Genomic DNA, 114645 nt, shown 5'->3' with positions numbered 1-114645 from the left:
CAGGCGTTCATGAACACATTGTCCCATGTTTCGCCGTCTACAGCCACGCTGTAGACGCCTTCGCGGAAGGTTACGGGGTCTGCCTGCCCGAGAGACCGCACCTGAACAACGGCGGCTGTGCGCTTGCCGTTTTCGCTCAGGGCAAATCCGTTGGCATTTTCATAAAGGGTTTCCCACGCGGCACCGTTCACGGACATGCCGTACAGGGCATCCTGCTGCACCGCTGCCGCAATGACGGAACCATCCGCACTGAAGCGCGGGTCCCATACAAAGCCGTAGCGTTCTTCCCACGGTTCGCCGTCCACAGCCAGAGTCCATTCCTCGTCCTGCTGCACAATTGCGCAAAACTTGCCGTCAGGAGAGAAGCTGGGTTTCCACGCCTTGTCGAACGTATTGTCGTGCACGGTATCATTCATACGCAGGCCGAACTGCCCGTCATCTATACAGACGATGGCGGCGGCTGTTTCCCCATCAGGGGAAACGTGGATTTCTTCCTGCCATTTGTGCTCCTCCATGGGAGCCAGTGATTCCGCGACGACACGCTCTGCGCGTTCCCAATCCCAAGATTCGGAGAACTGCATGCACGCCTCCTTGTTACACCTGTTCACATTAATCACATCACCTGCGCAGGGTTTCATTGCATGACAGCATGATAGCAGAAAGCAGTGAAACCTATCTTTGAAGTATAGATAGCACATGCAACTGCAGCGAAAAGTCTTTTTTTAAAATAGTAGTGCACCATTGTGGTTCAAAAATTTTATTACCGTATGGGTATGTTATTAATTGCCATGATTTCGTCGTGTTATTGGTTTTGAGTTTTTGTGACATTTTTATACCAGCATGGTTCCGCAAAAACAGAACCGTGTTTGTATGGAATTGTTCACATGCTGTTGGTGTTTTCTACTGCTGTTGTAGAAAATGTATCATGCTGTAAATAACGGATGTTCGAATGCGGGAATAAAAAAGTGTACCGGGGAGGTAAAAAATAAGAGAGGCTGCCCGCAATGATGCGGACAGCCTTGGTGTGCGTGGTGCGCCCGACAGGAATCGAACCTGTGGCCTACGACTTAGGAGGTCGTCGCTCTATCCAACTGAGCTACGGGCGCGTTGACCGGGCTTGAGCGGGGCGGAGAACGCCGCTTGCCGCCATGCCGAGAGGTCTGGATTTGTAGGTGAATATGCAGGTGGTGTCAAGGCGTGAAAGGGCGGATGCAGGCGTGTGTGAACCGCCGGTTACAGCGCTTAGGTTGCCATGGGCGGTTGCAGCGGGCCAATTGCGTGGGGCGGTCACGTGAGACGATCACGTGGGCTGATCACGTGGGCCGGTTGACTTTTCATGCCGGGCGTGGTTCCAGAGTTGCCATGCAGAAGCGATGTTTCCACAATGTACAGGCTGATACGGCGCACGCAGAAGCCCCGGTTGCGGAGGAGGGCTGTGTCTTCCGGACCGGGCGTTCTGAAGTCGGACCTGCTCATGGGGCCGGGCAGGCGACGGTATGCAGGCCGGTGCGCGGTCGCCTTGCACCTTCACCCACCGGGTACATGCATTTGGGCAATATCTGGTCCTTTCTGCTCTGCTGGCTTGCCGTGCGCAGCCGCGGGGGCACGCTGGTTCTGCGCATGGAGGACATAGACCCCGACCGCTCCCGGCCAGAATACGCGGACGGCATTATGCGCGATCTTGCATGGCTGGGGCTGGATTGGGATGAAGGGCCGGATGTGGGTGGGCCGTATGGTCCGTACGTGCAGTGTGAGCGGTATGACCGTTACGCCGCCGTGCTGGAGGCGTGGCAGCGGGAGGGGCATGTGTACCCCTGTTTCTGCACCCGCAAGGAGTTGCGGGCGCTTGCTTCCGCCCCGCACGCGGAAGACTGCGGGCCGGCGTATCCCGGACTGTGCCTGCATATGACCGGGGTGCAGCGGGAAGCTATGGTTGCGCAGGGCCGCAGGGCCGCGCTGCGCCTGCACTGGCCGGAAGGCGAGATTGTTTTTGACGACCTGTTCCACGGGCGGCAAAGCATGACATGGGAAGCCTGTGGCGGTGACTTTGCCGTGCGGCGTTCTGACGGGGTGTTTGCCTATCAGCTTGCCGTGGCAGTGGATGATGCGGACCAGCGTATCACGCAGGTGGTGCGCGGGGACGACATACTGCACTGCACGCCAAGGCAGATTGTGCTGCACAGGCTGCTCGGGGTGCAGCCGCCCACATATGCCCATGTGCCGCTGGTGCATGACCATGAGGGGGCGCGTCTGGCCAAACGGCACAGGCATTTCGAGGTGTTTCGTATGCGTGAATCCGGCGTGTTGCCCGAGGCCATTATCGGGTATCTGGCCTGCCGGGCGGGCCTGCAGACGGAGTGTGCCCCGGCAAGGCCGGAAATGTTCATACATTCCTTCCGGCTGGAAGATGTTCCGCGTGCCCCGGTGGTTCTTGAGGCGGACATAGCAGACAGGCTGCTGAAGCTGTCTGCGTCGGCCCGGTGCAGCGGGCGGTGATGGCGGGCGTTGTATTGGTCTGCGTTGCCATGCGTTTTCCCATCTGTGCAGTTTCCTTGCCTCCTCTGTTCTTGCGGCGGAAGATTCCGGCCAGTGAGTACCGGCTCTTCTTTTTTCTTGCGGTCCTTGGCGGGCCATGCTAGCCAGAATTTTCGCCACGCCTGCTGCAAGGTGGGAATGTGTGCAATGACAACGGGTTGGCTACGCCAGCTCAGAATGCAGGAGGGAGGCACCATGGAGTATTCCGGCATTTTTACTAGGGAAAAGCTGGACGCGCTTTTTCCCCGGGAGCGGACCGACGCATTCTTTGATGCGCTTTTCGGAGGCTCTGAAGACGGCTCCTATGATATTTCTGTGGACTTTGTGAAGGCAGATGGCCGGGAGGCCCAGTTTTCCTTTGTTCTGACGCAGCGCCCCGGCAAATGCCTTGCCTGCAACCTTACGTACGGACTGCCGCAGGTGTTTACCCGCCATCCCATCATTAACGTGAAGGGTTTTGTGGAATCTGTGGTGGCGGAGATGGGCAGGGACCCGGAAAAGGTTCAATGGCAGTTGGGTTCCACCCGCGAGTCATCACGCGAGGTGCACACCATTCCGCTCTTCATACGTTTTCAGTAGGATTTTTCAGGGACGCAGCCAAAGTTGGCCCAATGTGTTTTAACGTCGCCACCTGTTACGGGTGGCGACGTTTTTTGTTTGCACTATGCCGATATTCCGTGCTTTTTCATAAGTCCGTACAGGTGGCCTCTGGAAAGGCCCGTGATCTCCACGGCTTTGCGGATATTGCCCGCTGTGAGGCGGAGCACGTCCTGTAGGTAACGGAGTTCGGCTTCGTGCCTGAACTCCTTGAGGGTGGGCGGAGTGGCGGCAGTGGTAACGGAGGCATAGGCAGCGGGAAGACCGAACATTGCGTGGGGTGTATGCGGAAGGGATTGGACATGCGGTTCAATGGATGCAGGATGCGCTATCCGTTCTTCTGCGTGTGGGTGGGCCGTGCTGACTGAGGAAGCAGCGGGCATAAGGCCATGCTCGCCTTCACGCCGGGCGAGGGTGCGCGCCACCTGAACCCGTATTTCCGTGGGCAGTTGCCGGGCAAAGAGGGTGGGGTCTCCCTGCGAGGCAGTACAGGCGCGTTCCAGGGCGTGCACGAGTTCCCGGATGTTTCCCGGCCAGTCGTATACGGTGACGGCTTCCATGAAGTCGCCGGAAACCTGCTTGGTACACACCCCGTAGGTGCGGCAGTGCCGGTCAAGGTAGTGATTGATGAGCAGGGGGAGGTCTTCCTGACGTCTGCGCAGCGGCGGCAATGTGATGGTAAGGCCGCGCAGCCTGTACAGCAGGTCGGCGCGGAACATATCCAGCCGCACCATTTCATGCAGGTCTTTGTTGGTGGCGGCAATGAGCCGGAAATCGCTTTCGGCTTCGTGCGTAGCGCCCACGGGGCGGAAGCGTCTTGTTTCCAGCGCGCGGAGAAAGTTGCCCTGAATGTGCAGGGGTAGATCGCCTATTTCATCGAGAAAAAGGGTGCCCCCGTGGGCCAGTTTGAGCAAGCCGTCGCGGTGTCTGTCTGCACCGGTGAAGGCACCGCGCACATGGCCGAAGAGTTGGCTTTCTATAAGGGAATCTGTGCAGGAGGCACAATCCAGCGTGACGAACGGCTTGTGGGAGCGGACGCTGTTCTGGTGAATTACCTTGGCGAACAGTTCTTTGCCGGTGCCTGTTTCTCCCTGCAGCAGGACATTTACGTTGGTGGATGAAGCTTCTGCAGCAAGGTTCAGGGCAGAGAGCAAAGCAGAGCTGTTGCCGATGATGTCTGGCCTGTGCAGGGATATGCCGCCGGGGGTGTGGATTTTTCTGTGGCGGAAGGAGAGGGCGCGTTCAAGGGAAAGCGATATGCGGTCTACCGTGAACGGCTTATGCAGGTATTCCCATACGCCGTGTCGTACGGCCTGCTCGGCACCGTCCGGGTCGCCATGGCTGGTGATGACGATGACTTCCGGGGCAGAGGGCAGTTTTTTGAGTTCGGGCAGGGCTTCCAGCCCGTTTCCGTCCGGGAGGAGCACATCCAGATAGATGAGGTCGCAGGCGTGTGCACGGGCGTGTGCAAGCCCGCCGGAAAGATCGGAAAACGAGGCAGCCGTGTGGCCCTGCGACGTGACCACTTCCGCAAGGAGTGTGCGAACCATGAGTTCGTCATCAATGATCAGTATATTTGCCATGTTAGTCCTGAATAGCGTCAGCGTGAGCAGAGAGTTGTGCGATGGTGGGGGGTAACAGTTCAAGAATCACTTTAAGTTGCAGGTCTATGTTGCGCGCTGTTACAGGCACCGCCGATGGAGGCAGGGGAAAGGCAGCGTTTTTTGCGTTTGAAGCGGCGTCCGGGTGCGTTACGCACAGTATTTCCAAACGCTTGGCGGCATCGTGCAGGGGCTGAGCTGCGAGCATGGCAGCAGAGTTTTTTACCGCGTGCGCCAATCGGGCTGCCTGCCGCCAGTCCCGGGCTTCGACGGCAGAAGCGAGTTCCGTGCAGCGTGCGGGAACCTCTTCCATAAAGGCACGGCAGAGCCGCAGGAGCAGGTTGGAGTTTCCGCCCATGGCAGCAAGGGCGCTCTGCGCATTGAACATGGAAGAAAAAGATTTGTTCTGCAGTGCCGGAGCGGACGGGCTGGCGGGTTTGTCCGCGACTGTGTCTGCGGATGCCATAGAAGCCCGGAGGCTTTCGCTCTTCGGGGGCATGACCTTTGCCGCTTTCGCGGTATCCGGGTCATCATTGGATGGTTCGTGCTTATTGGGTTCATTTGGCATTGCAGCGGGTTCCATCGGTCCGGGGGATTGTTGTTCCGTATGCGCAGATTCCGGCACGTTGTCATGCGGCATTTTCCGGGCGGTCTTTCGTGAGGGAGCGCTGCCGATGGTTTCGCCGCAGTTTTGCAGTGCCTTGGGCGTAGCTTCTCCGGGCCTGCCGAAGAGATCGGTAAGAATCGCTTTAAGGGCATCACCAGTCATGGGTTTGCTGATGTAGGCGTTCATGCCCGCGTTGAGGAACCGTTCCCTGTCACCGTCCACGCTGAAGGCTGTGACAGCCACCACGGGGATATCGGCCGGAATGCCGGTCTCCTTGCCGGAGCGGATGCGCCCTGTGGCTTCCAGACCATCCATGACAGGCATCTGCACGTCCATGAGGACCACATCGAACTGGCTGTCGCGCAGCAGGGCAAGAGCCTCTTTGCCATTTTCGGCCAGTTCCACGCTGTGCCCCATGCCGGAGAGCACTTCTTTGAGATAGGTGCGGTTGAGCGGGTTGTCGTCTGCCGCAAGAATGCGGAGGGGGCGGAGCAGCAAATGCGGTGTTGCATCGGTTCCGGATGCGGGGGCGGGAGTGGCTCTGGCTGCCGCTATGGCGCGGGCGGCAACACGCAGATCCTGAGGCAGGTCGAAACGCGCGGTGAAGGTGAAGGTGCTGCCGGTTCCGGGCTGGCTCTGCACATGAATGGTGCCGCCCATCATCTCGACCAGTTGGCGGGTGATGGCAAGGCCGAGACCGGTGCCTGCCTGCCCTCTGGACAGAGCCTCGCTGCCCTGCGTGAAGCTTTCGAAAATGGCTGCCTGCTGGGATGGCTGGATGCCGACCCCCGTATCGCGCACAGAGAAAGAGAGCATGCATTCATCGCTGCGTTGAGGGGGTTCCACGGAAAGGGCGTGTTGAATCTGAGGGTTCCGGCAGAGGGACACATGTACGGATATTTCGCCGGAATCTGTGAACTTGACCGCGTTGCCCAGCAGATTGCCCAGCATCTGCCGCAGGCGGAAACCGTCGCCCTGCAGCACATCCGGCACATCTGAGTCGATGGTGGCGCTGAGCCGTATTCCCTTTCTGTCACAGGAAAACTGCACAACGCCAAGGGCACTTTCCAGCAGTCGCGACAGGGAAAACGTATTGGCGGCAAGCTCCATCCGGCCTGATTCCAGCCGGGAGAAGTCCGTGATGTCATTGACAATATCCAGCAGCGTCTCTGCCGAAAGCTGAAGCTGGGCGGTATACTCCTTGTGCTGGTCGTTCCGCGCGTCCTTTCTGAGCAGTTCAGCCATGCCGATGATGCCGGTGAGGGGGGTGCGCATGTCATGGCTCATGTTTGCCAGAAACATGCTCTTCATGCGGTTTGCCGCCTCCGCCTGTTCGCGCTTGCGCAAAATCTGCAGGGTGGAGGCGCCTATTCCGAAAAAGCCCACGATGCCGATGAGCAGATACCCCATGCCTATGCGGTTAATGTTGTCCTGTCCCAGCCTGAGGAGGGGAGCGGCGGCAATGGTGACGCTTATGCCCCCGCGTATTCCGCCGCTTTTGCCTTTCAGTTCGCTGTGACAGGGCAGGCAGTTTTCTGTGGCAACAAGGGGGGCCATATAGCGGAAGTATTCCTGCTTTTCCGCTTCGTCCACCAGCTGGAACTGTTCCGGCTCGCCATTTTCGAATCCGAGGAGTGCCTTCTTTTCCCATAGGTCCGGTGCATTGTTGGGGCGCAGGGGATTTAAGCTGGTAATGTGAAAGCTCACGCCCGTGCTGTCTGAGAGGATTTCAGAAATACGGCGGGTCATGTAGGCGGGATTGATTTTGGTGAGCGTTTGTCCGGAAACGGTGGTTATGTCCCTGTCCTTATCGATGAGGTAGGGGTTGGGCATAACGTTGTTTGCCACCATGACATAGACCCCGCCATGCTCCGCGTTCCATTCGCGGGTGGAAACAATTTGCTGGAAAAAAGCCCGCGCCTGCCTGAGGGCTACGTCGTTTACATGCTTTTTTTCGCTGATGGCGCTCCATGTGAAGAGTGCAGCCAGCAACATGCTCCACAGCAGAAGAAGCAGACCCGGAAGAAGCGGAATGCGATGTGCCATTGGTTGCTCCGGTTTGAATGGGCAATGAACCCGGCAACATGTCTGATAAACATGACGCTTGTCATAAAAATATGACAATATGTCATAAAAACATGACACAAGAGGGCCTTTCTGTCATCTGCGAAATTATAATACGATATCATGCCGGATTGTTTATGCTTGTAGTGTGTGCTACAGAATTAAGGTGGCATGTTTCTTGGATAAGCCGGAGCAAGCCCGCTTATGGCGTTGGGTGGAGGCATCTGGGCGCGGTACAGCGGGGTCGGGATTCATGCCCGTAAAGTATGTAGGGACGTAATCAGGAGGAGCGTAATGTCATTACTTAAGGAAGGCCAGTCAGGCCGAAGGTGGCAGGCCGTCATTCTGGCGGGGCTTGCCGGTGTGGCCCTGACAGTGGGGGCCGGGCTGGCAATGGTGACCACTGATACGGCAGGGTTCTGTGGAGGATGCCATGCCATGTCGGAAGCCGTGCTCACCCACTCGCAATCGGTGCATTCCAAGCTTTCGTGCAACGATTGCCATGCCCCTCACAACATTGTGGCCAAGATACCCTTCAAGGCCGCAGCGGGAACGCGCGATATCTACGTGAATACGTTGGGTACCGTGCCGGACCTCATCCATCCCGTGGGCAACACGTTGGAAGTGGTTCAGGCAAACTGCGTTCGTTGTCACACCTCGACTGTCATGACCGTGAACATGGATAACAAGGAATCGTGCATGTCCTGTCATCGCCATGTTCCCCACACCCCGAGAAAGCCCATATCGACGAGGAAGGCTGCCGATGTCTAGAATACTTTCTGCCATAGCGTGCTGTGCGTGTCTGGGGGCGGTGCTCCTTATTTCCGGCTGTTCCGATGCCGTGGAGCCTGTAACTCCTGTTTACAAGACAAACCTGCCCAAGGAGGAAATTCGCAACTCGCAGTTTGAAAAGGTGTTTCCCCTGCACTATAAAACGTATTTGCGCAACGATGAATCTACCATCATGACGGAATACGGCGGCTCTGTACCGTACAACAAGCATGATAATGTGAATCCGCTGCCGGAAGGCTACAAGCATGCGCAGCCGTATCTGAAAAATCTCTGGCTGGGATATCCCTTCAGCTTCGAATACCGCGCAGCCCGCGGGCATACGTATGCCGTTGACGACATCATGCATATTGACCGCATAAACCGGTACGATGAAAAGGGCGGCCTGCCTTCCACCTGCTATAACTGCAAGACCACCATGATGCCCAAGTTCATTGAAGAACACGGGCAGGATTTCTGGGCAAAGGATTTCAACCAGTTCCGTCAGGCACTGGATGCCAAGGATCATACCATCGGCTGCACCAACTGCCACAACGCGGAAACCATGGAATTGCAGCTGTACAGCGAGCCGCTGAAGGCCTTCCTTGAAGCGGACGGTCGTGACTGGAACACCATTCCCCGCAATGAAAAGCGCTCCATGATGTGCGGCCAGTGCCACGTGGAATACTACTTCCAGAAGAAGGAGTTCGGCCCGGCTGCCCGTCCTGTGTTCCCGTGGACCGAAGGGCTGGACCCCGAAAACATGTACACCTACTACAAGGGCCATGGCGACTCCACCATCAAGGGATTTGAAGGGCAGTTCTATGACTGGATACATCCCGTGTCGCAGACGCCCATGCTCAAGGCCCAGCACCCTGAATATGAAATGTGGTCCAACGGTGCGCACGGTGCCGCCGGCGTTGCCTGCGCAGACTGCCACATGTCTTACAAGCGTTTGGACGGAAAGAAGAAGATATCCGACCACCAGTGGACCTCGCCCCTCAAGGACGTGAACCTGAACGCCTGCCGCCAGTGCCACACCGACAAGACGCCTGAGTATCTGCGCGGACGTGTTGTGGACACGCAGCAGAAGGTGTTTGACCAGCTGCTCATTGCACAGGAAATCTCTGTGCGTGCGCACGAGGCCATACGCCGTGCTGCGGAATACGCGGGAGACAAGCCCGCCAGCTACGAAGACCTGATGATTGAAGCACGCGAATGGTGCCGTAAGGGTCAGTTCTTCTGGGATTATGTTTCTGCAGAAAATAGCGTGGGCTTCCACAACCCCACAAAGGCGCTTGATACGCTTGCCAAGTCGCAGCAGTACAGCCAGAAGTCTGTTGAGGCAGCCATCCGCGCAACCGGGTTTGCCATTGCCAAGGATCTGGACGGCGACATAAAGCAACTGGTGCCGCCCATCCTGAACCACAGCCGTGAACTGATGATGGACCCTGAGCATATGAAGAGCCACGAATGGTTCAAGTATCTCAAGGTTGCCCCCAAGGCTCCCCTTATCTGGGACGGCCAGACCCGTGTTGCTCCCGCAGGTGCAGCCAGCTAACGCGGCGGTGCCTGAGAAGAATACGGATAGACGCAACGCGCCCCGCCATACGGCGGGGCGTTTTGCATTAAAGGGCGCGGGCACAAAGGGCATAAAAAAACGGAAGGGAGTGGCCCTTCCGTTTTTTTCGGCAACCGTAAAGACGGCAATCAGCAGGTGACAGGCATCATCAGGCAGCAGGCGCTATCAGGCTTTGATGCTCCGCGAGACAAAACGCACCACCTCGTCATACAGGCTGGGGGGGGCGTAAGGCGTGAGCAGCCTTGTGCGGATGGCACCGACCAGATTGCATGAAATGGCGGTGGTGGTTTCGTGCGGGAGCAGGTCCTTGCGCAGCGAACCGTCCTCTATTCCCCTGCGGACGTGGTACTCAAGTTCACGCGGAATCTGGTTGAACTTTTCGTACATGGTGTCGCGGTCAGTCTTTGTTTTCATGTCCGAATACGGAGAGCAACGGACCAGAACCATGAAGTTGGTATCTGCATCCACAGAAAAATCCAGATACGCGCGACAGAAATTGATGACCGATTCGTATCCGGTTTCGCCGCGCGCGCAGGCTTCGCGCAGGTGGATGAGGAAGTGGTCCAGCACATCAAGCCCGGCAGCGAGGAACAGCTTCTCCTTGTTGCCGTAGTGGTGTGTGAGAAGACCCAGCGCAACCCCGGCGCGCTCAGAAATCTTTTTAAAGGTGGTCTCCGCGTACCCGTATTCTCCGAACAACTCCTTCGCTGCAAGCAGCAATGCTTCCTTTTTGGTAATAGTCATACGCTTGGCCCGTTTTTAATAAGTGGTTAAGGCAAAAACAGTTCCAGCCCACAAGCAACCGACAGAAGAGGAAAACTGTCTTACAAAAAAACATGTAATGACATTGTTTGAGCACCCAATAGTCACTTAGCCCACAATGCCCGTTCAGTCAATCAACAGAAGATATGAGCATAAAGACTCTTGTGGAAAAATGAAAACTGCAGCGCTGTACACGTTTTTAGTGAAAGCCAAGGGAAATGCCGTGCCGCTTTTATCGCCACCCATGAGGGGAAGGTGAGCAAAAGCACACGGCCCCCGTTCACACGGGGGCCGCAGGCAAAGAGGAGTAAGTTGGAAAAAGCTGTTCTTGCGCGGTATGGGCCTTGCTGAAATCCGCAGTCCTGCAATGACCGTGGGCGGGCCGTTATCGGCGCGGGTGAATGCCGTTCACCTGCTGCCTGTTTGCTCAAACAGTTTCTGTTTTTTTATGTACGGACTGGAAAAAAGGCTGTCAACCTTTTTCGGAAAAAAGAAAACCCCTCCGGGGAGGGGCAGGCAGGAAAAGTGGGGAGAGTAAGAGGTTCAGTTACGCCACTCATCAAGTGCGGCACTGATGAAGTCGCAGATGTGCTGATGTTCAGCTTTGCCGTTTCCTTCCACCAGTAAGGGAGTTCCGAAACGGATGTGCACCGGCAGCGATGGGCGCACCGGGCCGAAATCTTTGATTACGCTGCCCATGCCCCATGCGTTTGTTTTCAGGGCAAGGGGAACCACAGGCACCTGTGCCCGTTTGGCGAGCTTTACACCTATGGAGTTGAAGATGGCGGGGTCCAGTGTCTCGCTTCTGGTTGCCTGCGGAAAGACCACAACGGAGATGCCCCGGGCAAGTCTTTCCGCGCCTTCTTCAAGGACGGTTTTAAGGTCTTCGCGGGGGTTGCTGCGGCCCACGGCAATGGGGTTGCGGGAACGCATGATCCACCTGAAGAAAGGGTACTCAAGCAGCCCCTGTTTCACTACAAAGGTCACGTTGCGGTAAGGCTGGATAAGGGCAGGCAGCACAAAGGTTTCCAGCGTGCTCATGTGGTTGCCCACAAAGACGCAGGGGCCTTGCTGTTCCGTAAAGGCATGCAGGTTTTCAAAGTGAAAACGCACCCCTACCCGTTCGAACGCCCTAATGATGGCGAGGCTGCTGTTCACCCACTCCACGGGGCCCAGTTTGTCTTGCTTGGCCAGTCTGGAAGCCTGCCCGACGGTGGCGAGCATGGAAGGATAGAAAAAAAGGTTGGGGAACAACCGTGCTATGGGGTTCGATGTGTTATCCGGGGTGTGGTAGGCGTTTTGGTAGCGCGCAGGAAATTCATGCATGATCGTATGGTGCCCCGAATGGAGTGATTGTGCAACGTGAGTGTCGCGTTGCTGTGACAGGTCGGTAACATTCGACCTGCGGGAAAATACGCTCTGCCTTCGGTAAAATCAAGCCGTTGCCGCAAAATGGACGCCTTGCAGCCTGCTGGAAGGAATGAGGTGGACGGGGGGGTACTGCTCTCTTGCCTTTGCGTGTTCTTCTCTGGACAACCGGGAGTTTTCGCGGCACAAGCATCACAAGCCATATGATGGCATACATTTTCCAACGTCGGAGTGCACATGAGCCAGAACGAACCGGATAAGATCATCTATTCGATGATGCGCGTGACCAAGCGGCACGGGCAGCGGGAAGTGCTGAAAAATATTTCCCTTTCCTATTTTTATGGTGCCAAGATCGGTGTGCTGGGCCTGAACGGCTCGGGCAAATCCTCACTGCTGAAGATTCTTGCAGGGGTGGATAAGGACTTTGAAGGCGAAACCGCGTGTTCTCCCGGTTTTACCATCGGCTACCTGGAGCAGGAGCCGCTGGTGAACGAAACCCGCACGGTGCGTGAGGTAGTGGAGGAAGGGGTTGGCGATGTTATGGCGATTATCAACGAGTTCAACGAGATAAACGCCAAGTTCGCGGAGCCCATGGAACCGGAAGAAATGGATGCCCTCATCGACCGGCAGGCTGTGGTGCAGGAGCTTATGGATAACAAGGGGGCGTGGGATATTGATTCCCGGCTGGAAATGGCCATGGATGCCCTGCGTTGTCCGCCCGCTGATACGCCCGTAGCCGTCATCTCCGGCGGCGAGAAGCGCCGTGTGGCCCTGTGCCGTCTGCTTTTGCAGAATCCGGACATCCTGCTGCTGGACGAACCCACCAACCACCTGGACGCGGAATCCGTGGCATGGCTGGAGCGTTTTCTCCAGACCTTCCCGGGCACCGTCATTGCCGTGACCCACGACCGTTACTTCTTGGATAACGTGGCCGGTTGGATTCTGGAACTGGACAGGGGCAAGGGCATTCCGTGGAAGGGCAATTATTCCAGCTGGCTGGAACAGAAGCAGCAGCGTCTTGCCGTGGAAGAGAAGCAGGAATCGGAGCGGCAGAAGACCTTGCAACGCGAACTGGAGTGGATTCGTATGTCGCCCAAGGGGCGGCACGCCAAGTCCAAGGCGCGTATAACCGCCTACGAATCCATGCTCTCCACCGAATCTGAAAAGAATGCCAAGGACTTGGAGATATACATTCCTCCGGGACCGCGGCTCGGCAGGTCTGTCATAGAGGCTGTGAATGTTCAGAAGGCACTTGGCGACAAGCTGCTTGTGGACAACATGAACTTTCTCATCCAGCCCGGTTCCGTGGTGGGTATTATCGGACCCAACGGGGCGGGTAAGTCCACTCTGTTCAAGATGGTTATCGGTGCCGAAAAGCCCGATGCGGGTGAGGTGCGTCTTGGCGAAACCGTGAAGCTTGCCTACGTGGACCAGGGGCGCGATACCCTTGAGAAGGGCAAGAGCGTGTACGATGTTATTTCCGAAGGGTACGACACCGTCAAGCTGGGCAGCAGGGAAGTGAATGCGCGTGCCTACTGCTCGCGCTTCGGTCTGACCGGATCTGACCAGCAGAAGGATGTTTCCGTGCTTTCCGGCGGCGAGCGCAACCGCGTGCATCTTGCACGTACGCTGAAATCCGGCGGCAACGTCATCCTGCTTGACGAACCCACCAACGACCTTGACGTGAACACCATGCGCGCGCTGGAAGAGGGCATTGAGAACTTTGCCGGCTGCGTTCTGGTCATCTCGCATGACCGGTGGTTCCTTGACCGCATCGCCACGCACATTCTCGCCTTTGAGGGCGATTCTTCCGTTGTGTTCTTTGACGGCAACTATTCGGAGTACGAGGCGGACCGCAAGAAGCGCCTCGGCACGGATGCCGACCAGCCTACCCGTATCAAGTACCGCAAGCTTACCCGCTAGCGGATGGCAGACCCGGTAATGCAGCGCCCCCGGTCCGTAATGGGACCGGGGGCGTTTTTGGTGTGTGGGTCATTTTGGGTGTGTCAGATGGCTGCTGTTCCGTCTCTGGGGGTGATGATAGGGGCTACCTGTTCACCTTGAGGTAGGATTTTACCCGGCGGACTCTTTCAATCTCGCTGGCGTATTTAACAGCCAGTTCCGCTTCCCGCTGCGTGCCGACTATACCCATGAGCACGACATTGCAACGCACCACGGCGATATCAATATTGGTAGACCATATTCTGTCATCCATGATCAGTTCTTTGTTCAGATCTGCGCGGATGAGCAGGTTGTCACTTGTGCCGCAGGGGTCGTTTTCAATCTTGGGAAAGAAGTAGTGGGTTACGCTCTGCACGCCGCTTATGGAGTTGACAATGGACAAGGCGCGCTGCTTTTGGGCCTCGCTTTCTATTTCACCGTAGACGTAGACGTGGCCGTTATACGACTTGCCCCCCATATCCAGCACTTTGACCAGATCATCGTGCAGGAATCGTGCGGTAATTTCCGTATTGATGTATTTGTCCGAGGCAAAGGTCTTTACATCCCTTTCGTCCACAGCGGCCTGATAGATAGTGCCGCATCCGGTGGCAAGAGAGAGCAGTACTAGGCATCCGAGCAGGCGTATCATTTTCATCATGGAACCATTCTCCCTTCACGTTTTCGTTGTCTGAAATTCAGCCCGCCGCTGTCCATGCCCCTGCCTGCATCGTAAATGCCCACCACGGATTCGGTGGATACGACAGTGCGTGCGCGGCGGTAGTAGCGCAGGATGTTATGATAGTCCGATTCGTATCCTTCGTAAATGCGCCAGCTGTCGCAGCGCTCCACCACCAGCTCACGGGTTAGGCACAGGCAGAGTGGGTCTATGTTGCTGGGGCGGACGAGTTCTCTTTCCGGTTCCGAGCGGGGCAGGTAGTTGCAGTCAAAGGCGCGGCTCACATCTATGCGCGCGATGAGCATTTCCACATCCCTATGTTCTTCATACACAAGGAACGCCTGCTGCGTAAGGGCGTTGTCATCGTCCAGAAAAACCAGCCTCCGGCCTTTGGAGGCAGCGAGCAACATACGCCGGACGCCGTTGCCGAAGTTTCCCTGCCGCGGCAGGGACAGAAAGCGCGCCGAGGGGTGGTTCACCGCCTCAGGGCCTTTTACTCCGTCGTACCCGATAAGCATTTCTACCGCAGAAGCAGGCAGGTCCGCGTGTGCCATGGCCGCGAGCACGCTTTGCAGTGCGTGGCGCAAGGCTGTGGGGCGGTTGCCCGCACTGGGGGTGATGATGCTGTATTCCGGGGCAGGCACAGGCTTCAGCCTCAGCGTTTTTTACGTAATTGCTTGAACCACGCGGCAAGCCGGGGTTCCTGTCCATGTTCCTTGGGCTGATAGAAGCTGCGCTCTTCCAGCCCGTCCGGCAGGTATTGCTGCTCCACATGCCCTTCCGGGTAATTGTGCGGATACAGGTAGTTTTTTCCGTACCCCCAGTCCTTTTGCAGCTTGGTGGAAGGATTGCGCAGGTGCAGTGGCACCGGGCGCGGGCCGTTGGTGCGTACTTCTTTAGATGCGGCGAGGTAGGCAGCGTAGGAGGTGTTGCTCTTTTTTGCCAGGGCGAGGTAGGTGACACATTCCGCCAGAGGAATGAAGCCTTCCGGCATACCGACAAACTCCACGGCGTGCTGGCACGAAACCGCAAGCGGCAGCGCCATGGGGTCTGCAAGGCCAATGTCTTCCGAGGCGGAGAGAATGAGCCGGCGGCAGATGAACCGGGGGTCTTCTCCGCCTTCCAGCAGGCAGGCAAGATAGTAAAGGGCCGCATCGGGGTCGCTGCCCCTTATGGATTTGATGAGGGCAGAAGCCAGTTCGTAGTGATTATCCCCGTCCTTGTCGTGACGGATGACCACTTCAGGCAGGGCTGTGCGCAGCGATTCGAAATTGCGGGATTCTTCGGGCAGCGCGGCAACATATTCCATCAGGTTGAGCATGGTGCGCGCATCCCCGTGTGCCACGCCCGCGATGAAGTCGTACGATTGGTCGTCCAGCGAGAATTGGCAGGCATAGGCGCCGCGTCTGGCAAGGTCTGTCATTTCTGCCCTGTTCAGAGGGCGCAGCCGCAGCACGTGCATACGCGAGAGCAACTGGCGGGTGACGCTGAAGGAGGGGTTTTCTGTTGTCGTGGCAATGAGCGTGACCTCGCCGGATTCCAGAAGCGGAAGAAAAAAGTCCTGCTGCGCCTTGGAAAAACGGTGCAGTTCATCCAGCACCAGCACATCCACGCCCGCAAGGGACTTGCGCAACTGCTGCAACCCTGCTTCCGGCGCGCTTACGCGCAGCCAGTTTTTGCCGGACTGCTTGGCCAGCAGAAGCGCCAGTGTGGATTTGCCGCATCCGGGCGGGCCGAACAGAAGCAGGCTGGGCAGGCGGGGGGCGCTGGAAAGCGCGGTGATACGCGCGCGCAAATGCTCCTGACCCACAAATTCATCAAGGGTTTCCGGCCGTATCCGGTCTGCAAGCGGTTGCCGTATGCTCATGCCGTTTCCCCGCAGCGCTGTTCTGCAGACTGCATTGCGGTGTGGAGTTCCCGGTGCCACCAGTCAAGCCCAAGACAGAGCAGGGCAGCCGTTTCCCAGCGCAGGATGCGCCTGCCAAGGCTGACAGGCGTGATGCCAGCAGCGGTGAGCGTGGCAACCTCGTTTTCTGAAAAGCCGCCTTCCGGGCCCACAACGAAGAGGGTGCGGCCTTGTTGTCCAAGCGACGGCGGGGCGAGCAGGGCAGAGGGCGACTGTCCTTCCCAGAGCAGGAAAGCCCTGTCAAAGTCCGCAGCATGTGCCGCAAGCTCCTCTGCGCCTCCGGGGAGAGTTTTCAGTTCCGGCAGCCATGGATTAAGGCTTTGCTTGGCACCGGCAATCATCTGTGATTCCCATGAATCTTTCACGTCTTCCGGCACACGGGACTGAGAACGGTCTGCCTGCCAGAGCCATATGCCGCCGGCTTCCAGTTCCACCGCCTTTTCCAGCAGCCAGCCGCGACGTACAGATTTGCCCCACCCCAGCGCAAGCACAGTGGAAGAGGAGGGCGGAGCATGCTCAGAGAGCTGCACAGGCTCAAGAAGTACCCTGTGCTTCTCTGTGGCGGTGATGCGGAAAACACCTTCGCGCCCGCGTCCGTCCAGAAGGCGGAGAGAATCACCCGCGCGTGCGCGGAGCACTTTGACCAGATGTCTGGCTTCCTGCCCTTCCAGCAGATAGGGGGCCTGCCATTGTTCCGGCGGCAGAAAGAATGTTCTCACGAACGGCTCTCCGGTGGGAATGTGGTGTGATGATACTGTCTTTGCATACCGTCTGTGTATCAGGCGTGCAGGAAGATGCCAAGACAGGCAGGGGTGAAGACCGCGAAAAAGGGTGCGGTTTTGAAGCCGCACCCCGTATGCCTGTGGCTGTCTCTGTGGCTGCTTTCGATGTCTTTTGCGTGGGTATGGTCTGTAATCGTGCGGGCGATCAGTCTTCCAGCTTCATGCGGGCGGTGCCGTTCTTGTAGAAGGGCAGTTCCGCGCGGGCGGCCTTAAGCTCCGTACGCGAGGCTTTGATGACAAAGGCCGTTTCTTCCGCGTATTCCCGTTCCACATAAGCAAGAGCCACGGAATGTCCCACCGAGGGGCAGAAGGAACCGCTGGTGACAATGCCCACTTCCCGACCCGCTCCCTCTCCCTGCGGCAGGCAGACGACATCGTGGTGACGGGCGGCACGGCGACCGGGTATGCTGAGGGGAATGAGCATGTGGCGCACGCGGGCATCGCCGCCCTTGCCGATATACTGGGCAGGCGACTTGAGCAGCCAGCCCATGCCCGCCTCCGTGGGGGTGTGGTCGGTGTCCAGATCCTGACCGTAGAGGGGCAGACCCACTTCAAGGCGCAGGGTGTCGCGTGCGCCAAGCCCTGCGGGTTCCACGCGCGTGTCTGCGCACAAAGTATCCCACAGGGTCTGGGCATTGTCTGCGGGCAGATAGAATTCATAGCCCAGTTCCCCGGTGTAGCCGGTGCGGCTTACGATAAGGGGGGAACCAGCAAACTCCACTGTGACGTGGTTGAAATACTTGAGTGAGCGCAATCCGCTGCCCAGAAGAGTCTCCAGCACGGCGTAAGATGCCGGTCCCTGAAGGTCAATTTTGGCGGTCTGTGCGGAAATATCCTCAAAATGCAGCTGCGCGGGCAGATGAGAGGCTATCCATGCGAAGTCGCTGGCGGTGCAGGCACCGTTCACTACCAGCATGTAGTCGTCTGCTCCCATGCAGTAGACGATAAGATCGTCCAGAATGCCGCCCTGTTCGTTGAGCAGAAATCCGTAGCGGCATTTGCCGGGGCCGAGGGTATCCAGATTGTGGGTGACAATGCGGGAAAGGGCTTCGCGGGCACCCGCCCCCCTGAGAACAAATTCGCCCATGTGGCAGATATCAAAGATGGACGCGTGTTCACGGGTGTGGTTGTGTTCCACGATAATGCCCTTGTACTGTATGGGCATATTCCAGCCTGCAAACGGAGCCATTTTGGCCCCTTGTGCGATATGCCATGCCGTAAGCGGCGTGTGAAGCAGGTCAGACAAGGTGTCCTCCTGAGCGGGGTTAAGGTGATATGTGGTTGTGGTTGCGCAGTACGGCAGAATGGCAGATAAAATTTAGCGATTCTGTCTGAACTCATGCCGAGATTTGCGGATTGCCTTGAATTCGTCAAGCAGGGAGACGAGTTTTCCGTAGTTTTTACGTATGTCCGCTCCGTAGGGTGTCAGTTCGTCTTCCCGGCATTCTATGTAATTGCGGCGCAGATACCGGTCGTTGAGTATGGCCTCCACAAGGGCGATGACGCTGTTTACCAGGTCTTCAAAATAGCTGACTATTTCGAATTTCAGCCCATGGAGCAGGGCGACGGATTCCGTAAGCATTTCGCCGTAACCAATGCGCGTTCCTCTGGATTCGCGCCGCATCAGGTCTTCCAGAATGCGTATCTTACGTGCCTGCTGGATGAAGCTGTATTTGGCCCATACCTCCTGATACAGTTCGTTCAGGTTGCCGAATACGTCGTAATTATCCGGCGAGAGCAGGTACCCGTCCAGCACTTTCACCACATTGGAATAGAACTCATCGGAATAGCCGATGATACGGCGTTGGTGTTTGGAGAGCCATGCGAAGAGAAACTTCAGGCGTTTTTCGTCCGTATCCGTGTTTTCCACAATCTCGTTGCGTTTATAGGCGATGCGCCCCATGTATTCGCCGCGCACTATGTCGTTCAGGCGCAGGAACATGTTGGTGGTGTCCTTGATGATGTTCAGGTCGCTCAGCACTCTCCCTGTAATGGGATGGATGATTTCCTGCCGGGAAACGGAGAGGGCGCGTTCCTGCCGCACGTTGTCCGGATTGAATTTATGCTGGGAGTAGGTGACCCGCAGAATAACTACCCGGCGTTCCTCATCCACAAAAAAGCCCCCTTCTTCCAGCCTGCGCACCGCTTCCGCCTGATCCTTATGCACCTTCACTAGGGCTATTTTCTCTATGGCGGGATAGTGCTTGCGTCTGGGAGGGGTGTACAGCGTGGTGAGTGTGCGGTCGCTCTGCCCAAGCACCCGGATGAGGAAGCGTTCTCCCATCTTGTGCAGGCGGCGGGCGAACAGGGCGCTGGAAGTGCGGCGTTCCGACACAATGGGGAAGCCGTATAACTCCATGAGATACTGGTAGACAAAAAGCCTGTTCCGCTCGTACTTCTCGTTGTCGCCCACGGAAAATTTGCCGGTCCGCATGCCGAACCGCTTGATTTCCGGGTCCAGGTCGGAAGGAAATGAGGCGTATACGCCGGAAAGGTAGTAACTGCCGAAGGAATCCAGCGCCATAACCTGCGCGCGGTCCATTTCCAGCAGGTATGGCAGAATCTGGGGATAGTGATCCAGGACTGAAACATCGTACTTCATGAACCGCTGCTTGAAGGAATCATGCATTTTTTTGGGCAGCCGATTCTGCAATGCCTGAACATTGCGGGAAAGGACGGTGTTTTCAAGCGGGCATGATTTTCCTTCTGCCGAAACTGCGTCGTCCAGAAGCGAATGCAGAATGTCGAACTGGAAGATTTCTGAAAAATAGTTGATCTGCCGGTCCAGTGCCACAAGGGAAAATCCCGGAACATTTTTGTATTCCCATGTGTCCGATTCAAAGGAAGGCAGAAGCTCCCTGTTTTCAACAATGGGGTAGTCTGGATTTTCGCAGAACGGCTTGAGAAGACAGAATTTGGTATGCACAATGTCGAGAAAGTTCTTCAGCTCGACCAGCGAATTGATGTTGACGGGCGCAGAAAACGAATCGTGCCCGTCCCAGGGCAGACCGCATTCTGCGAATGCTTTTTTCCAATCAAGCGTCATACGGTGCCGTAAGGTTGCAAATGGTGCGGGAAGAAAGGGGTCGACCGGAAAAACTGTGTGTATGATATGCTATTTTCTAAAAAATTTCTACTTTTTCATCAATATTGACTGCACGGCTCAGGCGACGCGTGCGTGTACTTTTTTTCTTCTTTTTTTTCGGTGTATTATCGTGCAAGCCGGGCCGTTCGTTCAAGTGGGGGGAGCGGCAGAGATTGAAACAGTCGCGGTAATCCTATACAAATATGGAATAAGTGGACGTCCGGCGCTATCCGGCCGGAAACGTACTGTCCAACCTTTCGATAACAATTCCGAATCATCCGGGTTCGGCAGGTATATCGCCAATGAACACCAAGTCCTGTTATGAGCGCATTCTGGGAATAGTTTGCAGCGTTTTTGATGCGTATTCCGCCGTGCTGATCACGCCGGATTCCACCGGCAGGGCGTTTGCCGTAGCCGGCAGCTTCAGTCTGGGCGATCATGTGAACCGCACTGCCCAATTCGTTCCGGGCAAAGGTCTTGTGGGCTGGATTATCAGCAATCAGGCCCCAATGCTGGTGAACGACTTTGATACGCGGCAGTACCACCTTGGCTACTACACCAGCAATGAGGAGTCCAAGATCAAGGCGTTCATGGGTGTTTCACTCAGGAACGGGTCGGGAGCTCTGTGTCTGGACAGCAAGCGGCAATATTCCTTTTCCAATAAGGATCAGAAGATTCTTCAGCTCTTCGCAGACCTCGTCTACGAGGTGCAGACAAGTTCCTGCCTTGCGGCGGAAACCATGAATCTGGGGAAGTACTACAACTGCCTGCAACTGGTGTACGGGCTGAGAAAAAGACACAAAAACTGGACCAAATTTCTTGAGCATTTTCTGGGGCTCATGGCAGAGAGCACGGGGTTTGCCTATTGCAGCTTCGCTTCCCGCGATGAGGCCGGAAACAACTATTACATTGAAGACGAAACATGTCCCTTTGCCCCGGAAGAAACGCAGGCCATACCCTATGGCAGCGGGCTCGTGGGCTGGGTGTTCAAGAACGGAAACCCCGTCTTCATGAGCGGTTCGGACTCCGGCGTTCCAGCGTCGCCCCTGTATTGCAAGCTGGCTTCACAGCCAAACTTCATGAGTGTTGTCTGTCTGCCGCTTATCATCGGGCGTCTTACACGCGGGGTTCTGGTCTTTGCCAGCGAGACCCCGCGGGAAATACCGGACGAACTGAAAGTTTTTTGCCAGATGGCATCGGAGCATCTGGCATTGTTCCTTGAAAACCTGTATCTACGGAGTCGGCTCCATGAAGCCACGCAACAGGTTCACCAGATGAGACAGGACGCGGGTCCGCACCTTTTGCAGGATGCCGGAGACGAGTTTGAATTGACCACCTTGAGCCAAGAAGAGAGCGTCTAAATGTTTGGCAAACTGTTAGGATTGTTCGGTCAGGATCTCGCTATGGATCTGGGCACTGCCAATACCCTGTTGTATACGAAGAAGGACGGCATTGTTCTCAATGAACCTTCTGTTGTGGCTATAGACAACGACCGCAATTCTGTGCTGGCGGTAGGCAAGGAAGCCAAGGAATTTCTCGGCAGAACCCCGCAACGCATCCGCGCCATACGCCCCATGAAAGATGGCGTTATTGCCGACTTCGAGGTGACCAAGCAGATGATCGCCTTCTTTATAAAGAAGGTTATTACGGGGTTCTCCCTTGCTAAGCCTAATATCGTCATATGCGTGCCCACGGGCATCACGCAGGTGGAAAAGCGGGCCGTTATAGAATCTGCCCAGCAGGCAGGGGCGCGGGATGTGCGTCTGGTGGAGGAGCCCATGGCAGCAGCCATAGGAGCAGATCTGCCCATCCATCAGCCTATGGGCAACATGGTTGTGGATATTGGCGGCGGAACCACCGAGGTTGCGGTTATCTCTCTTTCAGCCATAGCCTATGCGGAGTCGGTACGTGTGGCGGGCGATGCCATGAACATGGCGGTTCAGAGGTATTTTCAGGAAGAATTCAAGCTTCTTATCGGCGAGAATATGTCGGAGCGCATCAAGATTAAAATTGGTTCCGCCCATCCCCTGACGGAAACCCTTTCCATGGATGTTTCCGGCAAGGACATGGTCACGGGCACGCCCAAGTCCGTTCTGGTGACGGACGGGCATGTGCGCGAAGCGCTTGCCGATCCGGTAAAGGCCATCATCATGGCTGTTCGTAAGTCGCTTGAAAAGACGCCGCCTGAGCTTGCGGGCGACATAGCGGAAAACGGTCTTTTGCTGGCAGGCGGCGGCGCACTTTTGAAGGGACTGGATACCCTGATAACCAAAGAAACCAACCTGCATGTTGTCATAGACAGCGACCCGCTTACTACCGTGGTGCGCGGAACAGGGCGCACGCTGGACGACCGCAAGTTCTTCAGCAAAGTGTATATCAACTGACCGCAAGGCACCGCAGAGACGTATTTCGCGGGTCTGCAACAGGCCGGATTCCGGCAGCTTTGCTGAGCACCGTGTCTCGTTCACAGCCTTGGAATTTCTGAGCGCAGAAATGGCATAAAAAGCGGCCCGAGGGCCGTTTTTTATCTTGAATCAATATGGGGGGCGCATGCCGTCCCTGTTCCTTTCGTCTTGGTACATGCTATGCGAGGAGACGCCATGACTTTTGTTCCCGCAGATATTCTGGATGAAACCCTTGCTGTGGTCCGTGAGGCCGGAGCAATTATTCTGGAACAGTGGGACAGGCCAAGCAGCATCACGCTCAAGGGCCGCATAGATCTGGTGACAGAGACGGATGTGGCTGTGGAGGAATTTCTGAAGCAGAAGCTGCGCGGCGTTCTTCCAGAAGCCGGATTTATGGCGGAAGAAAGCGCAGGCGATGCCCCGCTGGGTGAACTGACGTGGATAATTGACCCTGTGGACGGCACGACAAACTTTGCTCACCGCATTCCGCTTGTAGCCACCTCTGTAGGGCTGTGGCACTGCGGCAAAATGGTTATGGGCGTGGTTAACGCTCCGGTGCTGCGCGAGTGCTTTCATGCCGTGCGCGGAGGCGGGGCGTTTGTAAACGGCAGGTCCATTCGCGTTTCAGGCACATCCGTTCTGGAGCATGCTCTGGTTGCCACCGGGTTTCCGTATACCATACGGGAAGATGTGGAAGAGGTGCTGCACTGGCTTTCGCGCTCGCTGGTCACCACACGGGGGGTACGGCGCGGAGGATCTGCCGCCATTGATCTGGCGTTTGTGGCAGCAGGAAGGTATGATGCCTACTATGAGATAGGATTACGGCCTTGGGATACCTCTGCCGGTTGGCTTCTGGTGGAAGAGGCAGGGGGGCGCATGACCCAGCTGGACACAAACGAGTCTTTTAATCTGTTTGCCCGCGGCGTGCTGGCGAGCAACGGTCCGCTGCATGATCCTCTTTACGCGCTGCTCAAAGGGTAGCAGGAAAGGGGGCGGAGACGGCGTGTATCCAACGGTTTTCTGTCATGTTGTCCCCATCGTCGGCTCACTGAATACAGCCCGGTACATCTAGGAAACGTCCTGGTCGGCTTCCTGATTGGTTGGGGCAGGGCGGAACAGGTAGTCTTCTTCGGCAGCCCATATGACCGCCGGGGTCAGAATTTCGCGAAAGTTCTGCAGCATGGCTTCCAGTTCTTCCCGGTCCACGAAGATACCCTCGGAGACTTCCTGCGGATTGGGGCAGGGTTGGTCGCCGCCAAGGCGCGCGGAAAAAAGGGTGATGTCGGCAAGTTCCGTTTCCTTCGAGGCGGGAATATGCGCAACCCACGTGACCTTGCCGGGGAATACGCCCAACTCTTCATTGAGCTCGCGCAGGGCGGCGTGTTCGCGGGATTCACCCGCAAGCACATGGCCCGTGGAGGAAAGATCCCATCGGCCCGGATAGAGTGTTTTTGTACGTGCGCGGCGTTGCAGGTATAGCCGTCCGCACGTATCATAGAGAAGGGTGAGGACCACGCGATGCTTGAGCGGGTGCCTGTGCACATCCGCTACCGGCATAACGGCAAGCGGTCTGTCGTAATCATCCACGACCTCCACCTTGTCTTCAAGAGTATGCAGGAGCTGCAGATAGATGGTTTCAATCATGTCTGATTTCCCCGTAAGCCTCTGGGGCGAAGATGAATATGTTCCGGAAGCCGGGCGGTTTTGCTGTGCACCTGAACTGCCCGTAACCGGAAGGTGGACGTGGTCATGCCGCACGCAGTAGAATGTGCGCCGGGCGTATGCCCTTTGCCGCAGGTGAAAGATGCCGAATTTTTCCGGCTTGGGCCGGAAAATATCACCGAAGTGGCCGCGTTGGAAAAGCGCTGCTTTTCCATGCCGTGGGAGGAAAAGCAGTTCCGGCTGGCGTTTGAACAGAACATTTTTTCCATTTTTGGCCTGCGTAGACAGGGAGAACTGCTTGCGTATGTGGCCGTGTATCATACCCCTCATGAGCTGGAAATACTGAATATCGCCACCCATCCGGAGCATCGCAGGCAGGGCTTGGGTGCAAGGTTGCTGGGGTTGATGTTGCAAGTGGGTGAAAAAATGGGCATTGTCAGGGCTGTGCTGGAGGTGCGCCGTTCCAACGAGCCTGCCATTGCCCTGTACAGACGGTTTGGTTTTTCGCAGGCAGGAGTGCGCAGACGCTATTACTCCGATACCAACGAAGACGCGCTTATCTTCATCAGGGATAGTGAACCAGAAACAGGGTGGAAATAATTCCGGGCGTATTGCGCTGATACCCTGTGCATGTGAGGAGTGCTGATCATGAAGAAAATTATGGCCGCCAACTGGAAGATGTATAAGACTGCGGACGAGGCAAGACAGACCGCAATGGCGCTGACAACGCTGGTGGGGGCGGTTCCTGCTGACCGTGAAGTGCTTATTTTTCCTCCTTTTACCGCGCTGCATGCGGTTGCGGGAGCGTTGCGCCCTGCTCTGGGATTCAGCATGGGGGCACAGGATGTGTACCCCGCCGATGAAGGTGCGTATACGGGCGAGGTATCCCCCGGCATGCTCAGTGATGTGGGATGCCGCTGGGTTCTTACCGGACACTCCGAGCGGCGCCATGTGCTTGGGGAGAATGATGACTTTGTAGGCAGAAAAACCACATTCAGCCTTGCAGCGGGACTGAACGTATGCCTGTGCATAGGTGAAAAGTTGGAAGAACGCGAGGCAGGCATGCTTGCCGCCGTGATAGAAAGACAACTGGACAAGGGGCTTAAAGACGTGCCCGGCGATATAGCCCCGGAAAGTCTTGCCATTGCGTATGAGCCTGTCTGGGCCATCGGCACCGGAAAGGTTGCCCGCCCGGAGGATATTGTTGAAGCCCACGCACTGGTGCGCGCGAAGCTTGTGGCGTTGCTGCCCTCCGCAGGAGAGCGTATTCCCATTTTATACGGCGGCAGCGTGAAGCCGGAGAACGCTGCTGAAATCGTTCACCTTGACAATGTGAACGGTGTTCTGGTAGGAGGCGCTTCTTTGCAGGCTGAAAGCTTCAGCCGTATAGTGCTTGCCTAATTCGGCACGAAAAGATCGACATTGTTCCGAGGAGGACAATCTCAGTGGAAAACCTGATTCTTACCCTGCACATCGTGGCCTGTGTCGTGCTTGTTATTCTGGTGTTGTTGCAAGCCGGCAAGGAAGGCATGGGGGTCATCTTCGGTGGCGGCAGCCAGTCGGTTTTCGGCAGTGGCGGCGCTGGCGGCATGATTGCCAAGCTTACCGGAATCGTGGCTGCGATTTTTCTTGTCACTTCCCTGAGCTATAACTACATGACGGGACACAGAGGGGCTGATGATTCGGCCATTCTTGATGTGAAAATTGAAGAAAAGTCTGAACAGTCCAAGCCCATTCTGCTGGAAGAAGCCGCCCCCAAGCAGCCTGCACCAGAAGAACCTGCCAAGCAGTAGCCGCGCTCAAGGCCTGTTCCTGTAACATAGACAGTACGTATTTTGCCGGGGTGGTGGAATTGGTAGACACGCTATCTTGAGGGGGTAGTGGGAGAAATCCCGTGAGGGTTCGAGTCCCTCCTTCGGCACCATATGAATAAGAAAGGCCACTGGCACAACGCCTGTGGCCTTTCTTATGGCAGTCAGGGGGAGAAGCCACGCTCGTCTGGCTTTTTCTGGCACCGCAGGCGGAGGTTTGACGCATGCTCCCATCTTGCCATCCGGCTGCGGCGCAGTTTTTGTCGGATGATGGTGTGTGGTAACGGACGGAGACGGCACCATTTTTTGCGGAATTGCCATTCATGCTGAATGCCTATAAAGTTATGCCGACAGCAGACGCTGCATGACGATAGCCGGACATACCCGGTATACTCTTTGCATTGAAAGCGGAATCGGCGGAGGTAGAGCCCCCCTTGCGACAGGAAAGCCGGTCCGAAAAATTGGAGTACGTGGAGCCTTTGGCCGGGAGCACGATGGGGTGCCCGGTACGCGTTCTCCATAATTGCCCAAAAGAGTTGTCATATGTCATGCAAGAATATCGCCCAGTTCCGGGGCTGGGTGTGCCGAAAGGACAGGGAACGGCACAATAGTCATAATGCTGCCGTGTTCTGGTTTACGGGGCTTTCCGGTTCGGGAAAGTCCACCATTGCCCATGCGGTGGAAAAACGCCTTTTTGACTTGGGAATGCGGGCTTTTGTTTTTGACGGAGACAACGTACGTCACGGACTTTCCCGAAACCTGGGGTTCTCCCCCGAGGACCGGACGGAGAATCTCCGCAGAATAGGCGAAGTGACCAAGCTTTTTGTAGAGAGCGGCACAATTTGTCTTTGCGCGTTCATCACGCCGCTGGCGGCGGACAGGAAGATGGTGCGTGATGCGCTTGGACGGGATTATCACGAAATTTTTGTTTCATGCCCGCTTGATGTTTGTGAATCACGAGATGTAAAAGGCTATTACAAACGTGCCCGCGCAGGTGAGATTACGAATTACACCGGAATCTCTGCTCCGTATGATGTTCCTGAATCTCCTTCACTTATTGTTGAAACAGCTTTGTTGTCTTTGGAAGAATCTGTGGATACTGTCCTGCAGTACGTTTTACGGAATGTTGTTCCGGCATGATTTTTTTTGCGATCATGGATACATTTTCAACACCAGCCAACACCGGTAATCACGCATGATTCAGCCCATTATCTTGTGCGGAGGCAAAGGGAGCAGGCTATGGCCCCTTTCCCGCGAGCTGTACCCCAAGCAGTATATCGACTTCGGAACCGGAAAGACTCTTTTTCAACAGACAGTGCAAAGAGCCGGTTCCATCCCGCAGGTACTGCCTCCTCTTGTGGTCTGTAATGCGGAACATCGCTTCTTTGTGGCGGAACAACTGCGGCAGATGGGAGTTTCCGGGGATATCGTTCTGGAACCCGTGGGGCGAAACACCGCTCCCGCTGTGACTGTAGGCGCCCTGATGCGCAAGGAAGAAGACCCTCTTTTGCTGGTTATGCCCGCCGACCACCTTCTCTCCGGGGATGTTTTTCAGCGTGTTCTGCCTGCTGCTGTGGAACTGGCAAACGATGGATATCTGGTGACATTCGGCATTACTCCCGAAAGACCGGAGACAGGATACGGATATCTTGAGCGGGGAGAATCTCTGCGGAGCGGATACAGGGTGTTGCAGTTTGCAGAAAAGCCGTCTGCTGACGTTGCGGAACGGTTTGTCACTTCCGGTCGTCATTTCTGGAACAGTGGTATATTTCTGTTCCGCGCCTCCGCCTATCTGGAAGAATTAGGCACGCATGCTCCGGAAATGCTCGCGGCATGCGGACAGGCGTTGCAGCAAAGCACCACCGACCTTGATTTTATCCGTCTGGATGAGCACGCGTTTGCCGGGTGTCCTGAGGATTCCATTGATTATGCACTGATGGAAAAGACCTCCCGTTGCGCCATGGTGGTGCTTGAAGATGCGGGATGGAGCGATCTGGGGTCGTGGGGAGCGTTATATTCAGTCGGGAACAAAGACGGGCAGGGGAACGTGTGCCGCGGAGATGTGCTGCTTGAGGATGTGCAGAACAGCTATGTCCATGCTGAGTCCCGGCTTGTGGCTGTTGTAGGTCTGAAAGGCATCGCCGTGGTGGAAACATCGGACGCCGTTCTGATTGCGGATATGGATCGCGTGCAGGACGTGAAGATCATCGCCAATACCCTGACCAGAGAGGCCCGTGATGAGTCGCTGCACCACAAGAGAGTCTACAGGCCTTGGGGAGCGTATGAGAGTACCGACAAGGCCGATCGTTTTCAGGTAAAACGCATCACGGTCAATCCGGGACAGCGGCTTTCTCTGCAAAAGCATCACCACCGTGCGGAGCACTGGGTTGTGGTACGGGGAACCGCGCAGATTACCAACGGAGACAAAGAACTTCTGCTCTCGGAAGATCAGTCTACCTATATTCCCGTCGGTGCGGTGCACAGGCTGGAGAACCCCGGTTGCATTCCTTTGGAGCTTATCGAAGTGCAGACCGGAACGTATCTCGGAGAAGATGATATTGTGCGCTTCGACGATGTGTACGGGCGAAAGGATTCTTTGAAATAGAAAGAAAGGTTGTTTGAAAAAAAAACGCGGCATCCGGGGGCAGACCGGATAGCCGCGTTAGGGAAGGAGCCGACCGGGGAAACCGGAGGGAAGCCGGACAGGTCGGCACATCAGGAAAAACTGTGGTGCCGTGCCGGGAACAATGCCGAAGAGGGGGCGCAGAGGCGCTGTGCCGCTCACTATCGCAGCGAGTCAATATCCAGCGGCCGACCACAACAGGGGCAGTTCTCCATACGGTTCCTGTGTCCACCCGCAGAAAATACCCGGCAGACAAAGGAGTCCGCATGCATGATATAATCCACCAACACCATAAAGCCGCAGGTGCAGAAACGCTTTTGCATGACCATTCTCCTTTTGTGAACATTGTTTATTAAAGTTAACATAAGGTTGCAAGAAAAAGGGCAGATGCCCTGAAACTCAACCACGTTTATTTTCTGCCTGCGAGTCATTCCGCAAGCCTTCAATATCCCCGCATGTCCTGTCAAACAGTGTCAGAAAGCACACTGAAGGGGCACGGTTGTCGCTACCGGTATTCCCGGCTTATCCAGACAATACGGCCGATCACCCGAAAGGTTTCCAGCTCATCGCCGCGTATGGTCACCGGAGAGTAGTCCGGGTTGTCGCTGTGCAGCAGCACCTCGCCGGGCTTGCGCTCCAGCCGTTTGACCATGACCGCATCTTCAAATCCCACAGCGTAGATGGAGCCTGCGTAAATATCCCGCTGCGATTGGTCCACCAGCACCATGTCTCCTTCACGAATTTCCGGCTCCATGCTGTTGCCGAACACATCCATAAGGACCATGCTGCCCGGCTTGCCTTTTCTGGCAAGCCAGTCTTCCCGGAAGATATGGTGATCCGCCACGGCGGCTTCCACCTCAAAGGAGCCACCCCCGGCGCACAGGCGGGCATGGACTTTGGGTACGGGAAACACGGAAAACACTGGCCGGGCTGCCGTCTCCGTATCAGCGGCAATCATGCGTGCGGCGGAACTCCCGGACGGAAGAGGAGAAACGGGCGAGGCATCATCCTGCGTCGGAGCACCATTGTGAACCGGGCGCATGGGGCCAGTACCAAACTCCAGCCAGTCTGCATTAAGGATGCACTGGCGGGAGAGGGCAAGAACCCATTTCTGCGGAATGGCGTTCCGGCGTTTCGCCTGCGTGATGGCCGAGCGGTTAACCCCAAGCGCCTTGGCAAGATCCTGCTGGCTCTGTATATCCGTGGCCTTGGCAAGGCGACGGAAGAAGGCGTGGAAGTCAATCGGGGCCATGCTGTTCCTCTTCCTCATTGTCGTGTTGCTGCATATAAACAAAAGTCAACAGGCATGGCAAGAGATTTTTGAAGAGATTTTTACGCATTCTCCTCAAGTGCTGTCAGGTCGTCATAGGTCTCCCTGCGCCGGATAAGCGTACTGGTGTTGCCGCAGACCAGCACTTCCGCCGCGCGCGGGCGCGAGTTGTACTGGGAACTCATGGAAAAACCGTAGGCACCTGCGGAGAAAAGCACGAGCAGTTCCTCCTGCCGTACTTCCGGAAACGCCCGGTCCTGAGCCAGAAAATCACCCGATTCGCAGATGGGGCCCACCACATCTACTGCGCGGCTCTTGCGTCCCTGAGGGGAAACCTCGGCGATGCGGTGATAGGACTGGTAGAGCGAGGGACGCACAAGGTCGTTCATGGCGGCGTCCACTATGACAAAGTTCTTGCCCGGCGTTTCCTTGGTGTAGATAACCTTTGTGACAAGAATGCCCGCATTGCCCGCGATGACCCGGCCGGGTTCCAGAATGAGCGTAATATCCGTTCCGTGCAGGCGCTCCGTAAGAGCATTGCCGTATTCCGCCGGATGGGGCGGATCTTCCTCGTTGTAGGGAATGCCCAGCCCGCCTCCAAGGTCCAGATAGCGCAGCTGAATGCCTTCGTCCCGCAGGGAGGAGCAGAACAGCAGTACCCTGTCCAGCGCTTCCAGAAAGGGCGCAAGGCTTGTGAGCTGCGACCCGATATGGCAGTCAATGCCCACAGGTTCGATGCAGTCCAGTTCGCTGGCACGCCTGTATGCCGCGCGTGCCTGTATGAGGTCCAGACCGAACTTGTTCTTTTTCAGGCCGGTGGAAATATACGGATGGGTCTTGGGGTCCACATCCGGATTTATCCGTATGGAAATGCGCGCCACCGTTTCCATTTCCCGGGCCACGGCGTTTATGCTCTCCAGTTCCTGCATGGATTCCACGTTGAACATGAGTATGCCCGCCTGCAGGGCTTGCCGGATTTCTTCTCGCTTTTTGCCTACACCGGAATAGACGATGCGCTCCGCCGCAATGCCCGCCTTGAGCGCGCGGTGCAGTTCCCCGCCGGAAACGATATCCACCCCGGCACCAAGCGCACCGAGAAGCCGGAGAATGGCAATATTGGAGCAGGCCTTTACGGAATAGCAGGTGAGGTGAGGCGTGCCAAACGCGGAATCAAACGCCTGAAAATGATGGGTAAGCGTTGCGGATGAGTATACATACAGCGGAGTGCCGTATTCCGCAGCGAGCTGCCGGACAGGGATGTCTTCGGCGTGAAGTTCGTTGTGGCGGTATTCAAAATGATGCATGCGTACTCCTTGCGGTATGAATAGAGCTACTCTGCCATATCCACGGCGCGAACGGAAGAGACTGCGTGCTCAAGTCCGGTACGAACATTCACCCCGATCAGGCGCCAGCGGTAGGCCGAAGACTCGCGCGCAGGGCAATGTAGCAGCCGGAAAGCACCGTTGGTGGCGCTTATGCCAAGTTGCTCCGGAGCAAATTCCGCCCGCTCGTTGGGAGCAAAGGGGCAGGTGGGGCAATCGTCCGCTGTACCGGCGGTCTGCAACTCCAGAGCAATGTAGTCCACATTGCGCAGGTTGCCTTCCAAGGCAGCATCAATCCGCAGGCAGTCACCTTCCGGCTGGGCCATGGCGCGCTGCCATTTAAAAGCGCCGTCCTTGTTTTTGGGTTGCGGCCAGCCGCGTTTTCCGCAGCCTGCGAGCAGGGAAAGGGCAAGGGCCGAAAGCAGTAAAAGCAGGCCCGTACGAAAAAGGCCGCGCAGCAGTGTACGCGGAATCAGTGTGCCATGCATCTCATGCCTCGCTTTTGTTTTCGCCCCAGAGCATCTTCCATTCGGTGATGCGCTTGAGCGCGTCCAGAGGGGTCATATTGTTTGTATCAACATCACGCAGTGCCGTCAGCAGGGGATGGTCGGGCGCAGGCACAGGCGGTTCATCTTTTTTTGTGGTCACGGAGGAAGCCGGTTCAGGCAGGGGCAGTCCGGGCAACGCGGGCTGCGCAGGGGGAGCAGATACCGTGTGCCGGCCCGAGGCCTTTGCCTTGCGTTCCAGATCGGCCAGAATCTCCTTGGCTCGGCGCACCACGGGGCCGGGAACTCCGGCCAGTTTGGCCACCTCTATACCATAGCTTCTGTCGGAAGGGCCGGGCACAAGGCGGCGCAGAAACACTATTTCGCCGTTCCATTCGCGTATGGCAATGTTCATGTTGTGCACGCCGGGAATACGGCCTTCCAGCGCTGTAAGCTCGTGATAATGGGTGGCGAAGAGGGTGCGGATGCCATCCGCGCGGCGCGCCAGCTCCTCCACTACCGCCCATGCAAGGGAAAGGCCGTCGAATGTGGATGTGCCGCGCCCTATCTCATCAAGGATGACGAGGCTGCGTTTGCCTGCCTGACGAAGAATGCGCGCCGTTTCAGTCATTTCCACCATAAAGGTGGACTGCCCCTGCGCCAGATTGTCCGATGCGCCCACGCGGGAGAAAATGCGGTCGGCCACACCGATACGGGCTTCGCGCGCAGGGACGAAGGAGCCGATCTGGGCAAGAATGCAGATGATGGCGCTTTGGCGGAGCACGGTGGATTTACCGGCCATGTTCGGTCCGGTAATAAGCAGTATCTGGCGGCGGTCATCCATGCGCAGATCGTTGGGAATGAAGTTGGCAGTGCCCTGAACCGCCTCCACCACAGGATGACGACCTTCTGTGATGATAATTTCACGCCCGGTGTGCAGTTCGGGTCTGGTCCAGTTCCATTTGCGGGCTGTTTCGGCAAGTCCCTGCCAATAGTCCAGGCAGGCAATGATGTCAGCCATGAAGAGAATGCGGGGCCGCGCCTCGGCCACGGTTTCCCGCAGGGCGAGAAAGAGCTTGTACTCCAGGCTCTTGCGCTTATCAGAGGCGGCCAGCAGCTTTTCTTCCAGCTCCTTGAGCCGGGGGGTGGTGTACCGTTCAGCGTTGGCAAGGGTCTGCCGCCTGATGAAATGCTCCGGCACCGCATCCTTTGCGGAGTTGGGCACATCGAAGAAGTACCCGAACACGCGGTTGTATTTGAGCTTCATTTTCTGGATGCCGCTGGAACGCTGCTCTTCCCCGAGCAATTCCTCCAGACGCGACTCGCCATGTTCCGTCAGCTCAATGAGCTCGTCCAGTTCTTCGTTGAAGCCGGGCTTGAACAGGCCGCCTTCCGTGAGCAGGTGCGGCGGATTGTCGGTGAGGGCGCGTGTGAGCAAAGAGCGGTAATCATCCAGATCATCCCAGTTCTTAAGAAGTTTTTGCAGAAACTCCGGGGCGTTCAGCAACTGGGCCTCGTCCGCCGTGGGGTAGCCTACCGTGTGGTCCGGCTGCTCCAGTGTGGCGCGGATGTCCGGCAGCGTGGCGAGGCTGTTGCGCAGGGCGATAAAGTCCTTGGGAGTGGCCCGGTTAAGCTGAATGCGTGTGATGAGCCGCTCCATGTCGCTCATTTCGCGCAGTTTGTCGCGAAATGCAGCGCGCATGGCGTCGCGCTCGTAAAAGTGCTGCACCGCATCCTGCGTTTCCGTAATGGGGCCTATGTCACGCCACGGGTGGCGCAGGCGTTCTTCCAGCAACCGTCCCCCCATAGGGGTTTGGGTCCTGTCCAGCACATGCCACAGGGTGCCCAGTCCCTTCTTGCCATCCAGCCTGCGGAATATCTCCAGATTGCGTTCGGTTATTTCGTCAAGAATGAGGTGCTTGCCCAGATTCAGCGGTTTGAATTGTCCAAGGTGGGTCAGTTCCTGCTTCTGGGTCTGTGAGATGTAGGCGAGCAGCGCACCGCAGGCGCGGGTGAGTTCCTTATGACTTTCCAGCCCCAGCACGGAAAGGTCGGAAACCTTCTGGGCGTTGAGTATCCTGTCTCTGGCTGCCGCGTGGTCAAATGCGGGGCGGGCGGGCATGCGGTTCACATGGGTGTCTGTCAGGGCAAAAGAGGGCGGTGGTGTGACCGTATCAGGCAGCAGCAGCTCACGGGGCCCCATTTTCTGTGTCCACTGCCATAATTCGCTCAGCTTGTTCAACGCAAGGCCCGACCATTCACCTGTGGAATAGTCCACCCATGCAAGGCCGCCGCTGCCTGTCGCTTCGTCCCAGAACAGGGCGGCAAGAAAATTGTGTCCTTTGGCGGTCAGGTTGGCGTCTTCCACAACCGTGCCGGGAGTAAGAACGCGCTTCACCGCACGTTTTACCAGCCCCTTGGCTTCACGCGGGTCTTCTATCTGTTCGCATATGGCCACCTTGTGTCCCTTTTCAAGGAGCTGGGGCAGATAGGTTTCCGCAGCATGGTAGGGAACGCCGCACATGGGTATGCGGTAGTCCGCGTTAGGGCTGGAGCGGCTGGTAAGGGTAATTTGCAGGTCGCGCGCCGCAATTTCGGCGTCCTCAAAGAACAGTTCGTAGAAGTCGCCCATGCGGTAGAAGAGCAGGCAGTCTTTATAGTCTTCCTTAATCTGAAGGTACTGCTCGAACATGGGAGTCAGTTTGGGCTGCTCGGGGGTGTTCATCTTCGGTTTTGTTCTGTGGGAATGTGTTGATATGAATACGGAAAATTGGAATGTCCAATTGTCCAACAAACGCTGTGCCGAGGTCCAGACCCGGTTGCCGGAGGCGCGGGAGCCATGCGCGGCGGTCTAATCCTTCAAGGATACCCGGAAGGCTGCGCTGTGCCAGCTTCGGCACTTTGGGCAATGATAGAATGTATGCTCCAGCCGGATACCGCAGTTGCTGCAAACAAACCGCTTAACGTGTCTGGCCTGTTCCACAAAAAAACTCAGATGGTTACGGAAAACCGGAGACAGTGGCTGATCACCCATGGTCAGGCCGAGCAGTTCCAGCCGGGCTGCCCAGAAATCCGGACACAGGACCATGGTCTTGGCAAGCCATGCGTTTGCCTCTTCAGGGTTGCCGCAGCGCAGCAGGAAGAGGGCCCCGTAATATTGCAGGATGAGTTCCGGCTCCTGCGCTTCAAGCACGGGAACAACGGTTTTGCAGAGGCTGGCGGTAAAGTGCAAAGGATCATCGTTGCCGGGAGTGAAGCCGAGCATGCCTTCCAGCAGCAGGAAGCGGATGGAAGGGGGCACGGCACGCAGAGCCTCGTTGAGCAGAGTCCCTGTCTTGTCCCAGTCCCGGTCGACCGTGGCAAGTGAGATGAGGGCAAGCCACGCCTCCACCGAGCCTCCGTATACCTTCAGGGCTTTGCGCAGCAGCTTGCGGCTTTCTGCCACGGTGCCCGTGGCGTGCCGCTCCTCTGCATGGCGTACCATGTAATGCGCCTGCGCCACACGGTGCCCCAGCTTGTCATACAGGGCAGAGGCGCTCAGAAAGTTGCCCGTCTGCGCTTGGAGACGGGCCATGGATTGGATAAGGTCTTCCGTGTCGCCACCGAATTTGCGTGCCTGTTCAAAGGCTTGCATGGCGCGATCCATAAACCCGCCGCGTTTGTAATCGTGGCCCAGCTCAAAATACGCGCGGGCCTTGAACGCATCGTCAAGACCCGGACGGACTATGAGGTTGCTTCTGATTTGGACGGCCCGCTCAATCTCGCCCTGCGCGCGGTAAAGGTTGCCAAGGGCCAGATAGAGCTCCACCGCATCCGGGTCGTTGCGCACGGCCCGTGAAAGCTCGCTGATGGCGGCCTTGGTGTCTCGTTCACCGGGGGGCGTGCCCATAACGGGCGAAAGAATGGTGTGTTCTTTCTTGCCGCACAGCAAACCGTTGCAGAAGCGTTTCAGCAGGGACACGGGAAAAGCCTATTCGGCCTTTGCGGCGTCAGCGGCTGTAGTGGAAAATGCGCCGGGGGCTGCTTCTGCAGCGGGAAGGGCTTCCATGGTATCAAGGGGGCGGGTGCGCAGCGCATTCACTTCTTTTTCCAGCTTTTTAACCTGCCTGCGGGCTTTACGCACGGCTGCGCCAAGACGAACCCGCTCAATCAGGAAAAACAGGACGGCGATGATCGCCCCAAGGGTAAACGCGCCCAGAATAAGGAAGTAGATGGGAAGGGGAATGGTGGACCAGGCTTTAAAGAGAAGGTCGAACTTCAGGGTCACAGCCTGAGAAAGTTCGCCCGTGTTCTGCTGGAAAAACACCATGGTAAGAAAGAACACGATAACCAGTGCGAGCACCTTGAGAAAACGCATATAATCCTCCTCAATAACGTCTGCGGCACAAAGCGCGCAACCGCAGCCTGTTCGTATTATACAGTTTCGAACAATGGTTTCAATGCCGAATACGTGGCTTGCAGATGTTCCGGTATTACCCGCGTTTCGTTCATCACGGCCATAAAGGACGAGTCGCCGTTCCACCGGGGAACCAGATGAAAGTGAAGATGTTCGCGGATGCCAGCCCCGGCAGCCTCGCCCAGATTGAGGCCGACATTGATACCGCCGGGATTGAAGCGTTGCTTGAGGATTGTGACGCAGCGTTGCAGCAGGTCCATACATTCATGGGCTTCATCCTGCGCAAGGTCGGCGAGGTTCATGACATGCCGGAAAGGGGTGACCATGAGATGCCCGTTGTTGTAGGGAAATTTATTCATGATAACAAAGGCATGCCTGCCTCGATGCAGAATGAGGCGCTCCTCGTCTTCACGTGTGTGTTCGGGCAGGCAGAACACGCACGAATCCGGCTTGGGGCCGAGAATATAATCCAGCCGCCATGGTGCCCATAGTACTTCCATACGTAAACCTTTGCTTGAACTTTATGCCCGCTCCATATGTGGCGGGGTTTGTTGGGTCTACACGGGAAGTCGCCGCAGGGCAAGTGTTTAGGCTGCGCCAACCGTACCAAAAGCCTTGTGAAATTGGTCATGACGAGTCATTATTACCAGCCTTAGCCGGAGGCAGGGTGCGGGGGCTGCATGCCCGTCCGCGATGCCTGTGCTGGTCGTGCGCCTTGGCGGTTTCTTCTGCAAGAATGGAAAACGCAAACTCCAGCTGTTCCTTGCGGGTGGGCACGTTACCGTCCAGTTTGGCCCCCAGCACGCGGGACAGCACTCTGGCATAGACAGGGCTGGGGTCCGCTCCCATGTTGCGCAGGTCGTCTCCGCCTATATCCAGAGATATTTTGCGCAGGTGCGTGAGATAGTAGGAAATGTGTCTCCGGATGTCGTCTGTTTTGGTGCGTGCCATAAGATAGAGCAGCCCTTCCGTGCGCATGGGAGAAAGAATGCAGTACAACCCGCTCATGGTCCTTTCTCCCGCCACCCACTGCTGCAGCAGTCCAAGGCATTTGTGCGAGAGTTCGCGCACATCCTGCAAATCTTCCTCCTGACGGCGCGACAGGGAAAGCCTGCGGGCAACCTCCTTCACCTCCGGGTATGCGCAGCCCATCAGCAGCCCGAGGAGGTAGAGCATCCATGGTTCCGGGGAATCGTCAAGGTAGAGCAGGCGATACCATTTGATGACGTTTTCCAGTTCTTCCAGCACCTGATTCTTGGTGGGGGTGATGCGCAGGTGCGGGCTTATGCGGCGCAGCACATCCAGCTCATCCATGCGATGCAGGCAGTTCAGCGGATTGGTTTCCTTGAGAACGGCTTCGAGTTCATGAAAAATCCTGCGGCCGGAGAGTTTTTCAATCAGCTCCAGTTGCAGGGCGTTTTTAATGAGCCGGGTTGTTTGCTGGCCAATCTGGAAGTCGAATCGTTTTTCAAACCGTATAGCGCGCAGTATCCGGGTGGGGTCTTCCACAAAGCTCAGGGAGTGCAGCACCCGCAGAACCTTGTCCTTCATGTCTCGCTGCGCCCCGAAAAAGTCGATGAGCCTGCCGAAGTGCCCCTTGTTTAACTGTACGGCCTGCGCGTTTATGGTGAAGTCACGGCGGAAAAGGTCCATCTTGATGGACGATAGCTCCACCGTGGGCAGGGCGGCAGGGTACTCGTAGTATTCCAGCCGTGCCGTCGCCACGTCTATGCGCTCTTCTTCTCCGGATTCATTGGAAAAAATAACTACTGCCGTTTTGAACTTGGTGTGCGCCCTTACGCGTCCTTTAAGGGCTCTGGCAAGTTCACGGGCAAAGGCTATGCCGTCGCTTTCAACCACAATATCCAGATCCAGATTGGTGCGGCCCAGCAGCAGATCACGGACAAATCCGCCAACGGCGTAAACCGGAACCCCCAGTGTGTCACCCAGGGCACCCGCCTGTTCCAGCAGATTTACATGGCGCTGGGGCAGGCGTTCCCGCAACAGCGAGGTGATGTTGCGCTCGCGGCGTTTTTCCGGGAGCAGGGCCTCGGGAATGCGCGCAGGTTCTTCCACAATGGTGTTGATGATGTCTGTGCGGGTGATAACGCCTATAATGCTGCCGTGTTCCACCACGGGAACAAGCCGCTGCCTGTTGCTGACCACAATCTCCATGACCGGGAAGAGACTTTCATCGGGGCCCACGGTCTGCACGTTGCGCTGCATGTAGATGCTGACGGGCATGTCGCCGAGGCCATGTGCCATGGCACGGGTTGCGGTCTGATACTCCAGATACCCTGCCACCTGCTCCGGATGCTCGGCTTTTACAAGAGGCAGTGCCTTCAGGCCGTACCTGTTCATCACTTCTTCCGCCCGGGCAATGGTGGCGGCATCGTCCAGAAAAACGGCCGGAGATGACATATGGTTGCGGACCAGCTTCTGGGGATTGACCGACGAGAAGAGCAGGGCGAACAGTTCATCCTTTACTTGAGAAAGGGTTCTGTCTTTAATTGATGCGGAAGCGGCAAAGGCGTGCCCGCCTCCCCCCAGGGAGCTGCATATCTGGCCCACATCAACCTCCGGCAGGCGGCTGCGTGCCACTACATGCACGCGGTCTGCCATGCGGCCGAGGTTGAAAAGAACCTTCAGGTTTTCCATGTCCAGCATTTTGTGCGCCAGCAGGGCAAAATCACCTACATAATGGCTTATGGTGGCTTCTGCTATGACAATAGGCACGCCGTTTATTTCGTGCGTGCTGGCGGATTGCAGCAGGGAGTTAAGAATGGAAACCTGTTCGGACGTAAGGTCGCGGGTGATCAGTTCCGAAATGGCATTCAGGTCCATACCCTGCGTCTTCAGCCATGCGGCGGCATCAAAGTCGTGTTCCGTTGTGGAGCCGAAGGTGAAGGAACCCGTATCTTCAAATATCCCCAGTCCGAGCAGGGTGGCTTCCTCTTCCGTAACGGTAATGCCCCGGTCGCGGATAAGCCGGGTGATGATGCTCGTGGTGGCACCCCACGGGCGGTATTCGCACAGGTCTGATGGCAGGTCGTCATCCGAATCCGGGTGGTGGTCGTACAGATGGATACGGAGTCCCGGATTGGACAGCGCAGCCTCCACATGCGGAATGCGAGAACGCTGGCGCGTGTCCACCACCACCAGGGTGCGGACGGAGGAAAAATCAATATCTTTAGCCTGCTTGAAATTGAAAAGGTAGGTCGCGCTTTCAATGAAAAAATTCCGCAGGTTGCGTTCCTGGCTTCCGGGAAACACAAGCACTGCTTCCGGATAGAGTTTGCTTGCGGCGACCATGGCGGCAAGGGCGTCAAAATCCGCATTGGCGTGGGCGGTTATGAGCGTGGGGGCCTGAATGATCTGCCTGGAGTGGGTCACGAGCTACATCCTTGATCGGGGATGGTACTGTTGATGTATCTGACGCAGGCGTTCAGCCTGCACATGGGTGTATATTTCCGTCGCTGCAATATCGGCGTGCCCGAGCAGCAATTGCACTGTGCGCAGGTCTGCGCCGCCGTCCAGCAGATGCGTGGCAAAGGAATGGCGGAAGGAGTGGGGAGAAACGTTCTTGCGGATGTTCGCCTGCAAAACATAGCGCTGGATGGCTTTCCATACCGCCTGCCGGGTGAGCCCCTTGCCGGAGCGGTTCAGGAACACATTGTTCTGCACCGGAGAAAACGCCGGGCGCCAGTCACGCAGATAGGCTTCCACAAAACCGGCGGCAGACGAATGCACCGGAACGATGCGCTCCTTGGCCCCCTTGCCGAAAATGCGTATCAGGCCCGTCTGGCTGTCAAAATCCACCGGGGTCATGGCAATGAGTTCAGAAACCCGCATCCCTGCGGCATAGAGCAGCTCCAGCATGGTCCGGTCGCGAAAGCCCAGTTTGGTGCGCAGGTCCGGCTGTGCCAGAATAGCCGCCATTTCGTCCTGCGAAAGCACGTCCGGAAGGGTCTTGGGCAGTTTGGGGCTTTCCAGATACTGAACAGGGTTTTCCCCAAGGTCGCCTTCTTCCATGCAATGGGCAAAAAAGCCGCGCAGGGCGGAAAGGTGCCGGGCAAGGGAGCGGCTGTTCAGACCGCGTCTGCGCAGGTGCATTATGTACAGGAAGAGGGATTGGTCGTTTACCGACTCCAGCGGGCATCGCTTCTCCTCCAGAAAGAGCAGAAAGCCCTGAAGATCAGTTGAGTAAGAGGCTATGGTATTTTCTGCAAGCCCCCGCGTAACCAGCAGGTGCTGGAGATAGTTGTCCACAAGGGGGTGAGATGGCTGCACAACGGGCGGGGTGTCGGTCAGTAAAGCTTTCATGCTGCTGCGGCTATTGTCGGTCCGTTTGCTGCCTTGTGCCGGTATTGGCGTGGCTCTGAATACCATGTTGCCGGGTTTTTCGCGAGAAATACAGGTAGCAGGGTACACGCAGCAGGGCGGCTGCACAAGGGGCAGCACCGAACGCAGGACAGGGTAGTGGTGAAAGAAATTCTTGTTTTTTGCGCCTGCCGATGGCATATGGCACAGGACTGCACTGTCGGAACTGACACACAGTGACGGAACAGGGCTTATGGCAGAGCCCTTCTTTTTTTACCGGCAAAAGGGATTGAAATTTCAAGGAGACTGCACCGTTATGGCACAGTTTAAGCTCGCTGACCGTCTGGAGAAACTGCCCCCCTACCTCTTTGCGGAAATTGACCGTATCAAGGCGCAGGTGGCGGCCCGCGGCGTGGATATCATCAGTCTTGGCATCGGCGACCCGGACATGCCCACTCCCGACTTCATCATCGAAGCCATGAAGAAGGCACTGGAAAAACCGGCCAACCACGCCTATCCCTCATACGCTGGCATGCCCGCCTACCGCGAAGCCGTGGCCGACTGGTACAAAATGCGTTTTGGCGCATCGCTGGACCCCAAGACCGAGGTGGTGAGCCTTATCGGCTCCAAGGAAGGCATTGCCCACTTCCCGTTGGCGTTCGTAAATCCCGGCGATCTGGTACTGGTGTGCACGCCGAACTATCCCGTGTACAACATTGCCACGGAATTTGCGGGCGGCGTTGTCAAGTTTGTGCCCCTGACAGAAGGCAACAGCTTCCTGCCCGACCTGGACGCCATAGACGAGGCAACCTGGGTCAAGGCCAAGGCCATTTTCGTCAACTATCCCAACAACCCCACGGCAGCCATGGCGGATGAGGCTTTCTACGTCAAGCTCATCAAGCTGGCCAAGCAGTATAATGTTATCGTTGTGCACGATACCGCCTACACGGAAATCTACTACAACGAAAACAACCGTCCGCTTTCCATCATGTCCGTGCCGGGCGGCAAGGATGTTGCCATCGAGTTTCATTCCCTGTCCAAGACCTATAACATGACCGGCTGGCGTATCGGCATGGCCGTGGGCAATCCCGATCTGGTGCACGGGCTTGGCAAGATCAAGGAAAACGTGGACTCCGGCGTCTTTCAGGCGGTGCAGGAGGCAGGTATAGCCGCCCTGCGTGAAGGCGAACCCTTTGCCGCCGAACTGCGTGCCATTTACAAGCAGCGCCGCGATACCGTGATAGCCGCGCTGAAGAAGGCGGGCATCCGGTGCAATGTGCCGGAATCCACCTTCTACATCTGGGCGCATGTGCCGGAAGGGTACACCTCTTCCGCTTTTGTCACCAAGGTGCTGCAGGAAACCGGCGTGGTGGTGACCCCCGGCAACGGCTTTGGCGCACCGGGCGAAGGGTATTTCCGCATTTCCCTTACCGTGAATGACGCCCGCCTTGAGGAGGCCGTATCACGCATCGCCAATCTGTAACGGCCTTTGTCTGCCTCGGTTCCAACATGGGGAACACGCGGGCCAATCTGGCCGGTGCAATCCATGCCATTACGGAGCTGAAAGGGGTGACGGTTGAAGCGCAATCCCGTGTGTTTCTTACGGAACCGCAGGAAAAGCGCGAGCAGGAATGGTTTGCCAATCAGGTACTCCGCATCGCCTGCCATGCCGATATCTCCCCGGAAGGACTGCTTACCTCTTTGCTGAACATCGAGTCTTCCATGGGGCGTTGCCGTAATGGCAACGCCCCTGAAGACCGTTTCGGCCCCCGCATCATCGACATCGACCTGCTGCTTTTCGGAACCTGCGCAATGCAGACCTCCCTTCTCACGCTGCCGCATCCCCGGATGCAGCAGCGGGCCTTTGTTCTTGTGCCTTTGCTTGATGTTGCGCCGGAACTGACTTTTCCCGGCGGAAAAACTCTGGTACAAGCCTTGAACGCCCTGACATACAGGGTCGAGGAAGATAGAATCTGGCAATAACGTTAACCGCAGGACCCGCCAATGCTCATAAAATTGCTTATTTTCGCCATCTGTGGCTGGGCGCTCTTCAAGCTTATCACCAACGACAGCAGAAAGAAGGCCGAAAAGAAAGAAAAGAAGATGGAGAAACAGGTCGCCACCGGCGACATGGTAAAGGACCCGGTGTGTGGCGCGTATGTCTCGCTGGATCAGGAAATCCGCATCCGCGACGGCGAGCAGATTCACCGCTTCTGCAGCTATGAATGCCGCGACAAGTACCTCACGCAGTTGGAGAAGAACGGGCGCGAAATTCCTGCAGAGAGCAAAGAGGAAGCCTGATCTTTCCCGCATATGCGGCCTGTCGTATCCTGTCGTGCATGGTCGTGTCCGGTCGTGCCCACTCGTATCTGGTCGCTTTCGGGGGAATGTCTGCAAAAGAGTCAGGCAGGACATTGCCGCACGCGATGCGGATGTGTATAGTTTGGGAATAAACGTAATGGTTGTGTCGGCATAGCCCAGTGCCGCGCCTGTGCCCTTGTCGGTGCCTGCGCTGTATTCCGTAAAGCATGCGAATATGCAGGGGAGTGCGGCAGCTGAAGAATCCTGTTGAAAAGTCAGGTTGAAAAGTCTGGCTGTTTCCTGAATCGCCCGGTCCGCAACCGTGGCAAGAGACGAGGTGAGCATGCTGTTCTTTATCGATACCGCCAATCTGCCTGAAATACGGGAAGCCAAAGCCTTCGGCCTCATAGACGGGGTGACCACCAACCCGACCCTTTTTTCCAAAGAAATTTCTAAGGAGAAGGGGGATTGGAGAGACATTGCCGCGGACGTGTGCCGCGAGGTGGACGGACCCGTGAGCCTTGAAGTGGTGGGGCTGACCGCCGAAGAGATGATTGCAGAAGCCCGCGACCTTGTCCGGTTCGGCTCTAATGTGGTGGTAAAAATCCCCATGATTCCCGAAGGGATAAAGGCTGTAAGCGCTTTGACCGCACTGGGGATAGAGACCAACGTAACCCTCGTTTTTTCGCCGTTGCAGGCCTTGCTCGCCGCCAAGGCAGGAGCAACCTATGTGTCTCCGTTCGTGGGCAGGCTGGACGGGCTTGCGCAGGACGGCATGCACCTTGTTCAGCAAATTCTCACCATATACGCCAATTACGGCTATGCCACCAAGGTGCTAGTAGCCAGCGTGCGGCATCCGCGTCATGTGCTGGATGCTGCTATAATGGGGGCGCATGCGGTGACGGTACCTTTTGCGGTGCTTAAATCCTTTGCGCATCACCCGTTGACGGATTCCGGTCTGGAAGCGTTCCTGAAAGACTGGCAGAAGGTCATCGGCACCCCGTAAATTTTTGCTTCTGATTCCCGCCAAAAAAAGAGCCGCAGAATTCGTTCTGCGGCTCTTTTTTTGGGTCAGGCAGGGGAAACGTACCAGATGAGTTGTTTCCGGAGCCCGGAGCGGCGTTCACATGAAGGAATCCTGAAGTGGTCTGATGAGAAGGTCTTCTGATGAGAAGGCCTGATGAAGACCTACGGATAAGGATGAGGAAAATGATACGGAAGGTACCGCTTTAAGGAAGTCGCCTTGCAATGGAGGGCCTGTTGGAGAGGTTGGAGAGGTGCCGACTTGCCTGTTCTAATGTCTCATAATGTAAATTATGTTAACTTTGAAATAAGTAAAACCCTTTTCTTCAAGCTGGTTATGTCCATGTGGAATGTCGTGAAACAATCGATAAGTTTTGCACACCCACAGCGCCGTACTCTCCTGATCTGTCCAGCCCTGGCCTGTTCTCCACATAGTGCAGACCCACGATTGCATTCGGGGTTCAAGTGAAGTTCGCACCACGCGCACGATGGTCCGGCACGGCGCCCCGCTTCAGGCAGACGTTCACGGAACGACATTTCAGGGGTGACTTCGGGGATGACTTCAGGGTGCCCTTTCCGGCGTGATTGAAGCTTGTATGAAGTTGAGGATGGGACCAACACAAAAAAAGGCTTCAGAATCGATTCTGAAGCCTCAGTAAGCTGACGACACACCCCAAACTCTTTTGCACGACACGAACACGGAAAACGGCACGGGCATGGCCTGTTCGCTGCATACCCGTTGGAGTCAGACGAGGTGTTATTTGCTCGTCATGCGATACACACCATCCCAAGGTGTTCCGGGCGGTACAGGCGGGTGCTCTTTATACTCATGGCAGCGTTTGATGAACACGCCGGAAGGGGTTATGCCCGCATCAGGGAACCGTTCCACTTCCTGTGCCTGCGTGAACAGGTCTATCGCCTCATACCATTCCTGTGCCTGATAGCGCGCCATGCCCAGCGCAAACAGCCGGAATAGCGCCTGTTCCTGTTCCGTCAGTTCCCCCTTCATGGCTACCAGCTCAAATACCTCGACCGGTTCGCTCTTTCCCACCACGGCAATGCGGTCTATGAAGCGGGCTTCAACCATATCCCGCACCGGCGCACTGCCCCCCTGTCCGTCTGCTATCTCTAGGTTCAGGGTAAACGCGCTCACGGCCGTGTAAATGCCGAACTGTTTGGCCCCTGCTTCCAGTCGGGCCGCCAGATTCACGGGGTCGCCCATCATGGTGTAGTTCATGCGCATGGCACTGCCCATGTTGCCCACCACTATTTCGCCGCTGTTTATGCCTATGCGCATACGCATGTTGTGCACGTTCACCGGCCACTTGCTGCCTGTGGGCCATATTTCCGGGCCGTATCCCTTTTTGTTGCGCTCCTTCACGGCGGGGTCGTAGGTTTCCTGCACCCACTTGCGCCGCAGAGTAAGCAGCGTCCTTTGCATGTCCACTGCCACCCGGCAGGCACGCAGGGCGTGGTCCGGAAAATGGATGGGAGCCCCGAAAAAGGCAATAATGGCATCGCCCTCATACTTATCCAGCGTCCCCCCCTCCGCGATAAGAATGTCCGTCATGGCGGAAAGGTATTCGTTCAGAAGTTCCACAAGCTGCGGGGCCGTAAGAATTTCCGAAAAGGTGGAAAACTTTTGAATATCCGTAAAATATGCTGTCAGAATGCGGGCTTCGCCGCCCAGTTCCGGCATATTGCGTTCCGTGATCATCTCTTCGATGAGTTCCGGTGAAAGGTATGATTTGAAGGTGGCCGTAAGGAACTTTTTGTGCCCCTCCTCTCTTCTGAACTTCATGACAGTGAGCAGGGCAAAGTTCAGCACCAGTGTAAGCAGCGGTGTGAGCGGCGAAAAAAACTGGCCCTGCGTGGCAAAGGTCCAGTGGCTCAGCCCTGTGAGTCCCACCCCCGCGCCGAAGCACAGAATAAGGGCGGGAATGGCCCCCGTGAACGAAAGGAGAAGCGTTGAGGTAATACCCACCACAAGCACGGCATTAAACTCCACAATACGTGCGTACCATGGCCGGGTCAGAAAATCGCCCTTCAGAATGTTGTCCAGCACGGTGGCGTGGGCTTCCACACCCGGAAATACGGGGTCGAAAGGCTGGGCGCGCAGGTCCTTCAATCCTGCAGCAGATGTGCCTATGAGCACCAGCTTGCCGCGCAGGGCATCCTTGGGCAGGCTCTGTTCCAAAATATCAGAGGCTGAAATATAAGGGAAAGTCTGTCCTTTGCCCCGGTAGTTGAGAGCAAGGCAGCCTTTGCTGTCCACGGGAATGATTCTGTCTGCAAAGCGGATGGATTCCACCCCGCCCTCCCGCATTTTGAGCACGACCTTGTTATCCCCCCCCGTGACCATGAGCAGCGAAAGAGCCAGGCTGGGATACAGCTTATCCTTATAGGCTATGATCAGGGGAGTTCTGCGGAGCATGCCGTCCAGATCCGGAACCGTGGTGAAAAACCCGGAACCGGAGGCGGAGCGGCTGAGAACGGGAAGATTGCACACCGCTTCAGGAGCGTTGAAGAGTGCCTGCGCAGGCTGCGGTGCGTCTGGCGCACTGAGGATGATGGGGGCTACCGGGTGCAGAAGGCATTCTTCATCCTCACCTGCTGTGGCTTCAAAGTTGAAGTGGTAGCCAAGAACGAACGGACCCCGTCCGAGGTTGGAAGCCAGCAGCGCGTCATTATCCATAAGCTCCACAGGCAGGCCGGAAAAAGCCATCTCCACCCGCAGGTCATCCGCCATGGTCTGCTGCAACACCTTGGGAGAGGTGCGGTCTGCCTCGGAAAATACTATGTCCAGCCCTACTCCCGCCGCACCGTAATGCTGGATAAGGGCCAGCAGCATGGCAACACGATATCTGGGCCACGGCCACTGCCCATGTTTTTTCAGCGACTTTTCGTCTATGTCCACAATGACAGGCACCCCGCTCGTTTCCGATGTGTGGGTGCTTATGAGAAGTTGGTCATAAACCTTGTGTTCCAGAATGCGGAGAAAAAGGGGGTTCCAGAGGAAGAGGCAACCCATGAGCAAAGTGGCGGCCAGCCCTGTAGCCACAACAGGAAGTCGTCCTTCAAAGTGTCTTTTCAGGAAGGAACGAAGCGGTCCGGTACGCAACGCCATTGTGGCATCCTCCTGTTTCATCGGCTGTTTTCTGGCCCCGGATGTGTTCACGTGTGCCACGTGCGGCGTCAAGGGGCATGCAAAGGCGGAAAACCTGCGTCAGCCGACCAGTTTCTCCTCCCGCGTGCTCTCAGAGGCGGAACGGTTGTCCTGCCCTGCTTCCGGCCTTGTTTTCCAGCGCTTATGCATCCAGAACCACTGCTCCGGGTACTTTCTAACATAGTCTTCCACCTGTTGTGTATAGAACCGCGCCACCTGACGGATTTTATCATCGCGTGAGCCGGTCAGTTCTTCAGGTGTCAGCATCTTGCCTACATGGGTTTCATACCCACCCTGCCCGTCCCGTACCAGAAACACGGGCAATACCGCCGCGCCGGAACGCACGGCAAGAACGGCCGGCCCCATGTTTACGGCTGCAATATCGTTGAGAAACGGCAGAAAGATGGCCTCGTTGCGCGGGCAGTTGTGGTCTACCAGAAAAGCGGCCAGCCCTTTCTTTTTCAGAACTTTAAGCACGGTGAACACGGCCTGCCTGTGGTCTACCACCCGCGTCCCGCCTATCTGGCGAAAATGCGTGATGAGTTCGTGGATGTCCGGGTTCTTATTACGCCGGACCACCACCAGCGCCTCTTTACGTTCTTTTCTGATGGTGTTGCCCAGAGCGCCTCCCAGAAACTCCCATGCGCCTAAATGTGCGGTAATCCCAATAATGGGGCCGTCATATTTCAACGCCTGCTGCAGGCCGTTGGGAGGTATTCCCCGGATATGGCGTTGCAGAAACTCCTCATCCACCCGACCGGAGAGAAAAAGCTCCAGAAAAGATTGAAAATTATGGGTAAAACTGGATCGGGCTATGCGCGCCGCCTGTTCAGGCGAAACGTCAATATGCTTCTCAATGGCGCGAATGGCTAACTTGCGCCGAGAGGGCACAAGGTGCCACATGCAGCAAGCCAGAACACCCGCAAGACCACGCACCCCTTTGAAACCCAGCTTAGGGGCCAGATTGGCGACAGCAGCATAAAATGGTTTCATGTTCCCACCGCCTACAGTGTGTTAAGCCGTGCTTCAAGGTCGCGGCTTGCCTGCTCAAGAAACTCTTTATCCATCTCTCCTTCCGGCAGATGATACGGTTCGCCAAAGACAACGTGTACGCGAGAAAAAGGCAGAGGGATCTGAAACTTGTCCCATGCCCGCTCAAACTTGTAGCTTCTGTCCATGTGCAGACGAATGGGCACAATGCGGGCATTGGCCCTTGCGGCGATAAAGGCGGCTCCTTCCTTGGCTTTGTGACGCGGTCCGCGCGGACCATCCACTGTGAGGCAGGCGTGGAGCCCTTCCTTGCGTAGCATTCTCGAAACTTGAAGTAATGCTTTAACCCCGCCGCGCGAACTGGAGCCGCGTGCGGTGCGCACCCCGAACATCTCCATGAACTGGGAAAGGTATTCGCCATCGCTGCTTTGGCTTATCACGGCAACAAGGCCAAGATTTCTCTTGGCGTGCACCACGGGGAACAATTCATCGTGCCACAGGGCAAAGACCATGGGCTCACCCCGTGCGTCCAAGTCGTCCACGGTTTCACGCCCTTGCTCGGTAAAGCGGAGTGTGGCGTAGAGCGTTCGCACAATGCCATAGAGTACGGGGGCAACAAGCCATGCCGGCACGGTCAATTTCTTCGGCTTCACCTAGACCATCCCTCCGGGAGCGGGACACGTTTTCGGTTCATCGCCCTTGCTGTCCGTATTGAACTGCATGTCGTACAGCTTGGAATAAAGGGGGCACGTCCCCAGCAATTGCTCATGCCTGCCCTGCGAGACAATGGAGCCGCCATCCATGACCAGAATGCGATCTGCCGAAAGCACGGTGGAGAGCCTGTGGGCAATGACAATGCTGGTGCGCTGCTGCATAAGGTTCTCCAGAGCCTGCTGGACAATACGCTCCGATTCCGAATCCAGCGCGCTGGTGGCTTCGTCCAGAATGAGCAGCGGCGCGTTCTTGAGAATGGCCCGGGCAATGGTCAGGCGTTGCTTCTGCCCGCCGGAGAGCTTCGTTCCCCGTTCTCCCACCACGGATTCGTATCCTTCCGGGAGCGAGAGGATGAAGTCGTGTGCAAAGGCTGCGCGGGCGGCGGCGTGAACGGCGTCATCCTGTACGTCAGTCTGCCCGTAGGCAATATTGTCGCGAACGGAGAGGTTGAACAAAAACGCATCCTGCGAAACCATGGCAATATTCCGGCGCAGAGTGGCCAGGGTATATTCACGTATGTCCCGCCCGTTGACCAGTATCTGCCCCTGCTGCTGTTCGTAGAATCTGGGAATCAGGTTGACAAAGGTACTTTTCCCCGCCCCGCTCGGCCCGACTATGGCAACCCGTTCACCCGCACGGACGGTAAAGTTCACGTTGTTCAGGGCAGGGGTCGGGCAGCCTTCATAGGCAAACGTTACATCCCGGAACTCCAGCTGATTGAAAGGCGGGGTAAACGGTATTGTGCCGTCCTTTTCCACCACAATCTTTTGCGAATCCAGAATCTCGAATACCCGCTCCGCCCCGGCAAGCGCTCTCTGAACGTCCAGATTGGCGGAGTTCAGTTTCTTAACCGGCGCGTACAACAGCCCGAGAGCGGTGAGAAAAGAAAGCAGTTCGCCCACGGTCATGGCCCCTTCCGCCACGCGCATGCCGCCTGCAAGCAGAACCATGCCTGCGCCTATGGCACCCACAATGTCCATGACAGGCGATGAGAGTTCGCTGTAGATGACCTCTTTTACGGCTATCTTCACCAGCCTGCCGTTTTCACGCCGAAAGTTCTCCCCCTCCCTCTTTTCCGTATGGAACGCCTTGACCACGCGGATTCCGCTGAATACCTCCTGTAAAAAAATGGAGATATCCGCCAGTTTCACCTGATTTTTCCTGCCCAGTTTGCGCAGTTTTTTGCCAAAGAAGATAATGGGAAAACCGGCAATGGGCAGTACCAGCACTGCCCAGATGGCAAGATACCAATCCTGATAAAACACCACGCCGATGAGAGCGGCCATGGTAAACCCTTCACGTATCATCATGACCACGGCGGGCAGGCTTGAACGGATGAGCACCACATCCTGAATGATGCGCGACATAAGATCGCCCACTTTTTCCCGCTCGAAGAACTTCATGGGCAGAAAAATCATCTTGTCGTACATTTCGTTGCGCAGTTGCTCCAAGACCTTGAGGGCGCAATAGCGCATAAGAAAGTTCTGCACATAGCGGCCCACGGCTTTGGCGGTAAAAATGCCCACCATGGCCAGCACAATGAGCATCATGGCCTGCATATCCTTGGCATTCAGGCCGTCATCAAAGGCGGGCTGAACAATATAGGCCGTGCCGCCCTCTGCTGCGGCAACAACCAGCATGGCCGCAACGGCTATGGCAATTTTGCCTTTGTAGGGTTTGAAGTAGCTGAGGCAGCGTTTGAGAAGGGGAATGCTTTTTATGTGATCGCTTTTCCTGTCGTATTTCACCAGATCAGACATGCAAATATTTTCCCGGCTCCGCGCAGGAGCGTAACGGCAATGTGTTTTTTGACTTGACCAGCCACCAGCGGCTGATATCTCCTAGGACACACAGGAGGAATACCATGCCAGAAATTGAACTGAACTGCCAGAACCTTGCATGCCCCCAGCCCGTGCTGGAATGCAAGAAACTTATTGAATCGAAAACCCCCGCCGCGTTTTCCATCCTGGTGGATAATGATGCCGCTCGTGAGAATGTTTCGCGTTTTATCGGCAGCAAAGGGTATACCGCAGAGGTGCAGCCCGTTGCGGGCGGCTGGCGCATAGTCGCCACAGCGTCGGATATGTCTGCGCAGGACTGCGCCTGCGAAGTCATGAACGCTCCGCAACTGGCATCCATTGACCGCAAAATCTGCGTGTTCATCGCCTCCGACGTCATCGGCAGCGGAGACGACGAGCTTGGCGGAAGGCTGATGAAGAATTTTATGGCTACCCTGCCGGAGCTGGGAGCGGACCTGTGGCGCATTGTCATGGTGAACGCGGGGGTGAAGCTGGCTGTGGAAGATAGCCCCGTACTGGGAGAACTGCAACGGTTGGAAGCAGACGGGGTTTCCATCCTTGTGTGCGGTACCTGCCTCGATTTCTTTAACCTTCTTGATAAACGGGCCGTTGGTCAGACAACGAATATGCTGGACGTGGTCACAAGCATGCAGTTGGCTGCCAAAGTCATACGGCCCTAGGAACAATCGTCAATGTCAGGCAAGAAAGACGTGCCCGGCCAGTCCAAGGACAGGCTCCGGGAAGACAGATCTGCTACAGGCAGGTCAGGTGACAGGGACAGGAACAAGGCGCGCCGCTCTCCCTCATGGTCGCAGGAGACTGCGCCCCCCGCGACCTCTTCCCGGAAGGCTGGTGCTCCCCGCACGCCTCGTGGCGAAGGAGCACACCCGGCTAAGGGAAAGCGGTTTCAGGAGTCCGGCGCATACTCCAAGGATAAAAGCGACATCGCGCAAACGGAAAAATCCGGGCAATCTGCGCATCCCGCACAATCCCCGCAATCCTCTCAATCCACTGTTATGCCCGACGAACCCGTGCGCGTGAACAAGGCACTGGCTGCCGCAGGCATATGCTCACGCCGAGCAGCCGATGACCTGATTGCGCAGGGGGCTGTCTCCATCAACGGGCAGGTTGTCACCACTCCCGGCGTAAAGGTGATGCCGGGTAAGGACGTGCTCGCCGTAAACGGTGTGGCCGTCAATCTTCTCGGCCAGACTCGTTCCTTCGCCTACATCATCATGAACAAGCCTGCGCGGGTGGTCACCACGGTCAAGGACCCGCAAGGACGTACAACGGTTCTCGATCTTCTGCCTGCGGAACTGAAGAACGGTCGTCTCTATCCTGTCGGTCGGCTGGACTTTTTTTCAGAAGGCCTGCTGCTTCTCACGGATGATGGCGAAATGACCTACCGGCTCACACATCCGAAGTGGCATCTGACCAAGGTATACAGGGTGCGTGTGCGCGGCTCTGTTCCGGATTCGGCCCTCAAGATCATGCGTTCAGGCATGACCTTGGCAGAGGGTGAAAAGCTTGCCCCGGTCAAGGTGAACGTGCTGCGTGAAGAGAACGACATAACCACGCTGGAAATGCATCTCATGCAGGGGGTGAACAGACAGATTCGCCGCATGTGCCGCGACCTTGGCCTCACCATCCTTTCTCTGAAGCGGTTCCGGCAGGGACCGCTGGACCTCGGCAATCTGGAAAGGGGAAAGTTCCGTATGCTCGATGAGGCGGAAGTCTCCCTGCTTCGCCGTTCCGCCGGTTTGGAATAAGGCCCCCTCTTCCCAAAAAAGCCGCCCCCCGCCGTTCATAAAACAGCGGGGGGCGTTATTGTTGGTCATGAAGAGACACTACTCTCCGATCTTCTTCTCCTGCACATCCTGCGTGCGATCTTCCACATCCACTCCGGCAGGGGGTGTAAATTCAAAAAGCGATGCGGCGGGAGCGGTATTAAACCGCATTCCGCTGAAGCGGATTTCGTTCTCGTTACCGTAAAAGTCCACCGTAAGAATGCGCTGCACACTGTAGTCGGCACCTATCCACAGCGTGGCTTCGGTGAGATCCGTTGTCGGTTCCTTGGCAAACAGGTGCAGAACGGCCAGCCCATCCTGCGGAGCAGCCTCTTCCACGTAAAACTCTTCCTTAAGGTTGGCCTGTCCGGTAATGAACCGCAGGGCGGTCTTGGTTTCGTGCACCAGTGATGCCGGATACTTGTACACCACTTCCTCTTCCACAAAATAATTCCATACTGCATCGGGATTTATCACCAGCAGCTCAGGGGCAGGCGTTTTCGTATCCCAGCGTATGCGGTCGGGAGCAAGAAAATGGAAGGTGCCGGAGCGGGATTCCGTGCTGCCGCTTTCTTTGTGGCTCAGATTTTGTGAGAACGAGGCCTCCATGGACGTCATAGCCCTGTATCGTGCCTGAATGCTTGCGGTGATATCTTCCGCAAAGGCTGCTGCGGGAAGCCACAGCAGGGCCATAGCGGCAATTGCGGATGCGGCGATGCATTTCAGCGGGATGCGGTTCAATACCGCCCACACCGTATAGTTTTTTGTTCTGATACTGCGAATCATGCCAGTCAATGCTCCTGATCAGGATTGTCTGCGTGTAATGGGACTACATATCTCCACGGCTGCCGCTGCCGATGATGGCTCGGGGCTTGCTGCCGTCTGCGGGACCGATAATGCCGTCCTGTTCCATCTGTTCCACATAGCGGGCCGCGCGGTTAAAGCCGATGCGGAAACGCCGCTGGATAAGCGAAATAGATGCCTTGCCCTGCTGCATGACAAAGGCAATGCATTCGCTGTACATGGGGTCGTCAGCCACAGAACCTGCCGGTCCCCCGTTACCGTCAAACCCGAAATCGCCCGTCCCCTCGTTCCCCCACTCCGCAAAGTCCACGTTGTAGGAGGCAGGCATCTGCGACTTCCAGTAGCTGACCACGGCACTTACATCTTCATCGCTCACAAAGGCGCCGTGCATGCGTTGCAGCTTGCCGCCGCCCGCCTTGAACAGCATGTCGCCCTTGCCCAGAAGATGCTCCGCGCCCACCGTGTCCAGAATGGTCCGCGAATCGTGCTTTGCGGTAACCTGAAACGATATGCGGCACGGAAAGTTGGCCTTGATAAGCCCGGTCACCACGTCCACGCTGGGACGCTGCGTCGCCAGAATGAGATGAATCCCCGCCGCCCTCGCAAGCTGCGCAAGGCGAACAATGCTCGTCTCCACTTCTTTGGCTGCAGTGAGCATAAGGTCTGCCAATTCATCAATGATGATGACAAGATAGGGCATGAATTCCAGAGCGGCAAACTGCTCCGGCCGTTCTTCACCCAATCCTTTAAGTTTTTCATTGTAGCCGATGATGTTCCGCACGCCGAGCACCGCCATGGCCTCGTAGCGTTTGTCCATTTCGTGCACGGCCCAGTCGAGGGCGTTCTTGGCCTGCGACATATCCGTAACCACCGGATGCACCAGGTGCGGCATGTCTGCATAAACGGCCAGCTCTATGCGCTTGGGGTCTATGAGCAGCAGCTTCAGTTCCTCAGGGGTGGTGCGGAACAGCAGGCTCATGAGCACGGAGTTAATGAACACGCTCTTCCCCTGCCCTGTAGCCCCGGCCACAAGCAGGTGCGGCATCTTGGCAAGGTCGGCGGCAAAGGGGGCACCGGAGATATCCTTGCCGATGGCGAGCGTGAGCGGCAGGTCTGCCTTGCGAAAAACATCGGAGGCGATGAGTTCGCGCAGGCAGACAGTTTCCCGGTGCTCGTTGGGTATCTCTATGCCCACGCTGTCCTTACCGGGAATGGGAGCCTGAATGCGTATGGAAATGGCGCGCAACGCCATGGCCAGATCATCCGCCAGATTGGCGATGCGGCTCACCTTCACGCCCGGGGCGGGTTTGATTTCAAACATCGTGACCACGGGGCCGGGGGTAATGCGCTGCAACTCGCCCTGCACACCAAAATCCGCAAGGCACTCAATGAGCATGCGCCCCTTGTTTTCCAGAACATCCTTGGTGGTCCGCTTGGCGTCTGTAGCGTGGGCAGAGAGCATGTCCAGCCCGGGCAGGCGTATCGTGCGCCCGGATGCCGCCGAACTGCGCGCCTTGGGTTTCTGCGGAGCCCCCTTGCCCGCAACAGGCCCGTGCGGCTCGTCTATAACCACGCGGGCCACCGGTCCCGAAGCATTGTTCTCTGCTTCCGGCGCGGAAGAGCGCGCGGTACGGGCGGGTTTTGCATCCGCCTGCACGTCCACGGTAATGGCATCCGCATCGCCTTTACCGTCCGCCAGAGCCAGCAGTGCTCCCCTGTCTGTCTTGGGCTTGGGCCGGAAAAGGCGCATGGCCTTTCTTTCGCGTCTTTCTTCCGGCGGGCTTATGGCTTCATCTTTCGCGTTCTGTATGAAGTTCTTCATCATTTCAAGCAATTGCCTGGTGCCGCGCCGCACATTGGAAAAAAGCTCAGCCCATGAACTGCCGAACGTGAGCTGCAGGCCGCATAAGGTGATGAAAAGCCATAACAGGCTGGCACCGACAGGACGCAGAAAATACCAGCCTACCCGGTGGAGAGAAGTACCCAGAAAGCCGCCGCCCGCAATATGTCCCATGCCCATCTCCGCAGCCGCTCCAAGGCAACTAAGGCTGATGCCGCACAGAAGAACCCCTGTCCAGCGCCACCACATGGCGGTGAGGCCCGGAATAAACCGCCTTGCACCTGCGAAAACAAAGGCAACAGCCCACACATAGGCTGCAATGCCGAAGAAATCGACAAGCATACCGGAAAGATAGGCTCCGAACAGCCCGACGGCGTTGCTGATGTTGACCGGAGATGTAACGACATGGTTCAGGCCGGGGTCCGCATTATCATACGTGGCGAGGCTGAGAAAAATCAGAAGACCCCAAAAGATGAGAAACAGGCCGAACAATTCCCGGGCTACACGGTTGCCATCCGTAGCGCTACCCTCCGTAAAAAACATTAAAGGAAAAAGGGATACGGCCCTTACAACCATATCCCTTATCGTATTCTCCGGCATACGTCCACCGTGCGCGGGGTTGCCGGCAGGGGACGACAAAAGGCGTGCTAGTTTTCCCTGCTCAGATATTCACGGGTTTCCGTGTTCACCTTCACGCGGTTGCCTATGTTGATGAACAGAGGCACGTTCACCACCAGTCCGGTTTCCAGCGTGGCAGGCTTGGTGACGTTGGAAACCGTGTCACCCTTGGCACCGGGTTCCGTGTGGGTTACTTCCAGCACGAGCGATGCAGGCAGCTCCAGATCAAGGGGGTCGCCGTTATACAGCATGATCTTAACCTGCTGTCCGTCCTTCAGAAAATCTTCCTTACCGTCAGAATTTTCCTTAGACATATAGTGCTGCTCGTACGACTCCAGATCCATCAGAACCAGATTGTCGCCTTCTATGTACAAAAACTGCATGTCCCGGTGTTCTATGTCCGGCTTGCCCACCTTTTCGCCCGAGCGGAAGGTCTTGTCCACCACGCGTGCGTTGAGCAGGTTGCGCAATTTGGTGCGTATCATGGCACCGCCCTTTCCGGGCTTAAAGTGCTGAAATTCGATAATTTCATACGGCGTGCCATCCATAAGGATCTTCAGGCCGCGTTTAAAGTCGGTAGTGGAATACATGTTATCCTCCAAAAATTCCGGCATGATGCCGGTAGTATATTCGATGGGAACCGTGTTCAGCTATGGAACGGCGCACCCTACTCTTTTTCATGGTGCTGCACAAGAGCCTGCACCGCCAGTGCGTAGCTGAGCATGCCGAATCCGGCTACGACACCGATAACGTGTCTGCCGATAAAACTCTTCTGGCGCAACGGCTCCGGGCGGGCAAGCACGTTGCTCAGATGCACCTCCACGCAGGGAACCTGTATCCAGGCCAGACAATCCGCCAGAGCAAGGCTTGTGTGGGTGTAGGCACCGGCGTTGAACACCACGCCGTGCATGCCCTGTTCCCGCGCCTGCTCCAGCCGGTCAATGAGCGCCCCTTCGCTGTTGGACTGGTAATACTCCAGCTCCACATCGGCGGTGCGGTGGCCCATAACCTTGTCCAAAAGCACGGGAAGTATCTCCATACCGTCGGTACCGTAAATTTCCGGCTGCCGCTTGCCCAGCGCCCCCAGATTGGGGCCGTTCAGTATAAGGAACCGATACTTGGCCATGCGCTTTCCCCTTTGTGTTTGCACCGTCATTCTGATAGTGATGCACATGCATATAGTGCAAAACAAGGCATATTTTCCGAACAATTCCGTTCTGTCAAGAAGACTGACCACCTAAGGGATGCCATGCAGCCGACCCTTATTCTCGAAGATACCATCTATACGCTGGATCAGCTCAAGCTGGGCAGCGTGCCTCAGGTAGCACTGGCGGGACGCTCCAATGTGGGCAAATCCTCGCTGGTAAACGCTCTGGCGGGCAGAAAAAAGCTGGCCCGCACCAGCTCCACTCCCGGCAAGACCCAGAGCCTCAATTTTTACCGCGTTGAGCCGTGGGGCTTCTATCTCGTGGACCTGCCGGGATACGGCTATGCCCGCGCCTCCAAGTCCGACAGGGAACAGTGGGCAAAGCTCATCAATACATATCTTACCGGCACGCCGGGCCTCAAGGCCTTGGCCGTGCTTCTGGACTGCCGCATCCCGCCGCAGAAGCTGGATATAGACATAACGGCCTATGCGCATTCTATTTCCCTGCCGCTGCTGCCCATTCTCACCAAGGCGGATAAATGCAAACAGCGTGAACGCGCTGAAAAGCAGAAGGAGTGGGCTACGCTGCTTGGCGGGGTTCGTCCCATCATTTCTTCTGCCGAGTCCGGTCTGGGGCTCGCCGCCATATGGGAAGCCCTGCGCAGGGCTGCGTTGGGCGATGCGGCAGACCCCCTTTCCGGAGAGCCGGAGGCCGCCCCTTCTGCGTAATCTCCTGATTTGTCACCTGTGTACGCTCCCTGTCCACTATCGTTTCTGGCAAAACAGAAAAGGGCGGCTCCCATACGGAACCGCCCTTTTGTAGTACGTCTGGGCCTGAACAGATGTTCAGGCGATGCTCAGGCTAGAGCCATTTGAAGTAGTCCTTCCACGAACCTTCGCGCCGTTCCCGCTCAGATTCGGTAAGCTGCTCCTGGCTTTTCAGGTAGGAGAGCCGTGCGCGTTCCCGCGCGTATTCCTGATATTCTTCCACATCGGCATACTGTTCCACAACGGTCTTATACCGCTGAAAAGCCGATGTATAGCGACCGGTGCGCCAATAGAAATCCGCCACATATATTTCATGCTCGGCCATGTATTTCCGGCATATGTGCAGATACTCCAGCGCCTTGGCCGCATACTCCGTGCCCGGGTGCGCCTCCTGCAGACGCATGAAGTACTGGTATGCTTCTGCAATGTTGGTTTGCGGGCGGTCTATGGAGATAAAACTGTTGAGGTTGGCGTTGCCAATCTGGAACAGGACATAGGGAATAGCCTCATGCCGCGGGTGCAGCATTTCGAATTCCTTGTAGGCGTCCACAGCCAGCATATATTCCTCGTCAAGGAAGTAGGCATCGCCGAGCGAGAGTTCCGCTTCTATGGTGTACGGGCTGAAAGGATACCGGTCCTTGAGTGTGGTAAAGTACTCAGTGGCGGACGCATAATCCTTTTCACGCATGGCATCGTTGCCGGCCTCAAAAAGCTCCTGAGCCGTGTCTTCCGGCGGCGGCAGGTAAAAATAATCTATGATGCCGCACCCGTTGAGCATAAAAAGCACCGGGAGCAGCAACACAAAGCGTATTGCAGTTCTTCGCATCAATGTTTTTCCAGATAATGGAATGCCGAGTTGGCGGCTGTTGCGCCGTCGCCTACCGCAGTGGTCACCTGACGGCAGTTTTTGGAGCGGCAGTCCCCGGCAGCAAAAACGCCGGGCAGACAGGTCGCCATCTCCGTATCCGTAACAATGAATCCGCTGGCATCGGTGGTGAGCCCTTCCGGATAAAAGTCCTTGATAGGCTCATAGCCCACAAAGATAAACAAGCCGTCCAGCGTGAGCAGCCGTTCCTCACCCGTTTTCAGGTTCTTCACTGTCACGCCGGTCAGGTTTTCCTCGCCATGAATGGCCGTGACAACGGAACTGCGGATGATGTTTATGTCGGGCATGGTGCACACTTTGTCCTGCACGCATTTGGTGGCCCGAAAATCATCCCTGCGATGGATGAGGTGCAGCTTTTTGACAAGCCGGGAGAGGTAAAGCGCCTCTTCCAGCGCGGAATTGCCTCCGCCTACCACGCCCACTTCCTGACCACGGAAGAAGTTGCCGTCGCACAGCGCACAGTAGGAGATGCCGCGCCCGATAAGGCGTTCCTCATTGGGCAGTCCCAGCTTTTTGTATTTTGCCCCAGTGCAGATGATTACGGTTTTTGCCAGCACCCACTCGTCGCCTATGCGCACCTTGTTGGCACCGGGAGCGTACACCACTTCCTTCACTGCATCGGAATACCGGTCATAGGAATATCCTTCCAGATGCGCGGCAAAAAGATCGGTAAGCTCGTATCCCTTTATCCCTTTGGGAAATCCGGGATAATTCTCAATTTCTTCGGTCATGAGCAACTGGCCGCCGGGAGAAAGCATCTCCGCAAAGGCCACGGAAAGCCCTGAACGCAAAAGATAAAGGGCGGCCGTAATTCCTGCCGGCCCCCCCCCTATCACCAGAGAATCATACTCTTTCATTAGCTAAGGGCCTTCTGAGAGATCATGTCCTTGATGCTGCTCTTGGAAACAGCTCCGGTGATCTGCTCCACCACTTCGCCGTTCTTGAACAGGATGATTGTGGGAATGGCGCGGATGCCATACTTGCTGGGAGTGGCGGGATTTTCATCCACGTTCATCTTGGCGATGCGTACTTTGCCTTCGAACTCGGCAGCCAGCTCATCGATTACAGGCCCCATGGCTCGGCAAGGACCGCACCAGGGTGCCCAGAAGTCAACCAGAGCGGGGATAGAGGACTTGAGAATCTCAGCATCAAAATTGCCGTCTGTTACCTGCACTGCCATGGTTCGCTCCTTTCAAGGTTTAGACCGGCTTCCTGCCGGTTCCTTCGTGCATGATGGAGGCATGAAGTAAGGGCTACCTCATGTCGTCAATTCAACTACAAATATTAGTGGTTGCGGGGTGTGTCAAGGGAAGGGTTCTGCAAGCGGGTTATTTCCCGCAAATCGCGGGACAAGCCCCTTCGTCCCGCACCATGTCGTCCGGAATGGCCTGCCCCCTCGGAATGGCTTCCAGGTCCGGCAGGTGACGCAGTCCCAGCCGTGCCAGTTGCTCTCCGGCATAGGCCACCATGGCGCCATTGTCCGTACACAGCGAAAGCGAAGGCAGCACTGCTTCCACGTCAAAATGCTCCGCAAGGCCGGTCATTGCTTCGCGCACCATGCTGTTTGCCGCCACGCCGCCAGCCACCACAAGAGACACCGGCCTGCCCTGCTCCTGCGTCATAAGACGCTCCAAGGCCCGCTGCATCTTTATACGCAGGGTCTGCGCCACCGTGTGGTTGAACGATGCGCACAATACCGCAAGTTCCTGCAACGAAGTGGTTTCTTCTTCAGCAACAGCGCATCGGCGGGCAGCTTCGGCAGGCGAAGAGAAGCGAAGATGCGGGTTGCGCTGAATATGCAGAGAAGCCGCGGTCTTCAGGCCGCTGAAGCTGAAATCCAGGTTGTCGTTATCAACATACGGCTTGGTAAACAGCTTCACGTCCGGCATGGCCATACGGCCAATCCGGTCAATCAGATGCCCGCCCGGATAGGGCATGTTCAGCATTTTCGCCACCTTGTCAAACGCCTCTCCGGCAGCATCGTCAAGCGTGCGCCCCAAAAGTCGAAAGTCGTTTGCCGAAAGGATGTGATAAATATGCGTATGCCCGCCGGAGACCAGCAGGCCCACCGCCGGAAACCGCAACTGCTGCTCCAGACCTGCGGCCAGCAAATGGGCGTGAAGATGGTTTACCCCCACCAGCCGTGCGTTACTCGCTGCGGCAAGCCCCTTGGCAAACCCCAGCCCCACCAGCAGGCTGCCGAGCAGCCCGGGCCCGCGCGAAACGGCCACCGTATCGATCATGGCTATGGACAGGTCTGTCTTTTTCAGCAGGTCGGCAAAGAGCCTGCCGATGAGCCTGTAATGCTCGCGCGAGGCTATTTCCGGCACCACTCCGCCGAAGAGCGAGTGAATGTCCGTCTGTGAGGAAATAACATCGTGCAGCAGCTTTCCGTCCCGGATCAGGGCCAGAGCGGTTTCGTCACATGAGGTTTCAATGCCGAGCGTGATCATCAAGATATTCCGGTTGGCAGCGGTGCCGGGTCATGGAGCATGGGGAATGACATCCGCCGGACAACATACATCGTCCGGCAAACGGGACTTTTCCGCGAAACTCGTCCTTGGAACCTGTCCCTGGAATTTGTCCCCGGACTCTGTTCTTGGAATCTGGCGAATCTGGCTTTGGAATTCGTTTCGGGATGCGCCCCTTATCCGCGCACAGAGCCATTTAGCACATGGGCGCAGGCAGGAAGACACGCATCCTAGTCGGTCTGCGAGTAGATTCTGGTAACCGTGTCCACATCTCTCGGAGAACCGATAAACAGGGGAACCCGCTCATGCAGGTGCTCGGGGAGTATATCCAGAATCCGCCTGCTGCCGTCTATGGCCTTTCCGCCTGCCTGCTCCACAAGAAAGGCCAGCGGAGAGGCTTCACACATCAGCCGCAGCTTGCCCTGCGGTCTGGAGGGGCTCCGCTGATCCATCGGATACATGAAGATGCCCCCGTTCAGCAGGTTGCGGTGAAAATCCGCCACCAGCGACCCTACGTACCGCAGGGAATAGGGGGCGCCCCGTTCGTTTTCCGGGCTTTTGAAGTAGTCCACCACCTTGCGGGTGCGGGTATCCCAATAGTGGTAATAGGCCTCGTTGACGGAGTAAACCTTTCCCCGCTCCGGGATACGGATATCCGGGTGCGACAGCAGAAATTCGCCCACGCTGGGGTCCAGCGTGAATCCGTGCACGCCCTCGCCCGATGTATAGACGAGCATGGTCGAGGAGCCGTACAGAAAATACCCGGCCGCAACCTGTTCGGCACCACGCTGCAAAACGTCCGCCATGGTCACGTCCTCCTCCGAGGAGGATTTCCGTTTAAGGATGGAAAAGATGGTGCCCACGTTGATGTTAACGTCAATATTCGTGGAGCCGTCCAGAGGGTCGAAGATGAGAATGTAATCTCCCCGGCGGAATTTCTCCGGAACGAGAATAAGGTCGGCATTCTCTTCAGACGCCATGGCGCACAGCACCCCTGTTCTCTGCAAACGATGGATGAGCGTACGGTTGGCAAAGTCGTCCAGCTTCTGAACCTGCTCTCCCTGCACGTTGGTCTCGCCGGTTGCTCCGAGAATATCCAGCAGACCGGCCTTGTTCACCTCGCGCTGAATGATCTTTGCGGCAAGAATAAGGTCGTAAAGCAAGGCCGTGAACTTGCCTGACGCGGAAGGAGACTTGGTCTGATGAAGCAGAACATGTTCCGTTACGGTAACCTGACGCATAATTCCTCCTCCCGGCTTAGAAGCACTCTTTACGGCGGCTCACAACACCGGCATCCAGCGCACCCACATTGTAGTCCAGTCCTGTTCCCTTGCCGAGGAATTCTTTGACGTGCTTAAACGCCTCTTCCTTGTCGGGGGTGTCAGCAATCTGCACAACATGCCATAACTGTCCGTGCCGGTCGTAGAGCTTCATCAGGCATGGCGAATAGCCAAACGTGCGCAGCAGGTTCATGCGGTCCTGCGCATATTGCGGATTATGGAAGGCACCAATCTGCACCGACCACACAATGTCCTTGGTCAGCGGAGCGGGTTCCGGGGTGTCACTCATGGCAGGCCTTATGGCTTTGGCTGCATCAGCCGCAGCAGGCTGCTGCGGCGCGGGGGCTGCCATTATTTCAAACTCGCTGGATTCCTCTTCGGTTTCCTGTGCGGCAGGCTCGGGAACGGGAACCGTGGGCACGTCACGCACAGGGGCCGGTGCGGCCAACGCCTCCAACTGTCTGGGGTCAATGGGATACTCATCCGTCGATGCGGCGAACACCAGGGGCAGATTGCCGATATACTTGGCTATCCACAAAAACTCACCGTACTTGTTGCTCTCTGTGTCAGAGGAGCGTCTGCGCAGAACTTTTTCCCACTCCACAGTCTCCAGAGGTGTCTCCTCCATCACATAATGGCCGGGCCAGAGTGTAAAGGTGGGGCTCAGGATCACAAGGCGCGCCGGTGACGGGCACAGGTGCAGCAGATTGCGCGGGTCAAAATGGGCCACAACCATACCCTTCATCTCGTTATCCACAAAGAAGGGGGTACCCACGTAGACTTCGGGACCAAGGGGATTGTCCTGCGCATAGGCGCGCATGTCCCGGTAGCTTATCTTCTCATCTTCCTCAAACAGCGGCATAAAATCCAGGCTCTTCATGGAGACGGAGGGGCGCTGCATATACATATCCCCTTCCGGAGAGACAACGGCAATACCGCTGAGCCACGGATAGCGGTCAAACATGTCATTCACCCACGCTTCGGTGGGAAAGACATCCTGCGCCAGCATGTCGCGCCGGAACGATTCCAGAGCCATGCCCACAGGCGTGTACACGGTTGCCAGCTTATCCTCCACGGCAGAGGCATCCGCTTCCTGAAATTTCAGTGTGGCGGGGGTATTTATGTATTCACGGTAGTATCTGCGGGTATCTTTCCACACATTCTTCGCGGCCTGCTTGCAGCCGGAGGCCAGAGAAAGCGAAAAAGCCATGAGGACAATAAGAAAAATCAGACGACGCACGTATACTCTCCTGAAAGGATTGTGTTTATACCAAAGATTGCCGATCGGGGGCGGCGCTGTGGCTGGTGATGGCACAGAAAGGAAGGGGGTTATCGCGCCGCACGGGCCTCTAAGCGCTCCGCAAGGGATTCAAGGGTGTTGATAAGTTTGGTTTTTCCCTGAAGAGGCTGGTTTTCCGCTGTTACATGTTCCGGCACGGCGGTTCTGCCGCTTGCGGCTACTGTGTGGCGGAAAGCTTCCACCCGTTGCCTTTCTGCCGGTTCCTGTGCACTGGCGAGCAACTCGTCGCAGATTTCCAGAGCACCTCTGGTGTCACCCTGCTCCGCCAGCACCTTGGCCATGGAAAGAGTCCGCAGCGAAAACGGCTCGTCCTCTGCCTCGTCCTCAACGTCCGCACCGGAAAACTCGCCGGAACCTCGCTGAACATGTCCCCTCACCAGCGGAATGGGGCCTGTTGCAGAAACAATACCCCCATCGGATTCATCGTCTTCTTCGTGCGATGGGACGGGCGGAGGAGCAACCACCTTAAGCGGTGCCATGGAAGGTGAAGCGGATGCCGCTGCGGCCCCCTGCTCTCCCATGAGTACCTGGCGCAGGCCTTGCTCGATGATTTCGGTCCAGGATATGGAGGCATCCGCGAACGCGGCGGAAAGGAAAGAGAGGGCTACCGCAGCATCTTTCGACTGCGGCTGTGCGGAAAGGGTTCCGGCCCAGCTTTGCCAGAAGGCGGGATATCGTTGCAGCACATCACCTATGGAGCGTATCTCCGCTTCCATGGCGGGCCGGTGTCGGGCATCCATTGCCGCCATTCTGCCAAGGCAGTCTATGAGCAGCATCCGGGCTTCAAAATGTTCGGTATTCCGTTCCAGCCCTTGCTTCAGCGTTGCTATGGCTTCCGGGTACTGGTCATTTTCGGCGAACAGCTTGGCAAGCGGAAAGAACACCTTGGAACTCGGTTCCAGTTCCAAAACTTCCTGATACCATTTAATCTTTGCCTTCATCCGGAGCGGCTCCTGCTCTACCCTCTTTAATTGTATCCGGAAAGATATACAAAATTTCGTTATCCTTAACGAAATTCATCCGCTGGCGAATTACTTTCTCTATATACTCAGGGTTGGATTGCAACAAGCGAATTTCCTGACTCAAGGCCAGATTTTTTTCCCTCAATTCTGAAAGTTGCTGCTCCAGGGCTTCATGCTCAGCCTTCAGTTCACGATAGGAAAAAAGCCCCTGATCGCTTATCAGCATCCTGCCCAGCAGAAAGAGGATCAGGATAACCAGAAACCCCAGCAGTACGCGCTTCCAAAACATGGTCAATTCAGGCGCCGCGATGCGGTGCTGCGTTCCCGCATATCAGAAAGCGGTCCTTTAAGTTCTTCAAGAAAATTGGCTGTGGCAGTTTCAATCCTGCGCACATCCTCTTCCTGCAATTCCACGTCATCCAGCTTTTCCATAAAGGATTTGAGCAGATCGAACTCCTTCATGAGATCATGGCCGATTTCCAAACCTTCAAGGTCTGGTTCAAGTTCCAAAATGGTTTGCAGACAGTTGCGCAGCCTGCTCTGCAATGCTTCATGCTGCTGCATGGCCACCCCCTGAGAAATACCGTTTCGGAAGTCATCCCGATCAGTTCGGGGCACCGCTTCCGGCGTGCGGGCGTTGCGTCTGCAACGAAAACGCTAACTGCTTGCCGTCTCCTGCAGCCAGTTGCGATAAAAACCGTACAGGTAGTTTCCACCAGAAAATACAGTGAGAACAAGCGCTATGTAAAGAAGAATCTCTCCCAACCATGCCACAGGTATGCCGAAGAGCGGCTCATGAATGATGAGCGGACCACATGCCAGCATCTGCATTATGGTTTTGAGTTTTCCGTACCTGTCTGCCGCTATGACAATACCTTCATCGGCTGCCATGGCGCGCAGACCGGTCACGATAAGCTCGCGGCAGATGATGACTATGGTTATCCACGCGGGAACCCAGCCAAGATAGCTGAGCATGACCAGAACGGAACAGATAAGCAGCTTGTCCGCCAGCGGGTCCAGAAACTTGCCGAAACTGGTTACAATCCCTTCCCTGCGGGCGACAAACCCATCCAGCATATCGGTGGCGGATGCAATAAAAAAGAGGAAAAAAGCAATAAGATTGGTCATCTTGCCGGGAAAATAGAGCAGGATGACAACAAAGGGAACAATAAGTATCCGGGCAAGCGTGATCTTGTTTGCGAGATTAAACATCCTATCTGGCCTTCATGCGGTTGGTTCTGTAGTGGGCAAGCACTTTGGTAACATAATCTCTTGTCTCGGCATAGGGCGGTATGGTGCCATATTTTTCCACGGCGGCGGGACCGGCGTTATACGCCGCCAAAGCAAGCCGCACATCTTTAAAGCGGTCCAGCATCATGCGCAGGTAGCGCACCCCCGCTTCCACGTTTTCAATGGGATCAAAAGGATTCTGTAACCCCAGATCCTTGCCTGTGGCGGGCATAATCTGCATAAGCCCCTGCGCACCGGCCCGGGAAACGCTTTTATGGTTGTAAGACGATTCCACCTGAATAACGGCACGCACCAGCTTCGGGTCTACCCGGTGCCGCCGCCCGAAGACCTCGGCAATCCTGTCTATCTGCTGCTTTTTCTGCGAACGGGCGGCCTTGGCCGTTTTGTCCGTTCTTGATGTGCCGGAATATGCTCCGGAAGACGTCTTGCGGGACGTCCCGGCGTTATTGGAGTCCTGTTTCTGCGGACGCAGCACAAACCCGTCCGGCGGCTTTGGCGTCGTGTAGAAGTGGTATTCTCCCTTGGCATCCTTCCAGTAGTAGATGGTCTGCCCTTTCGCCGGAGCAACCGCCGCAATCAGCAGGACAAGACACAGCAGGATGGTCAAAGGCCACCCATACGCCGTAAAACTTCGGCATGCTGCTGTGCGGCGGTTCATACAGGCAACTCCGGTTATCCGTGAGAGCCGGAAATGGCTTCAAGGCTTCTGTCCAGTGCCGTGACAATGGCATCTGCAAGGTTAAGGAAGCCTGTTTTGGCGTGCGATTCACCCTCCAGCATAACCACGGGCACGCCCATATCGGCGGCCACAACGGTCGCCGGGTCCAACGGTACGCTGCCCAAAAACTCCAGCCCGTAGCGCTCTGCCAATTCCTTGCCGCCCCCCTTCTTGAAAAGGGTTATCTCGCCGCCACAGTGCGGACAGGCCAGACCGCTCATATTTTCCACCACACCCAGCACATTGGCGTTGGCGTACTGCAAAAAGTTAATGGCTTTACGCACATCGGCAAGGGAAATTTCCTGAGGCGTGGTCACAACCACACACAGTGCTTCCGGAATGGTCTTAAGCACGGTCATGTGTTCGTCGCCGGTTCCGGGAGGCGAGTCGATGAGCAGAAAATCCAGATCTCCCCAGTTCACGTCAGAGACAAACTGACGAATGGCGGCCGTTTTCTTGGGGCCTCGCCAGAGAACAGCCGTATCCTTGTCCTTGAGGAGCGAATCCATGGAAACAAGCCACAGATTCTCGTTCACCTGCACAGGATTGAGCAGCCCGCCGCGGTCAGCCTCAATGCCAAGGGCAGTCACGCCGAGCAGGTTGGGCACGCTGGGACCGTGGATATCAACATCCAGAATCCCCACCTTGTACCCCCGGGCAGCCAGCGCGGCAGCCGTATTGACCGTCACCGAGCTTTTCCCCACTCCGCCCTTGCCGCTCATGATAAAGAGCTTGTAGCGAATTTTGTCCAGAGTGGAACAGATAAGGGCATCCTGAATATTCTGCTTGGCGCTGGATTTGTGCTCCGCACCGGGCTGACCGGCCCCAGACGAGGAACAACCGCTGCATGAAGACATTACTTTCTCCTTTATGTACAGACCGTTCCGTGCTTGCAGCGCAGAACGTTCGTGCGTGTGTTCTGAACGGAAACCTAAACAATATACGCCATGCGTCAAGCCCGGCTCTGTGCCGCGCAGCAGACTATTCAAGAAACGCTATGGCAACAAACCCTGCAATGCCGAGGATAAGCGTGCCCAGCAGAATAAGGTCAAATCGTTTCTCAAGAAAATACCTTGCCCTGTCGCCGAACAGGTAAATCAGCCCGGCTATGGTGAAGAACCGCACTCCCCTGCTGAGCGTGGAAGCCACGATGAACACCAGCAGGTCAATGCGGAACGCCCCCGCCGTCAGCGTGCACAGCTTGTACGGAATGGGCGTAAGCCCCGCTGCGGCAACAGCCCATGCGTCATAGGTGTCGTACCATTCTTTGATGACAAGATACTTATCGTCAAAACCGTAGAAACGTATGATGGGCATTCCGAGCAAATCCATGAAAAAATAACCGACATAGTACCCAAGAATGCCGCCCAGAAGCGAAGAGAACAGGCAGATGGCCGCCAGCCGGAACGCCTGCTTCCTGTTTGCCAGCGCCATGGGAATAAGCAGCAGGTCTGGCGGCAGCGGAAAAAAGATGGATTCCGTAAAGGAAACCGTGGCCAGAGTGCGCCGCGCCCCCTTCGATTCCGCCAGAAGCCAGAGTTTATCCAGCCATTTTTTCATCATATCCATGCCGCCTTACCAGCCATGCGTGCCCACCAGATCCACAAACGCCACTCCGCCAAGCTTTTCCAGAGTAACGTCGCCATCTTGTTTGCGAATGCGCACCAGCTGCTGCATGCGTTTGTTCTTTCCCACGGGAATAAGCATCACTCCCGGGTCGGCCAGTTGATTCACCAGCGGCTCAGGGATGGAAGGCCCCCCCGCTGTTACGATAATCCTGTCAAACGGTCCCATTTCCGGCCACCCCATGGTACCGTCATCAAGCTTCAGGCGAATGCGGTAGTATTTAAGATTCCGCAACAGTTGCTGGGTTGCCGTGTGCAGTTCGCGTATGCGTTCCACAGAAAACACCTGCAACCCCATTTCCGCCAGCACGGCAGCCTGAAAACCGGACCCCGTGCCGATTTCAAGAACGCTCATACCGGGCCTGGCTTCCAGTTGCTCCGACATCAGAGCCACAATATACGGTTGTGAGATGGTCTGCCCGTAGCCAATGGGCAGCGGATGATCTTCATAGGCCTGAGCGCGCAGGGCTTCCTGCACGAAGTAATGGCGGGGCACGGCGCGCATTGCAGCAAGCACGCGGGTATCTTTAATCCCCCGCGCCTCAAGATGTTCACGCACCATTCGTTCCCTGTTGCGCCGCATATCCACAATCAAGACAGGAATCTCCTTTCGGTGACCGGCACGTTGAGCCGTGGCGGGATACGTTCGGCACAAAAATCCGGGTAAGACTAAATGAGTTCGCCCGGATTGAGAAGCAGATTTTTCCAGGCAAGTCAACCGAACGGAGTTGCTTGACATACGCGGGGAGTATGCGAAAATCATTCATCACTTCAACCGCGGGAGCACACCATGCTGTATGTCAGCGATCTGATGTCCACCAATCTGTTTACGCTCAAGCAGACAGACTCTCTCAAGACCGCGAAGTCGCTTATGAACCTCGCCCGCATACGCCATATTCCCATTATTGATGAGCCGGGTTTTTTTCTGGGCCTGTTAACCCACCGAGATATTTTGTCCTCCACCATTTCCCGCTTTGCGGACGTGGAACAGGAAATACAGGATGAAATTGACTCCGGCATTCCCGTAAGCGAGATCATGCGTACAGACGTCATCACCGTCACGCCGGATACCCGCCTGCGCGATGCCGCCGAAATGCTGTTTAACCACAAGTACGGCTGCCTGCCCGTTGTAGACAGGGACCGCCTTGTGGGCATAATTACCGAGGCAGATTTTCTTAAACTGACCATCAGTCTCATGGATGCGGTTGAAGCTCTGTAGCCAACCGCCCGCTCCGTCCATCAAGCCATTCCCGGATTAAGAGCCGTGGGATGGCTTTTTGTTAGACTGCGGCACGCCACATGGCTGCCTGTTATGAACCCATAAGGAAAAATGATGTCTAATTCCAAAAGCTTAGTAACGTCCATGTTGTTTGTTGTTCTGCTTATTGCCTGTGGTCTGGGGGGCTACATGCTTCTCAAGGATCAGCAGGGCCCCACCATTTCGCTTGCCCCCGCCGATGGCCGCGTGAACAAAAACTCCGTCCTTGAAATCGCACTTTCCGATGAAAAGTCGGGGCTTAAGAATCTCACAGTCCTCATCCGCAAGAATACCACCACCAGCACCATCTACCGGCAGGATTGGACAGATAGCCCCTCCCAGCGCGTGGAAAAGGTAGATCTCAGCGCCGCCCAGCTTCAGGAAGGCGCGTTTGAAGTCATCGTGCGTGCCACAGACAACTCCTTCGCCGCTTTTGGCAAGGGCAATACCTCCACGCGGGAATACGCCTTCCGAATGGACAACACCCCTCCCCGCGTCTCAACCATCACCATGCCCCCCTATGTGCGGCGTGGTGGCACAGGGGTTGTCGCCTATTCCGTTTCAGAAGAAACCTCTGCCACGGGCGTGATGGTGGGCGATGTGTTTTTCCCCGGCTACCGGCAGGCAAACGGAAACCACCTGTGTTTCTTCGCCTTCCCCTACTATCTCACTCCCAAGGAATTTTCCCCGCGCCTCATCGCCCGCGACCTTGCCGGAAACGAATACGACCGTCCTCTCAGTGTGTATCCGCTGGACAGGCAGTTCAAGACAGACATAATCCGGCTTACTGATTCCTTTTTCGAATCCAAGATGCCGGAGTTTGAGCAGGATGTTCCCGGCGACATGACGCATCTGGAGCGTTTCCTTAAAGTAAACAGAGAGATCCGTGTCGCCAACCGGGCCGCACTTATGTCCATAGGTCTTCAGACCGCGCCTGAGATGGTATGGAAAGACCAGTTCATGCGCCTTCCCAACGCAGCCAACCGGGCCAGCTTTGCGGAAAAGCGTACCTACATCTATAACGATGCAGAGATAGACGAGCAGTACCACCTTGGTCACGACCTTGCGTCCACGCGTCATGCCCCCGTGCCTGCCGGCAACCACGGCAAGGTTGTCTTTGCAGACAGCCTGGGCATTTACGGGCTGCTCGTGGTGGTTGATCATGGTCTTGGGCTGCAGTCCCTTTACTCCCACCTGAGCGAAATTTCCGTGCAGCCCGGTCAGGCAGTTTCCAAGGGAGACATTCTGGGTAAAACCGGCGTAACCGGTATGGCGGGCGGCGATCACCTGCACTTCGAGATGGTTGTTTCCGGCTTCCCCGTTACGCCGCTGGAATGGTTCGATCCCAAGTGGATACGTGACAACATAACCGGCAGACTGGAATAATCACCGTTTCTGAACCTTTCTTAAAGAGCGCGGCAACGCGCTCTTTTTTGTTGTCCCATGCGGTTTCGCAAGATGTTGCCGTACCTTTCTTGATGTAACGGATGAAGTCTTTACCCTCAGTAAACAAAAAGGTGGCTCCCCTTTCGGGAAGCCACCTTTTCAATGCGTCTCTATTCAAACAGTCCGGGCTACCACTGTGCTGCGCGCTGCGCTTCCAGTGCCTTGGCCTGCTCGTCAAAGCTGGCAAATCCGGATTGATGCAGGGCGTCTTCCACGGTCTGCGACCAGTTCCACCCGGCATAGATGACAGGCTTGTGGAAAAGGGCGCGGAACTGTTCCAGCTCCTGACGGTAGAACTTTTCCTTGGGCGTTTCAATGGAGTCACGCAGCTGCTCGTGCAGCCGGCACAGCTCGCCTTCGTACCAGTCCATAATGTCCTTGGCGCTCTTGTACTTCTTGAGAATGTGCCCGTATCCGTTCTTTTCCAGCAGCAGGCGCACCTTGGCAAGGAACTGCTCTCCCAGCCATTCGCCCAGCTTGCTGGTAGGAATGTTCTCCGCCTCCACGGCGGCCATATCCATCTTGGTCTGGTAGTATGTGTCCGGCACAACAGATGCGGATACAATACCGGCAATGGCCACAAGCCCGCGCAGGACAACGCTGTTAGAAACGCCCTGTCCGCAGAACCCAACCTTTTTGCCGTACTTCTGTCCCGTGAAGATGGTGCACAGAATGGCCCACACAACGGCGGGGTCTTCTTCATCATAAATGTGCGAAAGGCTGGCGTTGTCGCGGTCCGTCGCAAGCACCATCTGGGTCATGTCGTTGGAGCCGATGGAGAATCCGTCGAATTCCTTGATGAATTCCTTGGCAAGAATAGCATTGCTGGGAATTTCCGACATAAGAATAACCTTCAGTCCGTCCACGCCGCTCTTGAGCTTGTGCACCTGTTCCAGATACCGGCGCATGGAGCGTCCCTCTTCCAGCGTGCGCACAAACGGCAGCATGATCTGCAGATTCACTCCGCCGAACACGCCGCGAGCCAGTTTAAAGGCTTCCAGTTCCCAGTCATGCAGATTCCGCGAAACTCCACGATACCCGAGCATGGGGTTGTCTTCAAAATGCTCGAACAGGGAACCGCCGAGCAGGTTGCGGTATTCATTGGATTTAAAGTCTGTGGTGCGGTAGATGATGTCCTTTCCGTAAAAGGCCATGGCAAACAGGGCAAGACCCTGCGCCAGCGTCTGCACGTAGTGCTCCTTGCCGGACCGGAAGCCGCGCGAGCGGATAACGTCACGAATCTTTTCAGGAATTTGACGAATTTCTTCAATTTCCTTCTTCATGCCCGTCGCAAGAGCCACATCGTTGCGCAGTGCCTTGACCTTCTTGATCATCTCCATAACCGCAGGAATCTTGGAAGCCTCATCCTCGCGTGCTCTGGTTATGGCATCTATCTCCGCAATACGGCGCTTGGTTTCCGGATCGCTGCCGGTAAGCACCGCCAGTTCGTCCTTAAAGCCCATCACGCACAGAATATGTTCGTACAGGTTGTCCGAGGTTTTCAGCACATCCAGACGCCGCGTCGCCAGTGCAACGTGATCATCCAGTTTGTGGTCCAGTTCGCGCATCTTGCGGTGCACGGCCAGCACCTCGTCGGTGCCACGCAGGTTTTCCTGCTCGGTCAGGCGGGTTATCTCCTGCGCAAGTCCGGTCAGATGCCCCACATACTCGCGCAGCTTCATGTCCACGCCCACAACACCTGCGGCAAGCTGTTCGCGCAGCAGTTTGGTGAGTCTTGCGTCCAGTTCCTTCGCCTTGGCGTTCACCACATGCTCCAGTTCGCCGTTGTCATAGGCTTCCAAAGCCTGCGGGTGCACACCTACGTTGCCGAGCATAAACTCGGCGCGCAAAAGGCCCACTTCAAAGTCCGGCACATCGCGCAGGCGGGAAAGGAACAGAGCCTGTCCCACGTCTGCCAGAATAAGCCCAACCTTGGTCTTGGTGGTGGGGAGCTTGGACAGGTCCATTTCGCCGCCCACTTCCTTAAGCGGAAGAAGGCCGCGATACACCTTGCCCCTCGTGCCGTCCACGGTCACATCCTGACCGTCAAGAGCACGCAGAATTTCTATGCGCTGAATGCCGATAATGGCCGGAATGCCCAACTCGCGGGAGGTAATGGCGGCGTGGCTGGTGTCGCCGCCCACATCCGCGAGAATGGCGGAGGCTATGCGCATGCCGGGAACCATGTCGGGGTCCGTGCGTTCGGCGGCAAGCACATCGCCCTTATTGATCTTGTTCAGCTCAAGGGCAGAACGCAGGAATTTCACATTCCCCTGTCCCGCACCGCGCGAGGCTCCGTTGCCTTCAACAATGACTTCCGCAGCGGCTGCGGCCTTAGCATCCACCTCAAGACGGCGCATGAAAATGGTATGCGGGTGCAGTTCCAGTTCTTCGTTCCAGCGCGTCTCTGGGCGTGCCTGCACAAACCACAGACGGTCTGCACTGTCTATGCAGAACTCCGTGTCCATGATCATGCTGTCATAGGCTTTGGAGATATTGCGCACCCCCTTGGCCACTTCTTCTGCCTGCGCAAGGGAGAGAGACCAGCGAAATGCCTCGTTGTCAGGCACCTTGGCCATTTTGGTGCCGCCCTTCTCGTCATAAACGATCTTCTTGTCCTTGCAGCCCATCTGGCGGATGACCACTTCCTGCAGGTCGTCACGCTTGAACACATAGAACTTGTCGGGCGTAACCATGCCGCCCACCACCGCTTCGCCAAGGCCGTAGCTGGCATCAATGGAAACAAGGTCCTTGCGCGTGGTTCCCCGGCATCCGGTGGCCGTGTCCGCGGAAAAGGCCGTACCGGAAATAACAGGGTTGATCATGCGCATGATGCATACGGAAAGCGAGGTGTTCTCAATGGCCCATTCCTGCTTGGCCTTCTGCGCAATGGTTTCGTCTCCGGTCGCTTCGGCGCGGGCCATAGCGTCCAGAATAGCTTCGCGGCGGTAAGTCATGGAACGCAGGTTGTATGCAGAGGCGCAGTCCCAGTGATAGGCTTCCACGCACATGTTCTCGCCAACAATGTTCAGGTAGGTGTCCTGCAGACCGGCAAAGGCCTTCTTGCGGGAATCCTCACCGGCGGCGGATGAGCGCACGGCCACGGGCACGTCTTCCACTCCGGCATCCTTGCAGATGTCGTTATAGGCGCGCCGGACGCATTCGCTTACTTCAGCAGGCATTTCAACGGAAAGAATACCTGCCTGAACAAGCACAGAACGCTTGCGCAACTGGTCTATACCCTCAGGGGAGGTGGCGAATCCTTCCACAACGTTATTGACAAAAACTCTCGTTTTCAGCTGGTTTACGGCACCTGTGGCCTTCACCTCCGCCCTGATCTCTTTTGCGAGATTGCGGACAAATTTCTGAAGAAAATCGGAATCTTTGTTGATTTCCGGGTCATTCCAGTCCGTGCGGTTATATTCCTTGTCCACGATGGAACGGACAAGGGAGGCGTTAACCTTGGTTTCATCCAAGAGCTTGTGGAATGCCAGAGAGGAAATGGCGCGGAACTGAGGCGCACGGATATCCGGCACCTGGCTGATGATGGCGGTGTTGTAGTTCTTGCCGCCAACCAGAAGCTCAGACTCTTCGCCAATGGCAACGATGTCCGCACCTGTAAGTACATACTTCTGTTTGAGCTCTTCCACATTCACAGCCACGGGGGCCTGATTGGCCTTGGCCGGTTCAGCCTTGGTTTTGGCCATAATAAGCTACTCCTTGCAGAAAGACTTCGCGTCTTTCGTTGACAACCGGAAACATTGACCTGAGCGGGGCCAGAACAGTGCACTATATCCCCACCACCACACAACCGTTACAGCATGGTACAGGGACTAATTGTCACGTATAGGCATTGTGCTATGTATCTCCGATGCTTAGTCGCGTCAATTAAATCATCGCCGCGTAGTCAGATCTGCATTGACAAAGCCGCCCTGTCGTCAGGGCGGCGTATCCTCGTTACGCCTCCAGCTTTTCGCCGCAGAAGGGACAAAAGCCTATGCCTTCCATAGAAAGAGGTCTCCGGCATGCTTCTGCCGGGCATCTGCGGGGTACAGGGCCAAGTTCCACAAGAAGCTCGCCTTCCTTTACCGGCACCATGACCTTGCTTTCCTTAAAGTCTGCCGTCTTGAGCACGCGCTTCACCATGCCGTCCACAGGGGCCAGAACGGCCTTTTCCTGCTTCATGATGGATATGTTGAAGAGTTCCTCACCCTTCTTCACCATGTCGCCGGGGTGAACGTACATAACCCACAGGTCCCCGTTGGAAGATGCCGCCACATGGTTGGGGTTGGACCTGTCGGCCTTTTCGTAGCCTATGCCCTCTTCCTCCAGCGGCTTTCTTACCTGAACATCGTAGCTCAGTATTTCGGAGTCCAGCACATAGCGTACCACACTTTTGCCGGACTTGTCCGGTTCCGTGATGTGCAGAATGGTCATGGTGTGGGGCTTCTTGCTGCTGTCCACAAACTGAAGCTCCTGCCCTACTTCCAGCCCTTCAAACCACACATCCAGAGGCACCCTGTTGGGATTGCCGTAGGTGTGGCGGAATTGCACTGTCTTCAGCGCATCGGCGGGATGGTTAAGGTACATGACAAACTCTTCGTCCGTGGGCTTGCGCCGCATGTGCTCGATAAAGCTCTTTTCTTCAGCCACAAAGTCCATATCGTGCAGCGTATCCAGCGGAGAATGCTCCGTGCGGGAGGCAATGGCCTGACGCCAGTCGTCGCCGAAGGCGCTCTGATACACCCAGTCCGGAGGGAAGCCCAGAGGCAGCTTGCCGAACTTGCCCAGCAGCAGATCACGGAAGGCGTCGTTGCTGTCGCCGTATATGGCAAGACGGGCCTCGGCCATTTCCGGCGTGCATGCATCGCATGCGCCCATTTTGTTCACCTCGTCCAGAACGCCGAGCAGGAACTTCACTTCGTTTTCACCGCCGCGCTTGTACGCGCTGGTCACGGCAAGAAAGGCCGTGTTCCACGTTATCTGCGAGCCGGGGGTTACGTCGTGGTAGCGCACAATCTTACGGGTTCCCGCAAGGAACTTGAGCATGTACGGCAGCAGATGAATATACCCCTGCTTCAGGGCCCCTTCCTGCGACGAGGAGGTGGCGCCTCCGGGCATGCCGTGTTCAACGACATCGTGGTCAATTCCCCTGAAGTACGGGGCAGTATACCTGTCGTAATAGGGCATTATCTGCTTGAGCACAAAGTTGCACTCGCGGATCATGTCCTTGTTCAGGTTGGTCTTCAGGCCCAGCTCGCCTTCCATGTAGGAGGCGGTGGAGAGCACTTCGCCCTGACCGTACCAGCGTACGGCCGCTCCGATGCCCGTATCCACTATGTGCGCGCCCGCCTTGGCAGCCGCGCCTACGGAAGGCACAAAAAGGCCGTCCGTGTAGTGGCGGTGGTAATGCAGCACAAGCTGCGGCCAGCGTTTGCGCAGGGCCGTTACAAGCTCCGATATGAACCGGGGCGGGCACACGCCGGCCATATCCTTAAGTCCGAGAATGATCATGCCGCTGGCTTTGGCCTCGCCCACTCCGGCCACATCGCCTATCATGCGCAGAATGGCGGCCGTAACATCCAGATAGTGGGCTACGTCAAACCCCTTGGCCCACGACAGTGATATGGCGGGCTCAAACACCACTTCCTTTCTGCTCAGGGCCACTTCCGCAAAGGGACGCATGTTGTCCACGTGGTTCAGGAAGTCGAAACAACGGATCACATGATAGTGGTCGCAGATCATTTCACCAGTCAGGCGCATCAGGTTTTTCGGCTGCGGCTTGTACCCGAGCACGTTTGTGGAGCGGATGAGAATCTGCTTGAGCGTCTTGGGAGCAAACCGGTTCCACTGGTAGGCTTCCGTGAAGGGGTAGGTCATGTTGGCCATCATGGCCACATGGAAGTGCGCACCGCCCCCGTTCTCAATGGAAAAGAAGCCGCAGTTGTCCAGATACGGCCCGATGAGCATATCTTCCGCTACGCGGAAGCGGTTGCCGGAGTTGGACTGCGTAATATCCCGGGGGGTGGTGTCGCAGAAGTGCACGTAGTCAGAATCGCGCACAAAATCGAGCAGTGCCTTGCGGTCGCCCCGCGGGTACACAGGCTCGCTCTTCAGAAGTTTTGCGGGAATGGTGGGCAGAACCGGGTCAAACCGGGTATTGCTCACCCGCGGAGTGTCGGGCGTGCGGTACTCTCCCAGCAGGACATGCGGGTTGTATCCCTTTGCGCTTATGCAGGCGATGAGGCGCGAAAGGCGTACAGCCTCGCGCGCAATATCGGTGTAGCACAGCAGTTCCGGCGTCTTGGCAATAAAGTTGGTATCGTAGCCGGCATCCCGGAACTTGGGGTGGGCGATGACCTGCTTGAAGAACGGTATGGTCGTCTTCACGCCCCCGATGACATACTCATTCAGGGCGCGCTCCATAATGCCGAGCACCTTGTTCCAGTCACGACCGTAGGCAATGAGCAACGCACCGGCGGAGTCGTAGTTGGAAGGAAACTCATAGCCCGCCGAAAGGTTGGAATCTATGCGTATGCCGGGGCCGCCGGGCGAAACGTAGCGTGAAACAATCCCGCAGTTGGGCGAAAAGTTCTCTTGCGGGTTTTCACAGTTTATGCGCAGCTGCATGGCCCACTGGGCCGGGAGCACTTCGTCTTCCTTCAGGCGCAGTTCCGCACCAAAGGCAACGGCGATCTGCTCTTCCACCAGGTCTATGCCGTAACGGGCCTCAGTAATCCCGTGTTCCACCTGAAGCCGCGTATTGACTTCAATAAGATAGGGAACCCCCTCCGAGGTGACGAGAAATTCCACGGTGGCAAGGGAATCATACCCCACCGCCAGCACAAGTTGACGCGAATAGTCCTTGAGCTTGGCGCGCAATTCCGGAGTAATGAGCGGCGAAGGCGAGGGAGTTATTTCCACCAGTTTCTGGTGGTTTCGCTGTACGGTACAGTCACGTTCGTCAAAGGCGAACACGTTGCCGTATTTGTCCGCGATAACCTGAATTTCAATATGACGGACAGAAGAAAGATACTTCTCCACATAAACGCGCGGGTTGCCGAAGGACGCCTGCGCCATGGTGGAAGCCTTCATAAAGGCCGATTCAAGCTCTTCCTGGCTCTGCACAAGGAAAATGCCCCGTCCGCCACCGCCGCCTTCAGCCTTCAGCATGATGGGGAAGCCGATTTCTTCTGCCATTCTGCGGGCCAGGGGCACGTCCACTGCGCCTTCAGAGCCGGGCACCACCGGCACGCCCAGACGCTGGGCAAGGGCACGCACCTGCACCTTGTTGCCGAGCAGGTTCATGGCCTGTGCCGTGGAGCCTATAAAAATGATGTCGTTTTCCGCGCAACGCTTGGGAAAGGTGTCGTCTTCAGAGGCGAAACCCCATCCGGGATGAATGGCTACCACCCCGCGCTTTTTCGCAAGATCGATGATCCGGTCAATATCAAGATATGCCCGCGGATCTTTACCCAGAAGCAATAGTTCCTGTGCTGCGGATGCGGCCGGAGACGTTTTATCCACATCGGTCGCGGTCATGATGGCCACGCCATCAAACCGCTCGCGTATGGAACGGCAAATGCGGCGCGCGGGAATACCGCGGTTGGCAACCAGAATCGGCTTGCCCTTCACCTCGTCCAAAACCTGTTCAAACGTCTTGTTGGCCATAAATCCTCGTTATCCAATATCCGGAGGCTCGCGTTCCTCCGGGTTAAAGGGCGAGCGAAAAAATCACACCTTGGCTGGGTCTCTGTGAGGCGAAAGGGAAATGCTACCGGAATGGATAACAACTTCTTGACCGGACAGGAGAAGACGGAGCGCACCGTTTTCGTTGACACCCAAAAGCCTGCCCGGACGAAACTCCGCATCACCGCCGTGAATAATGACGTCACGGCCCACCCAGGCAAGATATTTTTGCACGCGTCTTGTCAACTCTTCTCTGTTGTAGCGAACAACCTGCGTCTCATAACAAAAACGTATCCGGTTAACAAGTGTTTGCCACAGTGTCGTCACGGAAAATTCAAACCCGGCATCAGCCAGATTACATGCAGGAACAGCCCACCCGTCACGGAGGTCCCCAACAGGCGGCGAGGCTACAAGATTTATGCCCACACCGGCAAACAGCGCGCCCCCCACTTCTTCAAGCAGCACCCCCCCCACCTTGCCGCCTTGCAGCAACAGATCGTTGGGCCACTTCAAGGACACCTGAATTCCCAAAGTGCCGAAAGCCTCCGCGAACAGATATCCGAGCGTCAGCGGAGCAAAATCATCCAGATGCGCTTGTCCGAACGGCATGCGCAGTGCCCCGTGAATATTCCCGGCAGGAGAACTCCACGGGCGGCGCAACTGCCCCCTCCCCGCTCTCTGGGTAACGGCGAGTACAGAGTCCCATTCCCGCATGGTGCCGTCCGTGGTCAGCAGGCGTGCCGCATCAAGGCTGGAGGTTGAGGCACCGCACACCAGAATTCGTCCGGCGTCTTCCAGTTCTCGTCCTGTTTCTTCCAGTGCAGGTGCGTATTCCAGCACGGCATGACCATTGATGGAATCCGCACGCCATGTGCCGTCAGCGAATCCGTAACCCCATGCTGCATGTGCGGCTGTTAGGTTCTTAGGCGTAAGGGAATCTGCAGTCTCCCGCAAGCCATCTTTGAGGATGTACAACATATCGTGATACCTGTACTCTTCGGGCGACAGAGAGGTGGCGCACTATGACCAAGGAAAATGCCCGCCCGGACGCGGCAGCCGGAAACAATTTGCCCTGCACGGGCACAGAGGAATTCATCGTGGGCGGGGCCGTCCGCGACCTGCTGCTCGGGCGCACGCCTCGTGAAACGGATGTTGCCTTCACAGGCACCGTGGAAGGCTTTATATGCCGCAATCCTTCTGCGCGCAAGGCCGGAAACGACTTCCCCATCTGCATTCTCGGCGGTGTGGAATTCGCTCCGCTGAGGGACGGAAATATCTTCACCGACCTACTGAAGCGCGATTTTACCATGAATGCTCTGGCCCTTGAACAAACTGGAAGAATCTTCGCGCATCCGCATGCCTTTGAAGATTTACGCAACAAAGTCATCAGAACGGCCAGCACAACCTCTTTGCATGACGATCCGGTGCGCGTATTCCGGGCCGCCCGCTTTGCTGCAACCTTTGCGGATTTTACCATTCATGAGGATACACTGGGGCAGATGCGCGCTGTCGCGGCAGAAGGCCGCCTGCTCTCCGCTACCCCCGAACGCGTCTGCGGAGAAATCCTGAAGGCCTTGGAAACCCCGGCCCCGGGGCAATTCTTGCGCGTTCTCGCCCAGGGGCAGTGCCTTTCGCCGTGGTTTGCAGAACTGGCGGGCGCTGACACAATTCCCGCCGGCCCCCTGCCCTATCACAGGGAAAATGTGCTTGAGCATACGGCACAGGTCATGGACCGCTGCGCCGGCAACCCCGCAGCCGCCTACATGGCCCTTTGTCACGATTTGGGGAAAATGCTCACTCCGGCGGATATGCTCCCGCGCCACCATGGGCACGATGCAACGGGAGAAGAGGCCGCAACGCGGCTCGGCATCCGGCTCAAGCTTCCCGGCAAGCTTATTCGTGCAGGTGCCCTTGCGGCGCGGCACCACATGAAAGGCGCAAATTATAAAGCCCTGCGCCCGGGAACGCGCGTGGATATGCTTTCCGCACTGGGCAGCTCCCAGCTGCCCGCCTTTGCCGCACTCGTGCTGGCAGACAGCGGCGAAGCCGTGACCCGACGCATGGAGCACGATATGAAAACAATTCTCGCCGTCCGCCTGCCGGATCATCTGCACAATCTTGGCCCTGAGTCCGGAGCACGATTGCGCGAACTGCGCTGTGCCGCTCTGTTGCGGCACGATCAGATTGCCTGAAATTCACAAATCACCGGCAAACATAAAACGCCCGGCGCGGTATTCCGCGCCGGGCGTCAACATCATCTCAGCAGGCCGTATTAGCCCTTGAAAGCCTTTTCAAAGTTGGGAACAACCTGCTTCTTGCGGCTCATTACGCCGTCAAGCCACACGCTCTTGCCGGTGGCCTTAACGCCGAACGCCTTTTCAACCACGGAAGGATCGTCAGAAACGATAAGCATTTCAGATCCTTCCTTCATGATGTCGGTCAGCAGCAGGAACACGGAGTGGCGGCCACCGGCCTTCACTTTCTGAATTTCAGCATACAGGCCGTCCTTCACGGAATCGAGCATAGACAGGTCGACAACTTCCAGCTGCCCGATGCCAACCTTGTTGCCGTTCATATCAAAGTCCTTGTAGTCGCGGAACACCAGGGCTTCCATGGTGGCGCCTTCCACAGCGGACTTAACCTTGAACATCTCCATACCCAGAGCAGTTGTGTCTGCAATACCGGCAATGCCAGCCAGTTCAGCAACGGCCTTCTTGTCGGCATCGGTGGTGGTGACGGACTTGAACATGACGGTGTCGGACAGGATGGCACACAGCAGGCCGCCGGCAATGCCCTTGGGAACGGCGATGCCGTAGAAATCGTACATGGCCTTGATCACGGTGCCGCAGCAGCCCACGGGCCATACCCACATTTCAAGGGGGTTGGAAGTGGTCACGTCGCCGAGCTTGTGGTGGTCGGCTACGCCAACAACTTCAGCTTCCTTCATGTCTGCGGGGAGCTGAGCGCCGTCGGTGGTGTCCACCAGCCAGAGCTTCTTGCCGGCAACAGAGGTCACAACTTCAGGGGCGGTCAGGCCGAACTTGGAAAGAACGAAAGCGGATTCAGGGGTTACTTCACCCTGTGCAACGGGCTTTGCTTCCATGCCACGCTTGCTGAGCAGGTCGGCAACGGCAATGGCGGAGACAATGGAATCGGTATCAGGGTTCATGTGACCCATTACGAGAACTGCCATGGTAGGTTCCTCCAAAATTGGGTTTGGTTATGCGACTTCTCGCCTTCTTCCGAAATTAGTTTGTGCCAAATAGCACAAACTAAAAAGTCTGCCAAGTGCCGCAAGGGGGTAAGAAGCACATTTTTTTTGCCTCCCCGCTTTTGTCACAGACTGAGCAGCAGCGTTACGCAGGCAAGAATGGCAAGGAACAAGGCATACGAGCGGCGCACCCGCAAGGACATAATGCCCCCTATGCCCGCCACGAACCACAGGTGAAACCATGAAATACCGTTCACAGCCGGCAGGTGTCCGAGATACCACGACATCCCGCTGATCGTTCCAATTAGCACAAGCAGGCAAGCGCACAGGAAAACCACATGCAGGGCCAATATTTGAAAAAGGGATAAAAGGATGACGCGTCCGGCACCGTCAGATTCTTCGCCTTTGCGTCCCCACCTGATGATGCGGTTGTAACCAGAAGCCTGCATGCGTCGCTGCCAGTACTCCACCTTGGCGGAAAGGAGTGCGGCAGGCAGACTGATCATGATGGGAACAGCCAGCAAGGCAGCCTGATCTATGCCGAAATAGCGGGAAACGCCAAGCACCAAGAGCATGGAGGCAACAGCGTTGGGGGGAATATAGGTGCCAGCGGGAAAGAGGTCGAGCCAGAACAGCTCGAAGAATATGGCCGTGTTTACGGCAAGTGCCCAGTCGCCTGTGACCAGCCCCCAGAAGAAGCCGATGGTGAGCGGACGCTCAAGAAAGCCGATGTTAACGGCAAAACGAAATACTGCCGTTACGGCAAAAAAAAAGCGAGGGGAGCCATCCAGACGAGTGAAGAAATCAGAGAACCCATGGCACGTCCCTCATCATACTACCACCCTTTAAGCTGAACGGGGTCATTAGGAACGCAGCGAAAATCCAGTTCCACGCTCCGTTTGTTGAAAAAGCGCAGGCAGGCTTCATCTTCTTCGGAAAGTGCCACATGTGCGCACACCTGCCTTTTACCCGGTGCAAAATGCAAGTTGCCGACATTCAGTATCTTTATGGAAAAACCGTTTTCAACAATGCGTCGCGCATCACCGCAGGTAGCAACCAGAACCAAGGTGTTCTGCATTGCATCGGCATGCTCCGCAGCGTAAGCGGAAAGTTCGCCCACACGTATGAATGCTGCATGAATTCTGCTTGGAACAGCCAGAGAAGCTATCTGCTGCTGCAGATCATCCCCTGCTATCTCATCATTCACCACAAGCAGGCGTCTGGCGCGCGTATACGGCAGCCATGTTTCGATGACCTGCCCGTGAATGAGCCTGTTGTCGATTCGCACCCACAGCATTGCGTTGCCCTACCCGTTCTTCACTTTACGACGCAGCACCTCGCCGGCAAGGACAATGCCCTTTTCCCCGGCGGACTTCGCCTCTTCAGCAAGTTCATGCAGCGGCGTCTTGCGGCTGCCGAATACCTTAAGCAGCATGGGCAGATTGACTCCCGTGAGCACTTCCACATTGCCGCCGCCCAGAAGAGACAGGCTAAGATTGGTGGGTGTGCCGCCGAACATATCTGTCAGCAGCAGCACGCCCTGTCCCCGGTCAACGCGGGCTACGGTTTCTTTGAGTCTGGCCACGGTCTCCGTAACTTCCTGCGTGCCATCCACACTCACAGCCCCACAGTCCTGTTGCGGCCCGAGTATGATTTCAGCAGCATGGAGCAGCGCGGAGCCATAATCGGCATGCGTGACCAGAACCACGCCCACCTGCGATTCTTCTGTCTTGGAAACGCTCATGAAATATCTTCTCCACCGGCGGCAGCGCTCCGGTATGGGGGATCATACAGTATTCAACCCAGCTCCATATGCCGATGCTCGATAGATACCGTAAAATCAAAGTTTTTCAAAGTCTCAAAAAGGGCTTCTGCGGTAGAAACGGAACGGTGCCTGCCGCCGGTGCAGCCTATGGCTATGGTAACGCGGTAGCGGCCTTCTGCTTCCATTTGCGAAAGCGTGAAGTGCAGAAAATCTGTCAGGCGGGCCAGATATTCCCTACCCGGCTCTGACCCCAGAACATATTCCGCGATGGCTTTATCCTTGCCGGAAAGCGGACGGAGCACGGGGTCATGATACGGATTGGGCAAGAAACGCAGGTCGAACACCATATCCGCCTCGGCGGGTGTTCCGTATTTAAAGCCGAAGGTCAGCAGGTGTACCCGCAGGCTGCGCCTGTTACCCTCCAGAATAGACCACTTTTGCTGGATAACGCGCCGTATATCGTGAATGGAGAACTCCGACGTGTCAATGACGAGGTCGGCCATGTCGCGGGCGGGCTTAAGCAGGTTTCTCTCGAGCTCCATAGCCTGCTCAAGGCCAAGGTCCCGATTCTCCAAAGGATGCGGGCGGCGAGTTTCCTTATAACGCCTGATGATGACATCGGGACGCGCCTCCAGAAAGAGAATGACGGGAGCTACGCCTTTACGCTGCATCCCGTCCAGCACCTCTCTGAATTCGCTGTCAAACTCAAACTGGCGCAGGTCCATACCCAGCACCAGCCCACGATGTTTTGCAAGACTGCGTTCATCAAGCACAGAAAGCATCTGCAATGCCAATGAAGCGGGCATGCCGTCCACAGTAAAGTATCGCAGATCCTCAAACACCTTCAGTGCTGTGCTCTTGCCAGCGCCGGAAAGCCCGGTGACAATAAGCACGGGAAAAACCGCAGATGATTCGTATTCCATGTCGGGATTCCGGTCAGGCATTATTGAGCAGGTGCCACAGCACATCCGCATCAGGTGCGGAAAGAAAGGAACTGCGGAATTCGGGATCCTTGAGCAGCCGGGAAATTTGGGCAAGTATGCGCAGATGCATGCCGGCCACCTGTTCCGGGGCAAGAACAAGGAAGAAGATGGTGCAGAGCTTAAAGTCCAGAGCCTCAAAATCCACTCCGCCTGTGCTCCTTCCGGCAACCAGAATTATCCGGTCCAGATTGTCGAGCTTGCCGTGCGGTATGGCTATGCCGTCGCCAATGCCCGTGGTTCCCAGACTTTCACGTTCACGCAGCACGTTGACTACGCTTTCCGCGTCCAGTTGCGGACAGGCGGCAATAACAGGTGCCACAAGCTCCGCCAGCACCTCCTCTTTGGTGCTGGCGGTAAGCTCGGGCAGTATCATCGTTTTATCCAGGTATTCACCCAGTTTCATTATCTGTGTCCTAGAATGTGGGGTCAATCAGGCCGAAGTCGCCGTTTTTCCGGCGGTAGATTACATTCACACGCTCAGTCTCGGCATTCAGAAACACAAGGAAGTCGTAGTCCAGCGAATCCAACTGCAGAGCGGCTTCATCAATACCCATGGGCTTGGGCGTAAAGTGGTCCGTGCCCACAATGGTCCGTTCCCGCCCGGAGCCGGTATCCGCATAGCTTATAATGTCCTCGCGAACGGCAATGTTGGCTCCGCCGCGGCGATGATCCTTGTTCTTTTCCGCATGCTTTTTCACCTGTGCGGCAAGCTTGTCAAACACAAGATCGACCGTGGCGTACATGTCTTCGGACTTTTCAGAAGCGGAAAGGTTGAGGTTGTCAGAAACCAGTGTCACATCAATCCTGTGGCGGTAGTTTTCCACGGACATGCCCACCTGCATTTCCAACCTGCCGGAATGGCGTATGAATTTCCCCAACTTTTCAAAGCGTCTACGGGCATACTTTTTCAGATGGTCGGAAGGCTCGAAGTTCTTGAAAGTGAATGCGATGTTCATATATGCCTCCTTAGGTTCGGCGGGCGCACCGTGTGTGAGTCCGCACGGGTATCTCTGGCAGTGTATCCGCATTCCCTGTCCTGCGCATACCGCCTGCACATTCGGGGTTTCTCCTAATACGCGGAAACCTAGAACGCGGACTTTCGCTTGGAGGACGAGGGAATGTCCATTGCAGTACGATACTTCGCAACGGTCCTGCGGGCAATATTCAACTGCAACTTTTCTTTCAAAATTTCACCTATGCGTTCGTCACTGAGCGGGCGTCGGGGGTCTTCTCCCTGAACCAGTTGTCTGATAAGGGCCTTTACGCTCTCAGAACCCACCGAGCTGCCGTCATCCATCCCTATGGCACTGTTAAAGAAGAACTTAAGCTCAAAAATACCGTGCGGGGTAGACACATACTTACTGGTGGTAATGCGGCTCACCGTGGATTCATGCATGCCAATATCTTCTGCAATGTCTTTAAGAATGAGCGGCTTAAGCTGGGTGACCCCCTCTTCGAAGAACCCTCTCTGGTATTTGACGATGCTTTCCATCACCTTGTACAGGGTGCGCTGCCGCTGATGCAGACTTTTAATGAGCCACGAGGCAGAGCGCATCTTTTCCTGAAAGTAATCCTTATCCGGCCCGGAAACAGTGGGAAGACAGTCCACAATATCGCTCAACTGCAGACTGGGCAGTCCTTCTTCGTTGAGAATAATGACAAATTCGCCGTCATACTTGTGCACAAAGACATCGGGGGAAACATACTGCGGTTCGCTGCTGCCAAAGCTGGCACCGGGCATGGGATCGAGCGTGAGGATAAGGTCGATATATTCCTTCAGATCGTCCATGTTTATACGGAACTTACGGCACAGGGGCTTGTAGCGGCGCTTTTCAAGGTCTTCCAGATGTTCGCGCACCAATTCCACCAGAACGGGGTCGCGGTCATATCCGAGCACTTCTATCTGCACCAGCAGGCATTCCTGCGGGCTTCGGGCTGCCACACCCACAGGGTCAAAGCGCTGTACCCTGCGCAGCATTACCTCCACCTCTGGTACGGTGGCCCCGGCCATATCTGCAATTTCCTCCATCGTGGCCTGCAAATAGCCGTTGGAGCCGATATTGCCGATGATCACTTCCCCTATGGTTCTCTGCTCTTCCGTTATGGAGGAAAGCGTGAGCTGCCACGAGAGATGGCCGTCCAACGATGGGCGCGAGGTGAGTCGCGCTTCAAACGATGTCATCTCTTCAGGTATTTCGGCATCTCGGGAGGATGTTTGCCTGCTGGTACTGGAAAAATCGCCCAGATAGTCTTCCCAGTCCGCGTTGGTGGCAAGCTCCTTATCATAGGCTTCCACAGCCTCAGAACGTATTTCCGCAGCTTCCGTGGCATCAGCGGGCGTTATGCTCTCGGCAGATTCTTCCAGAAAGGGATTTTCCAGCAACTCCTGCTGTACGGTTTCCATCAGTTCAAGCCGGGAGAGCTGCAGCAGCTTAATTGCCTGCTGCAGTTGGGGGGTCATAACCAGCTGCTGGGAGAGCTTGAGTTGTTGCCGTAGTTCTAATGCCATAGGTACGATATTCCCGGAGTAGTGCCGTGCATCAAGGGGGTTGACGCGCTGCTGGAAGCGCGGTCCGGACCTCTATCAAGAAGCATTCCAAAACTGCAAACCTGAGTCCCTTTTGCCATACAAGCACTAACCATGCAACAGAGAAAAGCCCGTAAAACGGGCTTTTGCGCGATCAGAAAGAAATGTCTTGCAAAATATTCAAAAAGGTCGGGAAAAAGTCACGACACCTACAGGCAGAATCCTTCTCCCAGATACACCCTGCGAGCCTTGGGATCGTTCACTATCTGGCTGGGGGTGCCGTTAAGGATTATCTGCCCCTCATATACAAGATAGGCCCGGTCGCAGATATTCAGGGTCTCGCGCACATTGTGGTCCGAAATGAGAACCCCTATCCCACGGTTGCTGAGCCCGCGTATGATGCTCTGAATATCATCCACGGCCAGAGGGTCAATTCCTGCGAAAGGCTCGTCCAGCAGAATGAACCGGGGCTTGCGGATAAGTGCGCGGGCTATTTCCAGCCTGCGCCGTTCGCCCCCTGAAAGATGCATTGCCATGGAATCCGCTATGCGGGTGATGCGAAATTCCTCAAGAAGCATGTCGGCCCGCTTTCGCTGCACGTTTATGGGGAGTCCCGTGTGCTCTAAGATAAGCTCCAGATTTTGTCGCACAGTGAGCTTGCGGAAAATGGAACTTTCCTGCGGAAGATAACTCAGGCCTACGCGTGCGCGTTCATGCAAGGGCCAATCCGTCACGTCCGTGCCGTCATAGCGCACAAGGCCGCTGGTAGGTTTTACTATGCCTATGAGCATATAAAACGTGGTAGTTTTGCCCGCACCGTTGGGGCCGAGCAATCCCACCACCTCCCCCTGCTTCATGCTCAGGGAAATGCCGCGCACCACTTCGTGCTTGCCGTAATGCTTGGTCAGAGATTCCGCTTCCAGAAACGACATGCGGACCCGCTAGTTGAAGCGCTTGGGAGCGGTAAAAATGGCTTCCACGGGTTTGTCGGAAGACCCGAGCACCTCGCTCTTGTTCTCTTTGACGTAGAAGTTGATGGTGTGCCCCTGAATGCTGTTTTCGCCATCACGGAGTATGGGTTGCCCCTCCATGACCAGAATACCGGTAGTCAAATCGTAAGTAGCCTTGGCACAGGAGCCATTTTTGCCATCCTGCATGGTCACGCGAACACTGCCTTCGGCGATGATGCGTTCAATTTGCCCAGCATCCATGGCGGGGGCTTCCTCTTTCTTTTTCCCGCTGTTCCCGGACGAAGAGAGCACCACGGTTATGGAGTCCGCCCAGAGCTGGGCATCCGGATGGGTGACATGCACCTTGCCCAGAAAACGTACATTCTGTCCGGTCGCGTCATAGGAAAGTTTGTCAGAGGTTATCCGTACAGGAATTTCCTCCTGTGCGCGGGCAGGACCGGCCAGGCAGATTGCCATGGCAAAAACGCCGACTGCCAGCAGCAGGCAGCACATCGTCCGGGAGCGCATAGCCCGGCAACGCGGCATTCCTGTGGCTGGTGTTTCCGTGTGTATTCTTTGGATCATGTTACGGTTTGCCCTCCATAATATCATTCAGTCCTTGGCGGATGCGCATCTCTACGGCCACTCCGCCTTCGGCGCGTAAAACGTTGTCATTCAGATAAACAGTCACTCCGGAAGCGGTACCGAACAGGTCGGGACCGTCAAATCGGGCCTCTCCCGGTATGTTCAACGTGTGGTCGGTTCCATTGTAGATAAGCAGGTCGGAGCGAATAAAGCCGCCGTCCCGTTCAATCTCCACATTTTCCCACAGCCTGGCAAGGCGGTCCTGCTGGCTTACCACCCCCCTGCTGGAGCGCACCAGCAGTTCGCTGTGGTCCGAGCGTAAATAATAAACAATTTCGGGCTGCGAAACCTGAATCACGCCCCCTGCCTGTTCATACCATGCTCCACGGGCCTTGAGCTTCCATACTTCCTCGCCCTTCTCGCCCTGAGTAAGCTCCACACCCCGTAAAGAAAGATCAACGGCAGATTCAGGCCCCATCTGTCCTTTGCGCACAGCCTGCCTGATTTCTGTCACCGCACGGTTGCTCACGTACGAGTGGATCACCGCGGCTGCCACTGCGGCTGCCACGAGAAGCAGGATGATGTGGCGCGTGCGCATCTACTCGTTCCAGCGGGCCATGGCGTCTGCAAGCTTGCCCTGCGCCTTGAGGACAAACCGTATCACTTCGCGTACGGCTCCGTCTCCGCCCCGCCTCTGGGTAACAAAGTGCGCCAGTTCGCACACCTCCGGCTGGGCATTGGACACTGCCACGGCCAAACCGACGGCACGCATAGGCGCAAGGTCAACCCAGTCATCACCCACATAGGCCATCTGGCTCAATTCGATGCCGTACTTGACTCGGATTTGCTCCAAACAGTCCATTTTGTCCAGATATCCCGCAAAATAGTCATCTATGCCCAGCGAGAGAATCCGGCTTTTGACCGCCTCGGACTCAAGCCCGGTGATAACAGCCACATGAATGCCCTGACTCTGCGCGACCTTTATGCCCAGCCCGTCCTGCACGTTGAACCGTTTGGAAACGTTTCCCTGCACATCGTAATACAGTCCCCCGTCTGTGAGCACCCCGTCGCAGTCCAGCACGATAACGTGGATGTTACGGGCAATTTCCTCAGCACGCATACGTTATGTTCCACAGGGTTGAAAGATCAGCGAGAAGCGCGTCCAGCTTGTCCAGCGGCCAGCTGTTCGGGCCGTCGCACAGGGCCTTGTCCGGGTCCGGGTGGCATTCAAGGAACACCCCGTTCACACCGGCGGCTACCGCCGCGCGGGCCAGATGCGGCACAAACCGCCTGTCTCCGCCGGAGCTTGCGCCCTGTCCACCCGGCAACTGCACGGAATGGGTGGCATCAAAGACAACGGGCACGCCGAACCCTTGCATGATGGGCAGGGAACGAAAATCCACCACAAGATTGTTATAGCCGAACGAGGCCCCTCGCTCTGTGAGCAGGATTCGGCGGTTGCCGGTTGAGAAAAGCTTGTCCAGCGCAGGCTTCATGTCCCATGGCGCAACAAACTGCCCCTTCTTTACGTTCACCACGCGCCCGGTGTTGGCCGCAGCAAGCAAAAGGCTGGTCTGGCGGCACAGAAAGGCGGGAATCTGGAGCACGTCAGCCACCTCAGCCACATGAACGGCCTGCTCCGGCTCATGGATATCCGTCACCACAGGCAGCCCTGTGGCCTCCTTTATTCGGGCCAGCCATTCCAGCCCCTTGGCCAGTCCCGGACCACGAAACCCGTCCAAAGAAGTTCGGTTTGCCTTGTCGTAGGAACTTTTAAAAACGGCCGTAAGCCCATGGGCCAGCGCGGCCTCTTTCACCGCGTGAGCGGTTTCCAGAGCCAGTTCAAAGCTTTCCAGCGCACAGGGGCCGGCAAAGATGAACGGGCCGGTGGCAAGGGTTTCGTAGAGGGTGCCGTTATTTTCTGCGTGCATATGATTTCAGATATCCTGTCCGGTTGCTCCCCGTCGACGGGGTGAACATGGTAACGTAAGACCACCCTGAAAGGAAGTGCGTATCGGGGATGCACCCTTGTGCACCCCCGATTCATGTCAATGCCGAATGGCTAAAGCCCCCATATGTACGCCAGACATGCGCCAAATGAGCACACCGGGCGCACCCACCAAAGCCAAGCTGGCAGGGGCAGAGTGGCAGCCGTGCTGCGTTTCGCAAACGCATCCGGCATAGACAATCATGGCTGTAAACAGGGCTCCGTTCCGGATACAGCTACTTTTTGCCCTTCTTGGCGGCCTTAATGAACTCGCGGAACAGCGGGTGCGGGTTCATAGGGGTGGACTTGAATTCGGGATGGAACTGGCAGCCGAGGAACCACGGATGTTCCTTGATCTCCACAATCTCCACCAGTTCACCGTCCGGCGAAAGGCCGGAGAAGACAAGACCGGCCTGCTGCAGGCTTTCGAAGTACGCCTTGTTAAACTCAAAGCGGTGGCGATGGCGCTCTTCTATCCTTTCCGCGCCGTACGCCTGCATGGCGTTGGTCTTGGGCGTAATCACGCAGGGATAGGTTCCCAGACGCATGGTGCCGCCTTTGTCGCTCTTTTCATCACGCTTTTCCGTGGCATTGCGGCGGAAGTCGTACCACTCGGTCATCAGATAAATGACTTTGTCCTTGGCCAGTTCGTCAAATTCTTCCGAATTGGCTCCGGCAATCCCCAGAACGTTGCGGCAATATTCAATAACAGCGAGCTGCATGCCCAGACAGATTCCGAAGAAGGGAATTTTGTTTTCGCGTGCATAACGAATGGCGGTTATCTTGCCTTCCACTCCGCGATGCCCGAAACCGCCAGGAACCAGAATGCCGTCCAGCGGTTTCATGCGCTTGGCAACATTGTCTTCGGTTATCTCTTCGGAATTTACGTACTCCAGTTCCACGGTTATCTTGTTGGCTACGCCGCCGTGAACCAGAGCCTCGTGCAGGCTTTTGTACGCTTCCTTCAGGTCAACGTACTTGCCCACAATACCTATACGCACGGAGCCTGCCGGGTTCTTGAAGGTGTGGATGAGGTTTTTCCATGCGGTCAGGTCGGCGTTTTTGGCGGGCAGGCGCAGCATAATGGCGACCTTCTGGTCCAGTCCTTCTTCGTAGAAGAAGAGCGGCACTTCATAAATATTGCCCACATCCTGCGCAGAAAACACAGCATCGGAATCCACGTTGCAGAACAGGGCAATCTTGCGCTTTAAATCGTCGCTGATGGGCTGTTCACAACGGCAGATAATTATGTCGGGCTGAATGCCGATGGAACGCAGTTCCTTCACGCTGTGCTGGGTGGGCTTGGTCTTGTGCTCGCCTGCGGCGCGCAGATAGGGCACCAGCGTCAGGTGTATGTACATGCAGTGTTCGCGTCCCAGATCGCCGCGCAACTGGCGAATAGCCTCCAGAAACGGCAACCCCTCAATATCGCCTACTGTGCCGCCAATTTCGATGATGGCAACGTCCAGATCGTCACTGGCAAGTTCAAGGACACTCTTTTTGATCTCGTCCGTGATGTGCGGAATGACCTGCACCGTTCCGCCCAGATAATCTCCCCTGCGCTCCTTGGTGATAACGCGGTGGTAGATGGAGCCGGAGGTATAGTTGTTTTTCTGGCTCATGGGTACGTTGAGAAACCGCTCGTAGTGTCCGAGATCAAGGTCGGTTTCCGCACCGTCATCCGTCACATACACTTCGCCGTGCTGGAAAGGGTTCATGGTACCCGGGTCAACGTTTATGTAGGGATCCAGCTTCTGGATGGTGACGCTCAATCCGCGCGCCTTGAGCAGCGCTCCGAGCGAGGCTGCGGCCAGACCTTTGCCCAGAGAGGAAAGAACCCCACCGGTAACAAATATGAACTTGGTCTTCATACACTCCTGCCTAAGGGTATGTGTTTGAAAAAACTGGTGCCGAGTTCCATGAACTGTCGGAATTCAACACATCCGTTCAGATATACACAAAATTTCTGCGAACGTCAGCCGTTGACTGTTCTTCGGTGTGCAACTATGATCATCGGTCCCTGCCCTGCTCTGCAATGTTGTGCAGGCAGCGCCCTGTAGCAGGTGGACCCCTAACAGACCGCAATAGGCCGCAGGCAGTTCCGGCGCATCCCAAAAGCGACAGGCTCTACATGAACAGGTGGAGCAAGTAAAGAACCTTTTTTCTTCACGACAACTTTTCAGGAGACATTGCAGCAATGGCGCAGGCTAAGACGCTGGTTATTACCGGATACGGCACGAATTGCGAGGTGGAATCGGCCCATGCGGCACGTCTTTCCGGCGCGGATACGGCAGACATCGCCTTTTTTTCCGATCTGGTCGCCGGACGAGTCCGGCTCACTGACTACAACTTTCTCATTTTTCCCGGCGGCTTTCTGGACGGCGACGATCTCGGCTCCGCTCTCGCAGCGGCACAGCGATGGAGACACGCCGCCACGCAACACAGCGAGCCGTTGCTGGACCAGCTAAAGACCTTTCATGCCGAAGGCGGTATCATTCTGGGCATCTGCAACGGCTTCCAGCTGCTGGTCAAGCTGGGCATGCTGCCTGCCGTGGACGGAGCCTACCTTGACCGTCAGGTTTCACTCTCGCACAACGATTCCGCACGGTTTGAAGACCGCTGGGTACACCTGAAGGCAAACCCGCAAAGCCCCTGTGTGTTCACCAGGAACGTGGACATGCTCTACCTTCCCGTCCGACACGGCGAGGGAAAAATTGTATTCCGCGATGATTCGGTGCGTGAAGCTCTTACCACAAACAATCTCATCGCCCTGCAGTACGCGGACCCGGAAACGGGTATACCCACGCAGGAATACCCGAAAAACCCCAACGGGTCGCCCATGGGCATTGCCGGACTCACCGACCCCTCTGGCCGTATTCTGGGGCTTATGCCGCATCCGGAAGCCTACAACCACCCCACCAACCATCCCGGCTGGACGGCGGGCGAAGGCGGCTCTCTTGGGATTGTGCTGCTGGAGAACGGCATCCGGTATCTTAAGGAACGCTAACAGTCCGTTTTGCAGGAACGATTAAAGATGGCAGTTTTCTGGATTGATACAGACTTGAAAACAGGTCCGTTTTCGGTTCAACAATATCCAGAATCGTCTTTACACACCTGAGAGAATACATAGAACCGGCATTCCCCGCCTCCCATTCCGGACGGGGAATGCCTCTTTTCAGACATATCGCATAACGGAGATAATGGCATGGTTCCCTGCTTCATATGCGGCAAGGACGCCACGGGCGGATTCATCCACGGCTTTGTTCCTGCGCCGGACAGCCAGAAGGTTGGCCTGTGCCCGCAGCACGATACGCTGGAAAACAAAAAAAAGGCCATTCTCCACTGGATTATTGCCATGAAGGCAGATGTGGCCAACCAGAATGCCCTTAACGCGGTGCGCTTAAAGGCCCCTCTGCGCTACACTCTCTCCATCCGCTATTCTGACGGGGGCGTTGTCAGCATTCCCTGTCTTTCATGGGATATTACAGACTCCAACACGCTGCAGATAACCCGGCTGGACAGAACGCTCAGCTTTGTTCCGCTGCACCATGTGCGGCAATTTGATGTAACGGAAGATGCTGGTGCGGCAGGTCAGGAAGCTTCAGACAGAAGAACCGCCTCGCCCAAAGATGGCAGCGGGAACTGAACATCCTTTTGAATTCTGGCCGAATTTTACCTGCTCTTTTTCGCCCCTTATCCGCCCCTTATCCGCCCGCTATCGTATTGTTCAGCCTGTTTCCAGGGGCATTGTCAGCCACGCGCGGCTATCCGAACATTTCACAGTCGGGCAGGTTCTTTTCCCCATAAATGGCTAAGGGCCGGAATTTCTCCGCTGCATACGTTGCAGGATAATCCGCTTGCGGTACTGCACCGTCCGGGATGAAGAATCCGGCTTCCACGCAAGGGGATTGGGCAAAATGGCGGCCAGACTTGCCGCTTCCTGCCGGGTAAGCGCAGAGGCAGATTTTCCGTAGTAATGACGGGCTGCCGCGCCTATTCCGAAAATGCCGTCACCCCACTCAATGTTGTTCAGGTAGAGTTCCAGAATTCGCTTTTTAGGCAGGTTTCTTTCCACACGCCATGTAAGGATGGCCTCACGCAGCTTGCGCAGCACGCTTTTTTCAGGGGTAAAATACAAATTCTTCACCAGTTGCTGCGTAATGGTGCTCCCACCGGCGGCAAGACGCCCTTCCCCAAGGTTACGTCGCAGCGCCTCGTGCATTCCCTCCACATCAAACCCCTGATGCGTCCAGAATTTATCATCTTCTGCAATGGTGACGGCGAGAACCAGATGGCGTGAAATCTGCCCGAGCGGTACCCACTCATGCCGGATGCGGTGTTTTCTGCCGCTGTCTTCCCACTGGCGCTGACGGTATTCCATGAAAGACGTTGAAGCCGGATTCTCTGTCTTAAGTGTTGCCACATCGGGCCAGACCAGATAGCGGCCCATATCCAGCCCACCCAGCAGAAGCACCAGAAAAAACAGGCGACCGAGCAAGCGCAACACGTTGGGCCGAAACGTCCGTCTCTTCCTGCAGGCGGAAGAAATGTCGGGTTCCCCCGAAGGAGCAGCATGTGCTTCGACAGAACGGTCATCCATGTTTTGTTTCCGCCTGTAGCGCTGCGCCAGTAGGGGAGATGGTCGGGGCGTCAGCCCAGAGTGTCCACCACGAGCCAGCTCATATAGCCAATGTACACGGCCAGCAAAAGCAGGCCTTCCAGCCTGTTGAGACGCGGATTGGGCCACAGCCCGACCAGCATAAGCGACAAGGTTAGGCCTATCATGACCGGCATGTCGCGGAAGAGCACCGCCTGTTCCACATCCAGCGGATGCAGGCTGCCTGCCAACCCCACCACGGCCAGCGTGTTGAACAGGTTGGACCCCAGCACGTTGCCGATGGCAATATCATGCTCCCGCTTGACTGCCGCAGCCACCGAAGAAGCCAATTCAGGCAGCGAGGTTCCCATGGCGATGACGGTCAGCCCGATAATCAGGTCACTCACTCCGAAAGCCTGCGCAACCAGCACCGCCCCCCATACGAGCATGCGTGAGCTTATGGCCAGCACCACCGCGCCTGCCACCAGCCAAAAAATGGCTGTGCGCAGCGCCATGCTGCGCGCCCTTGATTGCGCATCGGCATCCGGAACCAAAAAATCCACACGGGAATGCAGTGCCTGCACCACAGACCAGCCCATGATAAGAAAGAAGATGCCCAGAAACGCCAGCGCATCCAGCCGGGAAATATGTCCGTCCCACAGCAGGGCCACGGAAAGGCCGGAAACGGCAAGCAGCAGCGGCAGTTCCCTGCGGAGCACCCGCGCATGGACGGCCATGGGGCAAATAAGGGCGGCAATGCCCAGTATCAGGGCTATATTGGCAATATTCGAACCATAGGCGTTGCCAAGCGCTATGCCCGGATTACCCTGCAATGACGACTGAACAGAAACAAGCATTTCCGGCAACGAGGTGCCGAACCCAACAATCACTATGCCCACAAGAAGCGGAGACATACCAAAATGACGGGCCGTGGCCGAAGCGCCGTCCACAAAGCGGTCTGCACTCCAAACCAGAAGGCAGAGACCAAAAACAATGGCACCAATAGCATGGAGCATCCGCAAAAAATCCTGTCATTCGCGCGGCATCAATCCGCTGCGGTTATTTTTTTATAGGCATGGCACACTGCGGCCAGCCGCGAATAAGGTATGGAACAGTCCGGAAGAATTAAACGGGTCGCACAGACCTGCGTATTCCAAGCCGCTTGAGCAGAGCCTGAGCCAGCGGCATGGACGAGGCAGGGTTCTGCCCCGTTATGAAGAGGCCGTCCTCAACCACATGTGGTTGCCATGGCGGTCCGCACACATACTCTGCTCCTCGGGCGATAAGACTCTCCTGCAACAGGAAGGGAACCGCCTCGTGCAGCCCGACTGCCGTTTCCTCTTCGTTGGAGAATCCGGTGATACGGCGTCCCTCTAGGACAGAAGAACCGGTATCGTCCGCAGCCAGCAGCAATGCTGCAGCGCCGTGGCATACCGCAGCTACCGGTTTCTTTTCGCGAATGAAATCGGCAACCAGTTCCGCAACTTCCTCACTGACGGAGAGGTCAAACATAGGTCCGTGGCCGCCGGGAAAAAACAGCGCATCATAATCCTCTGCCCGCACCATGCCGAGGGGAATGGTGTCGTTCACGCAGTCCATGGCTTCCCTGTCGTTCAGGAAGCTGCGCGTCAGATCATCCGCAACGTCCGCTTCTACGCTGGCAGGGTCCATGGGAGCCTTGCCGCCCGCCGGAGAGGCAATGGTTACTTCCACCCCGGCCTCGCGGAGAAGAAGATACGGCACAGCCACCTCTTCCAACCACCAGCCCGTGGGACGATCTATCGCTTCAAACCGGTTATGTGACGTCAGCACCATGAGAACTGTTCTGGTCATATCCTCTCCTTTGGCCCGTGGCCGACAGGCGACATTCTACGCATTGTTCGTGCGGTGTAAAGGTCTGGGAAGGCGTATAGCACCGCGAGGAATCCGGCAGAAACATTGACAGGCATGCCCGGCATGTGAGAAAGCACCCACTCACTTCATGACATTTGCGGCAGCCTGCCGCCCATTGTTCGCAATGCTTTACCGGAGGCCCCATGCTCTCACCCATACTCTCGCCCACGTTATCTCAGGACGCGACAACCGAACTGAACGCCCTGCTTGCCCAGTGGCACGACACGGAGACAAGAACCAAGGCTGCTTTCGAGGCTTTTCGTGATCACCTGCAGGCTATGGACGGAATCCGCCTGCAGTTTAAAAGCCGTCCGGGCGTCAGTCATTCGCTTCGCGCATCGCACCCTGCACAGTCAGAGCGGGAACTGTTCGTTCTCGTGGACGTGGTGGATGATGATCCGGACGCGCGCTGGCTCTCCGTATGCTTTTACGCCGACATGGTTACAGACCCTGCCGAACTCGGCGACTGGGTTCCCGGCGGACTGCTGGGCGAAGATGCACTGTGTCTTAATCTGGAAAGCGATGACGAAGACATGCGCTCCTACATCATGAAGCGCCTGACTGAAGCCTATATCGCTGCAAAGGGATAATGGTAAGACACAGGCGGTTACGATACTGCGCCAAGCAAAACCCCCGCAGTGTTTTCGCACCCTGCGGGGGTTTTATTGCTTCAAGTGTTACATGAAGTCAGGATCTATGCCTGCCCTGCCGTTGGCAAGCATCGTCTTCATAAATCGCAGTGTCTTTTCATCCACCGGCACAATGGGAAAATGCTGTGCACAGGCATCGCATTGCGCCATGGCCGGTTGCGTGGGGGCCAGCAGCGGCACCCGGTGGCTGCAATGAGGGCACCCGTAAAAGAATATCATTTCCAGCCCTGCCGGCTTAACCGGGGCAAGCGGCTTTTTGTTGCGTGAAGACAAAGCCCATTCTCCTTCAATTTGCGCATCAATTCTGGTCAGGCTTTAACCACAAGACTGCTGCCGGTCATGGCGTCCGGCTGCTTCGTACCCCAAAGGTCTAATATGGTGGGGGCAATGTCCCCCAGAATGCCTTCCCGCTGCAAGGTGACCTGCGAGTTGTTTTCCACCAGCACCAGGGGCACAGGGTTCATACTGTGCGCAGTCTGGGGCAGGCCTTTGGCATCCAGCATCTCTTCCGCATTGCCGTGGTCTGCGGTGACAAGAGCCCGGCCACCGGAATCAAGCACTGCCTGCAGAATGCGTCCCACGCAGCCATCCACAGCTTCGCAGGCGGCCACGGCGGCCGGAATGCTCCCGGTATGCCCAACCATGTCCAGATTGGCGAGATTGCAGACCACAAGATCATATGCACCGCTTTTCCATGCTTCCAAGAGCCGTTCCGTCACCTCAGGCACGCTCATTTCCGGCTTGAGGTCATAGGTGGCCACATCGCGGGGGGAGTTTACCAGAATACGGTCTTCACCCGGAAAAGGTTCTTCCCGTCCGCAGTTGAAAAAATAGGTTACGTGGGCGTATTTTTCCGTTTCCGCAATCCGCAGCTGCCGCAGCCCCGCGTGTGCAACCGTCTCACCCAGCGTGTCCGTGCCCGCCTCCTTGGTGAATGCCACAGGCAGCGGAAACATTGCATCATAGGCGGTCATGGTGGCAAATCCGGCAAGCTTCGGCCTTCTGCCGCGGGGAAACTCTTCAAAAGCATCATCTATGAACGCGCGGGTAAGCTCCCTTGCCCTGTCAGCACGGAAATTGAAGAAGAACATCCCGTCATTATCCTGCACAGGAGCCACAGGTTGTAATTCCGTTCCGTCTCTGTTTTCCACGATTACGCTGGGGCGGATAAACTCATCCGTTACCCCCGCATCGTACGCAGCCTGAACAGCAGCAACCGCCTCGGGTACAGAATCCCCCCTGCCATGCACAAGGCAATCCCACGCCACCTGCACACGGTCCCATCGCTTGTCACGGTCCATGGCATAATACCGGCCGCAAATCGTGGCTATGCGGCCGGACTTGAGGTTGTCCATGGCGCCCTGCAAGGCTTCAAGATAGCCCTTGCCGCTTGTGGGGCCGGTATCCCGTCCATCCATGAAGGCGTGAACAAGGACCTCCACTCCGGCATCCCGGGCCAGTTCCAGCAGAGCAACAATGTGGCGGATATGGCTGTGCACCCCCCCGTCCGAGACAAGCCCCATAAGGTGCAGCCTGCCCCCCGAGGCCTTGATGTCGGCAAGCAGTTTGCCGAGAACGGGATTGGCCCGGAAGGAGCCGTCTTCAATGGCAACGTCTATACGCGTCATGTCCTGATAGATCACGCGCCCGGCACCGATATTCATGTGCCCCACTTCCGAGTTGCCCATAAACCCTTCGGGCAGCCCCACCGCCCTGCCTGAACAGGTGAGGCGGGCGTGGGCAAACCGAAGCGGAAGACTGTCCAGCACGGGGGTGCGGGCCAAGGAGACCGCGTTCCCCTCCCCTTGCGGGGCCATGCCCCAGCCATCCAGAATAAGCAGCAGCGTGGGGGTAAGGGTGCTCATGCGTGTTCAGACTCGTTTGTGTTCAGTATGGCGGCATCGGCCCACAGGCTTTCCAGATTGAAAAGCCGACGCACGTCTTCCTGAAAAACGTTTATGACCACATCGTTCAGGTCTACCAGAATCCACTGGCCGGAATCCTTTCCTTCCACACGCAGATATTCGTAGTTTGCCTGTTTGGCCATGGCATAGACATGCTCGGCAATAGCCTGGCCCTGCCGGACGGATTTTGCAGTGACGATGATCACGGCATCCGTAAACGAATTCACGCGTTCAAGGTTCAGCGCGAGGATATCGGAAGCATGCTTTTCTTCCAGCCATTTCACAATGTTCTCCACCTTTTCCGCTACGGGAACGGTGGAGAATTTCTTATCTTTGGATACAGTCATTAGGGTGTCCGATTGTAATTGATTATGCGTACCGGGCAGCGATCAGTTCTTCCAAGCTGCGCTTGGGAACATGATGACCGCCCTCGGCGTCACGCCAATACTTGATATTTCCATCCGCGCCAAGGGGTTCCAGCTGCACTTTTTCCACCGGCCGGCCAAGAGCGAGCACCAGCAGAACACGCAGCGTATCTGCAAGACCAAGCGTGGCGTGGATCTTTTCTCTATTTATAGCCCCCATCATGCAGCCGCCAAGACCGCAGGCGGCAGCGCCCAGCATAATGGTCTGCGCGGCTATGCCAAGGTCTGTCTGGGTGTCAGTGCTGATGCTGTCGTCGCCCAGAATGACAATGTAGGCTGCAGGCCGCTCACCGGCTTCAGGCCCTTTCCATTCCGGCAGATATCCGGCCCAGCCCAGACTGGGAAATATTTCCGCGCACTTGTCCGCATCGGAAACAAGGGCAAACTTCAAAGGCTGGCGATTGGCGCTGGCAGGAATGCAGCGGGCAAGTTCCGCCAGCTCTTCAAGCAGTTTGACGGAAACACGTTCAGATTCAGCAAAACGGCGATAGCTGCGGTTTTGCAGTACAAGTTCACGAAAAGATTCCGGCAGACCACCTATATGCGTCTCAGCAGGCATGGAAACTCCTTGCATATCATTTTATGCGATAATGAAAGGCAAATCCTAACGTATTCTGTCCGCCGAGGCAAATGACGGAAGAGTAACGGACAACCGGGGTTGCAGCATGCCTCCTTACCGGGGCACACCTTGACCGCACGCCGGGAATGAGGCACATCACGGTAGTTGGTGCCTGTTGCCGGTATACAGTACAAACAGCTACTCTTTTCCACTCAGACGCAGGAGATACGGTATGATATTCGACGTTGAGCGTGAGACGCTTCCCCGCGAGGAACTGGAAGCGCTCCAGTTGCGGCGGCTCCAAAACCTTTGCGAACGCGTGTACGCCAACGTGCCGCACTATCGCAAACGGTTTGATGAGGCAGGCATTCAGCCCGCGCACATCAAATCTCTCAACGATCTGAAGTATCTGCCGTTTACCGAAAAGCAGGACCTGCGCAACAATTATCCGTTCGGGCTGTTTGCCGTTCCCAAAGAAAACATCGTGCGCCTTCACGCCTCCAGCGGCACCACAGGCAAGGCAACGGTTGTGGGCTACACGCAACGCGATGTGAACAACTGGGCAGAGCTCATGGCGCGTTCCTTCATGTGCGCCGGGGCATCACGGCAGGATTTCATTCATAATGCTTACGGATACGGGCTGTTCACCGGCGGGCTTGGTGCTCACTATGGAGCAGAACGCCTTGGGGCCACCGTCATTCCGGTATCAGGCGGCGGAACCAAGCGGCAGGTGCAGCTCATGCGTGATTTTGGCGCAACAGTGCTGTGCAGTACGCCTTCTTACGCACTTGTGCTTCACGAGGCCGCGCTGGAAGCAGGCATAGACATCCGCACCCTGCCGCTGCGCATCGGCATTTTCGGTGCCGAACCGTGGACGGATGAAATGCGCGCCGATATTGAAACAAAAATGGGCATCACCGCCGTGAATATCTACGGCCTATCGGAAATCATGGGGCCGGGCGTATCCATGGAATGCGCGGTGGCCAAAGACGGCATGCATATTTATGAAGACCATTTCCTGCCGGAAATCATCGATCCCGTAACCGGAGAGCAACTGCCCCCCGGGGCAACCGGCGAACTGGTCATCACCACTCTGACCAAAGAAGGCATTCCGCTCATCCGCTACCGCACGCGCGACATCAGTTCCCTGAACTACGTACCCTGTTCCTGCGGCAGAACCCATGTGCGCATGCGCCGCGTAACCGGGCGCAGCGACGACATGCTTATCATCCGCGGTGTCAACGTATTCCCCTCGCAGATTGAATCCATCATTCTGGAGACCGAAGGAGCATCTCCCCATTACCGCATCCTCGTCACCAGAGAAGGCAACCTGGACCATATGGAAATTCAGGTGGAAGTGGACGAGGCCATGTTCTCCGATGCCATCAAGAATCTGCAACGCATAGAGGGACGCATCCAGAAGACCATAAAGGAGTTTCTGGGGGTTTCCACCAAGGTCCGCCTTGTGGAACCGCGCACTATAGAACGCTCCGCAGGAAAGGCCAAACGGGTGTTCGACAGCCGCGAACTGTAGCGGGGTTCTGCACTATCAAGCAACCTGCTGACTTGCTGCGAAAACCTCTTTTCATCAGCAGGCAGCAAAGCACAACAAACTGCAAAGCCGCCATGCCCAAGGCACGGCGGCTTTATTATTTTCCCGTATGCGGCAATACCGCTTCTTCCTTCAGTACATGAGAAACACCTTAATCACCCAAACTCCTGTTACCACTTGTATGCAGATGAGCAGGCACAGCAGCAGGTTATTCAGGCCGTGCACCACATTCAGAACGGTGCGTTTCTTTTTGTATTTATCCATCACGTACCCGGTGGCATATGCCGTCACACACAGCGGGGCCACGGCAAAGGCAACCATGTAATGCACCTGCGTGAGCAAAATAGAACCCCACCCGGCATGAGCGGCAAACAACCCCACTCCCAGCCCCACTGCCCATAGCAGCAAGGCTACCGTTCCCCATCGGACATGGCTCTTCCACGGGAACAGCACCTTCTGCTTGAGATGCAGCATCTGAAATCGCCTGAATCCCCAGTACATGGCGGCAAATCCGGCAATGGTTGCAACAGTCTGCATGAACGGGTGAATCCACATGATCAACCGGGTATCCATACTCCGTGCCCAATCCTTTCGCTATAGTAAGAGCCGTTAAAAAGTCCATTTCCACAGCAAACCCGGAAATGGCAAAACATCGCGCTAAAAAACAACCGGCGGTCGAGAAAACAATGTAACTACAAAAGGCCCTGCTCTTTCAGCAAGATACAACGCATTGTCTTTCCCAACAGTCTGTTACAGCATTCCATGAGCCAGCCACATCCTGTCTGCCAGCAGCAGGACCATGACGGCAAGAAGCGAGGCGTTAATCCAGTGCAGCGCCCGCCTGTTCTGCCCTGCATGCAGCAGCAATCCCACAGCAAGCAACACAGCCATAGCGCACAATGTCACGGAAACGCGCATGGCCGTGGTATGCATAAACGAGAACAGGGGCAACATGAGCAACCCCACAATATAGGCGTGGAACCATACCCGCAACAGGCGTGCATATCGGGTCGCGCCGAAATGCAGAATAGGCACGGGCAGGCCGGCGCGCGCATATTCATCCGCATCGCGCTCCGCCCTGAGCCAGAAATGGGGCACCTGCCAAAGATAGTACACAACAAACAGCGCCCCCAGCGCGGTGTCCCACACGCTGCCACCTGCGGCAATCCAGCCCGTAACCGGGGGCAATGCTCCGGGCACGGCACCCACCAGAAGAGAAAAAGCTGTTCTGCGTTTCAACGGAGTATACACGCCGTTGTACAGAACAATGATCACAACATACAACCAGAGAAGTGCCCAATCGTTTAAGGCAACAAAACAGGCCAGTGCCAGAGCGAAACATGCAGACGCACAGAGCTGTGCCTGCATGAGCGTAAGCCGCCCCGCTGGCAAAGGACGTACGGCCGTTCGGCTGAACAGGGCATCGGTGTCACGTTCCTGCACCTGGTTCAGCACGGAGCATGCGGAAGCAAGCAGAAACGTGCCCGCAAAGGTCAGAGCGAGACGTATATCAGGTACAGGCTGCACCAGCAGGTAGCCGAATGCGGAAGATACCGCGACCATAAACGACACCGGCAACCGGAACAGCGCACAGGCAGCCCGTGCACAGGAATCAGGCAGAATCTCCCGCCCGCTGTGCCTGCCGGAAATCGTGTCCCCGTGTTTCAACGCACCGTCATGAGCTACAGGCGCAGATTCTTCCTTGTGTGCAGGGGTATCGCGCATAGCTATTCGCATGTGCCACATCTTTTGAACCTACTGCCCGTCCGCACCGGGTTCAGAAAGCGACTGCATATATTGCAGCATAAGCTCCAGCTGCTCCGGCGTCAGGTATTCATAAGGGGGCATAATGGGATCAAACCCCTTCACCATGGTCCGTGAAGGATCAACAATGGCTTCAATCAGGTAGTCGCGGTCCGCCGCCAGAGTTCGCTCTTTTCCGTTCTCAATCACGGTGACAGAGCGTCCCCATATATCCTTGAGCGTAGGACCGGCTATCATGGTCCCGTCCGTGGAATGGCACGAAATACACCCTTCAGCCATCATCAGGTCGCGTCCGGCGTCAATGGATACCTGGTTCCCGTGCATCAGCCATTGCACCATAACCTTAAGATCGTCTTCCGAAACGGCACCCTCATAAGGCATCATTACCGGAGCGTACCCTGCTGTCAGTTCCGCAGCGGGGTCCAGAATGGCACGGCGCAGATACGGTTCATCCGCCACAAGCTCCTTGCTCGTGCCGTCGGGCATAACCACCTGCCGTGTCGCGCCATACAGGTTTTTGAGCGATGGTCCCACGCCGTCCGTTCCGTCCAGCGAATGACAGCCGAGGCAGCCGTATGTCTCAAACAGAGACACCGCCCTGCCCGCCCCTTCCGAAGCGTTGGCATCGGTATACCATGCTTCAAATTCATCGGGCGTCAGCACCTCCACAGTGGAAATCATGTTGGCGTGCTTCATGCCACAATATTCGGCACAGAATATGTCGTAAGACCCCTGCGTGTCCGGGTTGAACCACGCATAGGTATCCATACGCGGCACCGTGTCCATTTTTATGCGGTAGGCCGGGATATACAGACTGTGGATGACATCCACAGAGGTCATATCCAGCCGCACGGGAGTGCCCTGCGGTACATACAGCACACTGCTGCGTTTGCCGTTTTCATATTGAAACACCCACGACCACATGCGCGCAGTGACCTTTACCGTCATTGCGTTATCCGGCACCGTGCGCAAGGCCTTGTATCCCACCCATCCGTAATAGAACATGGACATGACAATGAGTGACGGAATGACCGTCCATGCAACTTCTGCCCACAGATTGCCGGATATATCGGTAGCCTTGGGATTTCTGGTATGGTGGTAGCGGTAGACAAACCAGCCCGCCACAGCCGTTATGCCCAGCAACAGGACGATTGATATGCCGAAGATGTAATAAAAAGCAAAATCGACCTTTGCCACCGCATCAAAATTTTGTGGAAGCATGCTCGTATCCTCAGTACCTGTAGGCGATGTCGAAGAAGGTAAAGCCAATGGCTATGGCCAGCAGGAAAAACGTAAGGAACACGAGTATCTTGAACAGCGGTTTTTCATAATGCAGATGCATGAAGAAAAAAATGACCAGAGCCGCCTTTGTGGTTGCAATGGTCATGGCCACCACCACATTCAGGAAGCCGAAGTCGAACTGTGCCGCCACTACGGTAACCACCGTGAGCACCAGCAAAGCGCCCCATATGATGGCATTGAATCTGTAAGATGTAATGTGATGTGCTTCGTGCTGCTCTTTCATGGATTACTCCTAAGCTATCAGGTAAAAGAGCGGGAAGAGATATATCCACACAAGGTCCACAAGATGCCAGTAGAGCCCGGAGTTTTCCAGAAAGACAAAATCCTTCTGTGTTACCCTGCCTGTATGGATGAGAAAATAGGCAAAAGAAAGCAGCCCACCGCCGATAATCACATGCAGCCCGTGCAACCCCGTCATCAGATAGTACAGCCCGAAGAAAATAACATCGCCGGGCGGGCGGGCCAGCAGCACTTGGGAATCAGGAAAAATTCCAAGACGAATTTTCGCTGACCATTCAAAGTACTTAATCACCAGAAATGCCGCTGCCATGGCAAGGGTGAGCAGTAAAAACTTTTTGCTCTGCCCCACATGCCCCTGCTGCAGTGCGCTTATGGAAAGTGCCATGAACCATGAACTGGTAATCAGCACCACGGTGTTTATCCCGCCAAGCACCACATTCAGTTCTTTACCGGAAACGTGGAACTCCTGCGGAAACTTGTGCAGATAGGCGGCATACAGCAAAAACAGCCCGCCGAAGAGCAGCACTTCCGTGAACAGAAACAGCCACATGCCCAGTTTCGCGCCGGTATAATCCTTAATCGCACTCATCGCGCTGCACTCCCCTGTAATCATAGGGTCCGCGATCCACCACCGGTTCCGTCACAAAGTTATGATGCGGAGGGGGTGAAGGTATCTGCCATTCCAGAGAAGCGCCGCCCCACGGGTTGCCGCCGCATGCACGCCCTTTCAGCGAGCCGCGTACCAGATTCCAGAACATGAGCAGAAGCCCTGCCACCAGAATCCATGAACCAATGGTTGAGACAAGATGCCCGAAGGAGTACTGGGGCAGATAATCGTAATACCTGCGCGGCATCCCCTGCAGCCCCAGTATGAGCATGGGAAAGTACAGAACGTTGAATCCGGTGAATATGCATACGCAGGCCGCCTTTGCCACGCGTTTGTTATACATTCTGCCGAATATCTTGGGAAACCAGTAGTGCATGGCGGCAAAAAGGCCAAAGCCCAGCCCGCCGAAAATGACATAATGGAAGTGCCCCACCACAAAATAGGTGTCGTGCACATGAATATCCGTTCCCGCCGCGCCAAGCACCAGCCCCGTCAGTCCGCCGATGGAAAACAGAAAGATGAAGGCAAGGGCAAACCACATGGGCGGGTCTGTATAAATAGATCCCTTGTACAGGGTGGATACCCAGTTGAACACCTTTATGGCCGAGGGAATAGCCACCACAAAGGTAAGGAAGGAAAAGACCAGCACGGCAGTGTCGCTCATGCCGCTGGTAAACATGTGGTGGGCCCACACCAGCGAACCGGCAAAGGCAATCATGACACTGGAAAAGGCGATCATTTTGTACCCGAAGATGTCCCTGCGGGCGAACACGGGCAGCACGTCGGAAATAACACCCATGGCGGGCAGAATCATAATGTACACAGCCGGGTGCGAATACAGCCAGAAGAGATGCTGGTACAGAATGGGATCGCCGCCCTTGGCAGGGTCAAAGAGCCCCACTCCCAGCATGCGTTCCGCAAAGATAAGCAGCACAGTTATGCCCAGCACAGGCGTGGCAAGAATCTGAATCCAGCCCGTGGCATACAAAGACCAGCAGAACAGGGGAATGCGGTTCCATGACATGCCGGGTGCACGCAGACGGTGCAGCGTGGTCACAAAATTCAGCCCCGTGAGAATAGACGAAAATCCGAGGATAAAAACGGCAATAACCGCCAGGTTCACATTGGTGGTGGTCACGTTGGTGCTGAAGGGCACGTAGAAGGTCCAGCCCGTGTCCGGTGGACCGTTACCCGTGAACAGAGAAACCAGCGCAAGGGTTGCGCCCGTCATATACAGCCACCACGAAAAGTTGTTCAGCTTGGGAAAGGATACATCTTCAGCCCCGATCTGTATGGGCAGAAAGATGTTCCCGAATGCGGCGGGAATGCTGGGAATGACCACAAGAAAAATCATGATCACCCCGTGCAGGGTGAACATCACATTGTAGGTCTGCGCATCCATGATGTCCCTGCCCGGAGCAATAAGCTCCATACGGATGAGAAATCCGAGAAACATCCCCACAATGAAAAAGGCCATAATGCCCCAGAGGTACATAATGCCTATGCGCTTATGATCCGTGGAGAATATCCATGAGGCAATGCCCCCCTTGGTGCCGGGCTGCACATCGAAAAAACTGACCGCCGGATGTTCCGAAACCGCCATGACAACCTCGTGATGGAATGAATTAGTCAGAATGCCAATGCCAGAAAACTGCCGCAAGAAGGCTGCCCTGCAGATTGCCGCCCGCCTCTCGTCACAAATGCATAGGCAGGAAGCTATTTCCGGGGCTTGCGTCCGCCGCGCACAAGAACGAAAAAGAGCACCGCAACGCCGAACAGCACCACAAATCCGGCAATACGCATCACATCCAGCACATAGCGCCTGCCCTGCGGGTCATAGGAAAAGCAGTAGGAAACAATGCGCTTGAGCGAAAGCCCCACCTTGCCTTCTGCAGCTTCCGTAAGCGCCATTGCAGTGTCAAACGGTAAAAAGCTGTTGCCGTAGAGGTACCGGACAATCTTGCCCTCCGGAGAAACAGCCACCACCACAATGGGATGCACAAAGTCCTTGTCCACCCGGGTAAACCGGTATCCTATAGCATCCATCAGGCGGTCTATGCTCTCCTTGTCTGCCGTAAGAAAACGCCAGGCCTCCGGGGGGTAGGCGTGGTCCATGGCAGCAAGATAGTTGGTCTTGCGGCGCGCGGCGAGATCCGGCGTGTCCGTTTCGTCAAAGCTGACCGAGAGCACCCGGTAGTCCTTGTCGGGTACCAACGCCATCTGCGGAAGCACCTTGGCGAGAGAGCTTTGCAAAATGTTGCAAACGCTCGGACAATTGAAATAAACAGGGGCGATGATGGTCGGCAGGTCCATAAGCGACCGCACGTCCACCATCAGCCCCGATTCGTCACGGAACATAATTCCCGGCGGAATGATGTCACCAAGCTTTTCGTCCACGGCAGCGGGCGGAGCATCACCGGAAACAGCCTGTGTATCCGGATGCACATGACCGTCCAGTCCTGGCACAGAGCCATCCGGAACCATTTCCGGAACCATTTCCGGAACATTTGTTTCCTCTTGGGCTCCATGTCCGGCGTGGTCCGTATGGTTCTGCTGCGCCGCAGCAGCATGCCCGGCACCGTGCCCCTGATGTTCTGTCGCTCCTGCCCAAACAGGAAAAACGGTCAGAATGGCAAGGCACAACCAACCAACAGACCATGCCCGGCAGACATTACGGACACATCGCACACTCCATTTCCGGGCCACCGAGGGGCGGCAATCAAACTCTCCCGGGACAATTCGCATCGGCACTTCTCCGCTGGGCTAGAACGCGGCCATGTGGTCTGCAAGAGCCTTGATCTGTTCGTCTGTCAGGCGCTTCACAATGTTGGTCATAATGGCCTTCTTGCTGTCGCCGTAAGAGCCGTCCTTGTAGCCGTGCATTTTTTTATCCAGATCTTCGGCAGACTGGCCTTTGATGGGATGCCCAACTCCCATGGGGAGCTTTTCGCCTTCAGCACCGTGGCAGCCCTGACACGCCTTGTAGAGAGAAGCGCCGTCTTCCGCCGCAAACGCACAGACACCGGAAGCGAACAACAGGCCAACGGAAAGGGAAAGAGCCACGAAGAGACGTTTCATAACTATCCTCCAAGTATGATAATTGCTGGTTTTCAACCAATAACCGCACCCTAACACATCGGCATAAAAAGAATCAACACATTGGAGAATAAATAATCAACATCAAAAAGGCCGCCGGTGTTCCGGCGGCCTCCCATGGCAATGATTGATGTGGCATACAGCGCTATGCGGTGCACGGCCACCCTCTGCGGCTTATTGGCCGAGCCATTTTTTTACGGTGTCAGGATACTCGTTGATAAAACGCTTTGCGTTTTCATAGGGGTCCGCACCCTGTTCCTGATTCCAGTCCATAACCATCTGAAGCTGGTCCGGGCTGTCCCATGCAAAGCGGTCAAGGAAGGCGTACACTTCGGGCATATCTTCCTTAAGCCCCTTGCGGACAATGGTATTGATGGTTTCCGATCCGCCCAGCGTCCCCTTGGGGTCTTCCAGATACTTGAGGTCCCAGCGGCCGAACATCCAATGCGGCGACCATGCGGTCACAACAATCCATTTTTCGCCTTTAACAGCTTCGGCAAGGCTCGCCGTCATGGTGGCACCGCTGCCCTCCATAAGTTCAAAATCATTCAGGGCGTACGCTTTCATGGTTTCTTCAGACATGCGCATGAGCCCCGCACCGGGATCAATGCCGACAATCTTTCCGCCAAACTTATCTGCATTGGCCTGCAGTTCTTCAATGGAGTTAATAGTCACATAAGAAGGCACAGCCCAGCCAACTTTGGCATCTGTGCTTATGGGGCCAAGGTCTTCCACCTTATCCCCAACCTTCTTCATGTAGTCGCCGTGGGTAACAGGAAGCCATGCGGTAACCATGCCGTCTACATCGCCGGACCCCACCGCCTGCCACATGGCCGCAGCGGCAACAGGCATTGCCTCAACCTTGTACCCCATTTTCTGTTCAAGTACTGCTTTAACCATGGTGGTGGAAGCCAGGGCGCAGTCCCACTCCACATAGGCTATGCGGACTATCTTGTTGGCAAAGGCAGGCATGGCAATGGTCAAGACAAGAGCCATGGCTCCCAGTGCTGAAAATAGACGTTTCATACTTTTTCTCCTTGTCGTTAGGGTTGGTTGCCGCGTTTTCCGGCCTTCTGGAGCACTCTGTCCAGAATAATCGCCACAATGACGATACCTATGCCGGCTTCAAAACCGCGTCCCATCTGAAGACGCTGGATAGCTTTCCAAACTTCTCCGCCAAGTCCCTTGGCACCGATCATGGAGGCAATGACAACCATTGAGAGCGCGAGCATGACGGTCTGGTTAACACCCGCCAGGATGGTTGAGCGTGCAAGGGGGAGTTCCAACTTAATCAGCCGTTGCCAGCGGCTTGTTCCGAAGGCTTCGGCGCACTCCACCAGATCGTACGGAACCTGCTTGATTCCAAGGCAGGTGAGCCGGATGGCAGGCGGCATGGAAAAGATGACGGTGGAAAAAATGGCCGCCATCTTGCCTAAACCGAAAAAAGGAATGGCAGGAATCAGATATACAAACGCCGGCATGGTTTGCATCACGTCCAGCACGGGCATGATGATCCGATAGGCGATCGTGTTCACGGAAGCAAAAATACCGAGAGGAATACCCAGCATAATCGCAAAGAGAGTGGCCACCAGCACCAGTGCCACGGTGCTCATGGTTGCTTCCCACAATCCCATGTTCCATATGAGCGCAAGCCCGGCAATGGCGAACAAACTGAGCCGTCTGTCCCGCGCCAGCCACCACACCAGCGCGCCGCATACCGCTATGAACACAGGCTCGGGAACGGCGATCATCCCATTCTCAAGCATGCGCAGGGCACTTTCCACTACAACGGAAATTGCCTTGGTAGCGAACGAGAGATGTTCAACCAGAAAATCAATTCCAGCCTCAATTCCTTGCCCTATGGGAAGTCTATACTGCATTGCCCGAACCTCCCCTTTCTGCCAGTGCCCCAATAAGCGCACCACGAATGATAACTCCCTTAAGCCGGTTGGATGAATCAACTACAGCCAGCGGGTAGGAAAGATCGTGCATAATGGAAAAAAGTTCCTGCGCGGGGGCGTCCGGCAGCACTGTTTTTATGTCAGTACAGATAATCCGGGAAAGATCGGACTCGCCCACTTCAATGAGCTGCGCCGCCTGATCTGCGGAAACAACGCCCATAAGTGTCTGCTTCTTGTCCACAATGAAGAGCGAAGATATGCCGTGGGTACGCATTTTGCGCAGAGCCGCCCGGGGGCCGTCTGTTCCTATGTAGGCAACAGCAAGAACCTTCTGCATTATGGATTCCGCAGTCAGCACCCGCGAAATATCCACGTCTTCCACAAACCGCTCCACATAGTCATCTGCCGGAGCGGTGAGAATGGCCTCCGGCGTGCCAATCTGCACTATCCGGCCATCTTTCATCAGTACGATGCGGTCACCAATCTTCAGAGCCTCGTCAAGGTCATGGCTGATAAAAACTATGGTCTTGCGCATCCGTTCCTGAAGATTGATCAACTCATCCTGCATATCGCGACGGATAAGGGGATCTAGCGCACTGAACGCCTCATCCATAAGAAGAATATCCGGGTCCAGCGCAAGGGCACGTGCAAGCCCCACGCGCTGCTGCATGCCGCCGGAAAGCTGCGACGGAAAAGCGTCTTCCCATCCTTTCAGCCCAACAAGGTCAAGCGCTTCAAGAGCGTTCGCGTTTCTAGCCTCCTTGTCCACGCCCTTGATCTCAAGTCCGTAAGCGGCGTTGTCCGCAACGGTTCTGTGGGGAAACAGAGCAAAGTTCTGAAAGACCATGCCGAACTTGGTTTGCCGCAGCAGACGCAGTTCGTCCTGCGACATGGTCGTTATATCCTGTCCGTCTATGAGTATGCGCCCGGCAGTGGGGTCAATGAGGCGATTAAGGCAGCGTACAAGTGTTGACTTTCCGCTTCCGGAAAGTCCCATGATGACTAAAATCTCACCCTCTTCCACGGTAAAGGACGCGTTATCAACACCTACACCGTGCCGCGTCTCTTCCATTATTTCATCCTTGGTTCTGCCCTTCCTGAGCATGTCCAAGGCCTTTCCCGGCGCAGGGCCGAAAATTTTGTATAATCCTTCAATTTCAATCTTCTTCATGCAATCTCCTGCAATGCGCAGCCGTCTTGCGGAACTGTCACAAACGTGACGTATCACGCCAAACCTGCCGACACCGGAATAGCATTGCAACGTACACGGAATGCACGAAAAATACGAAGGAGGACGGCAAGAGCTGCCTTGCGATAGTAAGTTACCTGATTAACAGTGTGGTAATATTCTCAGGTTTTGTGCAGGCGCTCAAGGGGGGAAATGGGGGAGAAATCGGGTATAGAAAATACCCGAAACGGAAAAGTGTACCCTAACATCTTCTCTATAAGAACGCGTTCCGTACGATGGCTCAGCGCAATCTACATGGGGTTCTGTTGCAGAAAAACATACAGCGACATGGGGTGGCCCTTCAGTCCCAGCTTACGGCGAATATTCTTCCGATGGGTCTGCATTGTTTCAAACGAGACATGGAGCAGTTCGCAGATATCCTTGCTCTTTCTTCCCAAAGCAATGAGGCGGCAAATTTCCACTTCGCGGGGGGTAAGCCGGTCCATGATCCCGTCAAACGAGACAGCACTCCCCTCGGCTAACTCGCCCAGATGATCTTCAATAACAGACTTGTAGTTCTGACGCACATCGGGGCTTTCTTCGTCCACAATGCGCTCCAGGGCAGGCAGAACCTGATCCTTAACCTGCTGTGCCAGCTCTTCCTTAAGCTCTCGACGCTCTTCGTGTACAGAACGGATGACATGGCGCAAGGCAAGATTCATCCCTTCCACAGCAGCCTCGGAACGCTGCAGGTCTTCACGCATTTCCTCGTGCAGGCTGGTGTCACGCAGCACCACAAGCCAAACCGCATCTCCCGCCATAAGCACACGGTGTACGCATATATCCACAGGAAAGACGCTTCCCGAGGCATCCACGGCTTCACCGGAACCGCGCCAGACGGTATCGTTTGCCAACTCCTGCAACGCACTCCTCACAGAGTGCCGGACAGATTCCGCAAGCAACAAGAGCCAATCAGTGCCCAGCAGTTGGTTCCCTTCTAGGCAAACACCTTCCTCAGAATCACCCCGGTCAGCAAACCGCTGCACGGCTGTGCCATTTGTCGCCACAATGCAAAACTGCGCGTCCGTAAGGAGTAACGCATCGGGAATCATTTCGAACAACGCCCTGTTCAGCTTCATGGCATCAGAACGCGACCAGTATACATCATCCATAGCATCACCGGGCAGACAAGAGGCGGGAGAGGCCGTATCCAAAACGCTACAAGGGCTCGAATTACCGCATTTTTTTGTAACCATGCCTTTAGCTACCCTATTTCTCCGTCAATGGCAAAGCGCCAAAGGACGAAAGGCATGAAAAAAGGCGCCCCCCATGGGGAGGCGCCTTAACAAAACCAGACAATGCGGCGTCTATACTTCCGCGTATTTAGGCTTGGAGGGTTCCTTCTTTTCCACTTCCTCAGGAAGCTCCTCTGGGCTCAGTGCAAGCAGAATGGGGCTTGCTACAAAGATGGAGGAATAGGTACCCACGCCTATACCCACAAGCATGGCAAGGGCAAAGTCGTGAATCACGCTGCCCCCAAGAACAAACAGGGCCAGAATAACCAGCAGCGTCGTGCCGGATGTAAGCAGCGTGCGGCTCAGTGTCTGGTTCACGGCGGTGTTGACCACCTGAGCATAGGTGGGAGACGTGCGCCCGCGGATGTTCTCGCGTATACGGTCAAACACGATGATGGTATCGTTAAGCGAGTAGCCGACAATGGTCAGCAGCGCAGCCACAATGGTCAGGTCAAATTCCTTGTCCAGCAGGGAGAACACGCCCACGGTGATAAAGACATCGTGTATGAGCGCCCCCACCGCGCTGAGCGCGAAATTCAGCTTAAGCCTCCAGCACAGCACCAGCGTCAGCCCCATGGCTGCAACCACAAGATACGGCTTAGAAAGCCCCAGCTTGCCTAGTCCGTACAAGGCAGTTGCCAGTGCGGCAGCCATTATACCGGCAATAAACCAGCGCTGTTCAAACCGACCGGAGATGTAAATGGCAATGAGCAGCACTGCGTAATACAGTGCCTCCAGCGCGGCGGAACGCAAATCGCTTCCCACCTTGGGCCCAACCATTTCCAGACGCTGAATTTCAAAACTGGTGTCGGCAAGGTTTGTCGCCAGCGAGCGCTGTATAGAGCTGCGCATCGTTTCGGGATTTGCGTCAGAAAGCGATGCGCGGATAATGAACTCGTTATCTGCCGCAAGTCCTATACGCTGCACCACCAATCCCGGCAGTTCTGCGTCGGCAAGGCTTGCGCTTATGGCTTCCGGGGCAACTGTTCTGTCAAAGGAAACCTGCACCATCACGCCGCCGGCAAAATCCACGCCGTAGCGGGGGCCGCCTTTCATGACCAGCGAGACAAGGCAGACCAGCATCACCACCAGAGACAACGCCATAAACGTCTTGCGTTGCCCCACGAAGTTTATATTGCTATCCGGCTTGATAATACTCAGACCCATAACGTTCTCCTTAGATACTGAGCTTGGTCCGTTGCTTTCCGAATGCCCACATATCAAAGATTATGCGGGAGCAGAATATGGCGGTAAACATGGAAGCAAGGATCCC

Annotated in this window: 108 protein-coding genes and 2 tRNA genes (2 of these 110 running past the window's edge); 28 read left to right on the top strand and 82 right to left on the bottom strand. The window is 56.1% G+C overall.

Features of this window, described 5'->3' with window-relative positions; all coding sequences use genetic code 11:
- Together tmcD and HUV26_RS01015 are read right to left on the bottom strand one after the other, a co-directional pair.
- A protein-coding gene (gene tmcD, locus HUV26_RS01020) for an electron transfer complex subunit TmcD (protein WP_174408236.1) crosses the window boundary here: on the bottom strand, positions 1-581 show its 5' portion. Its footprint begins 676 nt before the window's first position; 581 of the gene's 1257 nt are visible here — the first part of the coding sequence; it begins with the start codon at positions 579-581; the stop codon falls past the left edge of the window.
- Between the two features lie 448 nt (positions 582-1029).
- A tRNA-Arg gene (locus HUV26_RS01015) sits at positions 1030-1106 on the bottom strand.
- Between the two features lie 400 nt (positions 1107-1506).
- On the opposite strand from HUV26_RS01015, the gene gluQRS reads away from it, so the two are divergent.
- Positions 1507-2496, top strand: a complete 990-nt coding sequence (gene gluQRS, locus HUV26_RS01010) for a tRNA glutamyl-Q(34) synthetase GluQRS (protein WP_274602448.1) — start codon at positions 1507-1509, stop codon at positions 2494-2496.
- A gap of 186 nt (positions 2497-2682) precedes the next feature.
- Positions 2683-3114, top strand: a complete 432-nt coding sequence (locus tag HUV26_RS01005) for a pancreas/duodenum homeobox protein 1 (protein ID WP_243451205.1) — start codon at positions 2683-2685, stop codon at positions 3112-3114.
- Positions 3115-3197: 83 nt separating this feature from the next.
- Here HUV26_RS01005 and HUV26_RS01000 read toward each other — a convergent pair whose 3' ends face one another.
- Both HUV26_RS01000 and HUV26_RS00995 read right to left on the bottom strand, forming a co-directional pair.
- On the bottom strand, positions 3198-4715 hold the full coding sequence (locus tag HUV26_RS01000; protein ID WP_174408234.1) for a sigma-54-dependent transcriptional regulator: 1518 nt from the start codon (positions 4713-4715) through the stop codon (positions 3198-3200).
- Between the two features lies 1 nt (position 4716).
- Positions 4717-7386, bottom strand: coding sequence for an ATP-binding protein (locus tag HUV26_RS00995; protein WP_174408233.1), 2670 nt, complete (start codon positions 7384-7386; stop codon positions 4717-4719).
- 312 nt (positions 7387-7698) lie between these two features.
- Here HUV26_RS00995 and HUV26_RS00990 point away from each other — a divergent pair, with 312 nt between their 5' ends.
- Together HUV26_RS00990 and HUV26_RS00985 are read left to right on the top strand one after the other, a co-directional pair.
- Positions 7699-8175, top strand: a complete 477-nt coding sequence (locus HUV26_RS00990) for a cytochrome c3 family protein (RefSeq protein WP_174408232.1) — start codon at positions 7699-7701, stop codon at positions 8173-8175.
- Complete coding sequence (locus HUV26_RS00985; RefSeq protein WP_174408231.1) at positions 8168-9733, top strand: ammonia-forming cytochrome c nitrite reductase subunit c552; 1566 nt, start codon at positions 8168-8170, stop codon at positions 9731-9733. Before HUV26_RS00990 ends, HUV26_RS00985 begins: the two co-directional genes overlap by 8 nt.
- Before the next feature lie 186 nt (positions 9734-9919).
- Here the strand turns inward: HUV26_RS00985 and HUV26_RS00980 are convergent, their stop codons facing one another.
- Positions 9920-10498: a TetR/AcrR family transcriptional regulator gene (locus tag HUV26_RS00980; RefSeq protein WP_174408230.1), complete on the bottom strand. Its 579-nt coding sequence runs from the start codon at positions 10496-10498 to the stop codon at positions 9920-9922.
- Between the two features lie 561 nt (positions 10499-11059).
- The gene (locus HUV26_RS00975; RefSeq protein ID WP_174408229.1) at positions 11060-11842 is read right to left on the bottom strand and encodes a lysophospholipid acyltransferase family protein; all 783 of its coding nucleotides are present in this window, start codon (positions 11840-11842) and stop codon (positions 11060-11062) included.
- Between the two features lie 279 nt (positions 11843-12121).
- Between HUV26_RS00975 and ettA the strand changes: the two genes are divergently transcribed.
- Positions 12122-13807, top strand: a complete 1686-nt coding sequence (ettA, locus tag HUV26_RS00970; protein ID WP_174408228.1) for an energy-dependent translational throttle protein EttA — start codon at positions 12122-12124, stop codon at positions 13805-13807.
- Between the two features lie 124 nt (positions 13808-13931).
- Here ettA and HUV26_RS00965 read toward each other — a convergent pair whose 3' ends face one another.
- From HUV26_RS00965 to HUV26_RS00940, 6 genes are all read right to left on the bottom strand, one after another.
- Positions 13932-14483 (bottom strand): BON domain-containing protein, encoded by a 552-nt coding sequence (locus HUV26_RS00965; RefSeq protein WP_174408227.1) that lies wholly within the window; start codon positions 14481-14483, stop codon positions 13932-13934.
- Positions 14480-15145 (bottom strand): glycosyltransferase family 2 protein, encoded by a 666-nt coding sequence (locus tag HUV26_RS00960; RefSeq protein ID WP_174408226.1) that lies wholly within the window; start codon positions 15143-15145, stop codon positions 14480-14482. Before HUV26_RS00960 ends, HUV26_RS00965 begins: the two co-directional genes overlap by 4 nt.
- An 11-nt stretch (positions 15146-15156) precedes the next feature.
- The gene (locus HUV26_RS00955) at positions 15157-16368 is read right to left on the bottom strand and encodes a replication-associated recombination protein A (RefSeq protein WP_174408225.1); all 1212 of its coding nucleotides are present in this window, start codon (positions 16366-16368) and stop codon (positions 15157-15159) included.
- Positions 16365-17126 (bottom strand): 16S rRNA (uracil(1498)-N(3))-methyltransferase, encoded by a 762-nt coding sequence (locus HUV26_RS00950; protein WP_174408224.1) that lies wholly within the window; start codon positions 17124-17126, stop codon positions 16365-16367. The genes HUV26_RS00955 and HUV26_RS00950 overlap by 4 nt, the downstream gene beginning before the upstream one ends.
- A 208-nt stretch (positions 17127-17334) precedes the next feature.
- Positions 17335-18435 (bottom strand): glycine cleavage system aminomethyltransferase GcvT, encoded by a 1101-nt coding sequence (gene gcvT / locus HUV26_RS00945; protein ID WP_174408223.1) that lies wholly within the window; start codon positions 18433-18435, stop codon positions 17335-17337.
- 72 nt (positions 18436-18507) lie between these two features.
- Positions 18508-20235: a hypothetical protein gene (locus HUV26_RS00940; RefSeq protein ID WP_174408222.1), complete on the bottom strand. Its 1728-nt coding sequence runs from the start codon at positions 20233-20235 to the stop codon at positions 18508-18510.
- Between the two features lie 341 nt (positions 20236-20576).
- Between HUV26_RS00940 and HUV26_RS00935 the strand changes: the two genes are divergently transcribed.
- The 3 genes from HUV26_RS00935 to HUV26_RS00925 all read left to right on the top strand — a co-directional run bounded on the left by HUV26_RS00935 (position 20577) and on the right by HUV26_RS00925 (position 23660).
- Entirely contained in the window at positions 20577-21635 is a 1059-nt protein-coding gene (locus HUV26_RS00935) for a GAF domain-containing protein (RefSeq protein ID WP_174408221.1), read from the top strand.
- Positions 21636-22658 carry a rod shape-determining protein gene (locus HUV26_RS00930; RefSeq protein WP_174408220.1) on the top strand — a complete coding sequence of 341 codons (1023 nt, stop codon included), beginning with the start codon at positions 21636-21638 and terminating at the stop codon, positions 22656-22658. It abuts the gene before it with no gap.
- A 216-nt stretch (positions 22659-22874) separates the two neighbouring features.
- The gene (locus HUV26_RS00925; protein ID WP_174408219.1) at positions 22875-23660 is read left to right on the top strand and encodes an inositol monophosphatase family protein; all 786 of its coding nucleotides are present in this window, start codon (positions 22875-22877) and stop codon (positions 23658-23660) included.
- An 87-nt stretch (positions 23661-23747) separates the two neighbouring features.
- On the opposite strand, the gene HUV26_RS00920 is transcribed toward HUV26_RS00925, so the two are convergent.
- The gene (locus tag HUV26_RS00920) at positions 23748-24323 is read right to left on the bottom strand and encodes an NUDIX hydrolase (RefSeq protein ID WP_174408218.1); all 576 of its coding nucleotides are present in this window, start codon (positions 24321-24323) and stop codon (positions 23748-23750) included.
- A gap of 105 nt (positions 24324-24428) precedes the next feature.
- Between HUV26_RS00920 and rimI the strand changes: the two genes are divergently transcribed.
- The 6 genes from rimI to HUV26_RS00890 all read left to right on the top strand — a co-directional run bounded on the left by rimI (position 24429) and on the right by HUV26_RS00890 (position 28757).
- The gene (gene rimI, locus HUV26_RS00915) at positions 24429-24941 is read left to right on the top strand and encodes a ribosomal protein S18-alanine N-acetyltransferase (RefSeq protein WP_174408217.1); all 513 of its coding nucleotides are present in this window, start codon (positions 24429-24431) and stop codon (positions 24939-24941) included.
- A gap of 48 nt (positions 24942-24989) precedes the next feature.
- Complete coding sequence (tpiA, locus tag HUV26_RS00910; RefSeq protein ID WP_174408216.1) at positions 24990-25742, top strand: triose-phosphate isomerase; 753 nt, start codon at positions 24990-24992, stop codon at positions 25740-25742.
- Positions 25743-25786: 44 nt separating this feature from the next.
- Positions 25787-26134, top strand: a complete 348-nt coding sequence (gene secG, locus HUV26_RS00905) for a preprotein translocase subunit SecG (RefSeq protein ID WP_174408215.1) — start codon at positions 25787-25789, stop codon at positions 26132-26134.
- 44 nt (positions 26135-26178) lie between these two features.
- Positions 26179-26265: transfer RNA gene (locus HUV26_RS00900), tRNA-Leu, on the top strand.
- Between the two features lie 430 nt (positions 26266-26695).
- On the top strand, positions 26696-27292 hold the full coding sequence (cysC, locus tag HUV26_RS00895) for an adenylyl-sulfate kinase (RefSeq protein ID WP_174408214.1): 597 nt from the start codon (positions 26696-26698) through the stop codon (positions 27290-27292).
- Positions 27293-27347: 55 nt separating this feature from the next.
- On the top strand, positions 27348-28757 hold the full coding sequence (locus HUV26_RS00890) for a mannose-1-phosphate guanylyltransferase/mannose-6-phosphate isomerase (RefSeq protein WP_174408213.1): 1410 nt from the start codon (positions 27348-27350) through the stop codon (positions 28755-28757).
- A 523-nt stretch (positions 28758-29280) separates the two neighbouring features.
- Here HUV26_RS00890 and HUV26_RS00885 read toward each other — a convergent pair.
- The 9 genes from HUV26_RS00885 to xerD all read right to left on the bottom strand — a co-directional run bounded on the left by HUV26_RS00885 (position 29281) and on the right by xerD (position 40571).
- Complete coding sequence (locus tag HUV26_RS00885) at positions 29281-30027, bottom strand: LexA family transcriptional regulator (protein WP_174408212.1); 747 nt, start codon at positions 30025-30027, stop codon at positions 29281-29283.
- An 80-nt stretch (positions 30028-30107) separates the two neighbouring features.
- Complete coding sequence (lysA, locus tag HUV26_RS00880; RefSeq protein WP_174408211.1) at positions 30108-31349, bottom strand: diaminopimelate decarboxylase; 1242 nt, start codon at positions 31347-31349, stop codon at positions 30108-30110.
- Positions 31350-31375: 26 nt separating this feature from the next.
- The gene (locus HUV26_RS00875; protein ID WP_174408210.1) at positions 31376-31855 is read right to left on the bottom strand and encodes a hypothetical protein; all 480 of its coding nucleotides are present in this window, start codon (positions 31853-31855) and stop codon (positions 31376-31378) included.
- Position 31856: 1 nt separating this feature from the next.
- Positions 31857-34577: a DNA mismatch repair protein MutS gene (mutS, locus tag HUV26_RS00870; RefSeq protein WP_243451204.1), complete on the bottom strand. Its 2721-nt coding sequence runs from the start codon at positions 34575-34577 to the stop codon at positions 31857-31859.
- Positions 34578-34703: 126 nt separating this feature from the next.
- Positions 34704-35813: a tetratricopeptide repeat protein gene (locus HUV26_RS00865; RefSeq protein WP_243451203.1), complete on the bottom strand. Its 1110-nt coding sequence runs from the start codon at positions 35811-35813 to the stop codon at positions 34704-34706.
- A gap of 9 nt (positions 35814-35822) precedes the next feature.
- On the bottom strand, positions 35823-36209 hold the full coding sequence (locus HUV26_RS00860) for a LapA family protein (RefSeq protein WP_174408209.1): 387 nt from the start codon (positions 36207-36209) through the stop codon (positions 35823-35825).
- Between the two features lie 56 nt (positions 36210-36265).
- Complete coding sequence (locus HUV26_RS00855; protein WP_174408208.1) at positions 36266-36748, bottom strand: HIT family protein; 483 nt, start codon at positions 36746-36748, stop codon at positions 36266-36268.
- A gap of 127 nt (positions 36749-36875) precedes the next feature.
- Positions 36876-39641: a CBS domain-containing protein gene (locus HUV26_RS00850; protein WP_174408207.1), complete on the bottom strand. Its 2766-nt coding sequence runs from the start codon at positions 39639-39641 to the stop codon at positions 36876-36878.
- Positions 39642-39644: 3 nt separating this feature from the next.
- Positions 39645-40571, bottom strand: coding sequence for a site-specific tyrosine recombinase XerD (xerD, locus tag HUV26_RS00845; protein ID WP_174408206.1), 927 nt, complete (start codon positions 40569-40571; stop codon positions 39645-39647).
- A 313-nt stretch (positions 40572-40884) separates the two neighbouring features.
- Here xerD and HUV26_RS00840 point away from each other — a divergent pair, with 313 nt between their 5' ends.
- The 4 genes from HUV26_RS00840 (at position 40885) to fsa (ending at position 43875) form a co-directional block, all read left to right on the top strand.
- Positions 40885-42051: an LL-diaminopimelate aminotransferase gene (locus HUV26_RS00840; RefSeq protein ID WP_174408205.1), complete on the top strand. Its 1167-nt coding sequence runs from the start codon at positions 40885-40887 to the stop codon at positions 42049-42051.
- On the top strand, positions 42030-42551 hold the full coding sequence (gene folK / locus HUV26_RS00835; RefSeq protein ID WP_274602447.1) for a 2-amino-4-hydroxy-6-hydroxymethyldihydropteridine diphosphokinase: 522 nt from the start codon (positions 42030-42032) through the stop codon (positions 42549-42551). The genes HUV26_RS00840 and folK overlap by 22 nt, the downstream gene beginning before the upstream one ends.
- A gap of 21 nt (positions 42552-42572) precedes the next feature.
- Entirely contained in the window at positions 42573-42869 is a 297-nt protein-coding gene (locus HUV26_RS00830; protein WP_174408203.1) for a transcriptional regulator, read from the top strand.
- Between the two features lie 343 nt (positions 42870-43212).
- Positions 43213-43875 (top strand): fructose-6-phosphate aldolase, encoded by a 663-nt coding sequence (gene fsa / locus HUV26_RS00825; protein ID WP_174408202.1) that lies wholly within the window; start codon positions 43213-43215, stop codon positions 43873-43875.
- Positions 43876-44649: 774 nt separating this feature from the next.
- Here the strand turns inward: fsa and HUV26_RS00820 are convergent.
- The 4 genes from HUV26_RS00820 to HUV26_RS00805 form a co-directional block, all read right to left on the bottom strand.
- Positions 44650-47019, bottom strand: coding sequence for a CHASE2 domain-containing protein (locus HUV26_RS00820; RefSeq protein ID WP_174408201.1), 2370 nt, complete (start codon positions 47017-47019; stop codon positions 44650-44652).
- A gap of 99 nt (positions 47020-47118) precedes the next feature.
- Entirely contained in the window at positions 47119-48051 is a 933-nt protein-coding gene (locus tag HUV26_RS00815; protein WP_174408200.1) for a lysophospholipid acyltransferase family protein, read from the bottom strand.
- A gap of 11 nt (positions 48052-48062) precedes the next feature.
- On the bottom strand, positions 48063-48701 hold the full coding sequence (locus HUV26_RS00810) for a lysophospholipid acyltransferase family protein (protein ID WP_243451202.1): 639 nt from the start codon (positions 48699-48701) through the stop codon (positions 48063-48065).
- The gene (locus HUV26_RS00805; RefSeq protein WP_174408199.1) at positions 48702-50522 is read right to left on the bottom strand and encodes an ABC transporter ATP-binding protein; all 1821 of its coding nucleotides are present in this window, start codon (positions 50520-50522) and stop codon (positions 48702-48704) included.
- Positions 50523-50626: 104 nt separating this feature from the next.
- Between HUV26_RS00805 and yedF the strand changes: the two genes are divergently transcribed.
- Together yedF and HUV26_RS00795 are read left to right on the top strand one after the other, a co-directional pair.
- Positions 50627-51241, top strand: a complete 615-nt coding sequence (gene yedF, locus HUV26_RS00800) for a sulfurtransferase-like selenium metabolism protein YedF (protein ID WP_174408198.1) — start codon at positions 50627-50629, stop codon at positions 51239-51241.
- A gap of 12 nt (positions 51242-51253) precedes the next feature.
- The gene (locus HUV26_RS00795) at positions 51254-52330 is read left to right on the top strand and encodes a pseudouridine synthase (protein ID WP_308483135.1); all 1077 of its coding nucleotides are present in this window, start codon (positions 51254-51256) and stop codon (positions 52328-52330) included.
- Positions 52331-52408: 78 nt separating this feature from the next.
- Here the strand turns inward: HUV26_RS00795 and lolA are convergent, their stop codons facing one another.
- From lolA to HUV26_RS00775, 4 genes are all read right to left on the bottom strand, one after another.
- A complete protein-coding gene (gene lolA / locus HUV26_RS00790; protein WP_174408197.1) occupies positions 52409-53134 on the bottom strand; it encodes an outer membrane lipoprotein periplasmic chaperone LolA in 726 nt (241 codons plus the stop codon).
- A 43-nt stretch (positions 53135-53177) separates the two neighbouring features.
- Positions 53178-55535, bottom strand: a complete 2358-nt coding sequence (locus tag HUV26_RS00785; protein WP_174408196.1) for a DNA translocase FtsK — start codon at positions 55533-55535, stop codon at positions 53178-53180.
- A gap of 104 nt (positions 55536-55639) precedes the next feature.
- Positions 55640-56200 (bottom strand): elongation factor P, encoded by a 561-nt coding sequence (efp, locus tag HUV26_RS00780; protein WP_174408195.1) that lies wholly within the window; start codon positions 56198-56200, stop codon positions 55640-55642.
- 77 nt (positions 56201-56277) lie between these two features.
- Positions 56278-56736 (bottom strand): type II 3-dehydroquinate dehydratase, encoded by a 459-nt coding sequence (locus HUV26_RS00775; RefSeq protein ID WP_174408194.1) that lies wholly within the window; start codon positions 56734-56736, stop codon positions 56278-56280.
- Positions 56737-56859: 123 nt separating this feature from the next.
- On the opposite strand from HUV26_RS00775, the gene yihA reads away from it, so the two are divergent.
- Entirely contained in the window at positions 56860-57486 is a 627-nt protein-coding gene (gene yihA, locus HUV26_RS00770; RefSeq protein WP_174408193.1) for a ribosome biogenesis GTP-binding protein YihA/YsxC, read from the top strand.
- Positions 57487-57619: 133 nt separating this feature from the next.
- On the opposite strand, the gene HUV26_RS00765 is transcribed toward yihA, so the two are convergent.
- From HUV26_RS00765 to HUV26_RS00700, 14 genes are all read right to left on the bottom strand, one after another.
- A complete protein-coding gene (locus HUV26_RS00765) occupies positions 57620-58351 on the bottom strand; it encodes an outer membrane protein assembly factor BamD (protein WP_174408192.1) in 732 nt (243 codons plus the stop codon).
- The gene (trxB, locus tag HUV26_RS00760; RefSeq protein ID WP_174408191.1) at positions 58351-59268 is read right to left on the bottom strand and encodes a thioredoxin-disulfide reductase; all 918 of its coding nucleotides are present in this window, start codon (positions 59266-59268) and stop codon (positions 58351-58353) included. Before trxB ends, HUV26_RS00765 begins: the two co-directional genes overlap by 1 nt.
- Positions 59268-59591: a thioredoxin gene (trxA, locus tag HUV26_RS00755; protein WP_174408190.1), complete on the bottom strand. Its 324-nt coding sequence runs from the start codon at positions 59589-59591 to the stop codon at positions 59268-59270. Before trxA ends, trxB begins: the two co-directional genes overlap by 1 nt.
- A 148-nt stretch (positions 59592-59739) precedes the next feature.
- Complete coding sequence (gene tsaD / locus HUV26_RS00750; protein ID WP_174408189.1) at positions 59740-60864, bottom strand: tRNA (adenosine(37)-N6)-threonylcarbamoyltransferase complex transferase subunit TsaD; 1125 nt, start codon at positions 60862-60864, stop codon at positions 59740-59742.
- A gap of 248 nt (positions 60865-61112) precedes the next feature.
- On the bottom strand, positions 61113-62123 hold the full coding sequence (fbp, locus tag HUV26_RS00745; protein WP_174408188.1) for a class 1 fructose-bisphosphatase: 1011 nt from the start codon (positions 62121-62123) through the stop codon (positions 61113-61115).
- 16 nt (positions 62124-62139) lie between these two features.
- Positions 62140-63402 carry an SPOR domain-containing protein gene (locus HUV26_RS00740; RefSeq protein ID WP_174408187.1) on the bottom strand — a complete coding sequence of 421 codons (1263 nt, stop codon included), beginning with the start codon at positions 63400-63402 and terminating at the stop codon, positions 62140-62142.
- A gap of 89 nt (positions 63403-63491) precedes the next feature.
- The gene (locus HUV26_RS00735; RefSeq protein ID WP_174408186.1) at positions 63492-64403 is read right to left on the bottom strand and encodes a tetratricopeptide repeat protein; all 912 of its coding nucleotides are present in this window, start codon (positions 64401-64403) and stop codon (positions 63492-63494) included.
- Positions 64387-64713, bottom strand: a complete 327-nt coding sequence (locus HUV26_RS00730) for an FtsB family cell division protein (RefSeq protein ID WP_174408185.1) — start codon at positions 64711-64713, stop codon at positions 64387-64389. Before HUV26_RS00730 ends, HUV26_RS00735 begins: the two co-directional genes overlap by 17 nt.
- 2 nt (positions 64714-64715) lie before the next feature.
- Positions 64716-64988, bottom strand: coding sequence for a hypothetical protein (locus HUV26_RS00725; protein WP_174408184.1), 273 nt, complete (start codon positions 64986-64988; stop codon positions 64716-64718).
- A 93-nt stretch (positions 64989-65081) separates the two neighbouring features.
- On the bottom strand, positions 65082-65636 hold the full coding sequence (gene pgsA / locus HUV26_RS00720; protein ID WP_174408183.1) for a CDP-diacylglycerol--glycerol-3-phosphate 3-phosphatidyltransferase: 555 nt from the start codon (positions 65634-65636) through the stop codon (positions 65082-65084).
- A gap of 1 nt (position 65637) precedes the next feature.
- Entirely contained in the window at positions 65638-66333 is a 696-nt protein-coding gene (locus HUV26_RS00715) for a transglycosylase SLT domain-containing protein (RefSeq protein ID WP_174408182.1), read from the bottom strand.
- Positions 66334-66347: 14 nt separating this feature from the next.
- Positions 66348-67250, bottom strand: a complete 903-nt coding sequence (locus HUV26_RS00710; RefSeq protein ID WP_174408181.1) for an Mrp/NBP35 family ATP-binding protein — start codon at positions 67248-67250, stop codon at positions 66348-66350.
- A 124-nt stretch (positions 67251-67374) separates the two neighbouring features.
- Positions 67375-67956, bottom strand: coding sequence for a YqaA family protein (locus HUV26_RS00705; RefSeq protein WP_243451201.1), 582 nt, complete (start codon positions 67954-67956; stop codon positions 67375-67377).
- A 12-nt stretch (positions 67957-67968) separates the two neighbouring features.
- Complete coding sequence (locus HUV26_RS00700) at positions 67969-68601, bottom strand: protein-L-isoaspartate(D-aspartate) O-methyltransferase (RefSeq protein WP_174408583.1); 633 nt, start codon at positions 68599-68601, stop codon at positions 67969-67971.
- A gap of 207 nt (positions 68602-68808) precedes the next feature.
- On the opposite strand from HUV26_RS00700, the gene HUV26_RS00695 reads away from it, so the two are divergent.
- Complete coding sequence (locus HUV26_RS00695; protein WP_174408179.1) at positions 68809-69237, top strand: CBS domain-containing protein; 429 nt, start codon at positions 68809-68811, stop codon at positions 69235-69237.
- Positions 69238-69351: 114 nt separating this feature from the next.
- Complete coding sequence (locus HUV26_RS00690; RefSeq protein WP_174408178.1) at positions 69352-70662, top strand: M23 family metallopeptidase; 1311 nt, start codon at positions 69352-69354, stop codon at positions 70660-70662.
- A gap of 188 nt (positions 70663-70850) precedes the next feature.
- On the opposite strand, the gene HUV26_RS00685 is transcribed toward HUV26_RS00690, so the two are convergent.
- The 3 genes from HUV26_RS00685 to HUV26_RS00675 all read right to left on the bottom strand — a co-directional run bounded on the left by HUV26_RS00685 (position 70851) and on the right by HUV26_RS00675 (position 79389).
- On the bottom strand, positions 70851-74429 hold the full coding sequence (locus tag HUV26_RS00685; protein ID WP_174408177.1) for a PEP/pyruvate-binding domain-containing protein: 3579 nt from the start codon (positions 74427-74429) through the stop codon (positions 70851-70853).
- A gap of 250 nt (positions 74430-74679) precedes the next feature.
- On the bottom strand, positions 74680-78393 hold the full coding sequence (locus tag HUV26_RS00680; protein ID WP_174408176.1) for a pyruvate carboxylase: 3714 nt from the start codon (positions 78391-78393) through the stop codon (positions 74680-74682).
- A 63-nt stretch (positions 78394-78456) separates the two neighbouring features.
- Entirely contained in the window at positions 78457-79389 is a 933-nt protein-coding gene (locus HUV26_RS00675; protein ID WP_174408175.1) for a biotin--[acetyl-CoA-carboxylase] ligase, read from the bottom strand.
- Positions 79390-79433: 44 nt separating this feature from the next.
- Between HUV26_RS00675 and HUV26_RS00670 the strand changes: the two genes are divergently transcribed.
- A complete protein-coding gene (locus HUV26_RS00670; RefSeq protein WP_243451200.1) occupies positions 79434-80603 on the top strand; it encodes a tRNA nucleotidyltransferase/poly(A) polymerase-related protein in 1170 nt (389 codons plus the stop codon).
- An 80-nt stretch (positions 80604-80683) separates the two neighbouring features.
- On the opposite strand, the gene HUV26_RS00665 is transcribed toward HUV26_RS00670, so the two are convergent.
- The 14 genes from HUV26_RS00665 to pyrG form a co-directional block, all read right to left on the bottom strand.
- Positions 80684-81604 carry a manganese-dependent inorganic pyrophosphatase gene (locus tag HUV26_RS00665; RefSeq protein ID WP_174408174.1) on the bottom strand — a complete coding sequence of 307 codons (921 nt, stop codon included), beginning with the start codon at positions 81602-81604 and terminating at the stop codon, positions 80684-80686.
- Positions 81605-81747: 143 nt separating this feature from the next.
- Positions 81748-82413, bottom strand: a complete 666-nt coding sequence (locus HUV26_RS00660; protein WP_174408581.1) for a PTS sugar transporter subunit IIC — start codon at positions 82411-82413, stop codon at positions 81748-81750.
- Between the two features lie 44 nt (positions 82414-82457).
- Complete coding sequence (locus HUV26_RS00655; protein WP_174408173.1) at positions 82458-82919, bottom strand: PTS sugar transporter subunit IIB; 462 nt, start codon at positions 82917-82919, stop codon at positions 82458-82460.
- Between the two features lie 9 nt (positions 82920-82928).
- Complete coding sequence (locus tag HUV26_RS00650; RefSeq protein ID WP_174408172.1) at positions 82929-83366, bottom strand: PTS sugar transporter subunit IIA; 438 nt, start codon at positions 83364-83366, stop codon at positions 82929-82931.
- A gap of 53 nt (positions 83367-83419) precedes the next feature.
- The gene (gene rapZ, locus HUV26_RS00645; protein ID WP_174408171.1) at positions 83420-84331 is read right to left on the bottom strand and encodes an RNase adapter RapZ; all 912 of its coding nucleotides are present in this window, start codon (positions 84329-84331) and stop codon (positions 83420-83422) included.
- Positions 84324-84773, bottom strand: coding sequence for a PTS sugar transporter subunit IIA (locus HUV26_RS00640; RefSeq protein ID WP_174408170.1), 450 nt, complete (start codon positions 84771-84773; stop codon positions 84324-84326). Before HUV26_RS00640 ends, rapZ begins: the two co-directional genes overlap by 8 nt.
- Positions 84774-84783: 10 nt before the next feature.
- The gene (gene hpf / locus HUV26_RS00635) at positions 84784-85326 is read right to left on the bottom strand and encodes a ribosome hibernation-promoting factor, HPF/YfiA family (RefSeq protein WP_174408169.1); all 543 of its coding nucleotides are present in this window, start codon (positions 85324-85326) and stop codon (positions 84784-84786) included.
- 128 nt (positions 85327-85454) lie between these two features.
- The gene (rpoN, locus tag HUV26_RS00630) at positions 85455-86879 is read right to left on the bottom strand and encodes an RNA polymerase factor sigma-54 (RefSeq protein WP_174408168.1); all 1425 of its coding nucleotides are present in this window, start codon (positions 86877-86879) and stop codon (positions 85455-85457) included.
- A gap of 227 nt (positions 86880-87106) precedes the next feature.
- Positions 87107-87829: an LPS export ABC transporter ATP-binding protein gene (gene lptB, locus HUV26_RS00625; protein ID WP_174408167.1), complete on the bottom strand. Its 723-nt coding sequence runs from the start codon at positions 87827-87829 to the stop codon at positions 87107-87109.
- 9 nt (positions 87830-87838) lie between these two features.
- Positions 87839-88324 (bottom strand): LptA/OstA family protein, encoded by a 486-nt coding sequence (locus HUV26_RS00620; RefSeq protein WP_174408166.1) that lies wholly within the window; start codon positions 88322-88324, stop codon positions 87839-87841.
- A gap of 109 nt (positions 88325-88433) precedes the next feature.
- A complete protein-coding gene (lptC, locus tag HUV26_RS00615; protein ID WP_174408165.1) occupies positions 88434-89030 on the bottom strand; it encodes an LPS export ABC transporter periplasmic protein LptC in 597 nt (198 codons plus the stop codon).
- Positions 89031-89552 (bottom strand): KdsC family phosphatase, encoded by a 522-nt coding sequence (locus tag HUV26_RS00610; RefSeq protein ID WP_174408164.1) that lies wholly within the window; start codon positions 89550-89552, stop codon positions 89031-89033.
- On the bottom strand, positions 89542-90363 hold the full coding sequence (gene kdsA, locus HUV26_RS00605; protein ID WP_174408163.1) for a 3-deoxy-8-phosphooctulonate synthase: 822 nt from the start codon (positions 90361-90363) through the stop codon (positions 89542-89544). The genes HUV26_RS00610 and kdsA overlap by 11 nt, the downstream gene beginning before the upstream one ends.
- A gap of 292 nt (positions 90364-90655) precedes the next feature.
- Positions 90656-92290 (bottom strand): CTP synthase, encoded by a 1635-nt coding sequence (pyrG, locus tag HUV26_RS00600; protein WP_174408162.1) that lies wholly within the window; start codon positions 92288-92290, stop codon positions 90656-90658.
- Between the two features lie 326 nt (positions 92291-92616).
- Here pyrG and HUV26_RS00595 point away from each other — a divergent pair, with 326 nt between their 5' ends.
- Positions 92617-93426 (top strand): phosphoribosylformylglycinamidine synthase subunit PurQ, encoded by an 810-nt coding sequence (locus tag HUV26_RS00595; protein WP_174408161.1) that lies wholly within the window; start codon positions 92617-92619, stop codon positions 93424-93426.
- A 198-nt stretch (positions 93427-93624) separates the two neighbouring features.
- Positions 93625-94065, top strand: coding sequence for a hypothetical protein (locus HUV26_RS00590; RefSeq protein WP_174408160.1), 441 nt, complete (start codon positions 93625-93627; stop codon positions 94063-94065).
- Between the two features lie 165 nt (positions 94066-94230).
- On the opposite strand, the gene mtgA is transcribed toward HUV26_RS00590, so the two are convergent.
- The 3 genes from mtgA to HUV26_RS00575 form a co-directional block, all read right to left on the bottom strand.
- The gene (gene mtgA / locus HUV26_RS00585; RefSeq protein ID WP_308483133.1) at positions 94231-94926 is read right to left on the bottom strand and encodes a monofunctional biosynthetic peptidoglycan transglycosylase; all 696 of its coding nucleotides are present in this window, start codon (positions 94924-94926) and stop codon (positions 94231-94233) included.
- Positions 94927-95069: 143 nt separating this feature from the next.
- Entirely contained in the window at positions 95070-96032 is a 963-nt protein-coding gene (locus HUV26_RS00580) for a calcium/sodium antiporter (RefSeq protein ID WP_174408158.1), read from the bottom strand.
- 109 nt (positions 96033-96141) lie between these two features.
- Complete coding sequence (locus tag HUV26_RS00575; protein WP_174408157.1) at positions 96142-96849, bottom strand: type 1 glutamine amidotransferase domain-containing protein; 708 nt, start codon at positions 96847-96849, stop codon at positions 96142-96144.
- Positions 96850-97052: 203 nt separating this feature from the next.
- On the opposite strand from HUV26_RS00575, the gene HUV26_RS00570 reads away from it, so the two are divergent.
- Positions 97053-97499 (top strand): hypothetical protein, encoded by a 447-nt coding sequence (locus HUV26_RS00570; protein WP_174408156.1) that lies wholly within the window; start codon positions 97053-97055, stop codon positions 97497-97499.
- An 87-nt stretch (positions 97500-97586) separates the two neighbouring features.
- Here the strand turns inward: HUV26_RS00570 and HUV26_RS00565 are convergent, their stop codons facing one another.
- The 4 genes from HUV26_RS00565 to HUV26_RS00550 form a co-directional block, all read right to left on the bottom strand.
- Complete coding sequence (locus HUV26_RS00565) at positions 97587-97778, bottom strand: hypothetical protein (RefSeq protein WP_174408580.1); 192 nt, start codon at positions 97776-97778, stop codon at positions 97587-97589.
- 89 nt (positions 97779-97867) lie between these two features.
- Positions 97868-99424, bottom strand: coding sequence for a 2,3-bisphosphoglycerate-independent phosphoglycerate mutase (gpmI, locus tag HUV26_RS00560; RefSeq protein WP_174408155.1), 1557 nt, complete (start codon positions 99422-99424; stop codon positions 97868-97870).
- Positions 99421-99810 (bottom strand): ribosome silencing factor, encoded by a 390-nt coding sequence (gene rsfS, locus HUV26_RS00555; RefSeq protein ID WP_174408154.1) that lies wholly within the window; start codon positions 99808-99810, stop codon positions 99421-99423. Before rsfS ends, gpmI begins: the two co-directional genes overlap by 4 nt.
- A 22-nt stretch (positions 99811-99832) precedes the next feature.
- On the bottom strand, positions 99833-100447 hold the full coding sequence (locus tag HUV26_RS00550; RefSeq protein WP_174408153.1) for a nitroreductase family protein: 615 nt from the start codon (positions 100445-100447) through the stop codon (positions 99833-99835).
- Between the two features lie 232 nt (positions 100448-100679).
- On the opposite strand from HUV26_RS00550, the gene HUV26_RS00545 reads away from it, so the two are divergent.
- On the top strand, positions 100680-101981 hold the full coding sequence (locus HUV26_RS00545; RefSeq protein WP_174408152.1) for a phenylacetate--CoA ligase family protein: 1302 nt from the start codon (positions 100680-100682) through the stop codon (positions 101979-101981).
- A 150-nt stretch (positions 101982-102131) separates the two neighbouring features.
- Here the strand turns inward: HUV26_RS00545 and HUV26_RS00540 are convergent, their stop codons facing one another.
- The 14 genes from HUV26_RS00540 to secD form a co-directional block, all read right to left on the bottom strand.
- Positions 102132-102572: a DUF4079 domain-containing protein gene (locus tag HUV26_RS00540; RefSeq protein WP_243451198.1), complete on the bottom strand. Its 441-nt coding sequence runs from the start codon at positions 102570-102572 to the stop codon at positions 102132-102134.
- Positions 102573-102749: 177 nt separating this feature from the next.
- Complete coding sequence (locus tag HUV26_RS00535; RefSeq protein ID WP_243451197.1) at positions 102750-103736, bottom strand: protoheme IX farnesyltransferase; 987 nt, start codon at positions 103734-103736, stop codon at positions 102750-102752.
- 18 nt (positions 103737-103754) lie between these two features.
- Positions 103755-104984: a cytochrome c oxidase subunit II gene (gene coxB / locus HUV26_RS00530; RefSeq protein WP_174408151.1), complete on the bottom strand. Its 1230-nt coding sequence runs from the start codon at positions 104982-104984 to the stop codon at positions 103755-103757.
- A gap of 10 nt (positions 104985-104994) precedes the next feature.
- A complete protein-coding gene (locus HUV26_RS00525; protein ID WP_174408150.1) occupies positions 104995-105288 on the bottom strand; it encodes a cytochrome C oxidase subunit IV family protein in 294 nt (97 codons plus the stop codon).
- A 9-nt stretch (positions 105289-105297) separates the two neighbouring features.
- Complete coding sequence (locus HUV26_RS00520) at positions 105298-105894, bottom strand: cytochrome c oxidase subunit 3 (protein ID WP_243451196.1); 597 nt, start codon at positions 105892-105894, stop codon at positions 105298-105300.
- Complete coding sequence (gene ctaD / locus HUV26_RS00515) at positions 105881-107515, bottom strand: cytochrome c oxidase subunit I (protein ID WP_174408148.1); 1635 nt, start codon at positions 107513-107515, stop codon at positions 105881-105883. Before ctaD ends, HUV26_RS00520 begins: the two co-directional genes overlap by 14 nt.
- Before the next feature lie 113 nt (positions 107516-107628).
- Entirely contained in the window at positions 107629-108378 is a 750-nt protein-coding gene (locus tag HUV26_RS00510; protein WP_243451195.1) for an SCO family protein, read from the bottom strand.
- A 297-nt stretch (positions 108379-108675) separates the two neighbouring features.
- Positions 108676-108990: a c-type cytochrome gene (locus tag HUV26_RS00505; protein WP_174408146.1), complete on the bottom strand. Its 315-nt coding sequence runs from the start codon at positions 108988-108990 to the stop codon at positions 108676-108678.
- Between the two features lie 192 nt (positions 108991-109182).
- The gene (locus tag HUV26_RS00500; RefSeq protein ID WP_174408145.1) at positions 109183-110034 is read right to left on the bottom strand and encodes a glycine betaine ABC transporter substrate-binding protein; all 852 of its coding nucleotides are present in this window, start codon (positions 110032-110034) and stop codon (positions 109183-109185) included.
- Between the two features lie 17 nt (positions 110035-110051).
- Entirely contained in the window at positions 110052-110888 is an 837-nt protein-coding gene (locus HUV26_RS00495) for an ABC transporter permease (protein ID WP_174408144.1), read from the bottom strand.
- The gene (locus HUV26_RS00490) at positions 110878-112080 is read right to left on the bottom strand and encodes a quaternary amine ABC transporter ATP-binding protein (protein ID WP_174408143.1); all 1203 of its coding nucleotides are present in this window, start codon (positions 112078-112080) and stop codon (positions 110878-110880) included. Before HUV26_RS00490 ends, HUV26_RS00495 begins: the two co-directional genes overlap by 11 nt.
- Positions 112081-112388: 308 nt before the next feature.
- A complete protein-coding gene (locus HUV26_RS00485; RefSeq protein ID WP_174408142.1) occupies positions 112389-113249 on the bottom strand; it encodes a helix-turn-helix domain-containing protein in 861 nt (286 codons plus the stop codon).
- 195 nt (positions 113250-113444) lie between these two features.
- The gene (gene secF / locus HUV26_RS00480) at positions 113445-114539 is read right to left on the bottom strand and encodes a protein translocase subunit SecF (protein WP_174408141.1); all 1095 of its coding nucleotides are present in this window, start codon (positions 114537-114539) and stop codon (positions 113445-113447) included.
- 10 nt (positions 114540-114549) lie between these two features.
- Positions 114550-114645, bottom strand: partial view of a protein translocase subunit SecD gene (secD, locus tag HUV26_RS00475; protein WP_174408140.1) — the 3' portion only. 1503 nt of this gene lie beyond the right edge of the window; the window shows 96 of its 1599 coding nt (coding positions 1504-1599); its start codon lies off the right edge, out of view; it ends in the stop codon at positions 114550-114552.

The organism is Desulfovibrio psychrotolerans, from assembly GCF_013340305.1.
GTDB lineage: Bacteria > Desulfobacterota > Desulfovibrionia > Desulfovibrionales > Desulfovibrionaceae > Halodesulfovibrio > Halodesulfovibrio psychrotolerans.
The sequence above is the reverse complement of the archived record's forward strand: the minus strand, read 5'-3'. Positions and strand labels throughout refer to the sequence as shown.

Bases quoted from the DNA above. Each gene is read 5' to 3' on its own strand.
- HUV26_RS00680 (WP_174408176.1), bottom strand. From the start codon at position 78,393: ATGGCCAACAAGACGTTTGAACAGGTTTTGGACGAGGTGAAGGGCAAG.
- HUV26_RS00815 (WP_174408200.1), bottom strand. From the start codon at position 48,051: ATGAAACCATTTTATGCTGCTGTCGCCAATCTGGCCCCTAAGCTGGGT.
- HUV26_RS00730 (WP_174408185.1), bottom strand. From the start codon at position 64,713: ATGTTTTGGAAGCGCGTACTGCTGGGGTTTCTGGTTATCCTGATCCTC.
- pyrG (WP_174408162.1), bottom strand. From the start codon at position 92,290: ATGAAGACCAAGTTCATATTTGTTACCGGTGGGGTTCTTTCCTCTCTG.
- cysC (WP_174408214.1), top strand. From the start codon at position 26,696: ATGTCATGCAAGAATATCGCCCAGTTCCGGGGCTGGGTGTGCCGAAAG.
- HUV26_RS00840 (WP_174408205.1), top strand. From the start codon at position 40,885: ATGGCACAGTTTAAGCTCGCTGACCGTCTGGAGAAACTGCCCCCCTAC.
- HUV26_RS00580 (WP_174408158.1), bottom strand. From the start codon at position 96,032: ATGCTCCATGCTATTGGTGCCATTGTTTTTGGTCTCTGCCTTCTGGTT.
- HUV26_RS00715 (WP_174408182.1), bottom strand. From the start codon at position 66,333: ATGAACCGCCGCACAGCAGCATGCCGAAGTTTTACGGCGTATGGGTGG.
- HUV26_RS00700 (WP_174408583.1), bottom strand. From the start codon at position 68,601: ATGCGGCGCAACAGGGAACGAATGGTGCGTGAACATCTTGAGGCGCGG.
- HUV26_RS00675 (WP_174408175.1), bottom strand. From the start codon at position 79,389: ATGTTGTACATCCTCAAAGATGGCTTGCGGGAGACTGCAGATTCCCTT.
- HUV26_RS00655 (WP_174408173.1), bottom strand. From the start codon at position 82,919: ATGCTGTGGGTGCGAATCGACAACAGGCTCATTCACGGGCAGGTCATC.
- HUV26_RS00500 (WP_174408145.1), bottom strand. From the start codon at position 110,034: ATGAAACGTCTATTTTCAGCACTGGGAGCCATGGCTCTTGTCTTGACC.
- HUV26_RS00665 (WP_174408174.1), bottom strand. From the start codon at position 81,604: ATGGCAGTTCTCGTAATGGGTCACATGAACCCTGATACCGATTCCATT.
- hpf (WP_174408169.1), bottom strand. From the start codon at position 85,326: ATGAACATCGCATTCACTTTCAAGAACTTCGAGCCTTCCGACCATCTG.
- HUV26_RS01000 (WP_174408234.1), bottom strand. From the start codon at position 4,715: ATGGCAAATATACTGATCATTGATGACGAACTCATGGTTCGCACACTC.
- HUV26_RS00930 (WP_174408220.1), top strand. From the start codon at position 21,636: ATGTTTGGCAAACTGTTAGGATTGTTCGGTCAGGATCTCGCTATGGAT.
- HUV26_RS00725 (WP_174408184.1), bottom strand. From the start codon at position 64,988: ATGCAGCAGCATGAAGCATTGCAGAGCAGGCTGCGCAACTGTCTGCAA.
- HUV26_RS00570 (WP_174408156.1), top strand. From the start codon at position 97,053: ATGCTCTCACCCATACTCTCGCCCACGTTATCTCAGGACGCGACAACC.
- rpoN (WP_174408168.1), bottom strand. From the start codon at position 86,879: ATGGCATTAGAACTACGGCAACAACTCAAGCTCTCCCAGCAGCTGGTT.
- HUV26_RS00855 (WP_174408208.1), bottom strand. From the start codon at position 36,748: ATGGAAGTACTATGGGCACCATGGCGGCTGGATTATATTCTCGGCCCC.
- HUV26_RS00920 (WP_174408218.1), bottom strand. From the start codon at position 24,323: ATGATTGAAACCATCTATCTGCAGCTCCTGCATACTCTTGAAGACAAG.
- HUV26_RS00495 (WP_174408144.1), bottom strand. From the start codon at position 110,888: ATGCAGTATAGACTTCCCATAGGGCAAGGAATTGAGGCTGGAATTGAT.
- ettA (WP_174408228.1), top strand. From the start codon at position 12,122: ATGAGCCAGAACGAACCGGATAAGATCATCTATTCGATGATGCGCGTG.
- yihA (WP_174408193.1), top strand. From the start codon at position 56,860: ATGCAGCCGACCCTTATTCTCGAAGATACCATCTATACGCTGGATCAG.
- coxB (WP_174408151.1), bottom strand. From the start codon at position 104,984: ATGCTTCCACAAAATTTTGATGCGGTGGCAAAGGTCGATTTTGCTTTT.
- HUV26_RS00710 (WP_174408181.1), bottom strand. From the start codon at position 67,250: ATGTCTTCATGCAGCGGTTGTTCCTCGTCTGGGGCCGGTCAGCCCGGT.
- fsa (WP_174408202.1), top strand. From the start codon at position 43,213: ATGCTGTTCTTTATCGATACCGCCAATCTGCCTGAAATACGGGAAGCC.
- HUV26_RS00685 (WP_174408177.1), bottom strand. From the start codon at position 74,429: ATGGCCAAAACCAAGGCTGAACCGGCCAAGGCCAATCAGGCCCCCGTG.
- secF (WP_174408141.1), bottom strand. From the start codon at position 114,539: ATGGGTCTGAGTATTATCAAGCCGGATAGCAATATAAACTTCGTGGGG.
- fbp (WP_174408188.1), bottom strand. From the start codon at position 62,123: ATGCGTCAGGTTACCGTAACGGAACATGTTCTGCTTCATCAGACCAAG.
- rsfS (WP_174408154.1), bottom strand. From the start codon at position 99,810: ATGACTGTATCCAAAGATAAGAAATTCTCCACCGTTCCCGTAGCGGAA.
- rapZ (WP_174408171.1), bottom strand. From the start codon at position 84,331: ATGCCTGACCGGAATCCCGACATGGAATACGAATCATCTGCGGTTTTT.
- HUV26_RS00640 (WP_174408170.1), bottom strand. From the start codon at position 84,773: ATGAAACTGGGTGAATACCTGGATAAAACGATGATACTGCCCGAGCTT.
- lolA (WP_174408197.1), bottom strand. From the start codon at position 53,134: ATGATTCGCAGTATCAGAACAAAAAACTATACGGTGTGGGCGGTATTG.
- lptB (WP_174408167.1), bottom strand. From the start codon at position 87,829: ATGTCGTTTCTGGAAGCGGAATCTCTGACCAAGCATTACGGCAAGCAC.
- HUV26_RS00490 (WP_174408143.1), bottom strand. From the start codon at position 112,080: ATGAAGAAGATTGAAATTGAAGGATTATACAAAATTTTCGGCCCTGCG.
- lptC (WP_174408165.1), bottom strand. From the start codon at position 89,030: ATGCGCACGCGCCACATCATCCTGCTTCTCGTGGCAGCCGCAGTGGCA.
- kdsA (WP_174408163.1), bottom strand. From the start codon at position 90,363: ATGCACGCAGAAAATAACGGCACCCTCTACGAAACCCTTGCCACCGGC.
- HUV26_RS00670 (WP_243451200.1), top strand. From the start codon at position 79,434: ATGACCAAGGAAAATGCCCGCCCGGACGCGGCAGCCGGAAACAATTTG.
- HUV26_RS00620 (WP_174408166.1), bottom strand. From the start codon at position 88,324: ATGGCAATCTGCCTGGCCGGTCCTGCCCGCGCACAGGAGGAAATTCCT.
- HUV26_RS00975 (WP_174408229.1), bottom strand. From the start codon at position 11,842: ATGCATGAATTTCCTGCGCGCTACCAAAACGCCTACCACACCCCGGAT.
- HUV26_RS00575 (WP_174408157.1), bottom strand. From the start codon at position 96,849: ATGACCAGAACAGTTCTCATGGTGCTGACGTCACATAACCGGTTTGAA.
- HUV26_RS00875 (WP_174408210.1), bottom strand. From the start codon at position 31,855: ATGCATGGCACACTGATTCCGCGTACACTGCTGCGCGGCCTTTTTCGT.
- HUV26_RS00590 (WP_174408160.1), top strand. From the start codon at position 93,625: ATGGTTCCCTGCTTCATATGCGGCAAGGACGCCACGGGCGGATTCATC.
- HUV26_RS00820 (WP_174408201.1), bottom strand. From the start codon at position 47,019: ATGGCGTTGCGTACCGGACCGCTTCGTTCCTTCCTGAAAAGACACTTT.
- HUV26_RS00860 (WP_174408209.1), bottom strand. From the start codon at position 36,209: ATGCGTTTTCTCAAGGTGCTCGCACTGGTTATCGTGTTCTTTCTTACC.
- HUV26_RS00595 (WP_174408161.1), top strand. From the start codon at position 92,617: ATGGCGCAGGCTAAGACGCTGGTTATTACCGGATACGGCACGAATTGC.
- HUV26_RS00935 (WP_174408221.1), top strand. From the start codon at position 20,577: ATGAACACCAAGTCCTGTTATGAGCGCATTCTGGGAATAGTTTGCAGC.
- HUV26_RS00525 (WP_174408150.1), bottom strand. From the start codon at position 105,288: ATGAAAGAGCAGCACGAAGCACATCACATTACATCTTACAGATTCAAT.
- trxA (WP_174408190.1), bottom strand. From the start codon at position 59,591: ATGGCAGTGCAGGTAACAGACGGCAATTTTGATGCTGAGATTCTCAAG.
- HUV26_RS00830 (WP_174408203.1), top strand. From the start codon at position 42,573: ATGCTCATAAAATTGCTTATTTTCGCCATCTGTGGCTGGGCGCTCTTC.
- HUV26_RS00550 (WP_174408153.1), bottom strand. From the start codon at position 100,447: ATGCCTGCTGAGACGCATATAGGTGGTCTGCCGGAATCTTTTCGTGAA.
- HUV26_RS00925 (WP_174408219.1), top strand. From the start codon at position 22,875: ATGACTTTTGTTCCCGCAGATATTCTGGATGAAACCCTTGCTGTGGTC.
- HUV26_RS00610 (WP_174408164.1), bottom strand. From the start codon at position 89,552: ATGCGTGCTGAGGAAATTGCCCGTAACATCCACGTTATCGTGCTGGAC.
- HUV26_RS00890 (WP_174408213.1), top strand. From the start codon at position 27,348: ATGATTCAGCCCATTATCTTGTGCGGAGGCAAAGGGAGCAGGCTATGG.
- HUV26_RS00565 (WP_174408580.1), bottom strand. From the start codon at position 97,778: ATGATATTCTTTTACGGGTGCCCTCATTGCAGCCACCGGGTGCCGCTG.
- HUV26_RS00940 (WP_174408222.1), bottom strand. From the start codon at position 20,235: ATGACGCTTGATTGGAAAAAAGCATTCGCAGAATGCGGTCTGCCCTGG.
- HUV26_RS00695 (WP_174408179.1), top strand. From the start codon at position 68,809: ATGCTGTATGTCAGCGATCTGATGTCCACCAATCTGTTTACGCTCAAG.
- HUV26_RS00955 (WP_174408225.1), bottom strand. From the start codon at position 16,368: ATGAGCATACGGCAACCGCTTGCAGACCGGATACGGCCGGAAACCCTT.
- HUV26_RS00980 (WP_174408230.1), bottom strand. From the start codon at position 10,498: ATGACTATTACCAAAAAGGAAGCATTGCTGCTTGCAGCGAAGGAGTTG.
- lysA (WP_174408211.1), bottom strand. From the start codon at position 31,349: ATGCATCATTTTGAATACCGCCACAACGAACTTCACGCCGAAGACATC.
- HUV26_RS00775 (WP_174408194.1), bottom strand. From the start codon at position 56,736: ATGGCCAAGTATCGGTTCCTTATACTGAACGGCCCCAATCTGGGGGCG.
- gpmI (WP_174408155.1), bottom strand. From the start codon at position 99,424: ATGAGCACCCTTACCCCCACGCTGCTGCTTATTCTGGATGGCTGGGGC.
- HUV26_RS00765 (WP_174408192.1), bottom strand. From the start codon at position 58,351: ATGCGAAGAACTGCAATACGCTTTGTGTTGCTGCTCCCGGTGCTTTTT.
- HUV26_RS00985 (WP_174408231.1), top strand. From the start codon at position 8,168: ATGTCTAGAATACTTTCTGCCATAGCGTGCTGTGCGTGTCTGGGGGCG.
- trxB (WP_174408191.1), bottom strand. From the start codon at position 59,268: ATGAAAGAGTATGATTCTCTGGTGATAGGGGGGGGGCCGGCAGGAATT.
- HUV26_RS00540 (WP_243451198.1), bottom strand. From the start codon at position 102,572: ATGGATACCCGGTTGATCATGTGGATTCACCCGTTCATGCAGACTGTT.
- HUV26_RS00885 (WP_174408212.1), bottom strand. From the start codon at position 30,027: ATGGCCCCGATTGACTTCCACGCCTTCTTCCGTCGCCTTGCCAAGGCC.
- HUV26_RS00735 (WP_174408186.1), bottom strand. From the start codon at position 64,403: ATGAAGGCAAAGATTAAATGGTATCAGGAAGTTTTGGAACTGGAACCG.
- HUV26_RS00520 (WP_243451196.1), bottom strand. From the start codon at position 105,894: ATGAGTGCGATTAAGGATTATACCGGCGCGAAACTGGGCATGTGGCTG.
- HUV26_RS00805 (WP_174408199.1), bottom strand. From the start codon at position 50,522: ATGTCTGATCTGGTGAAATACGACAGGAAAAGCGATCACATAAAAAGC.
- HUV26_RS00485 (WP_174408142.1), bottom strand. From the start codon at position 113,249: ATGGATGATGTATACTGGTCGCGTTCTGATGCCATGAAGCTGAACAGG.
- rimI (WP_174408217.1), top strand. From the start codon at position 24,429: ATGCCGCACGCAGTAGAATGTGCGCCGGGCGTATGCCCTTTGCCGCAG.
- HUV26_RS00995 (WP_174408233.1), bottom strand. From the start codon at position 7,386: ATGGCACATCGCATTCCGCTTCTTCCGGGTCTGCTTCTTCTGCTGTGG.
- pgsA (WP_174408183.1), bottom strand. From the start codon at position 65,636: ATGTTTAATCTCGCAAACAAGATCACGCTTGCCCGGATACTTATTGTT.
- efp (WP_174408195.1), bottom strand. From the start codon at position 56,200: ATGTATTCCACTACCGACTTTAAACGCGGCCTGAAGATCCTTATGGAT.
- xerD (WP_174408206.1), bottom strand. From the start codon at position 40,571: ATGAAAGCTTTACTGACCGACACCCCGCCCGTTGTGCAGCCATCTCAC.
- HUV26_RS00545 (WP_174408152.1), top strand. From the start codon at position 100,680: ATGATATTCGACGTTGAGCGTGAGACGCTTCCCCGCGAGGAACTGGAA.
- HUV26_RS00705 (WP_243451201.1), bottom strand. From the start codon at position 67,956: ATGATGAAAAAATGGCTGGATAAACTCTGGCTTCTGGCGGAATCGAAG.
- HUV26_RS00690 (WP_174408178.1), top strand. From the start codon at position 69,352: ATGTCTAATTCCAAAAGCTTAGTAACGTCCATGTTGTTTGTTGTTCTG.
- HUV26_RS00650 (WP_174408172.1), bottom strand. From the start codon at position 83,366: ATGAGCGTTTCCAAGACAGAAGAATCGCAGGTGGGCGTGGTTCTGGTC.
- HUV26_RS00990 (WP_174408232.1), top strand. From the start codon at position 7,699: ATGTCATTACTTAAGGAAGGCCAGTCAGGCCGAAGGTGGCAGGCCGTC.
- HUV26_RS01005 (WP_243451205.1), top strand. From the start codon at position 2,683: ATGACAACGGGTTGGCTACGCCAGCTCAGAATGCAGGAGGGAGGCACC.
- HUV26_RS00505 (WP_174408146.1), bottom strand. From the start codon at position 108,990: ATGAAACGTCTCTTCGTGGCTCTTTCCCTTTCCGTTGGCCTGTTGTTC.
- mutS (WP_243451204.1), bottom strand. From the start codon at position 34,577: ATGAACACCCCCGAGCAGCCCAAACTGACTCCCATGTTCGAGCAGTAC.
- HUV26_RS00795 (WP_308483135.1), top strand. From the start codon at position 51,254: ATGTCAGGCAAGAAAGACGTGCCCGGCCAGTCCAAGGACAGGCTCCGG.
- HUV26_RS00965 (WP_174408227.1), bottom strand. From the start codon at position 14,483: ATGATGAAAATGATACGCCTGCTCGGATGCCTAGTACTGCTCTCTCTT.
- ctaD (WP_174408148.1), bottom strand. From the start codon at position 107,515: ATGGCGGTTTCGGAACATCCGGCGGTCAGTTTTTTCGATGTGCAGCCC.
- yedF (WP_174408198.1), top strand. From the start codon at position 50,627: ATGCCAGAAATTGAACTGAACTGCCAGAACCTTGCATGCCCCCAGCCC.
- HUV26_RS00535 (WP_243451197.1), bottom strand. From the start codon at position 103,736: ATGCGAATAGCTATGCGCGATACCCCTGCACACAAGGAAGAATCTGCG.
- tsaD (WP_174408189.1), bottom strand. From the start codon at position 60,864: ATGATCACGCTCGGCATTGAAACCTCATGTGACGAAACCGCTCTGGCC.
- HUV26_RS00785 (WP_174408196.1), bottom strand. From the start codon at position 55,535: ATGTTTTTTACGGAGGGTAGCGCTACGGATGGCAACCGTGTAGCCCGG.
- tpiA (WP_174408216.1), top strand. From the start codon at position 24,990: ATGAAGAAAATTATGGCCGCCAACTGGAAGATGTATAAGACTGCGGAC.